This is a genomic window from Klebsiella grimontii, from assembly GCF_900200035.1.
In the GTDB taxonomy this organism is placed as follows: Bacteria; Pseudomonadota; Gammaproteobacteria; order Enterobacterales; family Enterobacteriaceae; genus Klebsiella; species Klebsiella grimontii.
Genome location: NZ_FZTC01000022.1, coordinates 401,599 through 502,743, shown reverse-complemented (window position 1 = coordinate 502,743; position 101,145 = coordinate 401,599). Strand labels below are relative to the sequence as shown.

General features: G+C 56.2%; 87 protein-coding genes (1 of these 87 only partly in view). 60 read left to right on the top strand and 27 right to left on the bottom strand.

Annotated features, from left to right (window positions below; all coding sequences use genetic code 11):
- Positions 1 to 292 precede the first annotated feature (292 nt).
- Positions 293 to 1,591 carry an MFS transporter gene (locus KOSB73_RS23080; protein WP_004132772.1) on the top strand — a complete coding sequence of 433 codons (1,299 nt, stop codon included), beginning with the start codon at positions 293 to 295 and terminating at the stop codon, positions 1,589 to 1,591.
- 2 nt (positions 1,592 to 1,593) lie between these two features.
- On the opposite strand, the gene KOSB73_RS23075 is transcribed toward KOSB73_RS23080, so the two are convergent.
- The 5 genes from KOSB73_RS23075 to trxC form a co-directional block, all read right to left on the bottom strand.
- Positions 1,594 to 1,908, bottom strand: coding sequence for a YfiM family lipoprotein (locus KOSB73_RS23075; RefSeq protein WP_409226735.1), 315 nt, complete (start codon positions 1,906 to 1,908; stop codon positions 1,594 to 1,596).
- Between the two features lie 51 nt (positions 1,909 to 1,959).
- Positions 1,960 to 3,315 carry a CDP-diacylglycerol--serine O-phosphatidyltransferase gene (gene pssA / locus KOSB73_RS23070; protein WP_024359372.1) on the bottom strand — a complete coding sequence of 452 codons (1,356 nt, stop codon included), beginning with the start codon at positions 3,313 to 3,315 and terminating at the stop codon, positions 1,960 to 1,962.
- Positions 3,316 to 3,408: 93 nt separating this feature from the next.
- The gene (locus KOSB73_RS23065) at positions 3,409 to 6,087 is read right to left on the bottom strand and encodes a bifunctional acetate--CoA ligase family protein/GNAT family N-acetyltransferase (RefSeq protein ID WP_049089627.1); all 2,679 of its coding nucleotides are present in this window, start codon (positions 6,085 to 6,087) and stop codon (positions 3,409 to 3,411) included.
- 35 nt (positions 6,088 to 6,122) lie between these two features.
- A complete protein-coding gene (locus KOSB73_RS23060) occupies positions 6,123 to 6,821 on the bottom strand; it encodes a tRNA-uridine aminocarboxypropyltransferase (RefSeq protein ID WP_004132777.1) in 699 nt (232 codons plus the stop codon).
- A gap of 69 nt (positions 6,822 to 6,890) precedes the next feature.
- Positions 6,891 to 7,316: a thioredoxin TrxC gene (trxC, locus tag KOSB73_RS23055; RefSeq protein WP_004104599.1), complete on the bottom strand. Its 426-nt coding sequence runs from the start codon at positions 7,314 to 7,316 to the stop codon at positions 6,891 to 6,893.
- A gap of 203 nt (positions 7,317 to 7,519) precedes the next feature.
- Here trxC and KOSB73_RS23050 point away from each other — a divergent pair, with 203 nt between their 5' ends.
- Positions 7,520 to 8,593 carry a tRNA/rRNA methyltransferase gene (locus tag KOSB73_RS23050; protein WP_004132781.1) on the top strand — a complete coding sequence of 358 codons (1,074 nt, stop codon included), beginning with the start codon at positions 7,520 to 7,522 and terminating at the stop codon, positions 8,591 to 8,593.
- A 55-nt stretch (positions 8,594 to 8,648) separates the two neighbouring features.
- Here KOSB73_RS23050 and ung read toward each other — a convergent pair whose 3' ends face one another.
- Positions 8,649 to 9,338 carry a uracil-DNA glycosylase gene (gene ung / locus KOSB73_RS23045; RefSeq protein ID WP_004132784.1) on the bottom strand — a complete coding sequence of 230 codons (690 nt, stop codon included), beginning with the start codon at positions 9,336 to 9,338 and terminating at the stop codon, positions 8,649 to 8,651.
- Between the two features lie 311 nt (positions 9,339 to 9,649).
- On the opposite strand from ung, the gene grcA reads away from it, so the two are divergent.
- The gene (gene grcA, locus KOSB73_RS23040; protein WP_004104596.1) at positions 9,650 to 10,033 is read left to right on the top strand and encodes an autonomous glycyl radical cofactor GrcA; all 384 of its coding nucleotides are present in this window, start codon (positions 9,650 to 9,652) and stop codon (positions 10,031 to 10,033) included.
- Positions 10,034 to 10,077: 44 nt separating this feature from the next.
- Here grcA and srmB read toward each other — a convergent pair whose 3' ends face one another.
- Positions 10,078 to 11,409 carry an ATP-dependent RNA helicase SrmB gene (gene srmB / locus KOSB73_RS23035; protein ID WP_024359371.1) on the bottom strand — a complete coding sequence of 444 codons (1,332 nt, stop codon included), beginning with the start codon at positions 11,407 to 11,409 and terminating at the stop codon, positions 10,078 to 10,080.
- A gap of 132 nt (positions 11,410 to 11,541) precedes the next feature.
- On the opposite strand from srmB, the gene trmN reads away from it, so the two are divergent.
- Positions 11,542 to 12,282, top strand: coding sequence for a tRNA(1)(Val) (adenine(37)-N(6))-methyltransferase TrmN (gene trmN / locus KOSB73_RS23030; protein ID WP_004132794.1), 741 nt, complete (start codon positions 11,542 to 11,544; stop codon positions 12,280 to 12,282).
- Here the strand turns inward: trmN and nadB are convergent.
- Positions 12,267 to 13,886 (bottom strand): L-aspartate oxidase, encoded by a 1,620-nt coding sequence (nadB, locus tag KOSB73_RS23025; protein WP_049085824.1) that lies wholly within the window; start codon positions 13,884 to 13,886, stop codon positions 12,267 to 12,269. The genes trmN and nadB overlap by 16 nt on opposite strands.
- A 285-nt stretch (positions 13,887 to 14,171) precedes the next feature.
- Between nadB and rseD the strand changes: the two genes are divergently transcribed.
- The 12 genes from rseD to acpS all read left to right on the top strand — a co-directional run bounded on the left by rseD (position 14,172) and on the right by acpS (position 23,652).
- Complete coding sequence (rseD, locus tag KOSB73_RS31525; RefSeq protein WP_155552530.1) at positions 14,172 to 14,270, top strand: rpoE leader peptide RseD; 99 nt, start codon at positions 14,172 to 14,174, stop codon at positions 14,268 to 14,270.
- A 39-nt stretch (positions 14,271 to 14,309) separates the two neighbouring features.
- Positions 14,310 to 14,885, top strand: a complete 576-nt coding sequence (rpoE, locus tag KOSB73_RS23020; RefSeq protein WP_004104583.1) for an RNA polymerase sigma factor RpoE — start codon at positions 14,310 to 14,312, stop codon at positions 14,883 to 14,885.
- A gap of 32 nt (positions 14,886 to 14,917) precedes the next feature.
- Positions 14,918 to 15,568: an anti-sigma-E factor RseA gene (gene rseA, locus KOSB73_RS23015; RefSeq protein WP_004132795.1), complete on the top strand. Its 651-nt coding sequence runs from the start codon at positions 14,918 to 14,920 to the stop codon at positions 15,566 to 15,568.
- Positions 15,568 to 16,524: a sigma-E factor regulatory protein RseB gene (rseB, locus tag KOSB73_RS23010; RefSeq protein WP_004132796.1), complete on the top strand. Its 957-nt coding sequence runs from the start codon at positions 15,568 to 15,570 to the stop codon at positions 16,522 to 16,524. Before rseA ends, rseB begins: the two co-directional genes overlap by 1 nt.
- Positions 16,521 to 17,000 carry a SoxR-reducing system protein RseC gene (gene rseC, locus KOSB73_RS23005; protein WP_049089620.1) on the top strand — a complete coding sequence of 160 codons (480 nt, stop codon included), beginning with the start codon at positions 16,521 to 16,523 and terminating at the stop codon, positions 16,998 to 17,000. The genes rseB and rseC overlap by 4 nt, the downstream gene beginning before the upstream one ends.
- 184 nt (positions 17,001 to 17,184) lie before the next feature.
- Positions 17,185 to 18,984, top strand: coding sequence for a translation elongation factor 4 (lepA, locus tag KOSB73_RS23000; protein ID WP_004123687.1), 1,800 nt, complete (start codon positions 17,185 to 17,187; stop codon positions 18,982 to 18,984).
- 14 nt (positions 18,985 to 18,998) lie between these two features.
- On the top strand, positions 18,999 to 19,973 hold the full coding sequence (gene lepB / locus KOSB73_RS22995; RefSeq protein WP_004123684.1) for a signal peptidase I: 975 nt from the start codon (positions 18,999 to 19,001) through the stop codon (positions 19,971 to 19,973).
- 224 nt (positions 19,974 to 20,197) lie between these two features.
- A complete protein-coding gene (rnc, locus tag KOSB73_RS22985; protein WP_004104573.1) occupies positions 20,198 to 20,878 on the top strand; it encodes a ribonuclease III in 681 nt (226 codons plus the stop codon).
- Positions 20,875 to 21,780 carry a GTPase Era gene (gene era, locus KOSB73_RS22980; protein WP_004134890.1) on the top strand — a complete coding sequence of 302 codons (906 nt, stop codon included), beginning with the start codon at positions 20,875 to 20,877 and terminating at the stop codon, positions 21,778 to 21,780. The genes rnc and era overlap by 4 nt, the downstream gene beginning before the upstream one ends.
- 11 nt (positions 21,781 to 21,791) lie before the next feature.
- A complete protein-coding gene (gene recO, locus KOSB73_RS22975) occupies positions 21,792 to 22,529 on the top strand; it encodes a DNA repair protein RecO (protein ID WP_004134893.1) in 738 nt (245 codons plus the stop codon).
- A gap of 11 nt (positions 22,530 to 22,540) precedes the next feature.
- Entirely contained in the window at positions 22,541 to 23,272 is a 732-nt protein-coding gene (gene pdxJ / locus KOSB73_RS22970) for a pyridoxine 5'-phosphate synthase (protein ID WP_004123677.1), read from the top strand.
- Entirely contained in the window at positions 23,272 to 23,652 is a 381-nt protein-coding gene (acpS, locus tag KOSB73_RS22965; protein WP_004123676.1) for a holo-ACP synthase, read from the top strand. The genes pdxJ and acpS overlap by 1 nt, the downstream gene beginning before the upstream one ends.
- Before the next feature lie 36 nt (positions 23,653 to 23,688).
- Here acpS and KOSB73_RS22960 read toward each other — a convergent pair whose 3' ends face one another.
- Together KOSB73_RS22960 and KOSB73_RS22955 are read right to left on the bottom strand one after the other, a co-directional pair.
- On the bottom strand, positions 23,689 to 23,949 hold the full coding sequence (locus tag KOSB73_RS22960; protein WP_004114478.1) for a YfhL family 4Fe-4S dicluster ferredoxin: 261 nt from the start codon (positions 23,947 to 23,949) through the stop codon (positions 23,689 to 23,691).
- 166 nt (positions 23,950 to 24,115) lie between these two features.
- The gene (locus KOSB73_RS22955) at positions 24,116 to 24,964 is read right to left on the bottom strand and encodes a MurR/RpiR family transcriptional regulator (protein WP_004123673.1); all 849 of its coding nucleotides are present in this window, start codon (positions 24,962 to 24,964) and stop codon (positions 24,116 to 24,118) included.
- A 209-nt stretch (positions 24,965 to 25,173) separates the two neighbouring features.
- Here KOSB73_RS22955 and yfhb point away from each other — a divergent pair, with 209 nt between their 5' ends.
- A complete protein-coding gene (gene yfhb, locus KOSB73_RS22950) occupies positions 25,174 to 25,809 on the top strand; it encodes a phosphatidylglycerophosphatase C (RefSeq protein WP_098141032.1) in 636 nt (211 codons plus the stop codon).
- Between the two features lie 58 nt (positions 25,810 to 25,867).
- Complete coding sequence (tadA, locus tag KOSB73_RS22945) at positions 25,868 to 26,374, top strand: tRNA adenosine(34) deaminase TadA (RefSeq protein ID WP_004134899.1); 507 nt, start codon at positions 25,868 to 25,870, stop codon at positions 26,372 to 26,374.
- Here tadA and mltF read toward each other — a convergent pair.
- The gene (gene mltF / locus KOSB73_RS22940; RefSeq protein WP_098141030.1) at positions 26,371 to 27,987 is read right to left on the bottom strand and encodes a membrane-bound lytic murein transglycosylase MltF; all 1,617 of its coding nucleotides are present in this window, start codon (positions 27,985 to 27,987) and stop codon (positions 26,371 to 26,373) included. The genes tadA and mltF overlap by 4 nt on opposite strands.
- Before the next feature lie 174 nt (positions 27,988 to 28,161).
- Here mltF and purL point away from each other — a divergent pair, with 174 nt between their 5' ends.
- The 5 genes from purL to glnB all read left to right on the top strand — a co-directional run bounded on the left by purL (position 28,162) and on the right by glnB (position 36,495).
- Positions 28,162 to 32,049 (top strand): phosphoribosylformylglycinamidine synthase, encoded by a 3,888-nt coding sequence (purL, locus tag KOSB73_RS22930; protein WP_049088346.1) that lies wholly within the window; start codon positions 28,162 to 28,164, stop codon positions 32,047 to 32,049.
- 563 nt (positions 32,050 to 32,612) lie between these two features.
- Positions 32,613 to 34,049, top strand: coding sequence for a sensor histidine kinase (locus KOSB73_RS22925; RefSeq protein WP_004134904.1), 1,437 nt, complete (start codon positions 32,613 to 32,615; stop codon positions 34,047 to 34,049).
- Positions 34,050 to 34,062: 13 nt separating this feature from the next.
- Positions 34,063 to 34,767: a two-component system QseEF-associated lipoprotein QseG gene (gene qseG, locus KOSB73_RS22920; protein ID WP_049085699.1), complete on the top strand. Its 705-nt coding sequence runs from the start codon at positions 34,063 to 34,065 to the stop codon at positions 34,765 to 34,767.
- The gene (glrR, locus tag KOSB73_RS22915; protein ID WP_024359365.1) at positions 34,754 to 36,091 is read left to right on the top strand and encodes a two-component system response regulator GlrR; all 1,338 of its coding nucleotides are present in this window, start codon (positions 34,754 to 34,756) and stop codon (positions 36,089 to 36,091) included. Before qseG ends, glrR begins: the two co-directional genes overlap by 14 nt.
- Before the next feature lie 65 nt (positions 36,092 to 36,156).
- Positions 36,157 to 36,495 (top strand): nitrogen regulatory protein P-II, encoded by a 339-nt coding sequence (gene glnB, locus KOSB73_RS22910; RefSeq protein ID WP_002914032.1) that lies wholly within the window; start codon positions 36,157 to 36,159, stop codon positions 36,493 to 36,495.
- A 91-nt stretch (positions 36,496 to 36,586) separates the two neighbouring features.
- On the opposite strand, the gene hmpA is transcribed toward glnB, so the two are convergent.
- Positions 36,587 to 37,777 (bottom strand): NO-inducible flavohemoprotein, encoded by a 1,191-nt coding sequence (hmpA, locus tag KOSB73_RS22905; protein ID WP_098141028.1) that lies wholly within the window; start codon positions 37,775 to 37,777, stop codon positions 36,587 to 36,589.
- A gap of 325 nt (positions 37,778 to 38,102) precedes the next feature.
- Between hmpA and glyA the strand changes: the two genes are divergently transcribed.
- A complete protein-coding gene (glyA, locus tag KOSB73_RS22890; protein ID WP_004134918.1) occupies positions 38,103 to 39,356 on the top strand; it encodes a serine hydroxymethyltransferase in 1,254 nt (417 codons plus the stop codon).
- Between the two features lie 56 nt (positions 39,357 to 39,412).
- Here glyA and KOSB73_RS22885 read toward each other — a convergent pair whose 3' ends face one another.
- Positions 39,413 to 39,835 (bottom strand): DoxX family protein, encoded by a 423-nt coding sequence (locus KOSB73_RS22885; RefSeq protein WP_098141046.1) that lies wholly within the window; start codon positions 39,833 to 39,835, stop codon positions 39,413 to 39,415.
- A gap of 74 nt (positions 39,836 to 39,909) precedes the next feature.
- Entirely contained in the window at positions 39,910 to 41,106 is a 1,197-nt protein-coding gene (locus tag KOSB73_RS22880; protein WP_004134920.1) for an ROK family transcriptional regulator, read from the bottom strand.
- A gap of 112 nt (positions 41,107 to 41,218) precedes the next feature.
- On the opposite strand from KOSB73_RS22880, the gene KOSB73_RS22875 reads away from it, so the two are divergent.
- From KOSB73_RS22875 to KOSB73_RS22855, 4 genes are all read left to right on the top strand, one after another.
- Positions 41,219 to 44,494, top strand: a complete 3,276-nt coding sequence (locus KOSB73_RS22875) for a tetratricopeptide repeat protein (protein WP_064371613.1) — start codon at positions 41,219 to 41,221, stop codon at positions 44,492 to 44,494.
- A gap of 136 nt (positions 44,495 to 44,630) precedes the next feature.
- A complete protein-coding gene (locus tag KOSB73_RS22865) occupies positions 44,631 to 46,067 on the top strand; it encodes a sugar porter family MFS transporter (protein ID WP_024359362.1) in 1,437 nt (478 codons plus the stop codon).
- The gene (locus KOSB73_RS22860) at positions 46,067 to 46,903 is read left to right on the top strand and encodes an aldose 1-epimerase (protein ID WP_024359361.1); all 837 of its coding nucleotides are present in this window, start codon (positions 46,067 to 46,069) and stop codon (positions 46,901 to 46,903) included. Before KOSB73_RS22865 ends, KOSB73_RS22860 begins: the two co-directional genes overlap by 1 nt.
- A gap of 77 nt (positions 46,904 to 46,980) precedes the next feature.
- A complete protein-coding gene (locus KOSB73_RS22855) occupies positions 46,981 to 48,114 on the top strand; it encodes a 3-phenylpropionate MFS transporter (protein WP_004134925.1) in 1,134 nt (377 codons plus the stop codon).
- Here KOSB73_RS22855 and csiE read toward each other — a convergent pair.
- Positions 48,111 to 49,388, bottom strand: a complete 1,278-nt coding sequence (gene csiE / locus KOSB73_RS22850; RefSeq protein ID WP_004134927.1) for a stationary phase inducible protein CsiE — start codon at positions 49,386 to 49,388, stop codon at positions 48,111 to 48,113. The genes KOSB73_RS22855 and csiE overlap by 4 nt on opposite strands.
- 124 nt (positions 49,389 to 49,512) lie before the next feature.
- On the opposite strand from csiE, the gene KOSB73_RS22845 reads away from it, so the two are divergent.
- Positions 49,513 to 50,151: a DUF1007 family protein gene (locus KOSB73_RS22845; protein WP_049088340.1), complete on the top strand. Its 639-nt coding sequence runs from the start codon at positions 49,513 to 49,515 to the stop codon at positions 50,149 to 50,151.
- Positions 50,142 to 51,122, top strand: a complete 981-nt coding sequence (locus KOSB73_RS22840; protein ID WP_064410815.1) for a nickel/cobalt transporter — start codon at positions 50,142 to 50,144, stop codon at positions 51,120 to 51,122. Before KOSB73_RS22845 ends, KOSB73_RS22840 begins: the two co-directional genes overlap by 10 nt.
- A 54-nt stretch (positions 51,123 to 51,176) precedes the next feature.
- Here the strand turns inward: KOSB73_RS22840 and suhB are convergent, their stop codons facing one another.
- Positions 51,177 to 51,980: an inositol-1-monophosphatase gene (gene suhB / locus KOSB73_RS22835; RefSeq protein ID WP_024359357.1), complete on the bottom strand. Its 804-nt coding sequence runs from the start codon at positions 51,978 to 51,980 to the stop codon at positions 51,177 to 51,179.
- Between the two features lie 120 nt (positions 51,981 to 52,100).
- On the opposite strand from suhB, the gene trmJ reads away from it, so the two are divergent.
- The 11 genes from trmJ to sseB all read left to right on the top strand — a co-directional run bounded on the left by trmJ (position 52,101) and on the right by sseB (position 60,966).
- Positions 52,101 to 52,832 (top strand): tRNA (cytosine(32)/uridine(32)-2'-O)-methyltransferase TrmJ, encoded by a 732-nt coding sequence (trmJ, locus tag KOSB73_RS22830; protein ID WP_004134934.1) that lies wholly within the window; start codon positions 52,101 to 52,103, stop codon positions 52,830 to 52,832.
- A 233-nt stretch (positions 52,833 to 53,065) separates the two neighbouring features.
- Positions 53,066 to 53,557 (top strand): Fe-S cluster assembly transcriptional regulator IscR, encoded by a 492-nt coding sequence (gene iscR, locus KOSB73_RS22825; protein ID WP_004104510.1) that lies wholly within the window; start codon positions 53,066 to 53,068, stop codon positions 53,555 to 53,557.
- Positions 53,558 to 53,734: 177 nt separating this feature from the next.
- A complete protein-coding gene (gene iscS, locus KOSB73_RS22820; protein ID WP_004134936.1) occupies positions 53,735 to 54,949 on the top strand; it encodes a cysteine desulfurase in 1,215 nt (404 codons plus the stop codon).
- Positions 54,950 to 54,975: 26 nt separating this feature from the next.
- Positions 54,976 to 55,362 carry a Fe-S cluster assembly scaffold IscU gene (iscU, locus tag KOSB73_RS22815; protein WP_002913991.1) on the top strand — a complete coding sequence of 129 codons (387 nt, stop codon included), beginning with the start codon at positions 54,976 to 54,978 and terminating at the stop codon, positions 55,360 to 55,362.
- A gap of 19 nt (positions 55,363 to 55,381) precedes the next feature.
- Entirely contained in the window at positions 55,382 to 55,705 is a 324-nt protein-coding gene (gene iscA / locus KOSB73_RS22810; protein WP_002913979.1) for an iron-sulfur cluster assembly protein IscA, read from the top strand.
- 73 nt (positions 55,706 to 55,778) lie between these two features.
- On the top strand, positions 55,779 to 56,294 hold the full coding sequence (hscB, locus tag KOSB73_RS22805; RefSeq protein ID WP_004104505.1) for a co-chaperone HscB: 516 nt from the start codon (positions 55,779 to 55,781) through the stop codon (positions 56,292 to 56,294).
- 15 nt (positions 56,295 to 56,309) lie between these two features.
- Positions 56,310 to 58,160, top strand: a complete 1,851-nt coding sequence (gene hscA / locus KOSB73_RS22800) for a Fe-S protein assembly chaperone HscA (RefSeq protein ID WP_049100577.1) — start codon at positions 56,310 to 56,312, stop codon at positions 58,158 to 58,160.
- A gap of 1 nt (position 58,161) precedes the next feature.
- Positions 58,162 to 58,497: an ISC system 2Fe-2S type ferredoxin gene (gene fdx, locus KOSB73_RS22795; RefSeq protein ID WP_004104503.1), complete on the top strand. Its 336-nt coding sequence runs from the start codon at positions 58,162 to 58,164 to the stop codon at positions 58,495 to 58,497.
- Between the two features lies 1 nt (position 58,498).
- On the top strand, positions 58,499 to 58,699 hold the full coding sequence (iscX, locus tag KOSB73_RS22790) for a Fe-S cluster assembly protein IscX (RefSeq protein ID WP_004104502.1): 201 nt from the start codon (positions 58,499 to 58,501) through the stop codon (positions 58,697 to 58,699).
- 107 nt (positions 58,700 to 58,806) lie between these two features.
- Positions 58,807 to 60,093, top strand: coding sequence for an aminopeptidase PepB (gene pepB, locus KOSB73_RS22785; RefSeq protein ID WP_004123606.1), 1,287 nt, complete (start codon positions 58,807 to 58,809; stop codon positions 60,091 to 60,093).
- A gap of 96 nt (positions 60,094 to 60,189) precedes the next feature.
- On the top strand, positions 60,190 to 60,966 hold the full coding sequence (gene sseB / locus KOSB73_RS22780) for an enhanced serine sensitivity protein SseB (RefSeq protein ID WP_004136447.1): 777 nt from the start codon (positions 60,190 to 60,192) through the stop codon (positions 60,964 to 60,966).
- 32 nt (positions 60,967 to 60,998) lie between these two features.
- On the opposite strand, the gene sseA is transcribed toward sseB, so the two are convergent.
- The gene (sseA, locus tag KOSB73_RS22775) at positions 60,999 to 61,844 is read right to left on the bottom strand and encodes a 3-mercaptopyruvate sulfurtransferase (protein ID WP_024359354.1); all 846 of its coding nucleotides are present in this window, start codon (positions 61,842 to 61,844) and stop codon (positions 60,999 to 61,001) included.
- A 208-nt stretch (positions 61,845 to 62,052) separates the two neighbouring features.
- On the opposite strand from sseA, the gene KOSB73_RS22770 reads away from it, so the two are divergent.
- From KOSB73_RS22770 to KOSB73_RS22710, 13 genes are all read left to right on the top strand, one after another.
- A complete protein-coding gene (locus KOSB73_RS22770) occupies positions 62,053 to 66,999 on the top strand; it encodes an alpha-2-macroglobulin family protein (protein ID WP_098141026.1) in 4,947 nt (1,648 codons plus the stop codon).
- Positions 67,000 to 69,324, top strand: coding sequence for a peptidoglycan glycosyltransferase PbpC (gene pbpC / locus KOSB73_RS22765; protein WP_064410813.1), 2,325 nt, complete (start codon positions 67,000 to 67,002; stop codon positions 69,322 to 69,324).
- A gap of 162 nt (positions 69,325 to 69,486) precedes the next feature.
- The gene (gene ndk / locus KOSB73_RS22760; RefSeq protein ID WP_004114414.1) at positions 69,487 to 69,918 is read left to right on the top strand and encodes a nucleoside-diphosphate kinase; all 432 of its coding nucleotides are present in this window, start codon (positions 69,487 to 69,489) and stop codon (positions 69,916 to 69,918) included.
- Positions 69,919 to 70,206: 288 nt separating this feature from the next.
- Positions 70,207 to 71,373 carry a dual-specificity RNA methyltransferase RlmN gene (rlmN, locus tag KOSB73_RS22755; RefSeq protein ID WP_004123586.1) on the top strand — a complete coding sequence of 389 codons (1,167 nt, stop codon included), beginning with the start codon at positions 70,207 to 70,209 and terminating at the stop codon, positions 71,371 to 71,373.
- 275 nt (positions 71,374 to 71,648) lie between these two features.
- A complete protein-coding gene (gene rodZ, locus KOSB73_RS22750; protein WP_049085717.1) occupies positions 71,649 to 72,608 on the top strand; it encodes a cytoskeleton protein RodZ in 960 nt (319 codons plus the stop codon).
- Positions 72,609 to 72,634: 26 nt separating this feature from the next.
- Complete coding sequence (gene ispG / locus KOSB73_RS22745) at positions 72,635 to 73,756, top strand: flavodoxin-dependent (E)-4-hydroxy-3-methylbut-2-enyl-diphosphate synthase (RefSeq protein ID WP_004136451.1); 1,122 nt, start codon at positions 72,635 to 72,637, stop codon at positions 73,754 to 73,756.
- 91 nt (positions 73,757 to 73,847) lie between these two features.
- A complete protein-coding gene (hisS, locus tag KOSB73_RS22740) occupies positions 73,848 to 75,122 on the top strand; it encodes a histidine--tRNA ligase (RefSeq protein WP_004136452.1) in 1,275 nt (424 codons plus the stop codon).
- A gap of 34 nt (positions 75,123 to 75,156) precedes the next feature.
- Positions 75,157 to 75,777, top strand: a complete 621-nt coding sequence (locus KOSB73_RS22735; RefSeq protein WP_098141024.1) for a YfgM family protein — start codon at positions 75,157 to 75,159, stop codon at positions 75,775 to 75,777.
- A gap of 10 nt (positions 75,778 to 75,787) precedes the next feature.
- Positions 75,788 to 76,966, top strand: coding sequence for an outer membrane protein assembly factor BamB (gene bamB / locus KOSB73_RS22730; RefSeq protein WP_004104478.1), 1,179 nt, complete (start codon positions 75,788 to 75,790; stop codon positions 76,964 to 76,966).
- Positions 76,967 to 77,080: 114 nt separating this feature from the next.
- Positions 77,081 to 78,559: a ribosome biogenesis GTPase Der gene (gene der / locus KOSB73_RS22725; RefSeq protein ID WP_004136453.1), complete on the top strand. Its 1,479-nt coding sequence runs from the start codon at positions 77,081 to 77,083 to the stop codon at positions 78,557 to 78,559.
- A 158-nt stretch (positions 78,560 to 78,717) separates the two neighbouring features.
- Positions 78,718 to 79,095 (top strand): TonB family protein, encoded by a 378-nt coding sequence (locus tag KOSB73_RS22720; protein WP_004136454.1) that lies wholly within the window; start codon positions 78,718 to 78,720, stop codon positions 79,093 to 79,095.
- Between the two features lie 58 nt (positions 79,096 to 79,153).
- Positions 79,154 to 79,546 (top strand): cell envelope integrity TolA C-terminal domain-containing protein, encoded by a 393-nt coding sequence (locus tag KOSB73_RS22715; protein ID WP_024359348.1) that lies wholly within the window; start codon positions 79,154 to 79,156, stop codon positions 79,544 to 79,546.
- A 119-nt stretch (positions 79,547 to 79,665) separates the two neighbouring features.
- Entirely contained in the window at positions 79,666 to 79,881 is a 216-nt protein-coding gene (locus KOSB73_RS22710) for a zinc ribbon domain-containing protein (RefSeq protein WP_024359347.1), read from the top strand.
- On the opposite strand, the gene KOSB73_RS22705 is transcribed toward KOSB73_RS22710, so the two are convergent.
- The 3 genes from KOSB73_RS22705 to xseA all read right to left on the bottom strand — a co-directional run bounded on the left by KOSB73_RS22705 (position 79,878) and on the right by xseA (position 82,702).
- The gene (locus tag KOSB73_RS22705) at positions 79,878 to 80,222 is read right to left on the bottom strand and encodes a protealysin inhibitor emfourin (RefSeq protein ID WP_024359346.1); all 345 of its coding nucleotides are present in this window, start codon (positions 80,220 to 80,222) and stop codon (positions 79,878 to 79,880) included. The genes KOSB73_RS22710 and KOSB73_RS22705 overlap by 4 nt on opposite strands.
- Positions 80,219 to 81,247: a M4 family metallopeptidase gene (locus KOSB73_RS22700; protein ID WP_024359345.1), complete on the bottom strand. Its 1,029-nt coding sequence runs from the start codon at positions 81,245 to 81,247 to the stop codon at positions 80,219 to 80,221. Before KOSB73_RS22700 ends, KOSB73_RS22705 begins: the two co-directional genes overlap by 4 nt.
- A gap of 81 nt (positions 81,248 to 81,328) precedes the next feature.
- Positions 81,329 to 82,702: an exodeoxyribonuclease VII large subunit gene (gene xseA / locus KOSB73_RS22695; protein WP_024359344.1), complete on the bottom strand. Its 1,374-nt coding sequence runs from the start codon at positions 82,700 to 82,702 to the stop codon at positions 81,329 to 81,331.
- Positions 82,703 to 82,860: 158 nt separating this feature from the next.
- On the opposite strand from xseA, the gene guaB reads away from it, so the two are divergent.
- Complete coding sequence (gene guaB, locus KOSB73_RS22690; RefSeq protein WP_004123540.1) at positions 82,861 to 84,327, top strand: IMP dehydrogenase; 1,467 nt, start codon at positions 82,861 to 82,863, stop codon at positions 84,325 to 84,327.
- Between the two features lie 68 nt (positions 84,328 to 84,395).
- The gene (gene guaA / locus KOSB73_RS22685; protein WP_024359343.1) at positions 84,396 to 85,973 is read left to right on the top strand and encodes a glutamine-hydrolyzing GMP synthase; all 1,578 of its coding nucleotides are present in this window, start codon (positions 84,396 to 84,398) and stop codon (positions 85,971 to 85,973) included.
- A gap of 155 nt (positions 85,974 to 86,128) precedes the next feature.
- Here the strand turns inward: guaA and KOSB73_RS22680 are convergent, their stop codons facing one another.
- Positions 86,129 to 87,325 carry an MFS transporter gene (locus tag KOSB73_RS22680; protein ID WP_049086880.1) on the bottom strand — a complete coding sequence of 399 codons (1,197 nt, stop codon included), beginning with the start codon at positions 87,323 to 87,325 and terminating at the stop codon, positions 86,129 to 86,131.
- A gap of 97 nt (positions 87,326 to 87,422) precedes the next feature.
- On the opposite strand from KOSB73_RS22680, the gene KOSB73_RS22675 reads away from it, so the two are divergent.
- Positions 87,423 to 88,310 (top strand): LysR family transcriptional regulator, encoded by an 888-nt coding sequence (locus KOSB73_RS22675; protein ID WP_024359341.1) that lies wholly within the window; start codon positions 87,423 to 87,425, stop codon positions 88,308 to 88,310.
- A gap of 16 nt (positions 88,311 to 88,326) precedes the next feature.
- On the opposite strand, the gene KOSB73_RS22670 is transcribed toward KOSB73_RS22675, so the two are convergent.
- On the bottom strand, positions 88,327 to 88,518 hold the full coding sequence (locus tag KOSB73_RS22670; protein WP_024359340.1) for a YfgG family protein: 192 nt from the start codon (positions 88,516 to 88,518) through the stop codon (positions 88,327 to 88,329).
- Between the two features lie 370 nt (positions 88,519 to 88,888).
- Here KOSB73_RS22670 and KOSB73_RS22665 point away from each other — a divergent pair, with 370 nt between their 5' ends.
- Positions 88,889 to 91,111, top strand: coding sequence for an EAL domain-containing protein (locus KOSB73_RS22665; protein WP_098141022.1), 2,223 nt, complete (start codon positions 88,889 to 88,891; stop codon positions 91,109 to 91,111).
- Between the two features lie 37 nt (positions 91,112 to 91,148).
- On the opposite strand, the gene ppx is transcribed toward KOSB73_RS22665, so the two are convergent.
- Both ppx and ppk1 read right to left on the bottom strand, forming a co-directional pair.
- Positions 91,149 to 92,690 carry an exopolyphosphatase gene (gene ppx, locus KOSB73_RS22660; protein ID WP_004136480.1) on the bottom strand — a complete coding sequence of 514 codons (1,542 nt, stop codon included), beginning with the start codon at positions 92,688 to 92,690 and terminating at the stop codon, positions 91,149 to 91,151.
- A 3-nt stretch (positions 92,691 to 92,693) separates the two neighbouring features.
- A complete protein-coding gene (gene ppk1, locus KOSB73_RS22655) occupies positions 92,694 to 94,754 on the bottom strand; it encodes a polyphosphate kinase 1 (protein ID WP_004123499.1) in 2,061 nt (686 codons plus the stop codon).
- A 177-nt stretch (positions 94,755 to 94,931) separates the two neighbouring features.
- Here ppk1 and KOSB73_RS22650 point away from each other — a divergent pair, with 177 nt between their 5' ends.
- Positions 94,932 to 96,605 carry a hypothetical protein gene (locus KOSB73_RS22650; RefSeq protein WP_024359338.1) on the top strand — a complete coding sequence of 558 codons (1,674 nt, stop codon included), beginning with the start codon at positions 94,932 to 94,934 and terminating at the stop codon, positions 96,603 to 96,605.
- 3 nt (positions 96,606 to 96,608) lie between these two features.
- Here KOSB73_RS22650 and bglB read toward each other — a convergent pair whose 3' ends face one another.
- Together bglB and KOSB73_RS22640 are read right to left on the bottom strand one after the other, a co-directional pair.
- Complete coding sequence (gene bglB, locus KOSB73_RS22645; RefSeq protein ID WP_098141020.1) at positions 96,609 to 97,706, bottom strand: beta-galactosidase BglB; 1,098 nt, start codon at positions 97,704 to 97,706, stop codon at positions 96,609 to 96,611.
- On the bottom strand, positions 97,681 to 99,195 hold the full coding sequence (locus tag KOSB73_RS22640; RefSeq protein WP_480035427.1) for an MFS transporter: 1,515 nt from the start codon (positions 99,193 to 99,195) through the stop codon (positions 97,681 to 97,683). The genes bglB and KOSB73_RS22640 overlap by 26 nt, the downstream gene beginning before the upstream one ends.
- 362 nt (positions 99,196 to 99,557) lie before the next feature.
- Between KOSB73_RS22640 and KOSB73_RS22635 the strand changes: the two genes are divergently transcribed.
- Positions 99,558 to 100,916 carry a glycoside hydrolase family 28 protein gene (locus KOSB73_RS22635; protein ID WP_049086061.1) on the top strand — a complete coding sequence of 453 codons (1,359 nt, stop codon included), beginning with the start codon at positions 99,558 to 99,560 and terminating at the stop codon, positions 100,914 to 100,916.
- A gap of 43 nt (positions 100,917 to 100,959) precedes the next feature.
- Here the strand turns inward: KOSB73_RS22635 and purN are convergent, their stop codons facing one another.
- Positions 100,960 to 101,145, bottom strand: partial view of a phosphoribosylglycinamide formyltransferase gene (gene purN / locus KOSB73_RS22630; RefSeq protein WP_004136490.1) — the end only. Its footprint extends 456 nt past the window's final position; 186 of the gene's 642 nt are visible here — the last part of the coding sequence; its start codon lies beyond the right edge, outside the window; it ends in the stop codon at positions 100,960 to 100,962.

Genomic DNA, 101,145 nt, shown 5'->3' with positions numbered 1-101,145 from the left:
ACGGATGGGCTTTTTGCGTTTCAGATAAGCAAAATCGTCCCGGCCAGCCATGCGTTCCCCTCCTTCCTTGTAATATAAAAGCCTGTCCAGAGGGACTTACCCTCATATTTCACTTCATCCCAGCCTGTCCGTTCGCGTTAATCTTGAATCGCCACAGTAAGAAATAAAATGTGATATTTATCACATATAAAATAATAACAATTATATAACATTTGGTTTACTAATTAATTTGTCTGAGTGAGTTGGGTCATCCAACACAGCAGATTGCAGTCTTTGCTGGAGCAGAATTACAATGACAGAAAGCAGTATTAGCGAACGTGAATCCCAGGATCACGGTGATACCCGGCGTCGTATATGGGCAATCGTAGGGGCATCATCAGGGAATTTGGTTGAATGGTTTGATTTCTACGTCTATTCATTTTGCTCACTCTACTTTGCGCACATCTTCTTTCCTTCTGGCAACACCACTACGCAATTGTTACAAACTGCAGGGGTCTTCGCTGCTGGTTTTCTGATGCGTCCGATCGGGGGCTGGATATTCGGGCGTATTGCCGATCGCCGTGGACGTAAAACCTCCATGCTTATCTCTGTTTGCATGATGTGTTTTGGTTCTCTGGTGATTGCCTGCTTGCCGGGTTATGCAACGATAGGGACCTGGGCTCCGGCTCTGCTATTGCTGGCTCGTTTATTCCAGGGTCTGTCCGTTGGCGGAGAATACGGTACCAGCGCTACCTATATGAGCGAAGTTGCCGTAGAAGGTAAAAAAGGCTTCTATGCCTCATTTCAGTACGTCACGCTGATTGGCGGCCAACTTCTGGCTGTACTTGTTGTTGTTGCGTTACAACAGATCCTCAGCGATGAGGCGCTGCATGCGTGGGGATGGCGGATCCCCTTCGCTCTCGGCGCAGTATTAGCCATCGTTGCCCTGTGGCTGCGCCGCCAGTTGGACGAAACCTCAAAACAGGAAACTCGCGCGTTAAAAGAAGCGGGATCGTTTAAAGGATTATGGCGTAACCGCAAGGCATTTATCATGGTGCTCGGATTCACTGCCGCAGGTTCATTAAGCTTTTATACCTTTACAACCTATATGCAGAAATATCTGGTCAACACCGCTGGCATGACGGCGGGTACCGCCAGCATGATTATGACCGCGGCTTTATTTGTTTATATGCTGGTTCAGCCGCTTTTCGGCGCGCTCTCGGATAAGATTGGCCGCCGGACCTCAATGCTCTGTTTTGGCGTACTTGTTACCGTCTTTACTGTCCCGATTCTCAATGCATTACAGAACGTGAGTTCGCCGTATGCAGCATTTGCTTTAGTAATATGTGCCCTGCTGATAGTGAGCTTTTATACCTCAATTAGCGGAATTCTGAAGGCTGAAATGTTTCCGGCACAGGTACGCGCCCTGGGGGTTGGGCTATCTTATGCGGTGGCGAATGCGCTATTTGGCGGCTCGGCCGAGTACGTCGCGCTGTCGTTAAAATCGGCAGGAATTGAGCACGCTTTTTACTGGTACGTGACCGTAATGGGAGCGATCGCATTCCTGGTGTCCCTGACGCTACATCGTAAAGGCAAAGGTCTACGTTTGTAGGCTTACTGATGTGCCAGCTGCCATACCGCATAGCCGGTAGTGGCACCTGCCACATCCCAGGCGAAATCCTTCCAGCTCCAGCCGCTCCCGGATGGGCGGCTGTCCCATAGCTCCTTCGATGTCCCTAAACTCACGGAAAACATAAAGCCAATGGCGGCACTACGGTCGCGGCTATAGCCCTGATGTTGGGCATATTCGTTGCCTGCGGCGGAAAGCATGGCTGAGGCGAGGAAGTGTTGGGCTTTATCCTGGCCACTCCATGCATCATTAGCCATATGGCTGCAGCCGGTCAGTAATAATAGTGGGACAATAAGCATGATGACGCGCATACTAATTCCAGAAAAAGCCCCGCTGGGCGGGGCGAGAATTCAGAGAATACGGCTGATAAGACGGTCGATTCGAATACGTCGCAGACGCCTGATCAGTTTGCGTACCTTTATCGGGTAATCGGCAATACTTTGCAAATCGCGATAATGCTGAACGATCGTAGTATGTTTGCGGATGAGATTGAGCTCTTTTTCACGCATTGCGCCAAGCTGATGTTTCGGGTCGTGGATAAGAATCGCGTTCTCTAAATCCAGTCGCCAGGCGCGCGGGTTCAAGTTGTTGCCGGTCAGCAGCATCCATTCGTCATCAACCCACATGCCTTTCAGGTGGTAGCTGTTATCGTCGTCCTTCCATAAACGGACAATCAGCTGATCGGTGTTGACATAATACTGTAGTCGGCTCAGAAAGCGCCGCAGATTGATTTCATAAAGGTAGGGCAGCGCGCCGATAATTTTAAACGGCTGATCTTCCGGTATATAGAAATCATTAGCGGTTTTATCACCAACAATAATTTCAACTTTCTTCCCGCTGCGTAGCAGTTGAATGATATTACGCACTAGCAGAGCGGGCAGGTTGAAATAAGGGGTACAGATAGTCAGCTTATGCTCAGCGCAGGGCATCAGATGGAAAATGGTTTTATTCAGCAGGCTGGTCTTCCCCAGACCAACTAAAGGGGTAACCGACAGCTGATCTTCATCAGCATTGCCGAGAAAATGATAGCCGCTATCGCGGAGTTCCTGGCGATACTGACGGATGTCATTTTTGATTTCCGGACTTTTTGGCCGATCGGCCCTGTCAAGGCGGTTAACTCCACGCCCTTGCACCAGGTTATTCTCAACCCAGTCGAACATCACATCGGCCATTTTACCGTTGCGAATGCACTGGTAGCGGTCATAGCGATACTTATCGTGCTGATGCAGGTAAACGTCATTCAGACTGGCGCCGCTGTAGAGCACGCTGTCATCAATGATAAAGCCTTTGAAATGGAGAACGCCGAGCGCTTCCCGGGTATTGACCGGAACGCCATAAACCGGGATGTCAACACCGGGGTTTTCCTGAGCCATGCGGCAGTACCAGTCGGCATTGGTGTTTGACGCCGCGGCGCCAATACGCCCGCGCTGGGCGCGATGCCAGTCGACCAGCACCTGCACATCTAATTCTGGACGCTGACGCTTAGCGTCGTATAGCGCCTGCAAAATTCCTTTGCCGCCATCATCCTGTTCCAGATAAAGCGCAATGATACAAATACGCTGGGTGGCTTGAGCTATCCTGGCCAGTAACGCTTGCCGAAAATCTGCCGGAGCGTAAAAGAACTCGATATCATCAACTGACTGAGAAAGCTTAGGGAGTTGGGCAAGGTGTTGTTGATGTTTATTGCGTTTAAATTTTGACAACATCACAGTGCGTTTCTTCTCTGTTTATTGAAGGGTCTTCTGTACCATGCAGACGACGTAAGCGGGCAATAATACCATTACTGCCCGTTAAAGTAGTCAACAATTGCGGCCAGCCGTTTGTAATTGCTCAGGTACAAGCTGTAGAGACAAACTGACAATCCCATCTTCAAGCTGAATATCAACCGAGAATCCTAGCTTTCTGGCAAGGCCGATCATGCCTTTATTATTCGGCATGGTAATACCATTCAGCCGCTGCAGGCCGTGGTTTTGCGTATAGGCAATCAGCTTTTCCAGGAGCTTGCGGCCTAAACCCATACCTTTCAGGTCGGAGCGCACCAGGACGGCAAACTCGGCATCGATATTATCCGGGTCGGAGATCGCCCGCGTCACGCCGAGGATCTCATCCCCCTCGGCCGTGGCGCGCACAGCAACAAAGGCCATTTCTCGATCGTAGTCGATCTGCGTCATATTGGCTAAATCATCATGGGTAAATTCGTTGATTTCGCTGAAGTAACGATAATAGAGATCTTCCTTTGTGACCTGAGCGATAAAGGCCATCAGCTGCGGCTCATCTTCCGGGAGTATGGGACGGAAAAGGCAGCGTTCGCCATTCTTCATCACCACCCACTCCTCCTGCTGCTGTGGATAAGGGCGTATGGCGAGGCGGCTTTCGCTGTCGCCGGTGAAAGGGGCGAGCGTTAACGTGACGTCAAGCGCGGTGAACTCGTGGCCGGAAGCCAGAAGAGGGTGAATATCCAGGCGCTGTATTTCCGGGCAGTCGACGATCAAATTCGATACCTGTACCAGTAGCTGGCTCAGGCCGGGTATATCGAGCGGGCGCAGCGCGCTGCGCCCGCGCACTTTTTTACTTTTGATGGCCTGGATAACGAGGTAGCGCGCAAGGTTCATATTCAGCGGCGGGAGCGCGACGGCGGCCTGATCCTCAGCCCGCCATTCGACGCCGCCTTCTCCCAGCATGATCAGCGGCCCAAAAACCGGATCGTGCTCAACCACAACCCGCAGCTCTTGCGCCCCGGCGCGATTAGCCATGCTTTGCACCAGCAGCCCGTGAATACGCGCCTGAGGCCAGGTCATTTTGACGCGATCGAAGATCGCATCCGCGGCCTGCTGTACCTCGGTTGCCGTGCGCAGATAAAGCATAACCCCCTGAACTTCCGACTTATGCGGAATATCGGGCGAGCGTAGCTTCAGAGCGACGGGGTAGCCAATCTGCTCGGCGATATGTACAGCCTCGGCGCTATCGGCGGCAATCCACGTTGGCAGAGTATGAATACCGTAAGCGCGCAGCACGGGGCTCACTTCATGGGTATCCAGCGACGTTGCGCCTTCATTCATTGCGCGTTGCAGCAGGCTGTGCGCTTCGGCAGTGTTAGTGGTTAACGAATCTGACAGGACCGGAGTTTCCCTGAGCTGTTTCTGGTTACGCCGGTACTCCACCATGTGCATAAAAGCGGTAATCGTTCCCTCAGGCGTTCGATAGGTCGGCAGCCCCGCATCGCTAAACAGACGCCGCGCTTCTTGTGAAGAGAACTCACCGCACCAGTTGGTGAGAACCGTAACGTATTTGCCGCGCGGATGACGCTTCAGAGCGTCAATCAGCGCCAGCGCGCTCTCTGTCCCCGGCGCGGCAGCGCTGGGGGAATGGATCACCAGTAGCGCATCGTAGTCATGGCTATCCAGCAATATGTTCAGCGCTTTGAGGTAATGCTCGCTGCTGGCGTCATCGCGGAGATCCAGCGGGTTGGCGATAGCGATAGTTTCCGGTAATGCCTGACGGAGAGCGCTGCTGGTCTCTTCGCTGAGAGCAGCGAGTTTGCCGTTGCGCAGCCAGAGCTCATCCAGCGCCAGCGCAGCCGGAGCGGCGCCGTTGCTGATAATCATCAGTTTCTCGCCGCGCAGCGGGCGCATGTGGCTGAGGGTTTCGACCGCAGAGAACAGCTCGTGCGTATCCTGTACCCGCAATAAGCCTGCGCGCTGAATAGCGGCGTCCCACGCCGGATCCATGCCGGAGTTGACGTGCAGGAGCTTCTGCGCAGCCGGACTGCGTCCGCTTTTAATCACCAGGATCGGCTTATTACGCGATGCGCTACGGGCCGCCGAGACAAAGCGGCGGGCATCGCTGAGGTGTTCGAGATAGAGCAAAATCGCGCTGGTTTTACTGTCGCGAGCGAGGAAATCAAGCAGGTCATCAACGTCGATGTCCAGGCTATCGCCCAGCGCAATAAAGTAAGAAAAACCCATCTCACGCTGCTGAGCCCAGTCGAGGATAGTATTGGAGACCGCCGCCGATTGCGAAATAAACGCCAGTTTACCGCGATGTATAGGCACCGGCGAAAAGCTGGCGTTAAGACCCTGCCACGGCGCAAGCAGGCCAAGACTGTTCGGGCCGAGCAGCCGCATCTGATAGCGAGCGGCACATTCCAGCAGAGCGGGATACTGTTCGGGTATGGAAGAGAGAATGATGCAGGTTTTGCACCCTTTTTGCCCCAGCGCTTCCAGCAGCTCAAGGTTTCTGCGGGCGTTGGTGCAAAGCACCGCGAGATCGGGCGTGAAGGGCAGGCTATCGACGTCAGGCCAGGCCAGTACGCCCTGAACCGCTTTCCACGCTGGCGTAACGGGGAGGACGGGGCCGTTAAACCCGCCAGCCAGCAGGTTGCGCATCATCAGATAACCGGCGCGCTGTGGTTTCATTGACGCGCCAATAACGGCGATCGACTTTGGCCGCAGCAATGCTTCCAGGCCTCGTTGGCTCATACCGGTCTCCTTTGATCCCCAGTGACCGAATGATTTTAAACGTTTTCTATCAGTTGTGCTGTGATACTGCCCTTATGCTGGGTTTTTCCTGCCAGGTAGCGCGTTCTGAATAAGCTGAAGTGATCGCCAAGAGCCGCGGCCGCGGTTTTATCCCCCGCCAGATCCAGCAGCGCAATCGCGACTTCGGCGGTACAGTATTGACCTTCTGCGTGCGCTTCCCGTAGGTGATAAGCGGAGATGCGCGACAGATCGACGGAAATCATCGGCAGCGCGTCAAGCCAGGGGCTTTTGCGGAACATTTTTCGCGCTTCGGGCCAGGTGCCATCAAGCATGATAAACAGCGGTGGTTTACCCGGGAGCGGGGAATCAAGAACCTGACGCTCTGCGTCGGCATAAGACGCAGGAAAAACCACCATCGGCTGATATTGCGGGTCGGCGACTAAATCCAGCAGCGCCTGCGGTGGTTCGGTTCGTGACCACTGAAAGGCTTCGGTATCCGGCAGGATATCGGCAATCAGGCGTCCGGTATTGCTGGGCTTCATTGGCTCGGTATCGAACATGACCAGGCAAAAACGGCTGGTAGCGGCAACCGGGTTGAGGGTGGCGCAGAGGCACTGTTTCAACGGTAGCAAGCAGCGCTGGCAGCGGTGGATGCGGTTGCCGCGAGCAAGAAAAGGCCGGGTAGCGCGCGCGAGGCGTTCGGCGCGAAGGCGGAGGACGGCGTTATCAGTCATGGGGATCGCTAAGAAAAAACGCCATTGTCGCAGAGGTGAAAACGGGGCACAAGCGGTGCCCCGTGAGGTTTACTGCTGGCCTGCTTCATTTAGCCAGCTATCGAAAGGCGCTTTGGGGACGGCGCCATTCAGCATGTCGATGACTTCGCCATTTTTAAACATCATAATGGTCGGGATGCTGCGAATGCGAAAGCGAGCGCTCAGTTCGCGTTCCATCTCGGTATTCACTTTCACGAAACGCATTTCACCGCTGCGTTCTTCAGCCACATCTTCAAAGATTGGCGCAAAGTTACGGCAGGGGCCGCACCACGGCGCCCAGAAATCAACAACAACGGGCAGATCGTCCTTCAGCAGTTTATCCAGCGTTGCCCCGGTCGCGTTGATCACATCGCCATCAAAAAGATCGTGACCGCAGCGCCCGCATTTCGCGCCATCGGCGCTACGATCGTCGGGGATGCGGTTCAGAGCCTGACAACTGGCACAAACGGTATTCATAACTAACCTCTGGTTATGGGTTGCAGCGCGGCACGTGGCCGATTTGTTTCTGTAATGTTACATATTATCGATGCACAGCTAATAAAGGACAATGAGTTTTATTCAATGAATACGATAGACTCAGGCTTTTAAATGAAATAATGGCTAAGTGATGACACATCGGGTAATCTGCGCGCTTCGCGCAGCGCAGGTGGAGAAAATGAATGAGCGACGACGAACTGAAAAATAAAAGCGGCAAGGTCAAAGTGATGTATGTCCGCAGTGATGATGATTCTGACCGACGTACCCATAACCCGCGTACCGGGAAGGGCGGGGGACGTCCAGGAAAGTCTCGTGTTGACGGTCGTAACCGCCCTGCGCGCGATGAAAAAGAGAGCCGCGGTGGCGATCGTAAACGTGACGATCGCAAGCGTGAAGGCTTTGGCGGTGAGAGTTCCTCTCCGTGGCGTACCGTATCCCGTGCGCCGGGTGATGAGGCGCCGGTAAAAGCGGATCACGGCGGGATCAGCGGAAAAAGCTTTATCGATCCTGAAGTGCTGCGTCGCCAGCGCGCGGAAGAAACCCGCGTCTATGGTGAAAACGCTTGCCAGGCGCTCTTCCAGAGCCGTCCGGACGCCATTGTACGCGCCTGGTTTATCCAGAGCGTGACCCCGCGCTTCAAAGAAGCGCTGCGCTGGATGGCGGCGAATCGTAAAGCCTATCACGTGGTTGATGAAGCCGAGCTGGCGAAAGCGTCCGGCACTGAACACCATGGCGGGGTTTGCTTCCTGATTAAAAAGCGCCATGGCACTTCCGTTGAGCAGTGGGTAGCTAAAGCCGATGCTGAAGATTGTGTTCTGGCGCTGGAAGATGTCGGTAACCCGCATAACCTCGGCGCGATTATGCGCAGCTGCGCGCACTTTGGCGTCAGGGGCGTGGTGGTGCAGGATGCTGGCGTTATGGAATCCGGCGCCGCGATTCGTACTGCGGAAGGCGGCGCGGAACACGTTGAACCGATTACGGGCGACAGCTTTATTGATACGCTTGAGCGCTTCCGTAAAGCGGGCTACGCGATTGTTTCTACTTCCAGCCATAACGGGACTCCGCTGTTTAAAGCCGAGCTGCCGAAGAAAATGGTGCTGGTGTTAGGCCAGGAGAGTGACGGTCTTTCCGACGCCGCTATTTCCAGCGCCGATCTGAACATCGCGATTGAAGGCACCGGTAACGTTGAAAGCCTGAACGTGTCCGTAGCCACCGGCGTGCTGCTGGCTGAATGGTGGCGTCAGAACAAGGCGTAACACCTTGTCTCAGCGTCAAAATGCCAGCGTAATGCTGGCATTTTCATTTTCAGAGCTATTCGCTTTCAGCCGGCAGCCGGGGTACCCAGTCAATCGGCGCTTCGCCGCGTTCGGCCAGCCACTGATTCGCCTGCACGAAATGATTACTGCCAAAGAACCCGCGGTGGGCGGAGAGCGGCGACGGGTGCGGCGCTTTGAGCACGCAGTGGCGCTGGCGATCGATTATCGCGCCTTTCTTCTGCGCATGCGAACCCCATAGCAGAAATACCACGCCTTCCCGATGCTGGTTAATCAATGAAATCACTTTATCGGTAAAGGTCTCCCATCCGAGGCTGGCGTGCGAGTGCGCCTGCCCGGCACGAACCGTTAATACGGTATTGAGCAGCAAAACACCCTGACGCGCCCAGCTTTCGAGATAACCGTGAGTCGGGCGCTGAAAGCCCGGTATCGTCCCTTCCAGCTCCTTGTACATATTCAGCAGCGACGGCGGTATCTGAATTCCTGGCAGAACCGAGAAGGCCAGGCCGTGCGCCTGCCCGGGTCCGTGATAAGGATCCTGGCCGAGGATCACCACTTTGACGTCGCTTAACTCCGTATAACGAAACGCGTTAAAGACATCTTTTTGCGGGGGATAGATGGTGATTCCCGATTGGCGTTCTTCAGCTACGGTTTTCAGGGTATTAACAAACCAGGGTTGCTGCTTCTCTTCTGCCAGCACGTCATGCCAGGTTAATGGGGTGGTCATTTTGCTCTCCTGCAAAGTGTCATCGCCATAGCTTAACTGCATCTTTCAACATCACAAAATTTGCTCCGCGCGATTGCCGTTTTTCATGCAAAAAAAATTGAAAATTTACAAATTTATTTGGTTTCCGACACGGCGTAACTTGATGTAAAACAATAATATCCAGCTATGACCACTTTTGTGATGTGGTTTTTGTTGATTTAAATCAAAGAATGCCGGGTGCCCGGCTGATATATATACACTCATAGAACAATGGTTTTACCAATTGGCCGCGAAGGCCAATAATCGAACAAACCCTGCCTGGGAGGCAAAAAATGATTACTGGTATCCAAATTACTAAAGCTGCAAACGACGACCTGCTGAACTCTTTCTGGCTGCTGGATAGCGAAAAAGGCGAAGCCCGCTGCCTGTGCGCAAAGGCCGGTTTTGCTGAAGATGACGTGGTTGCGGTGAGCAATCTGGGCGAGATCGAATACCGTGAAATTCCGGTAGACGTGAAACCTGAAGTCCGCGTTGAAGGCGGCCAGCACCTGAACGTTAACGTTCTGCGTCGCGAAACTCTGCTGGATGCGGTTGAACATCCGGAAAAATACCCGCAGCTGACCATTCGCGTGTCTGGCTATGCGGTACGTTTTAACTCACTGACTCCGGAACAGCAGCGCGACGTTATCGCCCGTACTTTTACCGAAAGCCTGTAAGTTTAAGTTTTGATATAAAAACGCCGGGATATCCCGGCGTTTTTTTACTCTTCGTTTGACTGCTGCGGTGTATCCGCTGCGCTTGGTTTACGACGCTTGCCAATATTTTTGGTATCGCGGTGGCGTTTTTTGACGCGCGGCTTCTCTTTTTCTTTCTCTTTCTTCTCTGCTCGCTTCGCTAAAACCTTCTTGGAGGGTTTACCGGTTTGCTTCTCGCTGGGCGCTCGGGTGGTCGGACGCAGTTCATCGATAACGCGAGCTTTTAACGGCTCTTCAATATAGCGGCCAATTTTACCCAGCAGCAGGTGGTCGTGGGCTTCAACCAGAGAAATGGCGGTTCCTTTTTTACCCGCGCGCCCGGTACGACCGATACGGTGCAGGTAGATATCCGCCGTGCGCGGCAAGTCGAAATTGAATACGTGACTCACGTCCGCGATATCGATACCGCGGGCGGCAATGTCGGTAGCGATTAATACATTAATACGGCCATCGGTGAGACGGCTAATCGCTTCATTACGTTTCGCCTGCACCATCTCGCCTTCCAGCCAGCAGGTATTGATACCCGCTTCACGCAGCCAGCCCGCCAGTTCATGCACGCGCTCGCGCTTGCGTACGAAGACGATAGAACGCGTCGCTTCCGGCTGCTTCAGAAGATGCACGAGGAGGGCGGTTTTATGCTTGATGTCATCCGCGCGGTAATACCACTGATGGATCTTTTTACGTTCGCGAGTGGATGGGGTCGCCGAAACTTCCGCCGGCTCTTCCAGCAGACGCTCGGCAAAATCCTTAATGGCGTCGCCTTCGAGGGTGGCGGAGAACAGCATGGTCTGCTTACGCCAGCGGGTTTCACCGGCGATATGTTCGATATCCTGCGCGAAGCCCATGTCCAGCATGCGGTCAGCTTCATCAAGGATCAGCGTTTCAACGGCGCGGCAATCAAAGTTTTCTTCTTTAATATATTGCAGCAGGCGACCGGTCGTGGCGACCACGATGTCCTGGTTCTCGCTGAACACTTCGGCATGGTTCATATAGGCGACACCGCCGGTGATCGTGGCGATATCCAGATGAGTATGTTTTGCCAGTTCACGCGCATGGTCGGCAACCTGCATCGCCAGTTCGCGAGTGGGGGTCAGGATAAGGATGCGCGGCGGACCAGACTTCTTGCGCGGAAAATCGAGCAGATGCTGCAACGCTGGCAGGAGATACGCCGCCGTTTTACCGGTGCCGGTCGGGGCTGAACCGAGAATATCACGGCCATCAAGCGCAGGCGGAATAGCGGCGGCCTGAATGGCTGTCGGGCGTGTGAAACCTTTATCCTGGAGTGCGTCCAGCAGGTTTTCGTCGAGTTCAAGTTCGGAAAAAGTCGTTACAGTCATGATCTACCTCTGAGTGGACCGCCGATTATAGACGTTACGGACGCAATGTTCATCTGTTTGTAAGGCTATCTGTTCTCCGGTATTGTGCATAGCCTTAAGCTCAGAAGTTTTTTGCCCGCAAGGTTATCGAGGATGTCCCAGTCGAAGTTTGCGCTGCCGCGCAATGGTTTTACGTTTAAGCAGTTTTTTGTCGCCCACGACCGATGCGCGATGAAAGTGGGTACCGACGGTATTTTACTTGGCGCATGGGCGCCGATCGCCCAGGTTAAACGCGTGCTGGATATCGGCGCCGGCAGCGGTCTGTTAGCGCTGATGCTCGCGCAGCGAACCGGGGAGACGGTTATCGTAGATGCTGTGGAGCTGGATGAAGAGGCGGCAGCGCAGGCGCAAGAAAACGCTGCGGATTCTCCATGGGCCGGGCGTCTGCAGATTCATCAGGCGGATATTCAGCAATGGCAGCCGCCGCAAACCCGGCGCTACGAGCTGATTGTCAGCAATCCGCCCTTTTTTGCCGACGGCGTGCCTTGCGCAACCTCGCAGCGCGAGCAGGCTCGTTATACTTCCTCACTCGATCATGCGACATTATTAACCTGCGCCGCCGAGCTGATTACGGAGGAGGGATTTTTCTGCGTCGTGCTTCCGGTCGACATTGGAAACGCCTTTGTGCAACGGGCGCAGAATATGGGCTGGCATCTGCGTCTGCGTACCGATGTTGCGGAAACGGAAATGCGTCCGCCGCATCGGGTTCTGTTGGCTTTTTCTCCAACGCCTGGAGACGAGTGCTTTAGCGACAGGTTGATTATCCGTGGGCCGGAGCAGCAGTATTCCGAAGGTTTTACCGCTTTGACCCAGGATTTTTATCTTTTTATGTGAGCCAGCGGCGAGAGCACAGATGGCCCGCTATCCGGCAGCTGTTCCGGATAGTCGAGCGTATAGTGCAGCCCTCGGCTCTCTTTACGTAGCATGGCGCAGCGCACAATCAGCTCGGCAACCTGTACCAGGTTACGCAGCTCCAGTAAATTATTGGAGACGCGAAAGCGGGCGTAGTATTCGTCCAGCTCCTGCTGCAGCATATTAATGCGGCGCAGGGCGCGCTCGAGGCGGCGGGTGGTGCGCACGATGCCGACATAGTCCCACATCAGCAAGCGCAACTCATGCCAGTTATGCTGAATCACGACCAGTTCATCCGGTATTTCGACCTGACTTTCGTCCCACGATGGCAGTTCGTTGACCGCCTGCGCGAAAGGCATGCGCTTAACAATATCCTCGGCGGCGGACCATCCGTAGACAAGGCACTCAAGCAGCGAGTTTGACGCCATGCGGTTCGCGCCGTGTAATCCGGTATAGCTCACTTCGCCGATGGCATACAGTCCGTCGACGTCTGTACGCCCGTTATCATCAACCATGACGCCACCGCAGGTGTAGTGCGCTGCGGGAACGACGGGCACCGGCTCTTTCGTCAGATCGATGCCAAGCCCCAGAAGCTTCTCGTAGATCATCGGGAAGTGGTGGCGAATAAATTCTGCGGGTTTATGGCTGATATCAAGATACATGCAGTCAGCGCCCAGGCGTTTCATCTCATGATCGATGGCTCTGGCGACGATATCGCGCGGGGCCAGCTCGCCGCGCTCGTCAAACTCCGGCATAAACCGCGTGCCGTCCGGGCGTTTCAACAGGGCGCCCTCGCCGCGCAGCGCTTCCGTTAACAGGAAGTTGCGCGCTTGCGGATGGTACAGCGCGGTTGGGTGAAACTGATTAAATTCGAGATTGGCGACCCGACAGCCGGCACGCCAGGCCATCGCGATACCATCGCCGGAAGAGACGTCAGGATTCGTCGTATACTGGTAAACTTTCGCCGCGCCGCCGGTTGCCAGCACTACGGCTTTTGCGCTACAGGTTTCAACCGCTTCTTTATTACGATTCCAGATCCACGCGCCCACCACCCGGCGCGTACCGGGCAGGCCGATTTTATCGGAGATAATCAGGTCAACGGCGTTGCTGCGCTCCAGCACGCGGATGTTGGGGTGGGCCAGCGCCTGGCTCACCAGGGTGGTTTCAACGGCTTTACCGGTCGCATCGGCGGCATGGAGGATTCTGCGGTGACTGTGCCCCCCCTCGCGGGTCAGATGGTAGCTCTCCTCACCGTTCGCCTGTACCTGGGTATCGAACAAGACGCCCTGATCGATCAGCCACTGAACGCAGGGTTTGGCGTTGCTCGCCACAAACGACACCGCATGGCGATCGCAAAGACCCGCCCCGGCAATCAACGTATCCTCGATGTGGGATTCCACGCTGTCGGTTTCATCAAACACGGCGGCAATTCCGCCCTGCGCGTAAAAAGTAGAACCTTCACTGATAGGGCCTTTGCTGAGAACCGTGACCGTGCAGCGCTCCGCCAGGCGTAAGGCAAGGGATAATCCGGCAGCGCCGCTGCCAATAATCAGCACATCACAGGAGGAATCGGAAGTTGTTTTCATAGCCTTTGTTTAATTTACTAAACACAATAAGCGAACAATAGCACCAGCCCGCGAGAAATCGTACAATTTTTTTACTCATTGTTGTGAGGGCTAAACATTACGGCTTAATGAGGCGGGCGGGGAAGCGAAAAAAGGTTTTGCGAAGCGGCTCGTTAGCTTCAGATTTTATAGTGAAATAAAAGCCGGGTTACGTTACCCTTCTGGCGGGTCTTGCGCTTTTTCTTATTATCTTACATATCGTTTAGCTACCGGGACATATAATGAGAGATAACAATCCGTCAGCCGGTGCCGGACGAAAAACAAAGGCGTAACGGAACTTTATTGTTTTCAGACACTCCAACCCTCTGCTTGCTCATTTATGCAGTAATTGGGTGGTGTTTTTGAATACGCATGGGAATTGGGTTTGGGGAGACATTACCTCGGATGAGCGAGCAGTTAACGGATCAGGTCCTCGTTGAACGGGTCCAGAAAGGAGATCAGAAAGCATTTAACCTGCTGGTGGTGCGCTATCAGCATAAGGTTGCAAGCCTGGTCTCCCGCTACGTGCCGCCGGGCGATATCGCTGACGTTGTTCAGGAATCGTTCGTCAAAGCATGGCGTGCGCTGGATTCTTTCCGGGGGGATAGCGCTTTTTACACCTGGTTATATCGCATCGCCGTCAACACGGCGAAAAATTATCTGGTTGCTCAGGGACGCCGTCCGCCGTCCAGCGATGTTGATGCGAATGATGCTGAAAACTTCGAAAGTGGCGGGGCATTGAAAGAAATTTCGAACCCTGAGAACTTAATGTTGTCAGAAGAGCTGAGACAAATAGTTTTTCGTACCATTGAATCGCTTCCGGAAGATTTACGCATGGCAATCACCTTGCGGGAGCTGGATGGCATGAGCTATGAAGAAATAGCCGCCATCATGGATTGTCCGGTGGGCACAGTGCGTTCGCGCATCTTCCGGGCGCGAGAAGCTATTGATAATAAAGTTCAACCGCTAATCAGGCGTTGACGATAGCGGAATACTGGAAAAGGGTATCAGGCATGCAGAAAGAAAAACTTTCGGCCTTAATGGATGGTGAAACGCTGGATAACGAACTGCTCAACGAGCTGGAGCGTTCATCTGAAATGCAAAAAACCTGGGAGAGCTACCATCTCATCCGCGATTCGCTGCGAGGCGATACGAGTGAGGTGCTCCATTTTGATATCTCAGCTCGCGTCATGGCCGCCATTGAAAACGAGCCCGTTCGTCAGACGGTTCCTCTTATTCCTGAATCTCAGCCCGCACCGCACCAGTGGCGTCAGATGCCTTTCTGGCAAAAAGTACGCCCATGGGCCAGTTCGCTCACCCAGATGGGCGTTGCCGCGTGCGTATCCCTCGCTGTGATTGTCGGCGTCCAGCAGTATAATGGCCAGTCTGATTCATCCCAGCAGCCGGAGGCGCCGGTGTTTAACACCATGCCGATGATGGGTAAGGCCAGCCCGGTTAGCCTGGGCGTACCGGCTGAGGCTTCAGCGGGTAGCGGTCAGCAGGCTCAGGTACAGGAACAGCGCCGCAGAATTAATGCTATGCTGCAGGACTATGAATTGCAGCGTCGCCTGCATGCGGAACAGCTCCAGTTTGGTCAGGCCCAGACTCAGCAAGCCGCCGTTCAGGTACCGGGCTATCAAACTTTAGGAACGCAATCGCAGTAATGAAGCAACTTTGGTGTGCCATGTCGCTCATGGCAGGCAGCCTGTTCTTCTCCGTCAACGCCTCGGCTGATACATCGTCCGGGGCGTTGTTGCAGCAGATGAACCTGGCCAGCCAGTCCCTCAACTACGAGCTCTCTTTCGTCAGCATCAACAAGCAGGGCGTTGAGTCGCTGCGCTATCGACACGCTAAACTGGATAATCGCACCCTGGCTCAGCTCCTGCAACTTGACGGACCTCGTCGCGAAGTCGTGCTGCGCGGAACGGAAATCAGCTACTTTGAACCTGGGCTCGATCCTTTTACCCTGAACGGCGACTATATCGTTGATTCCCTGCCTTCGTTGGTCTACTCCGACTTTAAACGTCTGGCGTCCTATTACGACTTTATTTCCGTTGGACGAACGCGTATTGCCGATCGTTTATGCGATGTGGTGCGCGTCGTGGCTCGCGATGGCACCCGCTATAGCTATATCGCATGGCTAGACGCTGAAACTAAGCTGCCTCTGCGCGTAGATCTGCTTGACCGCGATGGTGAAACGCTTGAGCAGTTCCGGGTCGTCTCGTTCAACGTCGGTGATAACGTGAGCGCCAGCATGGAAACCTTATCTAAAGCGAATCTGCCTCCGCAGCTGTCGGTGCCGGAGGGGGGCAATAAGGCCAACTTTAACTGGGCGCCAACCTGGCTGCCGCAGGGCGTTGCCGAAGTGTCCAGCAGCCAGCGTCGTCTCCCTACCTTTGATGGTCCGGTTGAGTCCCGTTTGTATTCCGATGGGCTGTTTAGTTTCTCTATCAATATTAATCGCGCCACCGCGAATAGCAGCGATCAGCTGCTGCGTACCGGGCGTCGTACCGTGGCGACTACCGTGCGTGATAACGCAGAGATAACCATTGTTGGCGAGCTGCCGCCGCAAACGGCAAAGCGTATTTCCGACAGTATTAAATTCAGGGCAGTTCAATGATTAAAGAGTGGGCGACGGTCGTCTCCTGGAATAATGGCATTGCGCTGGTTCATTGCGATGTTAAAGCATCCTGCAGCAGCTGCGCTTCCCGCGCCGGCTGCGGCAGCCGGGTACTGAATAAGCTTGGGCCGCAAACCAGCCATACCATTAGCGTTCCCTGCGAGCAGCCGCTGTCGGTCGGGCAAAAAGTGGAACTGGGCATTGCTGAGAGTAGCCTGCTCGGGTCGGCAGTACTGGTGTATATGGCGCCGTTAGTCGGATTGTTCGTGATGGCATCGATATTCCAGGTGCTGTTTACCAACGACTTCGCTTCGCTATGCGGGGCAATTTTGGGCGGCGTGGGTGGGTTTCTGGTCGCGCGCGGTCTTTCGCCGGGCTTAGCCTCCCGGCAGTCGTGGCAGCCGGTTATTATCAGCGTCGGCTTGCCGCCAGATTTAGTCCGCATCGAGACGCCTTCCTCCCAACTGGGTCAGTGATTCACTGGCCCTTATCTTTATTTACAACTCCCGCAAGAACTCGTCATTTACTCCGGTTATGCTAGCGGTAAGAGCATTTCCTGGTTTCGTGGATGTAGTGTAGAATGCGGCGTTTTCGGATTAAAAAACGTCAGGCACAGAACAGCGGCCTCATGATTCGCGTAAGGCATAATTAACTCTAAATATGAAGAATATACGTAACTTTTCAATCATCGCTCACATCGACCACGGTAAGTCGACGTTGTCTGACCGTATTATCCAGATTTGCGGTGGCCTTTCCGATCGTGAAATGGCAGCCCAGGTTCTGGACTCCATGGATCTTGAACGTGAGCGCGGTATCACTATCAAGGCGCAGAGCGTCACCCTGGATTACAAAGCGGCCGATGGCGAAACCTATCAGCTGAACTTTATCGATACTCCCGGCCACGTCGACTTCTCTTATGAAGTTTCTCGTTCGCTTGCCGCCTGTGAAGGCGCTTTGCTGGTGGTTGATGCCGGTCAGGGCGTAGAAGCCCAGACGCTGGCTAACTGCTATACGGCGATGGAAATGGACCTTGAAGTCGTACCGGTCCTGAACAAAATTGACCTGCCCGCAGCCGATCCGGAACGCGTGGCGGAAGAGATTGAAGACATTGTCGGTATTGATGCCACCGATGCGGTACGCTGTTCAGCGAAGACCGGCGTTGGCGTACCGGATGTGCTGGAGCGCCTGGTGCGCGATATTCCGCCGCCGGAAGGCGATCCGGAGGCGCCGCTGCAGGCGCTGATCATCGACTCCTGGTTTGATAACTACCTCGGCGTCGTTTCTTTGGTGCGTATTAAAAACGGCACCATGCGCAAAGGCGATAAAATTAAGGTGATGAGCACCGGTCAGGTGTATAACGCCGATCGTCTGGGGATTTTCACGCCGAAACAGGTTGACCGTACCGAGCTGAAATGCGGCGAGGTAGGCTGGCTGGTTTGCGCCATTAAAGACATTCTCGGCGCGCCGGTCGGCGATACGCTGACGCTTGCGCGCAACCCGGCGGAGAAAGCGCTGCCTGGCTTTAAAAAGGTGAAACCGCAGGTGTATGCCGGCCTGTTCCCGGTAAGCTCTGATGATTATGAGAACTTCCGTGACGCGCTGGGCAAACTGAGCCTCAACGATGCTTCACTGTTCTATGAGCCGGAAAGCTCTACCGCGCTGGGCTTCGGCTTCCGCTGCGGCTTCCTCGGTCTTCTGCATATGGAGATCATCCAGGAGCGCCTGGAGCGTGAATACGATCTGGATCTGATCACCACGGCGCCGACGGTAGTCTATGAAGTAGAAACCACCTCGAAAGAAGTTATCTACGTCGATAGCCCGTCGAAGCTGCCGCCGCTGAACAATATCCAGGAGCTGCGCGAGCCGATCGCTGAGTGTCACATGCTGCTGCCGCAGGAGTTTTTAGGCAACGTCATTACCCTGTGTATCGAAAAACGCGGCGTGCAGACTAACATGGTCTACCACGGTAATCAGGTGGCGCTGACCTATGAAATTCCGATGGCGGAAGTGGTACTCGATTTCTTCGACCGTCTGAAGTCCACCTCCCGCGGCTATGCGTCGCTGGACTACAACTTCAAGCGCTTCCAGGCTTCCAACATGGTGCGTGTGGATGTGTTGATTAACGGCGAGCGCGTGGATGCGCTGGCGCTGATCACGCATAACGACAATGCGCCGTACCGCGGCCGCGAACTGGTAGAGAAGATGAAAGAGCTGATCCCGCGTCAGCAGTTCGATATCGCTATCCAGGCTGCCATCGGTAACCACATTATTGCCCGTTCTACCGTGAAACAGCTGCGTAAAAACGTCCTCGCGAAATGCTATGGCGGCGACGTCAGCCGTAAGAAAAAGCTGCTGCAGAAGCAGAAAGACGGTAAGAAACGGATGAAGCAGGTCGGCAACGTTGAGCTCCCGCAGGAAGCGTTCCTCGCCATTCTGCACGTTGGTAAAGACGGCAAATAACCTAAGGAGTTGGCATGGCGAACATGTTTGCCCTGATCCTGGTCATCGCTACTTTGGTGACGGGTCTGTTGTGGTGCCTGGATAAGTTTATCTTTGCGCCAAAACGTCGCGAAAGTCAGGCCGCTGCCCAGGCGGCGACCGGCGACCAGTTAGATAAGAAAACGCTGAAAAAGGTTGGCCCGAAACCGGGCTGGCTGGAAACCGGCGCTTCGGTATTCCCGGTTCTGGCGATTGTGCTGGTGGTTCGCTCATTTATTTATGAGCCCTTCCAGATCCCATCCGGATCGATGATGCCGACGCTGCTGATCGGCGATTTTATTCTGGTTGAGAAGTTTGCCTACGGTATTAAAGATCCGATTTACCAGAAAACGCTGATCGAAACCGGGCATCCCAAACGCGGCGATATTGTCGTCTTTAAATATCCGCAAGATCCGCGCCTGGATTATATTAAGCGCGCGGTCGGTTTGCCGGGCGATAAAGTGACCTACGATCCCATAGCTAAACAGGTTACTATCCAGCCGGGCTGTAGTTCTGGCCAGGCCTGCGGCAACGCGCTGCCGGTTACTTACTCCAACGTTGAGCCGAGCGATTTCGTTCAGACCTTCTCCCGTAGCAACGGCGGCGAAGCGACCAGCGGTTTCTGGCAGCTGCCGAAAGGCGAGACCAAAGCCGATGGTATCCGCCTGACCGAACGTAAAGAGACGCTGGGCGAAGTGACGCACCGTATTCTGACCGTACCGATTGCTCAGGATCAGGTGGGGATGTATTACCACCAGTCCGGTCTGCCGCTGGCGACCTGGATTGTCCCGCCGGGACAGTATTTCATGATGGGTGACAACCGCGATAACAGCGCCGACAGCCGTTATTGGGGCTTTGTGCCGGAGGCGAATCTGGTGGGTAAAGCGACCGCAATCTGGATGAGTTTCGAAAAACAGGAAGGCGAATGGCCTACCGGCGTACGTTTATCGCGTATCGGCGGTATCCAGTAATTTTCCTGCCCTCTTCACGCTGCCGCCGCAGTAACGGCAGCGTGAATTATTTAAGATTTAAATCTATTCAAACTAACGACATCCCTTGTCGTTGCGTATAGAATATCCCCCCGAAGTTTTAGGTTGTCTCTCGTAAGATTGACACAGCACACGAAACCGCGTTGGTTTTTACTCAGGTCGGTTTCGTGTGCTGCATTTTTGACGCATTCATCTATTGGTAACGCATGAACCCCATCGTAATTAATCGGCTTCAACGGAAGCTGGGCTACACTTTTCATCATCAGGAGCTGTTGCAACAGGCATTAACTCATCGCAGTGCCAGCAGCAAACACAATGAGCGCCTGGAGTTTTTAGGTGACTCAATATTGAGCTTTGTGATCGCAAACGCGCTCTATCATCGTTTCCCTCGGGTAGACGAAGGCGATATGAGCCGCATGCGCGCGACGCTGGTGCGAGGTAACACGTTGGCAGAAATTGCCCGCGAGTTCGAATTAGGTGAATGTCTGCGTCTTGGGCCGGGTGAATTGAAAAGCGGAGGCTTTCGCCGTGAATCGATACTGGCGGACACCGTTGAAGCTTTAATCGGCGGGATTTTCCTCGACAGCGATATTCAGAACGTTGAGCGCCTTATTCTCTCCTGGTACCAGAGTCGTCTGGATGAAATCAGCCCTGGTGACAAGCAAAAGGATCCGAAGACCCGCTTGCAGGAATATCTGCAGGGGCGTCATCTGCCGCTGCCGTCGTACCTCGTTGTACAGGTACGCGGAGAAGCGCACGATCAGGAATTTACTATCCACTGCCAGGTTAGCGGCCTGAGTGAACCGGTGGTTGGCACGGGTTCTAGCCGTCGTAAGGCGGAGCAGGCTGCCGCCGAACAGGCGCTGAAAAAGCTGGAGCTGGAATGAGCGAAGAAAAAAACTACTGCGGATTTATTGCCATCGTTGGTCGTCCAAACGTGGGCAAATCCACATTGCTGAACAAGCTGCTCGGGCAGAAGATCTCTATTACTTCCCGAAAAGCGCAGACGACGCGTCACCGCATCGTTGGTATTCATACTGAAGGCCCGTACCAGGCGATCTACGTCGATACCCCGGGCCTGCATATGGAAGAAAAACGTGCGATAAACCGCCTGATGAACAAAGCGGCAAGCAGCTCTATTGGCGACGTTGAGCTGATTATTTTCGTCGTTGAAGGTACCCGCTGGACGCCGGACGATGAGATGGTGCTCAACAAGCTGCGCGACGGCAAAGCGCCGGTGATTCTGGCGGTCAACAAAGTCGACAACGTACAGGAAAAAGGGGATCTGCTGCCGCACCTGCAGTTCCTCGGCAGCCAGATGAACTTCCTCGATATCGTGCCGATTTCCGCGGAAACCGGGCTGAACGTTGATACTATTGCCGGTATTGTGCGTAAGCATCTGCCGGAGGCGATTCATCATTTCCCGGAAGATTACATTACCGACCGTTCTCAGCGCTTTATGGCTTCCGAGATCATTCGCGAAAAGCTGATGCGTTTCCTTGGCGCCGAACTGCCGTATTCCGTCACCGTCGAAATCGAGCGTTTTGTAACCAATGAACGCGGCGGATACGATATTAACGGTCTGATTCTGGTTGAGCGTGAAGGGCAGAAGAAGATGGTGATTGGCAACAAAGGGGCCAAAATCAAAACTATCGGTATCGAAGCGCGTAAAGACATGCAGGATATGTTTGAAGCGCCGGTTCACCTCGAACTGTGGGTGAAAGTGAAATCCGGCTGGGCTGATGACGAACGCGCGCTGCGCAGTCTCGGTTACGGCGACGATCTCTAAGAGCCATTTTGATGGAAGGCTGGCAGCGCGCTTTCGTCCTGCATAGTCGTCCCTGGAGCGAAACCAGCCTGATGCTGGACGTCTTCACGGAAGAATCCGGCCGCGTGCGCCTTGTGGCTAAAGGCGCACGTTCTAAACGCTCCAACCTCAAAGGCGCGCTTCAGCCCTTTACTCCCTTACTGCTTCGCTTTGGCGGGCGCGGCGAAGTCAAAACGCTGCGCAGCGCGGAAGCCGTCTCGCTGGCGCTCCCCCTTAGCGGTATCACGCTCTACAGCGGCCTTTACGTCAACGAACTGCTCTCTCGCGTGCTTGAGCACGAAACGCGCTTCTCCGAACTCTTCTTCGATTATTTGCACTGTATCCAGTCTCTGGCTGGCGCAAGCGGCTCGCCGGAACCGGCGCTTCGGCGTTTTGAACTGGCGCTGCTTGGGCACCTGGGGTATGGCGTGGATTTCCTGCATTGCGCCGGCAGTGGAGAAGCGGTTGACGATGCGATGACCTATCGCTACCGTGAAGAAAAAGGCTTTATCGCCAGCGTGGTTATTGATAACAGCACCTTTACCGGGCACCATCTTAAAGCGTTGGCGAGCCGTGAATTTCCCGACAGCGATGCGCTGCGCGCGGCAAAACGTTTCACACGTATCGCCCTGAAGCCCTATCTGGGCGGGAAGCCGCTAAAAAGTCGCGAGCTTTTTCGTCAGTTTTTGCCCGCGCGGGCTGCGCGAGCCGATAAAACAAATAACGATTAACGAGGATTGTCATGGCTGAATTACTGTTAGGGGTCAACATTGACCACATTGCGACATTACGCAACGCCCGCGGTACCGCTTATCCGGATCCGGTACAGGCGGCTTTTATCGCCGAGCAGGCCGGCGCTGACGGTATTACCGTCCATCTGCGCGAGGATCGTCGCCATATTACCGATCGCGATGTCCGTATTTTGCGCCAGACGCTGGATACCCGCATGAACCTTGAGATGGCGGTGACGGAAGAGATGCTGAATATCGCCTGTGAGACTCAGCCCCATTTCTGCTGCCTGGTACCGGAAAAACGCCAGGAAGTGACCACCGAAGGCGGACTGGACGTGGCGGGCCAGCTCGACAAAATGCGCGATGCCTGTAAACGTCTTGCCGACGCCGGTATCCTGGTTTCTCTGTTTATTGATGCGGACAACGCGCAAATTAAGGCCGCAGCGGACGTGGGCGCCCCCTATATCGAAATTCACACCGGCTGCTACGCCGATGCGCAAACCGACGCTGAGCAGGCAAAAGAGCTGGAGCGTATTGCCAAAGCGGCGACCTATGCCGCCAGTCTGGGGCTGAAGGTCAATGCCGGTCATGGCCTGACCTACCATAATGTAAAAGCCATAGCGGCGCTGCCGGAAATGCACGAGCTGAATATCGGCCATGCGATTATTGGCCGGGCGGTGATGAGCGGCCTGAAAGAGGCGGTTGCGGAAATGAAGCGTCTGATGCTGGAAGCCCGTGCCTGATGGCTATTCTCGGACTGGGTACTGATATAGTTGAAATCGCCCGTATTGAAGCGGTGATCGCCCGCAGCGGCGACCGTCTGGCCCGTCGCGTACTGAGCGATCACGAGTGGGCGATATGGCAACAGCATCAGCAGCCGGTCCGTTTTCTGGCTAAGCGTTTCGCCGTTAAAGAAGCGGCGGCCAAGGCGCTTGGCACCGGCATCCGCAATGGCCTGGCGTTTAACCAGTTTGAGGTTTACAACGACGAGCTGGGGAAGCCAAAGCTACGGTTGTGGGGCGAGGCGAAGAGTCTGGCCGAGCGGCTGGGCGTCAGCAGCATTCACGTGACGCTGGCCGATGAACGCCACTATGCCTGCGCCACGGTGATTATCGAAAGTTAGATTTACAGGCAGGCCGGATAAGTCCATCCGGTAATGTCATAATTTGTCCGCGTGATGCAGCAGGACAAATTTATCCCACAGCTGCTCTTCATTTTCGTTATGCGCCGGGTCTTTCAGAATGGTATTCGGGATCGGACACACCTTCTGGCAGGTCGGCGTATCATAGTGGCCAACGCATTCGGTGCAGCGGTCGCTGTTAATTTCATAAATGCTATCACCCATGGATATCGCCTCATTCGGGCACTCAGGCTCGCACATATCGCAGTTGATACATTTTTTGGTGATTAACAGCGCCATCAGGAAATTCTCAGAAACAACACAAACAGGGCGGGCATTATACGCCCATTTTCCGCCCGGGCCAGCTCTTTTCAACCGTGGGGCGACCATCCGTAGCGGAGAAATTTTGCCCGGCTTGAGCCAATAAGAGTGAGTGAGTTTCTGCCAGCTGGCGGGGTACTCGGCGTTATACCAGCTTTTTCACCAGCGCTTCGCTGTGGCGAATCCGCTCCGGAGCGTGCTCAAGATCCTGCTGCACCAGCCCCATAAACAGGAGATCGGTCAGCATCATCTGCGCGCTGGTGGAAGAGATCGCGGCGCTGCGCGTGGCCTGCTCCTCCGCAATGGTGTACAGGCATAGCGTAGCCTGCTGCTGAAGCGCGTTGGGGTTAAAACCGGTGATCGCCAGGATCTGGCTCCCTACCCGTAACGCTTCACCGGCCGCCATATTGATCTCGCGTCGTTCACCGGAGTAGGAGATGGCCAGCAGCAGATCGTCCGGCGACATCGCCTGTACCGTGGCCAGCAGCGCGTGCATATCCTGTTCAGAGACGGCGTTAATGCCGATTTTCATCAGCTTCCAGCTAAAGTTTCTCGCCACCAGGCCCGATGCGCCGATACCGGTAATGATCACCCGTCGGGCGTGGCGCAGCAGCGTGACGGCTTCCAGCAGCTTCTCTTCGGTGTTGACGTCCAGCGAGGCGTGCATAGCCGCGATGTTATCCTTAATCAGCTTTTCGCCAACCAGCCGAAGAGGATCGTCGCCGCGAATCTGATTATGCACCGGTACGGACTGCGGCGTAGGGGCGCTTGCCAGGGCTTCGCTCAGCGCCAGCTTTAACGCCGGGAAGCCTTTGAAGCCCATTTTCTGCGCAAATTTCACTACGCTTGACTGACTGACGCCGGCTTCGCCCGCCAGCTGCTGTGAGCTAAGGTGGCGGGTTTGATCCGGTTGAGCCAGAATGAAATCGGCCAGTTTTTTATCGCTTGCGGCCAACGTAGGGTAGCGCTGGCGAATACGGGTCAAACAGTTCATAGCGGCTCCGGAGGACAGCTTCACCCTCGGCTGAAAGAATTTTGTATTCGATTATAAGAGGATTATCGCGAATTAAAAATTCTATGCCTAAGATTTCTCTGCAAATGTGTTTTCTTAATCCGGATTCAACGACAGCGTATGTTTTCGCTATTGGCGACGCAAGGCTGTTAAGCTATTGGTAATCGAGCGATCGTACATGGGAGTAGGTTTTGAATAGCAGCACGCGGAGAGTGGTTTTTTTTGATCTGGATGGAACCTTGCATCAGCAGGATATGTTCGGCAGCTTTTTGCGCTATATCCTGCGCCATCAGCCGCTGAATGCGCTGCTGGTGCTTCCTTTATTGCCTGTTATTGCCGCCGGACTGATGTTGTACGGTCGCGCCGCGCGCTGGCCGATGAGCCTGCTGCTGTGGGCTTCAACCTTCGGACGCAGCGAGCATCACCTTAAACGCCTGGAGGCCGATTTTGTTCGCTGGTTTCGCCAGCACGTTACGGCCTTCCCGGTGGTTCAGTCGCGGCTTAACCATTATTTGTCCAGCACGGACGCCGATGTCTGGCTGATTACCGGTTCGCCGCAGTCGCTGGTTGAGCAGGTTTATTTTGATACTCCCTGGCTGCCGCGAGTGAACCTGATCGCCAGCCGGATGGAGCGTCGTTGCGGCGGCTGGGGATTAACCCTGCGCTGCCTCGGCAATGAAAAAGTGGCGCAGCTGGAACAAAAAATCGGCGCTCCGCTGCGATTGTACAGCGGCTACAGCGACAGCGAGCAGGATAACCCGCTGCTCTATTTTTGCCAGCACCGCTGGCGGGTGACGCCGCAGGGCGATCTTCAGCAGTTAGAATAGTGTGTAATACATAGCGCCCATGTATAATGCGCCCCGCTTTTCTGCAGGAGTGCCCGCTTTGTCTGACCATGAATTAAATGATGAATACTGGATGCGTCACGCCCTGACGCTGGCCAAACGCGCCTGGGAAGAGGGCGAAGTGCCGGTCGGCGCCGTGCTGGTGCATAATCATCAGGTCATCGGCGAGGGCTGGAACCGGCCAATCGGCCGCCACGATCCGACCGCGCACGCCGAGATTATGGCCCTGCGTCAGGGCGGACTGGTGCTGCAAAACTATCGCCTGATTGACGCAACGCTGTACGTTACCCTTGAGCCTTGCGTGATGTGCGCCGGAGCGATGGTGCACAGCCGTATTTCCCGGCTGGTATTTGGCGCCAGGGATGCGAAAACCGGCGCCGCCGGGTCGCTGATGGATGTGTTGCATCATCCAGGCATGAATCATCGGGTAGAAATAACGGAAGGGATTATGGCGGAGGCCTGTTCCGGCATGCTGAGCGATTTCTTTCGCTGGCGGCGCGAAGAGAAAAAAGCGCTGAAGCGAGCTGGCCAGCAAGTGCAGGACTAATGCCCGGCGCCGGGGATTTTCAGCTTCGCGTTGTCCACCAGCGTTTCTGCGCGGAAGCTGAAAAAGGACATGGCGTACTGCTCTTCCTTACCCAGCTCCTCCGGCATGACCGCCGGATAGTGTTCGCCCAGGGCCGCCATCTGCGCCTCTTTTCTCTCTTTTTCAGAGAGATAGCCCACAAGGCTAATATGATATTTGCGAATGTTTTCGACGTAGGCGTAGGCCTCGTGTCCGCGTGCAAAGCCGTACTTCAGGCGGCTATAGTAGTTTTTCTGGCTTAACAGCGGCAGACGCTGTTTGACATCGGCCCAGCTATTCGGGTCGCCTTTCTGCTTTTTCGTCAGCGCCATCGCGTCAAGCATGTGCGCGTAGCCCATATTGTAAGCCGCCAGCGCAAACCAAATGCGCTCGTCCTGCGGCACCGACTCCGGCACTTTATTCATCATATCCTGCAAATAACGCATACCGCCGTCGATGCTTTGTTCGGCGTCGGTGCGATCGGTCAACCCCAGGCTTTGGGCCGTATTGCGGGTAAGCATCATTATCCCGCGCACGCCGGTAGGAGAGGTGGCCTGCGGATCCCAGTGCGATTCCTGCCACGAAATAGCCGCCAGCAGACGCCAGTCTATCTGTCGGGCATATTTTTCAAACATCGGCTGCAGGTCCGGGAGAACGCTTTCTACGGCGCGCAGGAAGGTGCGGGTGTCGACATAATCAAAATCGTTGCCGTGGCCGAGGTATTTCTCCTCCAGCCTCGCCAGGGTGCCGTCTTCATTAATATTATTGAAGAAATCGAGCATTGCCGCCGACAGGGAATTGTCTTCGCCTTTTTCGCTAAACCAGGTGACCGGCTGCTCGTCGCTGATATCGAGGGCGACGGCCAGCTCCGGGTGAACGCGCTGGAACAGGCTGACGGCGACCGAATCCGCCACGGTATAGTCGAGCTTACCATCGATGACCGCCTGCATTAGCGCCGTCGTCCCGCGCTTATCGTCCACGCGCCAGTCGAGGTCGGGATATTTTTGCTCTTTCAATGCCTGGAGATCGTTAATCGCCACGTGCCCGGGAGCGATCGCCAGCTGCGCGGCGGTAAGATTTGCCAGGGTGCGCGGGCGCAGGTTGCCTTTGCGATACACCAGCTGTTGCGAAACGGAATAGTAGGTCGGTCCGACCTGATAGTTTTTCACCCGCTCGGAGTTGTAGACCAGACCGGCAGCCAGCATGTCGGCTTTGCCTTCATCGAGATCGTCGAAGAGCTGGCTGATATTCTGCCTGACGGTGACTTTGAGCTCGACGCCAAGGTAGTCGGCAAACTGCTGCGCCAGCTCATAATCAAAACCGTAGGTTTTATCATTGAGGGTCGCAAAGGTCATCGGCGAATTAATGGTGCTGATGCGCAGTTCTCCGCGCGCCATGATCCCCGCCACGCGGTTTTCTGGTTTACCCATCCACGGGAGAGACGGCCACAGGGCGGCCGCCAGCAGGAGGGTCACAATGCCGATGAGCAGATAATTAATCTTTAGTTTTTTCAGATAGTTAATCTTCTGCAGCTTCGGGTTCCTCAGCAGATTATGACCAGAAAAAGTAAAAGGTTGTCTTGGATTGAGCGGCATTTTGCTTAAGAATGCGTCAGTTGGCAACTTATTCGCGAGATGAGTCACATTAATTGATAAACCCCGGCAATCATTTTATTTCTACGCAAACGGTTTCGTCGGGGCGCAGGATTCACTATAATGGCGCCCGTTTCCCCCCTGGCTCACCATGAAAGCTTCGAAGACGAGAGACTTATGATGGAAATTTTGCGTGGTTCACCTGCACTGTCGGCATTCCGTATCAATAAACTGCTGGCACGTTTCCAGGCGGCCAACCTTCCGGTCAGCACGATATATGCCGAGTACGTTCATTTTGCCGACCTTAGCGCCCCGCTCAGCGGCGACGATCGCGAGAGTCTGGCAAGGTTGCTCAAATATGGCCCGAACCTAAGCAGCCATACTCCAACCGGCAAGCTACTGCTCGTTACCCCCCGTCCCGGCACCATCTCTCCCTGGTCTTCTAAAGCTACCGACATCGCCCATAACTGCGGCCTGTCTCAGGTGGTGCGTCTGGAACGCGGCGTGGCGTATTACGTCGAAGCGGGCAGCCTGAATGACGAACAGTGGTCGCTGGTGGCGGCCGAACTGCATGACCGCATGATGGAAAGCGTCTTCACGGCGCTGGAAGAGGGTGAAAAACTCTTCGCCCACCATCAGCCCACTCCGGTCACCAGCGTTGACCTGCTGGGCCTCGGCCGTCAGGCGCTGATTGACGCCAACCTCCGTCTGGGGCTGGCGCTGGCCGAGGATGAAATCGACTATTTGCAGGATGCTTTCCAGAAGCTGGGCCGCAACCCGAACGATATCGAACTTTATATGTTCGCGCAGGCGAACTCTGAGCACTGCCGACACAAGATTTTTAACGCCGACTGGGTCATTGATGGCGAAAAGCAGCCGAAGTCGCTGTTCAAAATGATCAAAAACACCTTTGAGAAAACCCCGGACTACGTGCTGTCTGCTTATAAAGACAACGCCGCGGTAATGGAAGGTTCAGCCGTGGGTCGCTACTTCGCCGACCACGAAACCGGCCGCTACGACTTCCACCAGGAAGACGCGCATATTCTGATGAAGGTCGAAACCCATAACCACCCGACGGCGATCTCTCCGTGGCCGGGCGCGGCGACCGGTTCCGGCGGCGAAATTCGCGATGAAGGCGCGACCGGGCGCGGCGCGAAACCGAAGGCGGGCCTGGTGGGCTTCTCTGTTTCGAACCTGCGTATTCCCGGTTTTGAACAGCCGTGGGAAGAGGATTTCGGCAAGCCGGATCGCATCGTCACCGCGCTGGATATCATGACCGAAGGCCCGCTGGGCGGCGCGGCGTTTAACAACGAATTCGGTCGTCCGGCGCTTAACGGCTACTTCCGTACCTATGAAGAGAAGGTCGCCAGCCACAACGGCGAAGAGCTGCGCGGCTATCACAAGCCCATTATGCTGGCGGGCGGTATCGGCAACATTCGCGGCGAACACGTGCAGAAGGGCGAGGTTGTCGTCGGCGCGAAGCTGATTGTTCTCGGCGGCCCGGCGATGAACATCGGCCTCGGCGGCGGTGCGGCCTCTTCAATGGCCTCCGGCCAGTCTGATGCCGATCTGGATTTTGCCTCCGTACAGCGCGATAACCCGGAGATGGAACGTCGCTGCCAGGAAGTTATCGACCGCTGTTGGCAGCTGGGCGACGCCAACCCGATTCTGTTTATCCACGACGTCGGCGCCGGCGGTCTGTCGAACGCGATGCCGGAACTGGTCAGCGACGGCGGACGCGGCGGTAAATTCCAACTGCGCGATATCCTCAGCGATGAGCCGGGCATGAGCCCGCTGGAGATCTGGTGTAACGAATCGCAGGAACGTTATGTGCTGGCGGTCGCGCCGGAGCAGCTGCCGCTGTTTGATGAGCTGTGCCGCCGCGAACGCGCGCCGTACGCGGTGATTGGCGAAGCCACCGAAGCGCTGCATTTGAGCCTCGACGATAGCCATTTTGACGATCGCCCGATCGACCTGCCGCTTGACGTGCTGCTGGGCAAAACGCCGAAAATGACCCGCGACGTGCAGACGCTGAAAGCCCAGGGCCAGAGTCTGGTACGTCAGGAAATCACTATTGCCGACGCGGTGAATCGCGTGCTGCACCTGCCGACCGTGGCGGAGAAAACCTTCCTCGTCACCATCGGCGACCGCACCGTCACCGGTATGGTGGCGCGCGATCAGATGGTGGGGCCGTGGCAGATCCCGGTGGCTAACTGCGCGGTGACTACCGCCAGCCTTGACAGCTATTACGGCGAAGCCATGTCTATTGGCGAACGCGCGCCGGTGGCGCTGCTGGACTTTGCCGCTTCCGCCCGTCTGGCGGTCGGCGAGGCGCTGACCAACATCGCGGCGACGCAGATTGGCGCGCTCAATCGCGTGAAGTTGTCGGCAAACTGGATGGCCGCAGCCGGTCACCCGGGCGAAGACGCCGGGTTATATGAAGCGGTAAAAGCGATTGGCGAAGAGCTTTGCCCGGCCCTGGGACTGACCATTCCGGTGGGTAAAGACTCCATGTCGATGAAAACCCGCTGGCAGGAAGGTACCGAACAGCGCGAGATGACCTCTCCGCTGTCGCTGGTGATTTCCGCCTTTGCCCGCGTGGAAGACGTACGCCGTACCGTCACCCCGCAGCTCGCAACCGTTGATAACGCCCTGCTGCTGATTGATTTAGGCAAGGGGAACAATGCCCTGGGCGCGACCGCGCTGGCGCAGGTTTACCGTCAGCTTGGCGATGTGACTGCCGACGTTCGCGATGTCGCGCAGCTGAAAGGCTTCTGGGATGCGATGCAGGCGCTGGTGGCTGAAGGTAAGCTGCTGGCGTGGCACGACCGGTCTGACGGCGGCCTGCTGGTCACGCTGGCCGAGATGGCCTTTACCGGCCACTGCGGCGTCAAGGTTGATATCGCCGCGCTCGGCGAGGATCGTCTGGCCGCGCTGTTTAACGAAGAGCTTGGCGGCGTGATTCAGGTGCGTGCCGCCGACCGCCAGGCGGTGGAAGCGCTGCTGGCCGCTCATGGTCTGGCGGATTGCGTTCACTATCTTGGCCAGGCTACGGCGGGCGATCGCTTTGTCATCGAGGCCGACGGTCATCCGCTATTCAGCGAAAGCCGCACAACGCTGCGCATGTGGTGGGCGGAAACCACCTGGCAAATGCAGCGTCTGCGCGATAACCCGGAGTGCGCCGACCAGGAGCACGAGGCGAAAGCCAACGATGCCGATCCGGGCCTCAACGTGAAGCTCTCCTTCGATATCAATGAGGATATCGCGGCGCCTTATATTGCCACCGGCGCGCGTCCGAAGGTCGCGGTGCTGCGCGAGCAGGGCGTAAACTCTCACGTTGAAATGGCGGCAGCGTTCCATCGTGCCGGCTTTGATGCCATCGACGTGCATATGAGCGACCTGCTGGCGGGCCGTACCGGTCTTGCTGACTTCCAGGCGCTGGTGGCCTGCGGCGGATTCTCCTACGGTGACGTTTTAGGCGCCGGTGAGGGCTGGGCGAAATCAATCCTGTTCAATGAACGCGTTCGCGACGAATTTGCCACTTTCTTCCATCGTCCGCAAACCCTGGCGTTGGGCGTGTGCAACGGCTGCCAGATGATGTCTAACCTGCGCGAGCTGATCCCGGGCAGCGACCTGTGGCCGCGCTTTGTGCGTAACCAGTCAGACCGCTTTGAAGCGCGCTTCAGCCTGGTTGAGGTGACCCAGAGCCCGTCGCTGCTGCTGCAGGGAATGGTGGGATCGATGATGCCGATTGCCGTATCCCACGGTGAAGGGCAGGTCGAAGTCCGCGATGGCGCGCATCTGGCGCAGCTGGAAAGCAAAGGCCTGGTGGCGCTGCGCTTCGTCGATAACTTCGGTAAAGTGACGGAAAACTATCCGGCTAACCCGAACGGGTCGCCGAACGGCATCACCGCGGTGACCAGCGAAAGCGGGCGCGCGACCATTATGATGCCGCACCCGGAGCGCGTGTTCCGTACCGTGTCGAACTCCTGGCACCCGGAAAACTGGGGCGAAGACAGCCCGTGGATGCGTATTTTCCGCAACGCGCGTAAACAGCTGGGCTAAAAACCGTTCGCGAATCGCATTAAGCCTCCTGCCCGCGCAGGAGGCTTTTTTATTTGTGAAGCTCATCGGCAAAAGGTGTCGGGGATCGCCGACAAACGCGCTATAGCGATGTCGTCAAAAGGAGACATTTAACCTGTTGATTTATAATAGCATTGCTAAACCATTCATCCGGTGTTGCTAATCAGCGACACTTTGCGCAAAAAACGATCATCATTATTTATACGCTTGAATAGTAAAAAGGTATTATATTTCATTGTGTTAATAAAATGTTTTGAGATGTGGCATAGTTCGTGCATAATTATAACCAGTGGCTCATTCACCTTCTTATGTCAGCCCCTTCGGGACGCGCTACATAAACTTCGAATGACGCACAAACAGGTGCCTGCCGTCCAACTCCTGATAACAGCTCTGCTTTATCAGTCATCGGGCGAAACGTCGAGTAAGGCACCGCCTCATTGCTTAATAAAGCCAGGCTCCCGTAGCCTGGCTTTATTATTTCTGGCGTAGATGTTTCTTGCGTCCTCAGTTAGCATCGTCATGAGCTAATGATTGAGACACTATCCTTGAAGCGACTCTCCCTTTTTCCCCGTTCGCTGCGCCAGCTGGTCACGCTATCCTTCGTGCTGATCTTGCTTCCGCTGCTGGTGCTGGCATGGCAGGCGTGGCAAAGCCTCAACGCGCTGAGCGCGCAGGCGGCGCATATCAACCGTACCACGCTTATCGATGCCCGCCGCAGCGAAGCGATGATTAACGCATCGCTGGAGATGGAACGTAGCTACCGTCAGTACTGCGTGCTGGACGATCCGACGCTGGCGCGGGTCTACCAGAATCAGCGCCAACGCTACAGTGAAATGCTCGATGCTCACGCGGGCGTCCTGCCTGATGAGAAAATCTGGCGGGCGTTGCGTCAGGATCTCGACGATCTGGCGGAGCTGCAGTGTAAAAATAGCGGTCCGGCGGCGAAGTCAGCCGCCAGCCTGGAAGCGTTTGCCTCCGCCAATAGCGACATGGTTCAGGCGACCCGAACGGTGGTCTATTCGCGCGGGCAGCAGTTGCAGCAGGAAATCGCCGAGCGCGGTCAGTTCTTCGGCTGGCAGGCGCTGGTGCTGTTTCTGCTCAGCCTGGCGCTGGTGCTGCTTTTTACCCGCATGATTATCGGCCCGGTGAAGGGCATTGAGAGAATGATTAACCGGCTGGGGGAGGGAAAATCCCTGGATGACGCCGCGCTGTTTACCGGTCCGCGCGAGTTGCGCTCCGTCGGCAAACGCATTATCTGGCTGAGCGAACGCCTTGCCTGGCTGGAATCCCAGCGGCATCAGTTCCTGCGCCATCTTTCCCATGAGCTGAAAACGCCGCTGGCCAGCATGCGCGAAGGGACAGAGCTGCTTGCCGACCGGGTGGCCGGGCCGCTGACGCCCGAGCAGCAGGAGATCGTGGAGATTCTGGATAACAGCAGCCGCAACCTGCAAAAGCTGATTGAGCAGCTGCTGGACTACAACCGCAAACAGGCCGATGGCCCGATTGCGCGCGAGACGGTCAACCTGGCCGAACTGGTGGAAAACGTGGTTTCCGCCCACAGCCTGCCGGCAAGAGCTAAAATGATGCATACCGAACTGGCGCTCAGCGAGCGTTTTTGCGAAGCGGAGCCTGCTCTGCTGGTGAGCGTACTGGATAATCTCTACTCCAATGCGGTGCACTATGGTGCTGAATCCGGTAACATTCGAATCCATAGCTATCGGCACGGCGAGCAGGTGCGCATTGACGTCATTAACAACGGCGAGCCGATCCCGCCCGCAGAGAGAAACATGATTTTTGAGCCTTTTTATCAGGGAAGCCACCAGCGTAAAGGGGCGGTAAAAGGCAGCGGTCTGGGGCTGAGCATTGCCCGCGACTGTGTACGGCAAATGCAGGGCGAGCTGAGCCTGGTTGATGATAAATCCGGGCTAATCTGTTTTCGTATCACGCTCCCCGTCGCCGAGTCTGGAAAAAATAACGTATAACTATCGGGTGATTATGTCCCACTTCTTCGCACTTGTCCGTCCCCTCAGGGGATGGCTGCTGTCAGGCATTTCGTGCCTGGCGCTGGCGGGATGTTCCGCCTCTACATCACCACACGCTGCGGATGGCAAAACGCTCTCCGCGCTGCCGCAGCACCAGGTCGCCGATTTTCTTTCGGTCGAGTGCGCCGACATCTGGACCCTGCAGAGCGAGGCCAGCGATAAAAACCCGCTGTACTGGCTGCGGGGAATTGACTGCGCGGATCGCCTTGCTCCGGTACAGGCGCGGGCTGAAGCCCGGCAGCACGATGCCAACAGCTGGCAGGATGCCTTTAAGCGCGGCATTTTGCTGGCCGATGCCAAAATCACGCCCAATGAGCGTCGCGATCTGGTGGCCAGCCTGGATACCTTTAGCCCGCAAATTGCCGCCCAGGTTCGCCCGCTCTATCAGCTCTGGCGCGATGCCCAGGGCCGGCAGCTTCAGCTGATTGACGAGCGCTCCCGCTACGCCAAACTGCAGCAGTCAAGCGATGCGGAGCTTGAGACGCTGCGTCAGCAGGAAATTGAATTACGCAATCAGCTCGAGCTGACGACCCGCAAGCTGGAGAATCTCACCGATATCGAGCGTCAGCTCTCCAGCCGTAAACCCGGCGGGAACTTTAGCTCAGACGCCGGGCACGGCAGCGATAAAGTCCCGGAGGTGATTCATGACGATCCGTAAACCCGCCCGCCTGCTGTTAGTGGACGACGATCCGGGCCTGCTGAAGCTGCTGGGCATGCGTCTTGTCAGCGAAGGATACAGCGTGCTGACCGCCGAGAGCGGGCCGGAGGCGCTGCGCATGCTGGGCCGTGACAAAGTGGATCTGGTGGTCAGCGATCTGCGGATGGACGAGATGGACGGCCTTCAGCTGTTCAGCGAAATCCAGAAGGTGCAGCCGGGAATGCCGGTGATTATTCTCACCGCGCACGGTTCCATTCCGGACGCCGTCGCCGCGACCCAGCAGGGTGTGTTTAGCTTTCTCACCAAGCCGGTGGATAAAGACGCCCTGTATAAAGCCATTGATGACGCGCTGGAGCAGAGCGCGCCGACGACCGATGAGCGCTGGCGCCAGGCGATTGTGACCCGTAGCCCGCTGATGGAGCGCCTGCTGGAGCAGGCCGGGATGGTGGCGCAGTCGGACGTGAGCGTGCTGATTAACGGCCAGAGCGGTACCGGCAAGGAGATTATCGCCCAGGCCATCCATAACGCCAGCCCGCGCCGGGACAAACCCTTTGTCGCTATTAACTGCGGCGCGCTCCCCGAACAGCTGCTGGAGTCGGAGCTATTCGGCCATGCGCGCGGCGCCTTTACCGGCGCGGTCAGCAACCGGGAGGGGCTATTTCAGGCCGCGGAAGGCGGCACGCTGTTTCTGGATGAGATCGGCGATATGCCGGTGGCGTTACAGGTAAAACTGCTGCGCGTTTTACAAGAGCGTAAAGTCCGCCCGCTGGGCAGCAATCGCGATATCGACATTGATGTGCGGATTATTTCTGCGACCCATCGCGACCTGCCAAAAGCGATGGCGCGCGGCGAGTTTCGCGAAGATCTGTTTTACCGCCTGAACGTGGTGAATCTGAAAATCCCGCCGCTGGCCGAGCGTACGGAAGATATTCCGCTGCTGGCGAACCATCTGCTGCGCCAGTCTGCCGATCGCCATAAACCCTTTGTACGCGCATTCTCCACGGATGCGATGAAGCGGCTGATGGCCGCCAAATGGCCGGGCAACGTGCGCCAGCTGGTGAACGTGATTGAGCAGTGCGTGGCGCTGACCTCTTCGCCGGTCATTAGCGACGCGCTGGTGGAACAGGCGCTGGAAGGGGAAAACACCGCGCTGCCGACGTTTGTCGAGGCGCGGAACCAGTTTGAGCTCAATTACCTGCGCAAGCTGCTGCAAATTACCAAAGGCAACGTCACGCATGCGGCGCGGATGGCGGGGCGCAACCGCACCGAATTTTATAAGCTGCTGTCGCGCCACGAGCTCGACGCTAACGACTTTAAAGAGTAGCTCCGTAGGATGACGCAAGTTATGATACGGTTAGCAACCGGTTACGCGACTAAGACAGGAACACCATGAAAAAGATTGATGCGATTATTAAACCTTTCAAACTGGATGACGTGCGCGAAGCGCTGGCCGAAGTCGGCATCACCGGGATGACGGTAACGGAAGTGAAAGGCTTTGGCCGCCAGAAGGGGCATACCGAGCTGTATCGCGGCGCGGAGTATATGGTGGATTTTCTGCCGAAAGTGAAAATCGAAATCGTTGTCACCGATGATATCGTCGACACCTGCGTGGATACCATCATCCGTACGGCGCAGACCGGCAAAATCGGCGACGGTAAAATCTTTGTCTTCGATGTCGCGCGCGTGATTCGTATCCGCACCGGCGAAGAAGACGACGCGGCGATTTAAGCTTAAAAAACGGATGATGGCTTAAGAACTTCAATTCCGTCCAGATTTGTAGCCCCGGTAAGCGCACCGCCACCGGGGTTATTATACCGGGTTACAGTACCTTATGCGGCCCGAAACATTCGTAATGGATGTTGTCCTTATTGACTCCCAATTCAACCAGCTGCTGCGCGGCAAATTGCATAAACGCCACCGGGCCGCAGAGATAGAACTGCATCTGCGGGGCGCCGATCTTGTCGGCCAGGGCCGATAAATCCATCAAACCTTCGCTATCAAACGCGTCCGCCTGACGGTCCGCTTCGCTTGGACTGCGGTACCAGACGTGAGAAGTAAACTTCGGCAGCGTTTCACCCAGCGCTTTCACTTCGTCCGCGAAGGCGTGCACGTCGCCGTTCTCTGCCGCATGGAACCAGTTCACCTGCGCCGGATGCTGCGCTTTCGCCAGTACGTCAAGCATCGCCAGCATCGGCGTCTGCCCCACGCCGCCGGAGAGCAGCGTGACCGGCGTTTCTGGCGCCACGTTGAGGAAGAAATCCCCCGCTGGTGCCGCCAAATAAATCACATCGCCTTCTTTGGCGGAATCATGCAGCCAGTTTGAAACCTGCCCGCCGTTTTCGCGCTTAACCGCAATGCGATAGCCTTTGCCGTCGGGTTTGCGGGTCAGGGAATACTGACGAATTTCCTGATGCGGGAAACCTTCCGGCTTCAGCCAGACCGCCAGATACTGGCCTGGATGGTATTCAGCCACGGCGCCGCCGTCGACCGGCTCAAACTCAAAGCTGGTAATCAGCGCGCTGCGCGGCGTTTTTTTAGCGATGCGGAACGCGCGGGTGCCTTCCCAGCCGCCGGTTTTGCTGGCGCTTTCGTTATAGATTTGCGCTTCACGATTAATAAAGACGTTGGCCAGTACGCCGTAGGCCTTGCCCCAGGCATCCAGTACTTCCTGGCCCGGGCTGAACATTTCGTCAAGAGTGGCCAGCAGGTGGGTACCGACAATGTTGTACTGCTCGGGCTGGATCTGGAAGCTGGTGTGCTTCTGGGCGATTTTCTCCACCGCCGGCAGCAGGGCAGGCAGGTTCTCAAGATTGCTGGCATAGGCGGCAATAGCGTTGAACAGCGCCTCGCGCTGGTCGCCGTTGCGCTGATTGCTCATATTGAAGATTTCTTTGAGTTCAGGATTATGAGCAAACATCCGGTCGTAAAAATGGGCGGTCAGTTTCGGACCGGTTTCAACCAGCAGGGGGATGGTGGCTTTCACCGTAGCGATGGTTTGCGCGTCGAGCATAGCAGCTTCCTTTGTAGGTTATCTTAATGATGCATTTTGAATGCATCTTATAAAAATACCCCTGCTTTGTAAATGGTTCTTTAACGCTTTGCCCTACGGCAGTGACAACATGAAATATTCGCATCACAAACCTGAAAACAAATCCGTTGATAATTGCAGGAGCTTTATTGCTCAAAGCCTTGTGTTACGCGGAGCCAATCGTTTGCGTAAAATCCTTTGTCAAGACCTGTTATCACAGAATGATTCAGTTATACTGTGGGCCGTTGTCCAATCGGACCGCCTTTTAAGGCCGAAATTCTATTGTTAGCTGAGTCAGGAGATGCGGATGTTAAAGCGTGAAATGAACATTGCCGATTATGATGCCGAACTGTGGCAGGCTATGGAGCAAGAAAAAGTACGTCAGGAAGAGCACATCGAACTGATCGCCTCCGAAAACTACACCAGCCCACGCGTTATGCAGGCGCAGGGCTCTCAGCTGACTAACAAATACGCTGAAGGCTATCCGGGTAAGCGCTACTACGGCGGCTGTGAATACGTCGATATCGTTGAGCAACTGGCTATCGACCGCGCGAAAGAGCTGTTTGGCGCTGACTACGCTAACGTGCAGCCGCACTCCGGTTCCCAGGCCAACTTCGCGGTCTATACCGCTCTGCTGCAGCCGGGCGACACCGTTCTGGGTATGAACCTGGCGCAAGGCGGTCACCTGACTCACGGTTCTCCGGTTAACTTCTCAGGCAAACTGTATAACATCATTCCTTACGGCATTGATGAGTCCGGCAAAATTGACTACGAAGATATGGCGAAGCAGGCTCAGGAACACAAACCGAAGATGATTATCGGCGGTTTCTCTGCCTACTCCGGTATCGTTGACTGGGCAAAAATGCGCGAAATCGCTGACAGCATTGGCGCATACCTGTTCGTTGACATGGCCCACGTTGCCGGTCTGATTGCCGCAGGCGTGTACCCGAACCCGGTTCCGCATGCTCACGTGGTGACCACCACTACCCATAAAACCCTGGCGGGTCCGCGCGGCGGCCTGATCCTGGCGAAAGGCGGTAGCGAAGAACTGTACAAAAAACTGAACTCTGCCGTATTCCCGAGCGCCCAGGGTGGCCCGCTGATGCACGTTATCGCGGCCAAAGCGGTTGCGCTGAAAGAAGCGATGGAGCCAGAGTTCAAAGTCTATCAGCAGCAGGTAGCGAAAAACGCCAAAGCGATGGTCGAAGTGTTCCTGAACCGCGGCTACAAAGTGGTTTCCGGCGGCACTGAAAACCATCTGTTCCTGCTGGATCTGGTGGATAAAAACCTGACCGGTAAAGAAGCTGACGCTGCGCTGGGTCGCGCCAACATCACGGTCAACAAAAACAGCGTACCGAACGATCCGAAGAGCCCGTTTGTGACCTCCGGTATCCGTATCGGTTCTCCGGCGGTCACCCGTCGCGGCTTTAAAGAAGCGGAAGTGAAAGAGCTGGCCGGCTGGATGTGCGACGTGCTGGACAACATCAATGATGAAGCGGTCATTGAGCGCGTGAAGGGCAAAGTGCTGGACATCTGCTCCCGCTTCCCGGTTTATGCGTAATCGTTAGCCGTTAAAATTAAAAAGGCCGCAATCGCGGCCTTTTTTACGTCTGAAGATTAGCGTCGATCGAGGGAAATAGCGCCGGGCCCGGTTATTGTCAGCAGCAGGAAGGCGCCGGCAATGCTGACGTTTTTCCAGAAGTTAATCATGTTCGGCAGCACCGCATCGCCAGACATATCCCAGTAGTGATGGCCTATTACCGCGGTGCCAAGAGTATAAAAAATAAAGATCACTGCCAGAGGGCGGGTGAAAAAGCCCAGCACAATTAAAATGGCCGCCGGCACCTCCATAATAATGGCAATGATGGCCGCAAGCGTTGGCATCGGCGCGCCGGAGGAGGCCATATACTGCACCGTGCCGCTAAAGCCGAGCAGCTTGGGATAACCGAAAAGAATAAACAGCACCACTACCGCGATACGCGCAATCAGCAGCAGCAGAGAGCGGGAGGAACCAAAATCAAAGTAGCGTAGAGTGTTCATAATCAGCTCGTTATAAGAGACGTGTGATTTAAACGTAATACACAAATTTGCGCTCCGCCACGTCCCCCTGATGATTAACGCAGCGTCTGCAATTGCTCCTCAACATACAGATAACCGATCCCCATCAGCTGCTGGGCGCGGGTCAGTGTGCCAAAGCCGATTTGAGTGGCGTGCGCTCGCGGCGTATCGCCGTGGTCAAAGGGATTAAAGCCGGTTTGTTTAACGATACTTTCCAGCCACTGTTCGCCAAAGGCACAGCTGCGACCGTATAGCCAGATCTGATTAATATTCAAAATATTCAAGAAATTATAAAGGCTTAAGCCAATGGCGTTGGCCGCGCTGTCAACCCATGCGCGAATATGCACGTCCCCCTTTTCCCAGGCCTCAATGAGCGATGCCGTGGTTAACTGCTCCGGGGAGCGCTGCGCCTCAGGCTGGGTTTTGAGCCACATTCGCGCCTGTTTTTTCAACGCGCTGAGGGAGGCTACGGTTTCAAGACAGCCGTATCTGCCGCAGTCGCAGGCCTTGCCGTCAGGATTCACAATCGTGTGTCCAATCTGCCCGCTGCCGTAGAGGCTTCCTCGATAAATCTGATCGTTAATCACAAACGATGAGCCAATACCGTAATCGACGTTGATCACGCAAAAATCCGGTTGTGGGCCCTGATGCTGCCATTTCTCGGCCAGCGCCAGCATCACGCAGTCATTATCTACCCGCACCTGCACGCCGAGCTGTTCTTCCAGCAGATACTTTATTTCAATCGGCGTTTTCCAGCGCGCCTGGGGCATGGTTTGTGAAACGCCGGTTATCGGATCTACCTGACCATGGACGCCAAGCGCGAGATGAATACTGTGCTGCGGGTAGAGACGGTGGATACGCCGCCAGCATGCAATAATGCTCTCCAGCAGGGCCTGCGGCGTAGGCGCGTCGATGGGCACATGCTGGCAGCCGTCAACTGCCAGTAGACGGGCGTCGGCAAGCTGATACTCAATACTGGTTGGCGTGATATTCATGCATAGCGTCCAGGCTCCGCGCGCGGGGATCTGGTAGCTTCCGCTGTTCATTCCGCGTTTGCTCATTTTTTCCGTGGAATGGTCGATCAGTCCCTCGCTGAGCAGCTCTTCAAGAATATTGCTCACCGCCGGAATAGAGAGTCCGGTGAGCTGAGAAAGCTGGGATTTACTCAGCTGCTTCTCCCGCCAGAGATGAGCCAGAAAAATGGATTTATTGGTCTGTCTGACCCGGGCGTTATTTAAACCGGTACGCTGCATACACTTAACTCCCTTAACTATATTGCGTGAGCATTGCGCATTTTAGCAGCTAAGTGACGATATAAACTCCTCCCATAGCGAATTTTACCTTACTTTGTTTAGTGGAGGCGTCATGTACGGTTCGGTTAAGGTCTGGCAGGAAATAATTACATTACCTACGTGGACAACGGGGGCGGAGGATCCGAATCCCATGTTTCTGGAAAAACGCGTTTATCAAGGTTCTTCCGGTAACGTCTATCCCTACGGCGTGATTGACACCCTGACCGGCGAACGTGAGATGCGCGATTATCAGGCAGTATGGATGGAGAATGATTTCATTCGAATTATGCTGTTACCGGAACTCGGCGGCCGTATACATCGGGCGTATGACAAGGTTAAACAGCGCGATTTCGTGTATTACAATGAAGTGGTGAAGCCCGCCCTGGTGGGGCTGCTGGGGCCCTGGATCTCCGGCGGTATCGAGTTCAACTGGCCGCAGCATCATCGCCCGACGACCTTTATGCCGGTCGACTTTTCGATCCAGTGCGGGGAAAACGGCGTGCAGACCGTATGGATGGGGGAAGCGGAGCCCATGCGCGGTTTGCAGGTCATGACCGGGTTTACACTTTATCCTGACCGCGCGCTGATTGAAATTACCGGCAAGGTCTTTAACGGTAACGCCACGCCGCGTCATTTCCTGTGGTGGGCCAACCCGGCGGTAAAAGGCGGCGATGCTCATCAGAGCGTTTTTCCGCCCGACGTCACCGCCGTGTTCGATCACGGCAAGCGTGATGTTTCCGCTTTCCCTATTGCCACCGGCACCTACTACAAAGTCGACTATTCTGCGGGCGTCGATATCTCCCGTTATAAAAACGTTCCTGTACCCACCTCGTATATGGCGGAGAAATCGGACTACGATTTTGTCGGCGCTTATCACCACGACGAGCGCGGTGGGCTACTGCATGTCGCCGACCACCACGTTTCGCCGGGCAAAAAACAGTGGAGCTGGGGCTATGGCGACTTTGGCCAGGCGTGGGACCGCAATCTGACGGATGAAAACGGCCCCTATATTGAGCTAATGACCGGCGTCTACACCGATAACCAGCCTGACTTTACCTGGCTTGCGCCTTATGAAGAGAAGGTGTTTGTGCAAAATTTCCTTCCCTATAGCGAGCTGGGGATGGTGCAAAATGCCAATACGCAGCTGGCGCTGAAGCTGGTTCGCGATTCTGAGCAGCTGCAGCTCGGCGTTTACGCCATTGCGCCGCTGGAAAATATTGTTGTTGAACTCAGCGCGGAAAAGCAGCCGCTGTATGAGACTCAGCTTACGCTGAAGCCGGGAGAGAGCTGGCGGCATACGCTGCCGCAAAATGACGCCGGTCGTTTGACCATTAAGGTGAAAAGTGCAGACAAGCAAGTGCTACTGGATTATCACGAACATATTACTCAGCAGACGCCGCTGCCCGAACCGGCCTCTGCGCCGGCGATGCCTGAAGAGATTCACAACGGTGATGAGCTCTATTTTATCGGCCAGCATCTTGAACAATACAATCACGCCAGCCGCTATGCCGCAGATTACTATCGCCGGGCGATAGCCCTCGATCCGCAGGATTATCGTAATAATGTTGCTCTCGGGACGCTGGCGTTTAACCAGGCCGACTGGGTTTTAGCGGAGCAATGTGCCCGCGCCGCGCTACTTCGCGCTCATCGTCTGAATAAAAATCCGCGCGATGGCGAAGCCAGTATGCTGCTTGCCAGCGCGCTGGAAAGGCAGGGAGATGAACAAGGCGCCTGGGATCACTATTATAAAGCATCCTGGAGCGGTAACTGCCGCGATGCTGCATGGTGGGCGCTGGCGCGGCTGGCGATGAAGCGCGGTGATACGGTCGACGCGCTGGAAAAGGTCAACACCAGCCTGCAGTTCAACGCCAGCAACCATCTGGCTATGGGGCTGAAAGCGCTGGCGTTAGCGAAGAGCGGGCGGACGAAAGCGGCGCAGGAGTATATTTTCGCCTGCCTTAAACCATACCCGTTGAGCTATCCGCTGCACTGCGTGCGCTGGATGATTGAGCCCGGCGACGAAGCGCGAGAGAACCTGCTGCGGGTAACGGGGCGCAGAGGGATCAACGGCAGCCTGCTGGCGGGCTGGCTGCTCTCCATCGGTCAGAAGCAGGCGGCGAAGGAGGTGCTTGAGGTTCTGGATTGCCAGGAAGCGCTGCCGATGCTGTGGCGCGCCTCGTTAAGTGATGACGCGAATAAACGGCAACAGTTAATTGCCGAAGCCGAGCGCTGCCATCCGCAAAAAGTGCGTTTCCCCAATACGCTCGATGAAGTCCGGATGCTGCAAACTCTGAGCGATAGCGCTTTTGCCCGCTATCTGCTCGGTTGTTTCTGGTACAGCAAACGTCGCTATGAAGAGGCGGTCAGCTGCTGGCGCGAGACGCTGGAAAAATCTCCCGACTACGCGCCCGCTCATCGCCTGCTCGGGGTCTACGCCTGGAACAAACAACAGGATGCCGCGCAGGCGCTGGCTTATCTGCAGCGGGCCGTAGAGCTTGAGCCCGAAAATGCGCGCTTCCTCTTTGAGCTTGATTTCCTGAAAAAATCGCTGGGTACGCCGGTAAACGAACGACTGGAAACGCTGGCGGCGCGCAAAGCGGTGGTGCTGAAGCGGGACGATCTGACCGCTGAGCTGCTAAGCCTGTGGAACGCGGCCGGCCATTATGCCAATGCCGCCGCTATTCTCGGTACGCGCGTGTTTCATCCCTGGGAAGGCGGGGAAGGGAGAATCACCGGTCAGTATTTGCTCAATCAGCTGCATCGGGCTTTGCAGTTTATCGAACGCGAGGCGTTTACGCAGGCCGCGCACTGTCTGAAAGACGCATTACGCTATCCCGATAATCTGGGGGAGGGGCGACTGCCCGGGCAGACGGACAACGATATCTGGTATTTGCTGGGCTACTGCGCGGAACAGGCTGGGGATGCACAGCAGGCAGCAGAATATTACCAGCTTGCCCTACAAGGAGGCTCAACGCTGGACGCCGGGCGTTACTACAACGATCAGCCCGCTGATTACCTTTTCTGGCAGGGCATCGCGCTGCGTAAGGGCGGTAACCCGGCGCAGGCCGAGCAGCACTTCCAGAATTTTATCGCCTGGGCCGGGCAGCATCGGGATGACGTTCCGCAAGCCGACTTTTTTGCCGTCTCTCTCCCGGATTTGGTGGTGCTTGATGTCTCAGCGCAGCAGCAGCACCAGCAGCACTGTTTGTTTATTGAAGCGTTGGGCCATCTGGGGCTGGGCAACTTATCCGCCAGCCAGCAGGCGATGCAGCAACTGCTGCAGCTGAACCCGGCTCATGATAAGGCGCATTTGATTCGTCACGCCCTGCAAAGCGGCATGTTTTCCTGAACCTGAACCTGAACCTGAACCTGAACCTGAACCTGAACCTGAACCTGAACCTGAACCTGAACCTGAACCTGAAACGGGCGGGCCTGGCCCGCCTGAACCCTACTGTTCCCTGCGTTTCCCTTATAGAGGAATCATTATGAATAACGCGCAGACACATCTGAAAATGGGCTACGTCTGGACTATCTGTCTGGTCGCCGCCTGCGGTGGTTTACTGTTTGGCTATGACTGGGTAGTCATTGGCGGCGCAAAGCCGTTTTATGAAGCCTGGTTTTCCATTACCGACCCGGCGCAGTCCGGTTGGGCAATGAGCTCGGCGCTGGTGGGCTGCGTTTTCGGCGCATTAATCTCGGGATGGTGCGCCGATAAACTCGGGCGTAAGCTGCCATTAATACTTTCCGCCGTGCTGTTCAGCGCTTCCGCGTGGGGGACGGCGGTCGCCAGTAGTTTCGACATGTTTGTGGTTTATCGCATTGTGGGCGGCGTGGGGATTGGTCTGGCATCCGCTCTCAGCCCGCTTTACATCGCCGAAGTCAGCCCGGCAGAAAAAAGAGGGCGCTTTGTTGCGGTCAACCAGCTCACTATCGTGATTGGCGTGCTGGCCGCTCAGCTTATTAACCTGATGATTGCGGAGCCGGTGGCGACGGGGGCAACGCAGCAGATGATTGTGGAAACCTGGAACGGACAGATGGGCTGGCGCTGGATGTTCGGTGCGGAACTGGTTCCGGCGCTGGCGTTTCTGGTCCTGATGTTTTTTGTTCCCGAATCGCCGCGCTGGCTCATGAAGGCCGGTAAGCCGGAGCGTGCCCGAGCCGCGCTGGAACGCATTGGTTCCGCCGACTATGCCGACAGAATATTACGCGACATCGCGCACACGCTGGAAAAAGATAACCATAAAGTATCCTATGGCGCACTGCTGGCTCCGCAGGTTAAACCGATCGTTATCATTGGCATGGTTCTCGCCGTCTTCCAGCAGTGGTGCGGAATTAACGTCATCTTTAACTACGCACAGGAGATTTTTGCCTCAGCGGGCTTCGATATTAACAGCACGCTTAAATCGATCGTCGCGACGGGGGTTGTAAACCTGGTATTTACCCTCGCCGCGCTGCCGCTGGTGGATAAAATCGGCCGCCGTAAACTGATGCTGCTTGGCGCTTCAGGCTTAACGCTGATCTATGTGCTGATTGCCGGCGCTTACGCCATGGGAATTATGGGCTGGCCGGTACTGTTGCTGGTGCTGGCGGCTATTGCTATTTACGCCTTGACCCTGGCGCCGGTCACCTGGGTGCTACTGGCGGAAATCTTCCCCAACCGCGTTCGCGGACTCGCGATGTCTTTAGGCACCCTGGCGCTGTGGATTGCCTGTTTCTTGTTAACCTACACTTTCCCGCTGCTTAATGCCGGGCTGGGCGCGGCGGGCAGCTTCCTGCTGTATGGCGTCATTTGCGCTGCCGGCTATCTCTATATTCTGCGCAACGTGCCGGAAACGAAAGGGGTAACTCTCGAAGCCCTGGAAGAACAGCTGGCGCAACGCCATACGGGCGTTAATGCGGCGAAGCAGGAGCAGACGCGCTAATGGCGGAAGAGTGGATTCTGGAGAACGCGCATCTGCGGATGTGCGTCTCTTCTCTGGGCGGCAAAGTGCAAAGTTTATTCTCGCGGCAATACCAGGCGCCGGTGCTATATGAAAATCCCGCCGGCGGTATGTTTCCGATGCTGCCGATGGCCAATCGCGTCGCCGGAAACCGCTTTATTTTTCAGGGACGCGAGATAGTCCTGCCTCGTCACCACGCCGACGCGCATTTTTTTCTCCACGGCGACGGGTGGCTACAGCGCTGGGATATCATTGCGCGCGACGGCGACTTTTGCGTGTTACAGCTGCGTCGGCAACATGCCTGCGGTTTCGATTACCTGGCGCAGATCCGCTACCAGCTGCTGCGTAACCAACTGATAGCATCGCTGACGCTTACCCACTGCGGTAGCACGCCTATCCCCTACGGCTGCGGTTTTCATCCCTTTTTCTCCTTTGATAAGCGCAGCACGGTGCAGTTTACTGCCGGTGGCTACTGGCCGGAAGGGGAACAACACCTTCCGCTGGACTGGCAAAGCCATCTTCCCGGCCATGCCGATTTCAGCCACCCGCAGTACGGTGAGGATCGCTGGCTGAACGTCGGCTATTCCGGCTGGAGTGGACGAGCGAGGATAGTAAGTGATGTGATGACTATCACAATTCTTTCGCAAACTTCGTGGTTGATGCTCTTCAGAATGCAGGGTGAACCGTTCCTTTGCCTCGAGCCGCAAACTCACCCGGTAAACGCCCATAACATGGACGGCCAGCCGGGGCTGCGGGTTTTGGGCGCCGGAGATACGCTGAATTTTTCGCTAAAAATAGACGTTCAGGGGCGCGAGTAGCGCCATTTATGGGGCGAGGGCATCTTGCACCCGCCCCGCTTTATCGCCAGACTGTCGCCTCCATTCGGGAGGGAATTATGGTCTTGCACTCCACGCGCTGGCTGGCGCTAAGTTATTTCACCTACTTCTTTAGCTACGGCATCTTCCTGCCTTTCTGGAGCGTCTGGCTTTCCGGACTTGGCCTGACGCCGGAAACGATCGGCATGCTGCTCGGCGCCGGGCTGGTGTCGCGATTTCTTGGCAGCCTGCTGATTGCCCCGCGGGTCAGCGACCCGTCCCGTCTTATCTCTTCTCTGCGCATTCTGGCGCTGCTGACGCTGCTCTTCGCGCTCGCATTTTGGATCGGCCACCAGGTCGCCTGGCTAATGGTGATTATCGTCGGCTTTAACCTCTTTTTCTCGCCGCTGGTGCCGCTGACCGACGCGCTGGCGAATACCTGGCAAAAGCAGATCACCATGGACTACGGGCGCGTGCGCCTGTGGGGATCGATCGCTTTCGTGATTGGCTCGGCACTGACCGGGAAGCTGGTCAGCCTGTATGACTACCGGATGATTCTGGTGATGCTCAGCATCGGTATCGCGTCAATGCTGATCGGCATGCTGCTGAAACCGTCGGTGCAGCCGCAGGGGGAATCCCGCCACCAGGAAGCGGCCGGGCTGTCGGCCTGGCTTACGCTGGTGCGGCAAAGCTGGCGCTTCCTCGCCTGCGTCTGTTTGCTGCAGGGGGCGCACGCCGCCTACTATGGGTTCAGCGCAATCTACTGGCAGGAGGCGGGGTATTCCGCCTCCGCCGTGGGCTATTTGTGGTCGCTGGGCGTGGTGGCGGAGGTGGTGATTTTCGCGCTGAGCAAAAAAGTCTTCCGCCGTTTTAGTGCCCGCGATCTGCTGCTGCTGTCCGCGGCGTGCGGAGTGATTCGCTGGACGCTAATGGGCTGGACGACGGCGCTACCCTGGCTTATCGTCGCGCAGATCCTCCACTGCGGCACCTTTACGGTGTGCCATCTGGCGGCGATGCGCTATATCGCGGCTCGCCAGGGAAGCGAAGTGATCCGCCTGCAGGCTGTCTACTCCGCAGTAGCGATGGGCGGCAGCATTGCGGTAATGACGGTATTTGCCGGCTTTCTCTACCAGCATCTGCACCAGGGCGTTTTCTGGGTGATGGCGCTGGTGGCCTTACCGGCGCTGGTGGTGCGGCCAAAAGCGGTGGCTTAGGCCTCGAGCATCTTGCAAATCTGCTGCTGCTGATGAGCGCTGAACGTCTCGTCGGCATGAAACAGCGGCGGTGAAAACAGCGGTAGCGCCGTGGTATAGGGAGTGACGATCAGCGTCACTTCCTTCGGCGCGCCCTCTTTCTGAAAGGTGCTTACGCTCAAATACTTAATATTGAGCGGCAGCAGGGTTAACTCGCGCAGCTGCTGCTCCAGCGACTGCTCAAGGTCAGGATTATCATCGGTAAGCAGAACCACCTGCTTCTCCTGCAGATCGTTTTTTTGCATCAACCACGCGCCGAAAATCACCGCGATTAAACTAACTTCCTCCTGGCTAAAGCGGACCTGCCAGCTGGCTTCGAACTCCTCCAGCGCCGCCTGAGTGGTGCGCATCAAACGGGGATACAGACGGCCAATCTCCTCCGGCAACGCGTTATCGATACCGATAGCGAAAACGCTGCGGTGTAGCGCCTGCGAGAGGTGTATATAGAGCTGATCGCTTAGACCCTGCTCATCGCTGAACGGACGCCCCGCCAGGTTCTGAAAGCGGTGAATCAGCCCGGAGATGGCCAGATGCAGACGCCGGTCCTGCTGGTGCCCGTCGCGGATGGGATCGGGGGTTTTCAGCAGCATAAACAGCAGGGTCAGAAACAGCTGTTCTCCGGCATGGGGCGTCGTCGCCACCCGACGCTGCCAGTGGCGAACAATCTCCTCCGCGAGGGTAAACTCGGCGGCGGCCTGCGCCCAGCGCTGCTGCTCGTGGGTGAAAGAGGGGCTCTGCCCAAGGTGGTGCTGCAGTAAACAATACTGTAAATAAAGACGCAGAAAATGCACGTCGCGGCAGTCAAACTGCCGGTTCAGGGTCCGGGCGCAGCGGTTCACCAGGGCCTGGAGATTGGTGTCGTCATACAGCGTGCGCGCGATACCTTGCTGTTTAAGCTGCGTTTTTAATGCCGGGGTAAAATGGTGGCTGACAAAATGCGGGCACAGACGCAGCCCGCGGCGCAGAGCGTGCAGCAGGCACAAGCGTTGATCGAGCGCGGCGCCTTCCATCCGATAGCTGCCGTCCGCTTGTGAAGTCAGGGTCAAGCGGTGATAACGCTGAATTTCGCGTCCCGTCTCCGCGATGTCCTGCCTGGCGGTATCCTCATCAACCTGAGTGAGGCTACCCAGCCATTCGGGCGTCACGGATTGCCCGGGCAGATAAAACATCAGGAGCACCTGGCTACGGCGCTGTGGACTGGAAAGCACAGATGGTGGTTCAATCACTGTCATCATCCGGTTAGTTCCAGTTAGGGTTTTCGTTAAGCGTAGTTAATGTATTCAGGGTGAGCAGGGCACGCCCGCGTCTTTACATCAGGATTGCTGGCGCGGTTCACAGAATTTTTCACGTGAGGAACAGATGAAGAGAGTGAAACAATGCGTCAGCGCAGCGTTTTTCATGTTTTTATCGCTATCCGCGGCGGCGCATCCGCACAGTTTCATCAGTTTGCAAACGGAGGTCGTGGCGGAAAATGGCCTGCTCACCGGCTTTAAAATGCGCTGGACGATGGATGAAATCACCTCCGCCGATCTGCTCTATGATGCGGGCAACGCTAAACCCGGTAGCGAAATCTGGAAAAAGCTGGCGGCGGAAGTGATGGCGAACGTGCTGGGCCAGCACTATTTCAGCGAGCTATGGCATAACGGCCAGCGGGTAAAGTTTGATAATCGACCCGACGGCTATGGCCTGGAGCGCAGCGGCCATCAGGCGGTGCTCACCTTTACCCTACCGCTGGCGAAGCCGCAGCCTCTGGCCGGGCAAACCTTTACCTTTTCAACCTACGACCCGACCTATTACGTTGATATGTATTATGACAAAGACGCTGATTTCGCTCTGCCGGCGGCGATGAAAACGATCTGCGCGGCAAACATGATGACGCCGAAACCGAATGAAAAAATGTTGTCCTATGCGCAGTCGCTGGATAAAGCGGATGCGCCGCCGGAGGATATGGAACTGGGGAATTACTTCGCGCAAAAGGTGACGCTGCAATGTCGCTGATTTTTACTCAAAACAGCCGTTCTCCGCGCTGGCGTCAGCTTTGGCCGCTGGCGCTCTTTTTGCTGCTGGCGGCAGGGGCTGGCTTCTGGCTATGGCAGGCCTGGCCGCAGGTGCTGCTGCAAAGCGCGGTCTGGCAGCGCGCGCTGAATCTTGAACTAAGCCGGCTTCTGCAGGCGGTAGCGGAAAATCCCTCCGCCGCCGGGCTGTCGCTGCTGGGGTTTAGCTTCGTCTACGGCGTCCTGCACGCGCTGGGGCCGGGGCACGGTAAAGTGGTGATTACCACCTGGCTGGCGACCCATCCTTCGAAGCTGAAATCCAGCATTGGCCTGACCCTGGCCGCCTCGCTGCTGCAGGGGCTGGTGGCCATCGCTTTAGTGGTGGTCGTGCTTACCCTGCTACGTCTTCCGGCAAGAGCGCTGCACCTGAGCAGCTTCTGGCTGGAAAAGGGAAGCTATCTGCTGGTCGGCGCGCTGGGCCTGTTGCTGTGCTGGCGGGCGCTGAAAAAGCTGCGGATGCTGCTGCGGCGACCGAAATTTACCGCTTTTACCCCGCATCATGTTCATCACGCCAACTGCGGCTGCGGGCATCAGCATCTACCGGCGCCGGAACAGCTGCAAAGCGGCGATGACTGGCGGGCGCGGCTGGCGATTGTGCTGTCGATGGGGATGCGGCCCTGCTCCGGAGCCATTATGGTGCTGCTGTTCAGTAAGGTTATCGGCGTATTTGGCTGGGGGATGGCGGCCGCGATGGCGATGGCGGCGGGAACCTCGCTCACCATTAGCGCGCTGGCGCTGCTGGTTCACGGATTCCGTCAACTGGCGGTCAGGCTGAGCGCGAACCGGGCGCCGGCGCCATGGAAGCAGGTAGGCTGGGCGACGCTGGCGCTGGCCGGCGGCGTGATTTTGCTGGCGGCGGCTATCGTGATGTGGAGTAGTGCGATACCTCCGGGCGGCGGCCTGCGTCCGTTTTAACGGGATAAAAAAAGGAAGCCGCGGCTTCCTTTTTGCTTTTCATTCAGTGAGAGATTAACGCTTCAGCGCTTCGCTCAGATGCTCGCGCATATTGGCCAGCATGGCTTTTACAACGCGCGGGTTGCCTGCAACGATGTTGCCGGTCAGCAGGTAGTTATGGCCGCCGGTAAAGTCGCAGACGATAGCGCCTGCTTCACGGGCGATCAGCTCGCCTGCCGCGAAATCCCACGGTTTCAGCGCGATTTCAAAGTAGCCGTCAACGCGGCCAGCGGCAACGTAGGCCAGATCCAGGGCCGCGGAACCGGTGCGGCGGAAATCCGCGCATTCGGTATACATGTTGCCGAGGATATTCATGTAAGAGGTCGCGTGCTGTTTTGCTTTGAACGGGAAGCCGGTGGCGATAATCGTGCCATCCAGATCGCGAGCGCTGCTGCCGCGCAGACGGTAGCCGTTCAGCTGCGCGCCCTGGCCGCGGGTCGCGGTGAACAGTTCGTTACGCATCGGATCGTAAACCACGGCGACTTCAGTACGGCCTTTAATGCGTACGGCGATGGACACGGAGAAGTGCGGCAGACGTTTTACGAAGTTGGTGGTGCCATCCAGTGGATCGATAACCCATTGAACATCCTGATCTTCACCTGCGTGTTCACCGCTTTCTTCGGTGATGATGGTGTGCTGCGGGTAAGATTTGCGAATGGTTTCGATAATCATCGCCTCGGCGGCTTTATCGACGTTAGTCACAAAATCATTGCTGCCTTTCTGGCTGGTTTCTACGGAGTCAGGGGTTTCGTAGTGCTTGGCAATTAAATTACCCGCCTTGCGCGCTGCGCGCACGGCGATGTTCAGCATCGGATGCATCGGTCTCTCTCACTGGATGTTAAAGAACGGGAAAAAACGGCGCATATAGTAACAGTGAAATCTGCCTATGTCTCCGTTTTATGATAGCATGCACGAATAATCTTTAGCCGAAGAACCATAATGCTGCAAAATATTCGAATCGTACTGGTAGAAACCTCACACACCGGCAATATGGGCTCTGTCGCCCGCGCAATGAAAACCATGGGGTTAACCAACCTCTGGCTGGTCAATCCGCTGGTTAAACCCGATTCTCAGGCCATCGCTCTGGCGGCCGGCGCCAGCGACGTGATTGGCAATGCCAACATCGTCGACACCCTCGATGAAGCGCTGGCGGGCTGTAGCCTGGTTGTCGGAACCAGCGCCCGCTCCCGCACGCTGCCGTGGCCGATGCTCGATCCGCGCGAATGCGGCCTGAAAAGCGTCGCCGAAGCGCAGCATGCGCCGGTTGCGCTGGTATTTGGCCGCGAACGCGTTGGCCTGACTAACGACGAGCTACAGAAGTGTCACTATCACGTGGCGATTGCCGCTAACCCGGAATACAGCTCGCTGAACCTGGCGATGGCGGTGCAGGTCATCGCCTATGAAGTGCGTATGGCATGGCTGGCGGCGCAGGAGCAAAATGAGCCCGTCGTCGAGCATGAAGAAACGCCTTATCCACTGGTGGATGATTTAGAGCGTTTCTACGGCCATCTGGAGCAGACGCTGCTGGCAACCGGGTTTATCCGCGCCAGTCATCCGGGCCAGGTGATGAACAAGCTGCGCCGTTTGTTTACCCGCGCCCGCCCGGAAAGCCAGGAGCTGAACATCCTGCGCGGTATGCTGGCGTCAATTGAGCAGAAGAATAAAGAATAGCGCTGTCTGTTTGCCGGGGGGCGCTGCGCTTACCCGGCCTACCGATCGCCTCCCCCGATGGGGGCGGGCATCAGATCGCGCTTAAGTAAAACGGCACGGAAAGCCAAATACCTGACTAAAACAGTCAAGTAAATAGTTGACCAATTTACTCGGGAATGTCAGACTTGCCTTGCTATGCAATACCCATATTAATAAAAAGCCCGGGCAGGGGCGAGTTTGAGGTTAAGTAAGACATGAGACTGACATCTAAAGGGCGTTATGCCGTGACCGCGATGCTTGACGTTGCGCTCAACTCTGAATCGGGTCCGGTTCCGTTGGCTGATATTTCAGAGCGTCAGGGAATTTCGCTTTCCTATCTGGAACAGCTGTTCTCTCGCCTGCGCAAAAATGGTCTGGTTTCCAGCGTACGTGGTCCAGGCGGCGGTTATCTGTTAGGTAAAGAAGCGGGTAGCATCGCGGTTGGCGAAGTTATCAGCGCAGTAGACGAATCCGTTGACGCCACCCGTTGTCAGGGCAAAGGCGGCTGCCAGGGCGGCGATAAGTGTCTTACTCACGCGCTGTGGCGCGATCTGAGCGAGCGACTGACCGGTTTTCTGAATAACATCACGCTGGGCGAACTGGTGAATAACCAGGAAATCCTTGATGTCTCCGGTCGTCAGCACAACCATGAATCCCAGCGTAATACCCGTGCTCAGGACGCTATTGACGTCAAACTGCGCGCGTAGTTCTCGTTCAGTTTCATCTTGCAGCTATTCGGCTGCAAGCTGAAACGAGCTGAGCCAAAAAGATAAAAAAGATTTTCGAATCAGGCCGGGATGCTCCGCCATCCTGTGTACTCGGTCGTACATCCAGCCGGTTGCCTGATTCCTTGCATTGAAGCGATGTACGGAGTTTATAGAGCAATGAAATTACCGATCTATCTCGATTACTCCGCAACCACGCCGGTGGACCCGCGTGTTGCCGAGAAAATGATGCAGTTCCTGACTCTGGACGGGACCTTTGGTAACCCGGCCTCCCGTTCCCACCGTTTTGGCTGGCAGGCTGAAGAGGCGGTAGATATCGCCCGTAATCAGATTGCCGAGCTGGTCGGTGCCGACCCGCGCGAAATTGTCTTTACCTCCGGCGCGACGGAATCCGATAACCTGGCGATTAAAGGTGCAGCCAACTTTTATCAGAAAAAAGGCAAGCACATCATCACCAGCAAAACCGAACACAAAGCCGTGCTGGACACCTGCCGTCAGCTGGAGCGCGAAGGGTTTGAAGTCACCTACCTCGCCCCGCAGCGTAACGGCATTATCGATTTAAAAGAACTGGAAGCCGCGATGCGTGATGACACCATCCTTGTTTCCATTATGCACGTGAATAACGAAATCGGCGTGGTGCAGGATATCGCTACCATCGGCGAGATGTGCCGCGCCCGCGGTATCATTTACCACGTTGACGCGACCCAGAGCGTGGGCAAACTGCCTATCGACCTGAGCCAGCTGAAAGTTGACCTGATGTCCTTCTCCGGCCACAAAATCTATGGCCCGAAAGGTATCGGCGCGCTGTACGTGCGTCGTAAACCGCGTATTCGTATCGAAGCGCAGATGCACGGCGGCGGTCACGAGCGCGGCATGCGTTCCGGTACGCTGCCTGTCCACCAGATCGTCGGTATGGGTGAAGCTTACCGTATCGCGAAAGAAGAGATGGAAAGCGAAATGGCCCGCCTGCGCGGCCTGCGTAACCGTCTGTGGGACGGCGTGAAAGATATGGAAGAGGTTTATCTCAACGGTGACCTTGAGCAGGGCGCGCCGAATATCCTCAACGTCAGCTTTAACTACGTTGAAGGCGAGTCGCTGATTATGGCGCTGAAAGACCTGGCGGTTTCCTCCGGTTCAGCCTGTACTTCCGCAAGCCTCGAGCCGTCCTACGTGCTGCGCGCGCTGGGGATGACCGACGAGCTGGCGCATAGCTCTATTCGTTTCTCTTTAGGTCGTTTTACTACCGAAGAAGAGATTGACTACACCATCAATCTGGTCCGCAACTCCATCGGCCGTCTGCGCGAACTCTCACCGCTGTGGGAAATGTTCAAGCAGGGCGTGGATCTGAACAGCATTGAATGGTCACATCACTAATTCGGCACCAATAAGGAGAATTCATCATGGCTTACAGCGAAAAAGTTATCGATCATTACGAGAATCCGCGCAACGTCGGTTCTTTCGACAATAGCGACGAAAACGTCGGCAGCGGTATGGTTGGCGCGCCGGCGTGCGGCGACGTGATGAAGTTGCAGATTAAAGTCAACAATGAAGGTATCATTGAAGACGCGCGTTTCAAGACCTACGGCTGCGGTTCCGCTATTGCTTCCAGCTCCCTGGTGACCGAATGGGTAAAAGGGAAATCGCTGGACGAAGCTCAGGCGATTAAAAACACCGATATCGCTGACGAGCTCGAGCTGCCGCCGGTCAAAATTCACTGCTCTATTCTGGCGGAAGACGCGATTAAAGCCGCGATTGCGGATTACAAAAGCAAACGTGAAGCAAAATAATTAAGAGTTGAGGTTTGTTATGTCGATTACTTTAAGCGACAGTGCAGCAGCGCGAGTCAACGCCTTTCTGGCTAACCGCGGTAAGGGGTTTGGCCTGCGCCTGGGAGTCAGAACTTCCGGCTGTTCAGGTATGGCTTATGTACTGGAGTTTGTTGACGAACCAGCGGCAGAAGACACCGTGTTTGAAGACAAAGGCGTGAAGGTCGTGATCGACGGCAAAAGTTTGCAGTTCCTCGACGGTACGCAGCTGGACTTCGTCAAAGAAGGCCTTAACGAAGGGTTTAAGTTCACCAACCCGAACGTGAAGGACGAGTGCGGCTGCGGCGAAAGCTTTAACGTGTAATCGGTTATCCCTGACCCCACCGTAGTCTCGCTGCGCGTGGGGTTTGCTTTATCTCGTTAACCCTGAGGTTGCTATGGACTATTTTACCCTCTTCGGGTTACCGGCCAGCTATACCCTTTCGTTAGAACCCCTGGCTGCCCGGTACCAGGAACTACAGCGCCAGTATCACCCCGATAAGTTCGCCAGCGGCAGCGCGGCCGAACAGCTCGCCGCGGTGCAGCAGTCCGCCACCATTAATCAGGCGTGGCAAACCCTTCGCCACCCGCTGACCCGCGCCGAATATCTCCTTTCGCTTCATGGTTTCGATCTCGCCAGCGAGCAGCACACCGTGCGCGATACCGCGTTCCTGATGGAACAGCTGGAGCTGCGCGAAGAGCTGGATGAAATAGGCAAAGCGAAGGATGAAGCGCGGCTGGAAAGCTTTATCAAGCGGGTCAAAGCGCAATTTGATACCCGGCATCAGCTGATGGTTGAACAACTGAATAACGAGACGTGGGAGGCGGCGGCGGATACCGTGCGCAAGCTGCGTTTTCTCGATAAACTGCGAAGCAGTGCGGAACAACTCGAAGAAAAACTGCTCGATTTTTAATTTTCGGAAGCAATTATGGCCTTATTACAAATTAGTGAGCCCGGACTGAGCGCCGCGCCGCACCAGCGACGTCTGGCGGCGGGTATCGACCTGGGCACCACCAATTCACTGGTGGCTACCGTGCGTAGCGGCCAGGCCGAAACTCTGCCCGACCGTCAAGGGCGCTATTTGCTGCCGTCGGTGGTGAACTATCAGGCTTCGGGTTTGACGGTGGGCTATGACGCGCGGCAAAACGCCGCTCAGGATCCGGTCAATACCATCAGCTCGGTCAAGCGCATGATGGGGCGTTCTCTGGCCGATATCGAGGCCCGCTACCCGCATCTGCCTTATCAACTGCAGGCAAGCGAAAACGGCCTGCCGATGATTCAGACGCCAGGCGGTCTGCTCAACCCGATTCGCGTTTCTGCCGATATCCTCAAGGCGCTGGCCGAGCGCGCTACCGAAGCGCTGGCGGGCGAGCTCGACGGGGTGGTGATTACCGTGCCGGCCTACTTCGATGATGCTCAGCGTCAGGGAACCAAAGACGCGGCGCGTCTGGCGGGCCTGCACGTGCTGCGTCTGCTGAACGAACCCACCGCGGCGGCGATTGCTTACGGCCTGGACTCCGGTCAGGAAGGGGTCATCGCGGTTTACGATCTCGGCGGCGGCACCTTTGATATCTCCGTGCTGCGCTTAAGCCGCGGCGTGTTTGAAGTCCTGGCTACCGGCGGCGATTCCGCGCTCGGCGGCGACGATTTCGACCACCTGCTGGCCGATTATCTGCGCGAGCAGGCTGGCCTGAGCGATCGCAGCGACAACCGCCTGCAGCGCGAGCTGCTCGATGCGGCGATCGCGGCGAAAATCGCCCTCAGCGATGCCGAGACGGCGCGGGTGAATGTCGGCGGCTGGCAGGGGGAAATCACCCGCAGCCAGTTTAACGATCTGATCGCGCCGCTGGTCAAACGCACTCTGCTGGCCTGCCGTCGCGCGCTGAAAGACGCCGGCGTTGAGGCGCAAGAGGTGCTGGAAGTGGTGATGGTGGGCGGCTCGACCCGCGTGCCGCTGGTGCGCGAGCGCGTCGGCGAATTCTTTGGCCGTACGCCGCTGACCTCTATCGACCCGGATAAAGTCGTCGCCATCGGCGCGGCGATTCAGGCGGATATTCTGGTGGGCAACAAGCCGGACAGCGAACTGCTGCTGCTCGATGTGATCCCGCTCTCCCTGGGGCTGGAAACCATGGGCGGTCTGGTGGAGAAGGTTATCCCGCGCAACACCACCATTCCGGTGGCGCGCGCGCAGGAGTTCACCACTTTCAAAGATGGTCAGACGGCGATGTCTATCCACGTCATGCAGGGCGAGCGCGAGCTGGTGCAGGACTGTCGCTCCCTGGCGCGTTTTGCGCTGCGCGGCATTCCGGCATTGCCGGCGGGCGGGGCGCATATTCGCGTCACCTTCCAGGTGGATGCCGACGGCCTGCTGAGCGTGACGGCGATGGAGAAATCGACCGGCGTCGAGGCCTCTATCCAGGTGAAACCGTCCTACGGTCTGACCGATGGCGAGATCGCCAGCATGATTAAAGATTCGATGAGCTACGCCGAACAGGACGTCCAGGCGCGCATGCTGGCCGAGCAAAAAGTTGAAGCCGCGCGCGTACTGGAAAGTCTGGTCAGCGCGCTGGCCGCCGACGCCGCGCTGTTAAGCGCCGCAGAGCGTCAGGCTATCGATGACGCCGCGGAGCAAGTGCGCGCCGCTGCGGCAGGCGATGATGCCGATGCAATCAAAGAAGCGATTAAAAATATCGACACACAAACCCAGGAATTCGCCGCACGTCGTATGGATCAATCGGTCCGTATCGCGCTGAAAGGCCAATCCGTGGACGAGGTTTAAAATGCCAAAAATTGTTTTTCTGCCCCACCAGGACCTGTGTCCGGATGGCGTAGTTGTGGAAGCTGAGACCGGTGAGACCATTCTTGATGCTGCGCTGCGTAGCGGTATTGAGATTGAACACGCCTGCGAAAAATCCTGTGCCTGCACCACTTGCCACTGCATCGTGCGTGAAGGCTTTGACTCGCTGGCGGAAAGTACCGAAGATGAAGACGACATGCTGGATAAGGCCTGGGGGCTTGAGCCCGACAGCCGTTTGAGCTGCCAGGCGCGGGTGACTGACGAAGATTTGGTCATCGAAATTCCGCGTTACACCATCAACCACGCACGCGAGCATTAATATGGGACTGAAATGGACCGATAGTCGCGAAATCGGCGAAGCGCTGTACGACGCCTTCCCGGATCTCGACCCGAAAACCGTTCGCTTCACCGATCTGCATCAGTGGATATGCGACCTGGAAGAGTTTGATGACGATCCAAACGCATCCAATGAAAAAATTCTTGAGGCGATTCTGCTAGTCTGGTTAGACGAAGCCGAATAATTTTCGCGTTATGATTTACCCGGTGGTTATAAGCCGGATAAATCAACGGGCGAAAGAACTTTACGGGCTGCCATACGGCGGCCCGTTTGCTAAGAAGGATAATGATAATGACCGAAGCTATGAAAATTACGCTTACCGCTCAGCCAGCCGATGCGCGCTGGGGAGAAAAAGCGTCTTACAGCATTAATAACGACGGCATCGCCCTGCACCTGAACGGCAAAGACGACCTGGGCTTGATTCAGCGCGCGGCGCGGAAAATTGACGGCATGGGCATCAAACACGTTGCGCTTGATGGCGAAGGCTGGGACACCGACCGCGCATGGGCGTTCTGGGCGGGTTATAAGGGGCCGAAAGGCAGCCGCAAAGTGGAGTGGCCGGCCCTCGACGATGCGCAGAAAAGCGAACTGGATAACCGCTTGACCATTATTGACTGGGTCCGTGACACCATTAACGCCCCGGCGGAAGAGCTGGGGCCGGAACAGCTGGCGCAGCGTGCGGTAGACCTGCTGTGCAGCGTGGCCTGCGATAACGTCTCTTATCGTATCACCAAGGGTGAAGACCTGCGCGAGCAGAACTACCTGGGCCTGCACACGGTCGGTCGCGGCTCCGAGCGCCCGCCGGTCCTGCTGGCGCTGGACTATAACCCAACCGGCGATAAAGAAGCCCCGGTGTACGCCTGCCTGGTCGGTAAAGGCATCACCTTTGACTCCGGCGGATACAGCATCAAGCAGAGCGCCTTTATGGACTCGATGAAGTCCGACATGGGCGGCGCGGCAACGGTGACCGGCGCGCTGGCGTTTGCCATCACTCGCGGCCTCAATAAGCGCGTGAAGCTGTATCTGTGCTGCGCCGATAACCTGATTAGCGGCAACGCCTTTAAACTTGGCGATATTATTCACTATCGCAACGGTAAAACCGTGGAAATCATGAATACCGATGCGGAAGGTCGCCTGGTGCTGGCTGACGGCCTGATCGATGCTTCTGCGCAAAAGCCTGAGCTGATTATCGATGCCGCCACGCTGACCGGCGCCGCGAAAACCGCGCTGGGTAATGATTATCACGCGCTGTTCAGCTTTGACGATGGTCTGGCGAATCGCCTGCTGGCGAGCGCGCAGGCTGAAAACGAGGCCTTCTGGCGTCTGCCGCTGGCTGAGTTCCACCGCGGCCAGCTGCCGTCGAACTTCGCCGAGCTGAACAATACCGGCAGCGCGGCCTATCCGGCGGGCGCCAGCACCGCAGCGGGCTTCCTGTCCCACTTCGTGGAGAACTATCACCAGGGCTGGCTGCATATCGACTGTTCGGCGACCTACCGTAAATCTGCCGTTGAGCAGTGGTCGGCGGGCGCGACCGGCCTCGGTGTGCGCACCATTGCCAACCTGCTGACGGCAGAGTAATGGATTTTGCCGGGTGGCGCTGCGCTTACCCGACCGACAAAACTCGTGGGCCCGTGCGAGCGCAGCGCCGCCGGGCGATTTTGAAGTAGCGAAACTATGTCCGAAACTAAAAATGAGCTAGAAACCCTGCTGGAGAAGGCGGCGACCGAGCCAGGCCACCGTCCGGCGTTTTTCCGTACTTTGCTCGAAGCCACCGTTTGGGTGCCGGGAGCCGCCGCTCAGGGCGAGCAGGTTGTGGAAGATAGCGTACTGGACCTGCTGCACTGGGAAAAAGATGATGGCACATCGGTTATTCCTTTTTTCACCTCGCTGGAAGCGCTGCAGCAGGCCGTTGAGGACGAACAGTCTTTCGTGGTGATGCCGGTGCGCACGCTGTTCGCGATGACCCTGGGCGAAACGCTCTATCTCAATGCCAAACTCCCTACTGGCAAAGAGTTTGCGCCGCGAGAAATTAGCCATCTGCTGGGGGAAGAGGGCAGCCCGCTCAGTACCCAGACCGTGCTTGAGGGCGGCGAGTCGCTGCTGCTGTCTGAGGTTGCCGAACCGCCCGCGCAGATGGTGGACTCGCTGACCACGCTGTTCAAGACGCTGAAAACGGTGAAGCGCGCGTTTTTATGCTCTATTAAAGACAGCGCCGATGCCCCGGCCAACCTGCTGATTGGTATTGAAGCGGAAGGCGATATTGAGGCGGTGATTCAGGCCACCGGCAGCGTTGCGACCGATACGCTTCCCGGCGACGAGCCGATTGATATCTGCCAGGTGGTGGAGGGTGAAAAGGGGATTAGCCACTTTATGATTGCCCACATTACGCCGTTCTATGAAAAACGCTGGGGCAGCTTCCTGCGTGACTTTAAGCACAATCGCATTATCTAACCGAACGGGGGCTTACGCCCCCGTTGCTTTGTCTACTGCGCCGGTTCAATCGGCAAATCCGTCCGCGCGCCCCATTCGCTCCATGAGCCGTCATACAGGCTGACGCCGTTAACGCCCAGCGTGGTTAGCGCCAGCACCACGACCGCCGCCGTCACGCCGGATCCGCAGCTGGCAATAATCGGCTGCTCAAAGTCGACGCCCTGGCGAGCGAAAATCTCGTTCAGTTCATCGGTGGTTTTGAGTTCGCCGTTAATCACCAGTTCGCTCCAGGGGACGTTTAGCGCGCCGGGAATATGCCCGCTGCGCAAACCCGGGCGCGGCTCGGCCACCTGACCATTAAAACGCCCGGCCGGGCGAGCATCGACGATCTGCGCCGATCCTTCATGGCTGACCAGCAGCACATCGGTCAGACGCTTGATCGCCTGCGGATCGAGACGAGCGTCAAAATCACCTTCCGGCAGTTCAGGGAGGCCCTGCTCCAGCGGCAGCTCATCGCGACGCCAGCCTTCGAGGCCGCCGGCAACAATAGACACTTTTTCAACGCCGAAGGTGCGCAGCATCCACCAGGCGCGCGGCGCGGAGAAGAGATTGCCTTCATCGTATACCACCAGATGCTTATCGCTGCTGACGCCCAGTTCGCGCATGGCGACGGCAAACGCCTCCGCGCGCGGCATCATGTGCGGCAGCGGGCTGGTATGGTCGGAGAGGGCTTCGATATCGAAAAAAACGGCGCCGGGAATATGGCCCGCCTGATACTCAGCGTTAAGATCGCGCTGTTCCTGTCCCGGCGGAGCCATACGGGCGTCAATAATCTGGATTTCCGGGTCATCAATATGTTCCGCCAGCCAGTCGGCAGCGACAAAAAACGAGGTAGACATCGGCGTCTCCTTTTTTATTGTTCAAGAGTGAATTGTCGACGTTTTCCGGGAGAGTGACAAGTTATGGATCCCAGAGTGGCGACCGTATCACGGATGATTCACTCTCGGGAGTTTGATTCTATTCTCGTCGCTGTTGGTAATGATATTGTTAACGCATAATAATGTGTTCACTTAATGTATCCGGCCTGCGGGCCGAGGGGTTAGAAGGATGAAACCATTTCGTTTGGCGGCACTATCTCTGGCGCTGCTCACCGCGCTATCGTTGACCGGCTGCGACGACAGCGGCAAACCGCAGGCAGCTGCGCCCGCGGCGTCTGCGGCGACGGATAAAGCTAGCGCGAAGCCGGATGCCAGCCAGCTGGCGGCGCTGGCGGAAAAAAGCAAAGGCAAAGCGCTAACGCTGCTGGATGCCTCGGAAGTACAGCTCGACGGCGCGTCGACGATGGTGCTGACCTTCTCAATCCCTCTGCAGCCGGACCAGGATTTCTCCCGTAGCGTACATCTGGTCGATAAAAAAAGCGGCAAAGTTGATGGGGCCTGGGAGCTGGCGCCTAACCTGAAAGAGCTGCGGCTTCGCCATCTTGAGCCAAAACGCGAGCTGATTGTATCGGTAGATCCAACCCTGGCGGCGCTGAATAAAGCGACCTTTGACAGCAGCTTTGAAAAAACCATTACCACCCGCGATATTGCCCCGAGCATCGGCTTTGCCAGCCGCGGCTCGCTGCTGCCGGGGAAAGTAGTGGCCGGATTGCCGGTGATGGCGCTGAATGTCGATAACGTCGACGTCAATTTTTTCCGTATTAAACCGGAATCACTTTCGGCCTTCGTCAGCCAATGGGAATACCGTAATTCATTGAGCAATTGGGAGTCGGACGAGCTGCTGAAGATGGCCGATCTGGTCTATACCGGCCGTTTTGACCTCAACCCCGCGCGTAATACGCGTGAAAAACTGCTGCTGCCGCTGGCGGATATCAAACCGCTGCAGGAGCCGGGCGTGTATATCGCGGTGATGAACCAGGCGGGCCGCTACAGCTACAGCAACGCCGCGACGCTGTTCACCCTCAGCGATATCGGCGTATCCGCGCACCGTTACCACAACCGGCTGGATGTCTTTACCCAAAGTCTGGAAAACGGCGCGGCGCAGTCCGATATCGATGTTCAGCTCTTGAACGCCAAAGGGCAGACGCTGGCGCAGGCGAAGAGCGACGGCCAGGGCCATGTGACGCTGCAAACGGACAAAGAAGCGGCGCTGCTGCTGGCGCGTAAGGACGGGCAAACCACCCTGCTGGATCTCAAACTCCCGGCGCTGGACCTGGCTGAATTTTCCATTGCCGGCGCGCCGGGGTTCAGCAAGCAGCTATTTATGTTTGGTCCGCGGGATCTCTATCGTCCGGGCGAAACGGTGATCCTCAACGCTTTACTGCGCGATAGCGACGGTAAACCGCTCCCCGAGCAGCCGGTGAAGCTGGAAGTGGTGCAGCCGGACGGCCAGGTCATTCGTTCGACGGTCAGCAAACCGGTTAACGGCCTGTACCAGTTTACTTATCCCCTAGATAGCGGCGCGGCGACCGGGATGTGGCACATTCGCGCCAGCACCGGCGACAACCAGCCGCGCGAGTGGGATTTTCACGTCGAAGATTTTATGCCTGAGCGTATGGCGCTAAATCTCACGCCGCAAAATGCGCCCGTCTCTCCGGCTGCGGATGTTAGCTTTGCGGTGACCGGTGCTTATCTGTACGGCGCGCCGGCCAGCGGCAACTCGCTGCAGGGCAAACTGTTCCTGCGTCCGCTGCGCGACGCCGTGCCCGCGCTGCCGGGCTTCCAGTTTGGCGACATTGCCGAAGAGAACCTTTCCCGCAGCCTGGATGAAGTACAGACCACGCTGGACGTTCGGGGCCATGCAGAAGTCACCGCCGCCAGCCAGTGGCAGGAGAGCCGCTCTCCGCTGCAGGTGATCCTGCAGGCCAGCCTGCTGGAGTCCGGCGGACGTCCGGTCACGCGCACCGTCAGACAGCCAATCTGGCCTGCCGATACGCTACCGGGTATCCGGCCAGAATTTGCCCTGAAAGAGGTTTATGACTATCGCACCGACAGCACCGTCAAGCAGCCGGTGGTGGATGAAAACGGCGCCGCCGCGTTTGAGATTGTGTATGCCGATGCGAAAGGTGAGAAGAAGGCGGTCTCCGGGCTACAGGTGCGGTTAATTCGCGAACGCCGCGACTACTACTGGAACTGGTCCGATAGCGAAGGCTGGCAGTCGCAGTTCGATCAAAAAGATCTTCAGGAAGGCGAGGAGTCGCTGGATATTTCAGCCGGACAAACGGCGAAAGTGAGCTTCCCGGTCGAGTGGGGTTCTTATCGCCTGGAAGTCAAAGGGCCAGATGATGTGGTCAGCAGCGTGCGCTTCTGGGCCGGATACAGCTGGCAGGATAACAGCGACGGCCAGGGGGCGGCGCGTCCGGACCGCGTCACCATGAAGCTGGATAAACCGGCCTATAAACCGGGCGATACCATCAAGCTTCATATCGCCGCGCCGGCAGCCGGTAAAGGCTATGCGCTGGTGGAATCAAGCGAAGGGCCGCTATGGTGGCAGGAGATTGACGTCCCGGCGGAAGGGATGGACTTATCGATCCCGGTGGATAAAGCGTGGAATCGTCACGACCTGTACCTCAGCGCGCTGGTTATTCGTCAGGGGGATAAATCCCGCTCCGCGACGCCAAAACGGGCGGTGGGCCTGCTGCACCTGCCGCTCGGCGACGAAAACCGTCGTCTGAATCTGGCGCTGGAGGCGCCGGCTAAAATGCGCCCGAACCAGCCGCTGACGGTGAAGGTTAAGGCCAGCGTCAAAGAAGGCGAGATGCCGAAACAGGTTAACGTTCTGCTCTCCGCCGTGGATAGCGGGGTACTGAATATTACCGACTACGCGACGCCGGACCCGTGGAACGCTTTCTTCGGCCAGAAACGCTACGGGGCCGATATTTACGATATCTATGGTCAGGTGATTGAGGGGCAGGGGAGACTCGCCAGCCTGCGCTTCGGCGGCGACGGTGATGAACTTAAGCGCGGCGGCAAACCGCCGGTTAACCACGTGACGATTATCGCCCAGCAGGCGCAGCCGGTGGTGCTGGATGAGAAAGGCGAAGGGACGGTGACTCTGCCGATTGGCGACTTTAACGGCGAACTGCGGGTGATGGCCCAGGCGTGGACCGCTGACGATTTTGGCAGCAGCGAAGGGAAAACGATCGTGGCTGCGCCGGTCATTGCCGAGCTGAACATGCCGCGCTTCCTCGCCAGCGGGGATACCACGCGGCTGGCGCTGGATCTCAGTAACCTGACCGATAAGCCGCAAACCCTCAACGTTGCGCTGGCCGCCAGCGGTCTGCTGCAGCTTGAAGGGGGAGAAATACCGCCGGTGCAGCTGGCGCCCGGCGCGCGCAGCACCCTGTTTGTACCCGTCCGCGCGCATGAAGGTTTCGGCGATGGTCAGGTGAATGCCATCATCAGCGGCGTGAACCTGCCGGGTGAAACGTTCACGCCAATGCAAAAACAGTGGAAGCTCGGCGTGCGTCCGGCTTTCCCGGCGCAAACTGTCAATTCGGGCGCCGTCCTGCAACCAGGCGAAAGCTGGCAGGCTCCGGCGGCGCAAAGTGAGGGCTTCTCGCCGGCGACGCTGCAGGGACAGCTGGTGTTCAGCGGCAAGCCGCCGCTGAACCTGGCGCGCTATATTCGCGACCTGAAAGCCTATCCCTATGGTTGCCTGGAGCAGACCACCAGCGGGCTGTTCCCGTCGCTCTATACCAACGCCGTCCAGCTTAAAGCGTTGGGCATCAGCGGCGATAGCGATGAAAAACGACGCGCGGCGGTGGATATCGGCATTTCTCGCCTGCTGCAGATGCAGCGCGATGATGGCGGTTTCGCCCTGTGGGATAAAGAGGGTCCGGAGGAGTACTGGCTAACGGCCTACGCGATGGACTTCCTCGTCCGGGCGGGCGAGCAGGGCTACAGTGTCCCGACTAACGCCGTCAACAGCGGTAACCAGCGTCTGCTGCGTTATTTACAGGAGCCGGGGCTGATGACCGTCCGCTATAGCGATGATGCCCAGGCCAGCCGCTTTGCCGCTCAGGCCTATGCCGCGCTGGTGCTGGCCCGGCAGCAGAAAGCGCCGCTCGGCGCGCTGCGCGAGATCTGGAGTCGTCACGACCAGGCGCGTTCCGGTCTGCCGCTGCTGCAGTTGGGCGTCGCCTTGAAATTGATGGGCGATGCGCCGCGCGGCGACGAGGCCCTGAAGCTGGCGATGGCCACGCCGCGCCAGGATGCGAACCGCTGGCTCGGCGATTACGGCAGCGAGCTGCGCGACGATGCGCTGAAGCTGGCGCTGCTGGAGGAGAATAAACTGCTGCCGGAAGCGCAAAATACGCTGCTCAGCAATCTGGCGGAAGAGGCATACGGCCAGCGCTGGCTTTCGACGCAGGAGAGTAATGCTCTGTTCCTGGCCGGGCGTACGTTGCAGGACCGTCCCGGCAGCTGGCAGGCGCAAACCTCCGTGCAGGCCGAACCGCTCTCCGGCGATAAAGCGCAAATCCGCAACCTGACCGGCGACCAGCTGGCGGCGCTGCAGGTCACCAACACCGGCCAGCAGGCGCTGTGGCTTCGCCTCGACAGCAGCGGATATCCGCAGAGCGCTCCGCAGCCGGGAGGCAACGTGCTGGGAATCGAACGGCAAATTTTCGATACCCAGGGCCAGCAGAAATCGCTCGCTTCGCTGCGCAGCGGCGAACTGGTGCTGGTGAAGCTGGAAGTCACGGCCAAACGCAACGTGCCGGACGCGCTGGTAGTGGATTTACTCCCGGCGGGGCTGGAGCTGGAAAACCAGAATCTGGCTAACAGCAGCGCCAGCCTGCAGGAAAATGGCGAAGCGGTGCAGAATCTGCTTAACCAGATGCAGCAGGCGGATATCCAGCACATTGAGTTTCGCGACGATCGCTTCGTCGCCGCGGTGGCTATCAATGATGGCCAGCCGGTGACGCTGGTTTATCTGGCGCGCGCGGTGACGCCGGGCACTTATCAGGTACCGCAGCCGCAGGTCGAGTCAATGTACGTGCCGCAGTGGCGGGCAACCGGCGCGGCCAGCGGACCGCTAACCGTTGCGCCCTAAATGCGGGTATTGAAGCGTATAAAACGCCGCTGGCGCTGGCTGGCGGCGTTTATTTTTTTGCTGTGGCTATTGCTGCTGGCGGCCGATCGGCTATGGCCGCTGCCGCTGCATGAGGTTACGCCTGCCAGAGTGGTGGTGGCGGAAGACGGCACGCCGCTGTGGCGCTTTGCCGATGCGCAGGGCGTCTGGCGCTATCCGGTGACGCTGGCCGACGTTTCGCCACGCTATTTACAGGCGCTGATCCACTATGAAGATCGCTGGTTCTGGGATCATCCCGGCGTCAATCCGCTCTCGATCGCTCGCGCCGCCTGGCAGGATCTCACTTCCGGCAGAGTGATCTCCGGGGGCAGCACCCTCACTATGCAGGTGGCGCGCCTGCTCGATCCTCATCCCCGCACCTTTGGCGGCAAGCTGCGGCAGCTATGGCGAGCGCTGCAGCTGGAGTGGCATCTGTCAAAAAGCGAGATCCTCACGCTCTACCTCAACCGGGCGCCGTTCGGCGGTACGCTGCAGGGGATCGGCGCGGCCAGCTGGGCCTATCTGGGTAAACCCCCCGCGCAGCTAAGCTACGGCGAAGCGGCGCTGCTGGCGGTATTGCCGCAGGCGCCGAGCCGCTTACGTCCGGACCGCTGGCCCGAGCGGGCGCAGGCGGCGCGCGATAAAGTCCTGCTGCGAATGGAAAGCCAGGGCGTGTGGCCGTCGCAGCCGGTGCGAGAAGCTCTCGAAGAGCCCGTCTGGCTGTTTCCGCGGCAGATGCCGCAGCTGGCGCCGCTTTTTGCCCGCCGCGCGCTGGCGAGCAGCCGCGCAGAGAAGGTGGTCACGACGCTGGATGCCGGGCTACAGCGGCAGCTGGAAGATCTGGCGCTGAACTGGAAATCGCGCCTGCCGCCGCGCAGTTCTTTAGCGATGATCGTGGTCGACCATACCAATATGAAGGTGCGCGGCTGGGTAGGATCGGTGGATATTGGCGATGATAGCCGCTTTGGTCATATTGATATGGTCTCGGCGATCCGCTCCCCCGGCTCGGTACTGAAGCCGTTTGTCTATGGTATGGCACTGGATGAGGGGCTGATCCATCCGGCCTCATTACTGCAGGACGTGCCGCGACGCTTTAGCGACTACCGACCGGGCAACTTTGACAGCGGGTTTCACGGGCCGGTGAGCGCCAGCGACGCGCTGGTTCGCTCGCTGAACCTTCCGGCAGTGCAGGTGCTGGAGGCCTACGGACCGAAGCGTTTTGCCGCCAGGCTACGCAATGCCGGATTGCCGCTGATGCTACCCGCCGGCGCGGAGCCGAATTTATCGCTGATCCTCGGCGGCGCCGGCGCGCGTCTGGCGGATATCGTGGCGGCGTACAGCGCGTTCGCCCGCCACGGCAAGGCGGGACAATTGCGCATCACGCCGGACTCGCCGCTGGTTGAGAGGCCGCTGCTGTCGCCGGGGGCCGCGTGGATCGTGCGGCGCATACTGGCCGGCGAAGCGCAGCCGGTGCCCGATGCGTCGCTGGTGAAGGTGGTGCCGCTGGCGTGGAAAACCGGCACCAGCTACGGCTATCGCGACGCCTGGGCGATCGGCGTGAATGCCCGCTATCTGATTGGTATCTGGACCGGACGGCCCGACGGCACGCCGGTCGTCGGACAGTTTGGCTTCGTCAGCGCGGTGCCGCTGCTGAATCAGGTCAATAATCTGCTGCTGGCGCGACCGGCTATGAGCCGCGGCGGATTACCGGCCGATCCTCGCCCGTCGTCGGTCAGCGCCGGGACCGTGTGCTGGCCCGGCGGGCAGAATTTAGCGGCGGGCGACGCGAACTGCCGCCGACGGCTGGCAACCTGGCTGCTCGACGAGAGCCAGCCGCCGACCCTGCTGCTGCCTGGTCAGGAGGGGATTCGCGGGATTCGTTTTCCGGTATGGCTGAATGAGAAAGGGGAGCGGGTGGCGGCAGATTGCCCAGGCGCGGTGGCGAAAAGCCTCGACGTCTGGCCGCTGCCGCTTGAACCCTGGCTGCCCGCGGGCGAACGGCGTCGCGCCAGGTTGCCGGCGGTTTCGGCGGACTGCCCGCCGGTGCAAACCGTCGATGCCGCCCCGCTGGTGCTATCCGGCATCCGTGAAGGCGCGGTGGTTAAACGTCTGCCCGGCGAGCTGAAGGTGATGCTGCCGCTGCAAACGACCGGCGGGGAAGGGCGGCGCTGGTGGTTTCTGAACGGCGAACCGCTGACCGCGGAAGGCGCCAGCGCCATCCTTAACCTTGAGCGCCCCGATAGTTATCAGCTAGTGGTGATGGATGAGGCGGGGCAGATTGTTGCCGCTAACTTCACCGTGCAATAAACAGAACTTGCCTGAATTAGCCGGATTTGTTGTTTAAGGTCGCTTTTTTTTAAAAAAATGTTACCTAAACACATAGGCAACCGCCTTAGATGATGATTATAATTCGCGCCGTATTTATCGGTCTCATCTGCGAAACAGAACAACATATATAAAGAGGTTATCATGGCTATTGAACGTACTTTTTCCATCATCAAACCAAACGCGGTGGCAAAAAACGTTATTGGCGGCATCTTTTCTCGCTTTGAAGCTGCAGGGTTCAAAATTGTTGGCACCAAAATGCTGCATCTGACCGTTGAGCAGGCTCGCGGCTTCTATGCTGAGCACGAAGGTCGCCCGTTCTTTGACGGTCTGGTTGAATTTATGACTTCCGGTCCGATCGTGGTTTCCGTGCTGGAAGGCGAAAATGCGGTTCAGCGTCATCGTGACCTGCTGGGCGCAACCAACCCGGCGAACGCGCTGGCGGGTACCCTGCGCGCAGACTACGCTGACAGCTTCACCGAGAACGGCACCCACGGTTCCGATTCTGTTGAATCCGCCGCGCGCGAAATCGCGTTTTTCTTTGCTGAAGGCGAGGTTTGTCCGCGCACCCGCTAATCCTCGTCGGCTTTTCGACCGTCGCGGTATTGGCTGCGCGCGTTCACCCGGTCACATAGTTATCTATGCTCCCGGGGCTTCACTTGCTTGCCGCCTTGCGACAATCGAAAATCCTTATAGGATCTGCCAGGCAGTTACAGATTTTTTCATCATTGCAGCGTGCAAACGTGGTATTGATGGGCCAGAATTTGTAGAATACAGCGCCCCGGATGAGCAGTCGCTCCCGGGGCGTTTCTTTTTTCAACCCTCCAGGGGCCATAACGTGTAATAACGAGGCCGGAATCAATTATGTCTGAACAAATAGTCACGCCTGATAGCGCCGCTCTGACGGTGCCGAACAAAGATGCCAAAATCAACCTGCTGGATTTGAACCGTCAGCAGCTGCGCGAGTTTTTCAAAAACATGGGCGAAAAGCCTTTTCGCGCCGATCAGGTGATGAAATGGATGTATCACTACTGCTGCGATAACTTTGATGAGATGACCGACATCAACAAGGTTCTGCGCGGAAAATTAAAGGAAGTCGCGGAGATCCGCGCGCCGGAAGTCGTGGAAGAGCAGCGCTCGAGCGACGGCACCATCAAGTGGGCGATTGCCGTTGGCGATCAGCGCGTCGAAACCGTGTACATCCCGGAAGACGATCGCGCCACCCTGTGCGTTTCTTCCCAGGTGGGCTGCGCGCTGGAGTGTAAATTCTGTTCTACGGCCCAGCAGGGTTTTAACCGCAACCTGCGGGTTTCGGAAATTATCGGCCAGGTCTGGCGCGCGGCGAAAATCGTCGGCGCGGTGAAGACCACCGGCGTACGTCCGATTACCAACGTGGTGATGATGGGGATGGGCGAGCCGCTGCTGAACCTGACTAACGTGGTTCCGGCCATGGAAATCATGCTTGACGACTTCGGCTTTGGTCTTTCTAAGCGTCGCGTCACGCTCTCCACCTCCGGCGTGGTGCCAGCGCTTGATAAGCTTGGCGATATGATTGACGTCGCGCTGGCCATCTCTCTGCACGCGCCGAACGATACCATTCGCGACGAAATCGTGCCGATCAACAAGAAATACAACATCGAGACCTTCCTGAACTCGGTGCGCGGCTATATTTCGAAGTCCAACGCCAACCAGGGCCGCGTCACTATCGAATACGTCATGCTGGATCACGTCAACGACGGCACCGAGCATGCGCATGAGCTGGCCGCGCTGCTGAAAGATACGCCGTGCAAGATCAACCTGATCCCATGGAACCCCTTCCCTGGCGCGCCGTATGGCCGTAGCTCCAACAGCCGTATCGACCGTTTCTCCAAGGTGTTAATGGAGTATGGTTTCACCACGATCGTGCGTAAAACCCGCGGCGACGATATCGACGCCGCCTGCGGTCAGCTGGCCGGCGACGTTATCGACCGTACCAAGCGTACGCTGCGTAAACGTATGCAGGGCGAAGCGATCGACGTGAAGGCGGTCTGATCATAAATGATGCAGCGCACAGCCTGGGCGGTGCGTTGCATATTTGTGGAATAGCCGGGCGAAATACGCTGTTGTGGTTAATAATTACGGTGCGTTTTTGTCGACTTTGAGGCAGTATGTAGCGGTACAACAACCGCTTAGCATTCAATTTTGATAAGTCTCTGTGATACCAGGTCATACGGACTTATACTGTTTGTCTGACGTTGAGCAGATGTCTCGCGGCGCGGGGTAACCGGCGCTGAATTTTAAATTTCACGTACCAGTAGTTGTAGCGAATGAATACTGAAGCCACTCAAGACCATCAAGAAGCAAACACTACGGGCGCGCGTCTGCGTAATGCCCGCGAACAACTCGGGCTCAGCCAGCAGGCGGTGGCTGAACGCTTATGCCTGAAGGTTTCCACGGTTCGTGATATTGAAGACGATAAGGCACCCGCCGATCTTGCTTCAACCTTCCTGCGCGGCTATATCCGCTCTTATGCTCGCCTTGTGCACATTCCAGAAGAAGAGCTGCTGCCGATGATGGCCAAGCAGGCTCCGATTCGGGCGGCGAAAGTTGCCCCCATGCAGACCTTCTCGCTGGGTAAACGTCGCAAAAAGCGCGACGGTTGGCTGATGAGCTTTACCTGGCTGGTGCTGTTCGTGGTGATCGGCCTCAGCGGCGCCTGGTGGTGGCAGGACCACAAAGCGCAGCAGGATGAGATCTCCACGATGGCCGATCAATCCTCCGCCGAACTGAATTCTGGCGATAACAACAGCCAAAGCATCCCGCTGGATAATCAATCGGCGAATTCCGCACCGGACACCGCTGCCAACAGCGCGCCTGTCGAGACCTCTCCGGCGCCGGCTCCAGCACCTGCCCCGGCTCCGGTCGAGAATAACGCCGTGGTCGCGCCTTCGCAGGCAAACGTTGATACGGCGGCAACTACGCCGTTACCGACCGATCAGGCAAACGTGACCGCTGCGGCGGCCTCCGCGCAGGATCTGGTGCTGAACTTCACCGCCGACTGCTGGCTGGAAGTGAGCGATGCGACCGGTAAAAAGCTGTTCAGCGGTTTGCAGCGTAAAGGCGGTAACCTCAACCTGAGCGGCCAGGCACCTTATAAACTGAAAATCGGCGCCCCGGCAGCGGTACAGATTCAGTATTTGGGTAAACCTGTCGATTTAAGTCGTTTTATCAGAACTAACCAGGTTGCACGTCTGACCCTTAATGCCGAACAATCACCGGCGCAGTAACAGACGGGTAACGCGGGAGATTTTTCATGCATAACCAGGCTCCGATTCAACGTAGAAAATCAAAACGAATTTACGTTGGGAATGTGCCGATTGGCGATGGCGCCCCTATCGCCGTACAGTCGATGACAAACACGCGTACCACCGATGTGGCGGCGACGGTAAATCAAATTAAAGCCCTCGAGCGCGTTGGCGCGGATATCGTGCGCGTTTCGGTGCCGACGATGGATGCGGCGGAAGCGTTCAAACTTATCAAACAGCAGGTTAACGTCCCGCTGGTTGCCGATATCCACTTCGATTACCGCATTGCGCTGAAGGTAGCGGAATACGGCGTTGATTGCCTGCGTATTAACCCGGGCAATATCGGCAACGAAGAGCGTATCCGCATGGTGGTGGACTGTGCTCGCGATAAAAATATTCCTATCCGTATCGGGGTAAACGCCGGTTCTCTGGAAAAAGATCTCCAGGAAAAATACGGCGAACCGACCCCGCAGGCGCTGCTGGAATCGGCAATGCGCCATGTCGATCATCTCGATCGTCTCAACTTCGATCAGTTTAAAGTCAGCGTAAAAGCCTCCGATGTGTTCCTCGCGGTTGAATCCTATCGCCTGTTGGCGAAACAGATCGATCAGCCTCTGCACCTCGGGATCACCGAAGCGGGCGGCGCGCGCAGCGGCGCGGTGAAGTCCGCGATCGGCCTCGGCCTGCTGCTGTCTGAAGGGATCGGCGATACGCTGCGCGTCTCTCTGGCGGCGGATCCCGTTGAAGAGATCAAAGTGGGCTTCGATATTCTCAAGTCGCTGCGTATTCGCTCTCGCGGGATCAACTTTATTGCCTGCCCGACCTGTTCACGTCAGGAGTTTGACGTTATCGGTACCGTTAACGCGCTGGAGCAGCGCCTGGAAGATATCATTACGCCGATGGATATTTCGATCATTGGCTGCGTGGTAAACGGTCCCGGCGAGGCGCTGGTTTCCACCCTCGGCGTAACCGGCGGCAATAAGAAAAGCGGCCTGTACGAAGACGGCGTACGTAAAGACAGGCTGGATAACGACGATATGATCGATCAGCTGGAAGCGCGTATTCGCGCTAAAGCATCGATGCTGGATGAGGCGCGTCGTATCGATATCCAGCAGGTTGAAGCGAAATAACGTGTTGGGAAGCGATACGCTTCCCGTGTATGATTGAACCTGCGGGCGCGAGGCGCCGGGGTTCATTTTTGTATATATAAAGAGAATAAACGTGGCAAAGAACATTCAAGCCATCCGTGGCATGAACGATTATCTGCCGGGCGAAACCGCTCTCTGGCAGCGCATTGAAGGCTCACTGAAGCAGGTGCTTGGTAGCTACGGTTACAGCGAAATCCGTTTGCCGATTGTAGAGCAGACCCCGTTATTCAAACGCGCTATCGGCGAAGTGACCGACGTGGTTGAAAAAGAGATGTACACCTTTGAGGACCGTAACGGCGATAGCCTGACTCTGCGTCCGGAAGGCACGGCTGGCTGCGTACGCGCCGGTATCGAACATGGTCTCCTGTACAATCAAGAACAGCGCCTGTGGTACATTGGGCCGATGTTCCGCCACGAACGTCCGCAAAAAGGCCGCTACCGTCAGTTCCACCAGATTGGCGCCGAAGCGTTTGGCCTGCAGGGGCCGGATATCGATGCCGAGCTGATTATGCTGACCGCCCGCTGGTGGCGCGAGCTGGGTATCTCCGGCCACGTTGCGCTGGAGCTGAACTCTATCGGTTCGCTGGAGGCTCGCGCTAACTATCGCGACGCGCTGGTGGCCTATCTTGAGCAGTTTAAAGATAAGCTGGACGAAGACTGCAAACGCCGCATGTACACCAACCCGCTGCGCGTGCTGGATTCTAAAAACCCGGACGTCCAGGCGCTGCTGAACGACGCCCCGACGCTGGGCGACTATCTTGATGAAGAGTCCAAAACGCATTTTGCCGGGCTGTGCGCGCTGCTGGATGATGCCGGTATTCGCTATACCGTGAATCAGCGTCTGGTACGCGGTCTCGACTACTACAACCGCACCGTGTTTGAGTGGGTCACCACCAGCCTCGGTTCCCAGGGCACCGTCTGCGCCGGAGGCCGTTACGATGGTCTGGTTGAGCAGCTTGGCGGTCGCGCTACCCCTGGCGTCGGCTTTGCGATGGGGCTGGAACGTCTTGTTTTACTGGTTCAGGCAGTGAATCCGGAATTTAAAGCCGATCCTGTTGTCGATATATACCTGGTAGCCTCCGGAACTGACACCCAGTCCGCAGCAATGCGTCTGGCTGAACAGGTACGCGATGCGTTACCCGGCGTTAAGCTGATGACCAACCACGGCGGCGGCAACTTTAAGAAGCAGTTTGCGCGCGCTGATAAATGGGGCGCTCGCGTTGCGCTGGTGCTGGGCGAATCAGAAATCGCCGACGGAAACGTGGTAGTGAAAGATTTACGCTCAGGTGAGCAAACTACCGTAACGCAGGATAGCGTTGCCGCGCATTTGCGCACACTTCTGGGTTAATCTCCCGGGAATCATTAGTCAGGAGAAGGACTGCGTGGAACTTTACAATAACGAAAACGATCAGGTCGATGCGTTAAAGCGTTTCTTTGCTGAAAATGGCAAGGCGCTGGCCGTCGGGGTGATTTTGGGCGTTGGCGCGCTGGTTGGCTGGCGCTACTGGACCTCCCATCAGCTGGACACCGCCAGGGGCTCGTCTCTGGCATATGAAAATGCGATTTCCGCGCTCAAATCGGATAAACCAGAAGCGCTGAACGCGGCGCAGAAATTTGCCGCCGACAGCAAAAACACCTATGGTGCGTTTGCGTCTCTTGAGCTGGCGCAGCAGTTTGTCGATAAAAACGACCTGCAGAACGCTGAAAAGCAGCTTCAGCAGGGGCTGTCAGCCGCTTCTGATGATAACCTGAAATCGGTTATCAATATGCGTCTTGCTCGCGTACAGCTGCAGCTTAAGCAGCCTGATGCCGCGCTGAAAACCCTGGATGCCGTGAAAGGCGAAGGCTGGACCGCGATTGTCGCCGACCTGCGCGGCGAGATCCTGCTGAGCAAAGGCGATAAGCAAGGGGCGAAAGCGGCATGGGAAGCGGGCGCGAAAAGCGATGCTTCACCGGCGCTCAGCGAAATGATGCGTATGAAAATAAATAATTTGTCCATCTGAGAGGGACTCGATGCAATTGCGTAAATTACTTTTGCCAGGGCTGCTTTCCGTTACCTTATTGAGCGGTTGTTCGCTGTTTAACAGCGAAGAAGATGTGGTGAAAATGTCGCCACTGCCGACGGTGGAAAACCAGTTTACGCCGTCCACGTCCTGGAGCACCTCCGTTGGCGGCGGTATTGGCGAATTCTACTCTAACCTGCACCCGGCGTTTGCTGATGGCGTTGTGTATGCCGCCGATCGTAAAGGCACCGTTAAAGCCCTGAATTCAGGCGACGGCAAAGAGGTGTGGTCGGTTAACCTGGCCGAGAAAGACGGCTGGTTCTCCCGCGCGCCTGCGCTGCTCTCCGGCGGCGTGACCGTCTCCGGCGGCCATGTTTATATCGGTAGCGAAAAAGCGAAAGTTTACGCGCTGAACACCAGCGACGGTACCGTTGCATGGGAAGCGAGCGTGGCGGGTGAAGCGATTTCCCGTCCGGTCGTCAGCGACGGTATGGTGCTGATTCATACTACTAACGGTCAGCTGCAGGCGCTGAACGAAGCTGACGGCGCGGTGAAATGGACCGTTAACCTGGATATGCCAGCGCTCTCTCTGCGCGGCGAATCCGCTCCGGCTACCGCGTACGGCGCAGCGATTGTGGGCGGCGATAACGGTCGCGTCAGCGCGGTGCTGATGCAGCAGGGCCAGATGATTTGGCAACAGCGTATCTCTACCGCCACCGGTCCGACTGAAATCGACCGTCTTAACGACGTCGACACGACGCCGGTTATAGTGAACGGCGTGATTTATGCGCTGGCCTATAACGGCAACCTGACGGCGCTGGATCTGCGCAGCGGCCAGATTATGTGGAAACGCGAGCTGGGTTCAGTGAACGATTTCATCGTCGACGGCAACCGTATATACCTGGTTGATCAAAACGACCGTCTGCTGGCGCTTACCACCGACGGCGGCGTGACGCTGTGGACGCAAAGCGATCTGCTGCACCGTCTGCTGACGGCGCCTGTGCTGTATAATGGCAACCTGGTGGTTGGCGATAGCGAAGGCTATATGCACTGGGTCAACCCGGAAGATGGTCACTTTGTGGCTCAGCAAAAGGTAGACAGCTCAGGCTTCCTGACCGATCCGGTTGTGGCTGACGGCAAGCTGCTGATTCAGGCGAAAGACGGCACGCTGTACGCGATTACGCGTTAACAACAGCGGTAGTCTATTTTTGAGAAACGGCCCCTGGCAGACAGGGGCCGTTTTGGCTTTTTTAAAAACGCCGTGAAAATGGCGTTGTATCGATTTTAGTATGAGGCATTTAACATGATACCTGTGGTCGCGCTTGTCGGGCGCCCTAACGTTGGAAAATCCACGCTTTTTAACCGCTTAACGCGCACTCGCGATGCGTTGGTCGCGGATTTTCCGGGGCTGACTCGTGACCGTAAGTACGGTCGTGCTGAAGTGGAAGGCCGCGAATTTATCTGTATCGATACCGGCGGGATCGACGGTACCGAAGATGGCGTAGAAACGCGGATGGCGGAACAGTCGCTGCTGGCAATCGAAGAAGCGGACGTCGTGCTGTTTATGGTCGATGCGCGTGCGGGCCTGATGCCGGCGGATTCGGCAATTGCGAAACATCTGCGCTCTCGTGAAAAACCGACCTTCCTGGTGGCAAACAAAACTGACGGCATCGATGCCGATCAGGCGATTGCCGATTTTTGGTCGCTGGGTTTAGGCGAGATTTATCCCATCGCCGCTTCACACGGTCGCGGCGTCACCAGCCTGCTGGAGCATGTGCTGCTACCGTGGGTTGACGAGGTGAACCCGCCGGAAGAAGTGGACGAGGACGCGGCATACTGGGCGCAGTTTGAAGCGGAGCAGAACGGCGCAGAAGTTGAAGAGCCGGAAGATGATTTTAACCCGCAGGATCTGCCGATTAAGCTGGCGATTGTGGGCCGCCCGAACGTGGGTAAGTCAACGCTCACCAACCGTATTCTGGGCGAAGATCGTGTGGTGGTTTACGATATGCCGGGAACCACTCGCGACAGCATCTACATCCCGATGCAGCGCGATGAGCGGGAATACGTTCTTATTGATACCGCAGGCGTGCGTAAGCGCGGGAAAATTACCGATGTCGTCGAAAAATTCTCGGTGATCAAAACGCTGCAGGCGATTGAAGATGCCAACGTGGTGCTGTTGGTCATTGATGCGCGCGAAGGGATTTCCGATCAGGATCTCTCCCTGCTGGGCTTTATTCTCAACAGCGGCCGCTCGCTGGTGATTGTCGTCAATAAATGGGACGGCCTGAGCCAGGAAGTGAAAGAGCAGGTGAAAGAGACCCTCGACTTCCGTCTGGGCTTTATCGACTTTGCCCGCGTGCACTTTATCTCCGCGCTGCACGGCAGCGGCGTTGGCAACCTGTTCGAATCCGTACGCGAGGCGTACGACAGCGCCACCCGTCGCGTGGGCACCGCTATGCTGACCCGCATTATGACTATGGCTGCCGAAGACCATCAGCCGCCGCTGGTGCGCGGCCGTCGCGTGAAGCTGAAATATGCCCACGCCGGTGGTTATAACCCACCGATCGTGGTGATTCACGGTAACCAGGTTAAAGACCTGCCGGATTCGTACAAACGCTATCTGATGAACTACTTCCGTAAATCGCTGGAAGTGATGGGTACGCCGATTCGTATTCAGTTCAAGGAAGGGGAAAACCCGTTTGCCAACAAACGTAATACCCTGACGCCGAACCAGATGCGTAAGCGTAAGCGCTTGATCAAGCATATTAAGAAAAGCAAGTAAGTTAGCCGCCAGCCTCAAAAATCTAAAGCCCGCACCCGTCGGGCTTTTTTATTATCGCTATTGTTCATGCGCAGAATAATAATAAACTCGCTTGAGGCCGCGTTATAAATGTGAGAAAAACCAAGGAGGATAGATATTTTTGTGACAATGAGGTCAGAATGAAAAGCCTTTTAACTCTCCTGATGCTGTGTCTTATTCCCATAGCCTGTGCTGCTGAATCACAAGCGATTGAACCGCGCGTTAAGCCTGCTTATCCCGCGAAAGCTGAAAAAAAAGGAATACCAGGTCAGGTTAAAGCGCAATTTGACGTTGATGAGAACGGGCGGGTGATTAACGTTCAGTTATTAAGCTCCGATCCTTCAGGAATGTTTGATAATGAAGTCAGGGCCGCAATGGAAAAATGGCGATACGTCAAAGGGAAGCCTTCCAGCAATAACATCATTACCATTCATTTCACGCCCGGGCCGTCTTGCGTAGAGGTGCCAGCGCCAAACCAGCCCGGCAGTATTCAAAGCAGGGGCGTCCCTTTTCGCTAAAGTTGAACGCACGTGAAATAACGTAGGGACAATCGTAATAAACGCCGGGAACAGGGATATGAAAAAAACAATAGTGATGGTCGGTTTGGTTATTTTAGCCAGCAGCTGTGCGCCGTTTCATCCTTCTGACTGCCATAAAACATCAGCGCTTGGGAGCTGTAGCTCCGGACGATTCAGCGATGACGATGAATATGGCAGGCAGGCGAGAGCGATAAAAGAGTCTATTGATTCCCGGTTATCCAATCGCTACGGCTGGACGGGTAAAAAATGCACGATACATCTGAGTTTTAGCGATGAGGGTAAACTGAATAGCGTGACAACGAGCGAAGGTAATAAAGCATATTGTGCCGCGCTGGTTGATGCCGCTAAACGGGCCACTTTTCCGCCGTTCACCGATAAGCAGGTCTATGACGCTTTTGCTCAGTCCCGATTCAGTATGCAGGGTGAATAAAATTAAACGCGGCGGCCAGGCAGGGGGCGAATAGCCTGCGGAGGGTTAATGACCGGCAGCAGCCACAGATTATGCAACCGTGATAAAATAAAGCTATATACCCATTGTCAGGAGTCACCATGGAATTTGATTGCCCCGTGTGCCATGCGCAGCTTGCTGTGCAGGGCAATAGCGCCCATTGCGAGCGTTGTGCGAAAGATTATGTTGTTGAAGCCCGCTGCCCGGATTGCCACCAGCCGCTGGAGGTATTAAAGGCCTGCGGCGCGGTGGATTACTTCTGCCAGCACGGTCACGGGCTGATTTCAAAAAAACGCGTCGAGTTTGTGCCGATTTAACCTTTATCGCTGACGCAGCCTTCGCCGTCGCGCCAGAGTTCAATCAGTGAATTTGGCGCACGCTCCTCGGGAATGAGGATAATCAGGCTGTGATAATGCTGTTCGCTAATTATCTGAATGCGGAAGAAACGCTGGTCGCCGCTCCCCGGCGAGTCGGGCTGACCTGGCGGTTTGCCCAGCGGTAGCGACTGTTGGAGAATCGTCGCGATCCGCTGCCTTTGTTGCTCGTTAAGCCGGGCAACGACAATCTTCCGCATCCCGCTGAGCGCCGGGATCCAGGCGACGCCACCCTCGCGCGCCAGCTCAATGACCGCGTCATCGCTGAGATCGGGGAGATTCATAGCGCGACTCCGACCCGCTCCCAGGCCTGAGTAATCGCATCAGCGGCCTCTTTGCCAGAGCGTTTCTCGCCATGGTGAATCGTCAGTCTGGCAAAGGCGGAGAAGTCGGCGTCTTTTGCCAGAGAGTGATCGCACACCGCGTCGTACCAGGCATATCCCGCTTTTTCCCATGCAAAACCGCCGATTGCGCTGGCGGCGAGATAAAAGGCGTGATTAGGAATACCGGAGTTAATATGAACGCCGCCGTTATCCTGCTGGGTATGAACAAAATCTTTCATATGCGCGGGTTGCGGGTCTTTGCCAAGGATAGGGTCATCATAAGCGGTACCCGGCTGCGACATAGAGCGCAGACCTTTGCCGTGGATGCCTTTCGCGAGTAGCCCCTCGCCAATAATCCAGTCCGCTTTGTCAGCCGTCTGCTGGCGCTGATATTGTTTGACCAGCGATCCAAAGACATCCGATAGTGATTCGTTGAGCGCGCCGGATTGTTCGAAATAGATGAGACCGGCTTCGCTCTCCGTCACGCCATGGCTTAGCTCATGCGCCACTACGTCAATAGCGATAGTAAAACGATTAAAAATCTCGCCATCGCCGTCGCCGAATACCATTTGTTGGCCGTTCCAGAACGCGTTTTGATATTCGTGACCATAGTGGACGCTGCCGGTGAGCTTCAACCCGCGGTTATCCAGCGAATCTCGCTGGTAGCTCTTCCAGAAAAAATCATGGGTGATGCCGAGATAGTCATAGGCTTCATCAACGGCTACGTCGCCGTTAGAGGGCTGTCCCTCAAAACGGACCTGGGTACCCGGCAGATCCTGGGTCTGCCCGGCATCATAAATGTCACGCTCAAGCAGGCCCGGCGTGGTGACGTGGGCGGCGGCGGGGCGGCCCGGAACGTGCGCCATCAGAGTCTGAACATGGCTGAGGGTATTCTGCGCGCAGCGCTGCTGCTGAAGAGAACCACGATCGACAATACGACGTAAGATGTAGGGCGGGATCACATAACGGGGATAAGCTTCTGGCATGTCACGCTCCTTAGCCGGGTAAAACCGTTTTAAAAGGGCATGACTGCAGTATAGTTATCACCGGTCGAAATGGCAGGATAATCAGGCTTTTTTGCGGGTACGGGTTTTCTTCACCGGCGTGATGTTCTTCACTTCGCTCTCTACCCAACCATCGTTCAGGCGGGTCGTGAGAAGGTCACCCTCGCGCACCTGCGTCGTTTGTTTCAGCACTTTGCCGTCGCTGACGGAAGTGACGCTATAGCCGCGGGCGAGCGTCGCCAGCGGGCTGACGGCTTCCAGATGCGTGACCATATTACCGAAGCGTTCACGTTGATCGCCAAGACGCGCGCGGATGTTTTCCGCCAGCCGGTATTCCAGCTGTTGAATACGGCTCTGGGCGCGGTGAATGCGCGGCTGCGGATTTTGTTGATTCAGGCGCTGCGCGGCGCGCTGTTGGCGCTGGTCGGCGCGCTTCATCTGCGTCTCAAGAGCGAAACGCATGCGTTGGCGCAATCTTTCGAGTTCCGTTTGCTGACGGGCCAGCCGCAGCTGGGGATGCTGCTGCTGCAGGCGGTGAAAAATTTGGGTAAATCGGCGATGGCGGTTGGCAAGGAAGTAGTCCATTGCCATTTCGAGACGCTGCTGCCCGGACTGGAGCTGGCGCAGCAGCTCCTGCTGGTTGCGGCTGACAATTTCTGCCGCGGCGGAAGGCGTTGGCGCGCGCAGGTCGGCAACAAAGTCGGCGATAGTGACGTCGGTCTCATGGCCTACGGCGCTGACGATGGGAATAGGGCTGGCGAAAATCGCCCGCGCCACCCGCTCGTCGTTAAAGCTCCATAGATCTTCCAGCGAACCGCCGCCGCGTCCGACAATCAGCACATCGCACTCATGGCGCGCGTTGGCCAGTTCAATGGCGCGAACGATCTGCCCCGGCGCATCTTCACCCTGTACGGCGGTCGGGTAGATAACGACCGGCAGGGAAGGATCGCGGCGCTTGAGCACGTGCAAAATATCGTGCAGCGCAGCGCCGGTTTTAGAGGTAATAACGCCAATGCAGTGCGCGGGGGAGGGGAGCGCTTTTTTATGCTGCTGATCGAACAAGCCTTCCGCGGCCAGCGCTGCCTTGAGCTGTTCATACTTCTGCTGCAGCAGACCTTCGCCCGCCGGCTGCATGCTTTCGACGATAATTTGATAATCGCCGCGCGGCTCGTAAAGCGTGATATTAGCGCGTACCAGCACCTGCTGCCCGTGCTGCGGGCGGAAGGTCACGCGGCGGTTGCTGTTGCGGAACATCGCGCAGCGCACCTGGGCGTTATCGTCCTTTAAGGTGAAGTACCAGTGACCAGAAGAGGGTTGGCTGAAGTTTGAAATTTCGCCGCTAATCCACACCTGGCCCATTTCACGTTCCAGCAGCAGTCGAACCGACTGATTGAGGCGGCTAACCGTGTAAATTGAGGGGGATTGAGATGGCAACATGTGAGCAAGATCAAATTTTAAATCAGCAGGTTATTCAATCGATAGTAACCTGCTGGGAGGGGATCGCAAGTATTATTTGCAAAAAAGGGTAGATGCAATCGGTTACGCTCTGTATAATGCCACGGCAATATTTATCCACCCTGGTCGAGATATTGCCCATGCTACGTATCGCTAAAGAAGCCCTGACGTTTGACGACGTCCTCCTCGTTCCCGCTCACTCAACCGTTCTGCCAAATACCGCCGATCTCAGCACTCAGCTGACGAAAACCATTCGTCTGAATATTCCTATGCTTTCCGCTGCAATGGATACCGTGACTGAAGCGCGTCTGGCAATTGCCCTGGCACAGGAAGGCGGCATCGGCTTTATTCATAAAAACATGTCTATTGAACGCCAGGCTGAAGAAGTAAGGCGCGTGAAAAAGCATGAATCCGGCGTGGTGACCGACCCGCAGACCGTCCTGCCAACCACCACCCTGCGCGAAGTCAAAGTACTGACCGAACGCAACGGTTTTGCTGGCTATCCGGTGGTGACCGAAGACAACGAGCTGGTCGGCATTATCACCGGTCGCGATGTGCGTTTCGTCACCGACCTGAATCAGCCGGTGAGCGTTTATATGACGCCTAAAGAGCGTCTGGTGACCGTTCGCGAAGGCGAAAGCCGCGAAGTGGTCTTTGCCAAAATGCATGAGAAACGCGTTGAGAAAGCGCTGGTTGTGGATGACAGCTTCCATCTTCTCGGCATGATCACCGTTAAAGATTTCCAGAAAGCAGAACGTAAACCGAACGCCTGTAAAGATGAGCAGGGTCGCCTGCGCGTTGGCGCGGCGGTTGGCGCGGGCGCGGGCAACGAAGAGCGCGTTGATGCGCTGGTTGCCGCGGGCGTAGATATTCTGCTGATCGACTCCTCTCACGGCCACTCTGAAGGCGTATTGCAGCGTATTCGCGATACTCGCGCTAAATACCCTGACCTGCAAATCATCGGCGGCAACGTGGCGACCGGTGCGGGCGCTCGCGCGCTGGCGGAAGCCGGCTGCAGCGCGGTGAAAGTGGGTATCGGCCCTGGCTCCATCTGTACGACCCGTATCGTGACCGGCGTGGGCGTTCCGCAGATCACCGCCGTTTCCGACGCGGTTGAAGCGCTGGAAGGCACGGGTATCCCGGTTATCGCCGACGGCGGTATCCGTTTCTCCGGCGATATCGCGAAAGCGATTGCCGCGGGCGCGGCCGCCGTCATGGTCGGTTCGATGCTGGCGGGTACCGAAGAGTCTCCGGGCGAAATCGAACTCTATCAGGGCCGTTCTTACAAGTCTTACCGCGGTATGGGTTCCCTGGGCGCGATGTCTAAAGGTTCCTCCGATCGCTACTTCCAGACCGATAACGCCGCCGACAAACTGGTGCCGGAAGGTATCGAAGGTCGCGTCGCCTATAAAGGGCGTCTGAAAGAGATTATTCACCAGCAGATGGGCGGCCTGCGCTCCTGTATGGGTCTGACCGGTTGTGGTACCATCGACACCCTGCGGACCAAAGCGGAATTCGTGCGCATCAGCGGCGCGGGTATCCAGGAGAGCCACGTTCACGACGTGACCATCACTAAGGAATCCCCGAACTACCGCATGGGCTCCTGATTTTCATCGCCCGGCCACGCGCCGGGCGATTTATTTAACCTGTATCACTTGCCTCGGAATTATCGTCAATGACGGATAACATTCATAAACATCGTATTCTTATCCTGGACTTCGGTTCTCAGTACACCCAGCTGGTTGCGCGTCGCGTTCGTGAATTAGGTGTCTATTGCGAACTGTGGGCATGGGACGTGACTGAAGCTCAAATTCGTGAGTTTAATCCTAACGGCATTATTCTTTCCGGCGGCCCGGAAAGCACCACCGAGGATAACAGCCCGCGCGCGCCGCAGTATGTCTTCGAAGCCGGCGTGCCGGTTTTCGGCGTATGCTACGGCATGCAGACCATGGCGATGCAGCTGGGCGGACACGTTGAAGCGTCTAATGAGCGTGAGTTTGGCTATGCCCAGGTTGAGGTTCAAACCGATAGCGCCCTGATCCACGGTATTGAAGATGCGCTGAGCGCGGATGGTAAGCCGATGCTGGACGTCTGGATGAGCCACGGCGACAAAGTCACCGCCATCCCGTCTGACTTCGTCACCGTTGCCAGCACCGAAACCTGCCCGTTCGCCATTATGGCTAACGAAGAGAAGCGCTTCTACGGCGTGCAGTTCCACCCGGAAGTGACCCACACCCGTCAGGGGCTGCGCATGCTGGAGCGTTTCGTACGCGATATCTGCCAGTGTGAGGCGCTATGGACGCCAGCCAAAATTATCGACGATGCTATTGAGCGCATTCGTCAGCAGGTTGGCGACGATAAAGTGATCCTCGGCCTCTCCGGCGGCGTGGATTCTTCCGTGACCGCCATGCTGCTGCACCGCGCCATCGGCAAAAATCTGACCTGCGTCTTCGTGGATAACGGTCTGCTGCGTCTGAACGAAGCCCAGCAGGTTATGGACATGTTCGGCGACCGTTTCGGCCTGAATATCGTTCACGTTGAAGGCGAGGCGCGTTTCCTGTCTGCGCTGGCGGGGGAAAACGATCCGGAAGCGAAGCGTAAAATCATCGGTCGCGTGTTCGTGGAAGTGTTTGACGAAGAAGCGCTGAAGCTGGAAGACGTTAAATGGCTGGCGCAGGGCACGATCTACCCTGACGTCATCGAATCCGCCGCTTCCGCAACCGGTAAGGCGCACGTCATCAAATCTCACCACAACGTGGGCGGCCTGCCGAAAGAGATGAAGATGGGCCTCGTTGAGCCGCTGCGCGAGCTGTTCAAAGATGAAGTGCGTAAGATTGGCCTCGAGCTGGGTCTGCCGTACGACATGCTGTACCGTCACCCGTTCCCGGGCCCGGGTCTGGGCGTGCGCGTGCTGGGCGAAGTGAAGAAAGAGTACTGCGACCTGCTGCGTCGCGCGGACGCAATTTTCATCGAAGAGCTGCACAAAGCTGACCTGTACAACAAAGTGAGCCAGGCGTTCACCGTGTTCCTGCCGGTTCGCTCCGTCGGCGTCATGGGCGATGGCCGTAAGTACGACTGGGTGGTCTCCCTGCGTGCCGTCGAAACCATCGACTTTATGACCGCGCACTGGGCGCACCTGCCGTATGATTTCTTAGGCCGCGTGTCCAACCGCATCATCAATGAAGTCAACGGTATTTCCCGCGTGGTGTATGACATCAGCGGTAAGCCGCCGGCGACCATTGAGTGGGAATAAAATTTATTCTTTGTGTTAATTGAATAAAATAATGCCATTAGTGATTGACGTCATTAATGGCATTTTTTATAAGAATTACCGTAACTTACGGCATCCTCTAAAACGATGAATACGGTTTGTCTTACCGATAAATCAAAGTCACCGGATTCATACTGTTAGCCCCGTTCTTCAATCTCCGCGGGCGTCTTCTCACGGTGATCCCATGCAATTGACATCGCCAGGCCGAAAACCACCAGCGCCAGCGCGGCAGAAACCGCTAAACTGCCCCTCATCCCAAGATGATGATTCAGCCACGCGTAGACAAACGGCGAGGCGGCGGCCAGCAGCTGCGCGGGAATCAACAGAATGCCGGTTCGCCGGGCATAATCCTCCGCGGCGAAAAGCTGCAGCGGCAGGGTGGCTTTAAATACGGTCGTCAGGCCGTTGATCGCGCCGTAACCCAGTACAAATCCGCCGGCCGCCCAGGAGAGATAAGACCCGCTCAGACCGAGCGCAAAGCAGAGCGGCATCACCAGGGTGGTCAATAGCGTTAACCTTAACGGCGTAAGGGCGGAACCGGACGCTACTTCGAGAAAGCGCGCGCCGGTTTGCCCAATCCCCCACAGCATTCCCACTGCGACAGGCAGCCCGACGCTGGCGATAAACTCCGGGAGATGCGTCGAGGTACCGTTGGAAACGAAGGTCACCAGCGCAATCAGCGACGCGTAGAGCAGGGCGGAGCGCTTATCGCGGCCGGAGAGCCGCTGGCGTTTAATTGTCCGCCGGGGGGAGGGCAATTTATGATTTGGCATTTTCCACAGCAGCATAGCGCTAAGCAGGCCGAACAGGGCATAGATCAGCAGCGCATGCCGCCAGTTCATCTGCGTCAGCAACCCTGCCCCGAGCGGCCAGAACAGAGCCGAAGCCAGCCCTCCGGCCAGCGTCACGCGCGAGATGGTGAGTCTGGCGCTTTGCCCATAACTATTCACCAGCGCGGCGAACAGCGCGTCATAGAGCGCCAGGCGCATGCCGACTCCGGTCAGGGCCCAGGCGGCAAACCAGGCCGACAGGCTATGAACGTAAGCCATGATCAGGCAGCCTGCTGAAATCATCAGCGTACCTGTGACCACTATCCGTTGGCCGCCAAAGTGGGCCAGTAGCCGGGCGACAAACGGGGAGAGCATCGCCATCATCAGCATGGCGATAGTCAGGCCAAAGTAGATTTCCGTTGCGGCCCAGCCGGTTTCATGGGCGATAGCCCTGGCGAAAGTGCCGGGCATATAAAACGATATGCCCCAATTAATCAGTTGGTTGCACCCGGCGGCAAGCGTGACAAAGCCCGGCGCGGAGAGTGATTTTGTAGGTGTATCCATGATCGTCCATTTTGTTACGCTGTTGTCGCAGCATACCCTGCACGCTATTGTGGAGGCAGGCCGGTCCATTTATGACCCTTATAAGAGAAACTTTGTGATGACGACGCTCAATCTGGGAAATCTGGCGACGTTCCGCCTGGTGGTACAGCGCGGAAGCTTCTCAGCCGCAGCTGACCTGCTAGGGCTGTCGCAGCCAGCGGTAAGCCTACAGGTACGTCAGCTGGAACAATTTCTGCAGACCAGACTGCTGGAGCGCACCGGGCGGGGCATTAAGGCGACGGCGGCCGGAATCGCCTTGCTGGCGCATAGCGATCGAATTGAGCAGGCGGTGAGCGCAGCGGTGCAATCGGTTAGCGAATTCAACCGGGAAATTAGCGGTTCGGTGACGCTGGGGAGCGGGGCAACCGCCTGTATCCATCTGTTACCTTCGCTGTTGCAGAAGCTGCATCAGGATCATCCTCTGCTGACGGTGAAGGTCACGGTCGGCAATACGCTGGAAGTGGTTCGGGCTATCGAAGAGAATCGGCTCGATCTCGGGCTTTGTACGCTGCCGGCGAACGGACGCAGCCTGGCGGTAACGCCGGTATTAGATGAAGAGTTTGTCTGTATTTTTAGCGATGGACAGGACGAGCCGCCCTTGCCGCTGACGCCAGAAATACTCCAATCCTTGCCGTTAATTGCCTTTGAAGCGGGAAGTGGAACCCGGGATCTGATTGATGGCTGGTTTCGTCATGATGGACTGATGGTTGTGCCCGTCATGCAGTTAGGCAGCATTGAGGCAATTAAGCGTATGGTGCGCGCGGGACTGGGGTACAGCATTGTGCCGCGTATGGCGGTAGAGCATCCGCAGGATCGCATCGGCCTGAATGTGCAATCGTTGACTCCGCTGCTGTATCGCCAGCTCGGTGTCGTCATGCGCCAGGATAAAATCATCAGCAAAGGCATTGCTGAAGTGCTGCGTTTGCTACCTCAAATCGGTTGCTGAACGCGGTACGCAGCGCTTACTTTTGCACAGGCGTTTTCAGCGAGTCGGAAGGATCAACGGTGATGGTGGATTGTTGCGACTGCTTTTTATCCTGATGATGATACCAGGCACCGATGGAGGAGTAGACAAAGCGTCCAAAGAAGAAGATAAAGCTGATAAGCAGTACGATACGGGTCATGCGACGGTTAAATCGATGTCGTTTACGCATACTGGGTGCCTGACTCACAAAAGGTTCCTTAAAGTATACCCAAAAGATGGGCGATGTGCGTATTAAGGCACAGTAAAGCGGAAGGGTCAATTGATGAGGATGTAAAAATCCCAGGGATAAAACATTAATTAATGTTATATAAGATAATCCTCGTATTTACATGCTTTCTGCTTATCGCAGATTGATGTTAAAAAAAAGGCATTATTAATATTAGCCTCGAGATTTCTTGATTTATATCAATCGTCTATTTTTTCCGACAACTAAAATCACCAGCCAGTTCCGCGTTGTTATTCCTTGCGCGATAATGAAGGTTGGTTGGATGCCCGCCTGAATATACCCTGCAGGATTTAGGGTTATCCGTAGAGCATCTATGAAAATAATTAAACTGTACAGGCAATATCGGGATAAATGGTGGGCGTTGCCGCTGATCTTGTCTGTTCTTTTACTCCCTCTGGCAAGATGGGCTAACACCGATGCATTACTCGATGGTAATGAAGTTTATCTTTACTATTTACCCCTGGCGTTAGTACTGAGCCTGATGCTGTTTTTCGGCTGGGCCGCTTTGCCGGGAATCGTTCTCGGTTTGTTGCTTACCATTACGCGCGGCATGACGCTGGAAGATTCCATCGGCGTGATTTTTCATTTTCTTATTCCGACGGTTCTTTCCTGGGGCGGGTATCGCGTTTTTGTCCCGCGCAGGCAGCAAATCTCGCATGGCAATGTGAGACTGATGCCTCAGAGATTGGTCTGGCAGATGCTGCTGCCATCGCTGATCTTTCTTGTTCTTTCCCAACTCGCTGAGTACCTTGGAATTCATCCCCGCGCTACTGGGTTGATTGGTGTTAATCCCTTAAGCTTGCGTTCGCTTATCACCTTTCAGGCCCTTATGGCTGGGTGCTTGACCGGCGTGCCGTTATGCTATTTTCTTATTCGAATTATCCGCAACCCTCTCTATATTCGAGGGTTTGTTTCTCAGATTCGCCTGCAGATCGATCCAAAAATAAAACGCTTAGAATTTATTTTATGGGCGGCAGTGCTGATCATTTTATTGGTGCTGCTATTAATGCCGTTGAATAGTACGAGCACTATTTTTAGCACAAATTATACCTTGTCTTTACTTATGCCAGTGATGCTTTGGGGCGCTATGCGCTTTGGTTATCGCTTCATTTCATTGGTCTGGTCTCCTGTTTTAATTGTTATAATTCACTTTCATAATCAATATCTCCCACATTCACCGATTTACAACAATCAGCTGGCTATTACCTCCTCCAGCTATCTGGTGTTTTCATTTATTATCGCCTATATGGCGATGCTGGCGACGCAGCAGAGAATTTTTTATGCGCGCATGCGCAGGATGGCCTTCATGGATCCGGTTGTACGCTTGCCCAATATTCGGGCGCTGAGCCGGGCGTTAAATAAATCCTCCTGGTCAGTGTTGTGCTTCTTACGCATTCCTGAGCTGGAAATATTAGGCCGCCATTACGGCGTTCTGTTGCGTATCCAGTACAAGCAGCTGCTGGCCGAGTCACTCAGCGAGCTATTGCAGAGTGGGGAGGATATCTATCAGATGGCCGGGCATGAGCTGGTAGTCCATCTGAACAGCGAAGAGCATCAGCAGCGAATCCCCCTGCTTTATGAGCATCTCAAAAAGTTTCGTTTTGTCTGGAATGGCATGCCTTTGCAGCCACCCGTGGGGTTCAGCTATTGCAACGTTCGCTCTCCGGTGATTCATCTGCATTTACTGCTGGGTGAACTCAGCAGCGCGGCCGACCTTTCCCTCGCCACCGGCAGTCCTGAAAATTTACAGCGTCGCGGAGCCATCAATACGCAACAGGAGCTGAAAGACAAAGTCACTATAATGAATCAGCTGGTGAAGGCGCTGGAGCAGGATCGCTTCATGCTGATGGCGCAACCCATTGTCGGCATCCGGGGGGATAGCTACCACGAAGTTCTGCTCAGGATGCTGAACGACGATGATGAAGTCATCATGCCGGATACCTTTTTACCGGTGGCGCACGAGTTTGGACTGTCGGCGCGTATTGATAGCTGGGTCCTTGAACATACGCTCATCTTTATGGACAAGCGGCGCAAAAAGCTTCCGGGAATGCGTCTGGCGATAAATATCTCACCTTTTTCTGTGAGTAACAGCCATTTCCATCAGCAGGTAAAAACGCTGCTGGAGCATTATGACATCGAACCCTGGCAGATTATTTTTGAGCTGACGGAGAACCATTCGCTGACCAATCCCGAACAAGCGCGGAAAACCCTCGCGCAGCTTCAGGACCTGGGCTGTCGGGTCGCGATTGATGATTTTGGCACCGGCTATGCCAGCTACGCGCGGCTGAAAACGATGAATGCGGATCTGCTGAAAATTGACGGCAGTTTTATTCGTAACCTGGTGACCAGTAGTCTGGACTATCAGGCCGTTGCCTCTATTTGCCTTCTTGCGAGGATGAAAAATATGCAGGTGGTGGCTGAATATGTCGAAACGCCAGAGATTCGTCAGGCCGTGGTTTCACTGGGGATTGATTACATGCAGGGCTATGATATCGGCAAACCGGCCCCGCTTGAGGCGTTGGTTGAGGATGAATAAACGAATGGGCCGGAAAGTCCGGCCCATATGAGTGAAGCTAGCTTGTCGCGTCAGGCTTCTCTTCTTCGCTGATTTTCAGCCACCAGTCAGGCACGCCTTCCCAGTACTCCTGCTCTTTTTCCAGATCGAGTAATACCAGCGCATTCTGGCTAAACCAGTCATGCGGGAAGGTCAGCGTCCAGTGGTTCGCCTCGGTTTTCAGCGTAAGGGTTGGCGGCGTGGTCGTCGCCTGTCGCTGGTTATTCAGCAGCACCCCAAGGCGCAGCAGCTGTATTAACGGCAGAAACTGCTTTTTCTTAAACAGCGTGAAACGCGGTAAATCATCCAGCTTAATCGCTTTACGGTGATAGCGCACTAAGGTGGCCATCAGCATCTGCTGTTCCTGATTAAAGCCCGGCAGATCGCTGTTTTGCAGGATATAAGCCGAATGACGGTGCATGCCGCTGTGGTTAATATTTAAGCCGACTTCATGCAGCATCGTCGCCCATTTCAGCAGCGCCGCCAGATGAGGGTTCGCAAGCTTAGGGTTCTGCTCCTGCCATTGCTCAAAAATATGCGTGGTGGTCTCCAGTACCCGACGCGCCTGCTCGCGGTCGATATTGTACTGGTTCGCCAGGCTTTGCGCGGTGCGGCTACGGATATCCTGGTGACGGAAACGTCCTTCCATCTCGTACAGTACGCCTTCGCGCAGCGCGCCGTCGGATAAGCGCAGCTCTTTAATCGCCAGCGCGTCAAACACCCCGCAGAGAATCGCCAGGCCGGGCGCAAAAACGGCTTTACGATCTTCCGAGAGCCCGGGCAGGCTCAGCGAGTCGAAGTTTTTATACTTCAGCAGCTCTTCGACCAGCATCTCGAGGCGCTCGGGAGTGATGAACCCGTCTTTCTCGCCCATGGCCACCAGCACTTCGTGGGCGGCTTTAATGGTGCCCGACGCGCCGAGGGCGACGTTCCACCCCTGGATGCGGAACTGCCACGCCAGGGTTTCCAGCTTTTGCACGGCCGACAGACGCGCGCGCTGGAAATTCTCTTTGTTGATGACGCCGCCAGCAAAGTAGGCCTGAGAGAAGCTCACGCAGCCCATACGGCGGCTTTCCACCAGGCGAGGCTCGAAATCCTCGCCGATCACCAGCTCGGTAGAGCCGCCGCCGATATCGATGACCAGCTTACGGCCTCGCTCCGGCTGCGTATGCTCCACGCCCATGAAAATCAGACGCGCTTCCTCGTTGCCGGGGATGATTTCAATGGGGTAGGGGATGACCTGCTCCGCGCGCTTGAGGAACTCTGCGGCGTTTGTCGCCTGGCGCAGCGTGTGCGTGCCGACGATGCACACGCTTGACGGGTCAAAACCCTGCAGGCGCTCGGCGAACAGCGACAGGCAGTTCAGCCCGCGCGTCATAGCCTCTTCGCTCAGTACAGAGTTTTCATCCAGACCGTCGGCCAGATGTACGCGCTGTTTCAGACGACCGATGATCTGCATTGCCCCGTCAACGACGCGGGCGATCACCATATGAAAACTGTTCGAACCGAGGTCGACCGCAGCGAACTCCTGCGGCCGAGGGGCATTATCGTTTATTGGCATAGGTTAGTCGGGCTGTTCAAGTGATTTGAGGTAGTCGTATATCGCCATCTGTGCACGGACTTTACGGCGATTGCCGCGCGGCACGTAGCGATTGCTCAGTTCTTTATCAAGATAGCGCGCTTTCACCGTATCGTTGAAGAGGAGATCGAAAATATCCAGCACCCGCTGTTTCAGCCGCGGATCCAGCAGCGGCGCGGCAACTTCGATACGATAGTCAATATTGCGCGTCATCCAGTCCGCCGACGATAGCCAAACCTGCTTATCGCCGCCGTTTTCAAAGCAATAAACCCGGTCATGCTCAAGGAAACGGTCAACAATGCTGGTCACGCGAATGTTTTCGCTGATGCCTTCGAGGCCGGGGATCAGCGAGCACATGCCGCGAATAAGTAAATTAACCGGCACGCCGGAGCTAGACGCGGCATAGAGACGGTCTACCAGGCCTTTATCGACGAGGTTGTTCAGCTTCAGCATGATCCCCGACGGCTGGCCATTCTGCGCGTTGGCTATTTCGCGATCGATCATCTCATAAAGCAGGCGACGCGAGTTTTGTGGCGACACCAGCAGATAATCGAAGCTGACCGGGCGGTAGGGGTTTTCAATAAAGTTAAATACCCGGCGGACTTCATTGGTGATGCGCGCATCGGCGGTCAGCAGCGAGTAGTCGGTGTAAAGCCGCGCGGTTTTTTCGTTGAAGTTTCCGGTACCGATATGCGCATAGCGAACGACTTCATCGCCCTCTTTTCGCGAAACCAGGAACAGCTTGGCGTGGATCTTGAGGCCCGGCGCGGAGAAGATAACGTGCACGCCGGCTTCGGTCAGGCGCTTAGCCCAATGAATATTGGCTTCTTCATCGAAACGCGCCTGCAGCTCCACGACCACCGTCACTTTCTTACCGTTGTGGGCGGCATGAATCATCGAATCGATAATCCGTGAATCTTTCGCGACGCGGTAGATGTTGATTTTGATAGCCAGCACGCTTGGGTCGAAAGAGGCCTGGCGCAGCAGCTCAAGGACGTGTTCAAACGTATGGTACGGGTAGTACAGCAGCACGTCACGTTCGCGAATCGCGTCAAAGCCGTTACGGAATTTATCGAACCACAGATGGCGCAGACGCGGCATCGGTTTATTGACCAGATTAGCTTTGCCGACGTTCGGGAAGCCGATAAAGTCTTTAAAGTTGTGGTAACGACCGCCCGGCAGCATCGAATCGTAGTTGGAGATGGAGAGCTTATCGCGCAGCATTTCGACCATTGCGTCCGGCATGTCGCGCTGATAAACGAAGCGCACCGGCTCGGCGGTCAGACGCTGTTTCAGGCTGGAGGACATCAGCTCCATCAGGCTCGATTCCATCTCGTGCACCAGATCGTATTCGGCGTCACGGGTCATTTTCATCGAGTAGGCGTTCAGCGCGTCGTAATCGAAAAAGCCCTTGAAGATATCATCCAGGCAGTATCGCAGGATATTATCTAGCAAAATCATTGGCTTGCGTCGGCGAGGCGCTTCCGGCGGCAGGTTCACAAAACGCGGCACCTTGTCAGACGGAATCTCCAGCAGCGCGTAATTGATGGTATCCCCGCGAATAATTTCGACGGCCAGGTAGGTGTAATCATCCTTCAGAAACTGCACCAGATCCGTTTCGCGATTAATCAGAATTGGCGTGATGTGCTGACGAAGATACAGCTTGAAGTAGTTACGCAGCCAGGACTGCTGGTTGACGGAGAGCTGGCGTTCGTTGATCAGGAAAATCTGGTTACGCGCCATTTCCAGCAGCAGCTCGTTGTATAAGCCGTCAAATTCCTGATCGGCCTTAAGCACGCGAGCCTGGATTTTGCCTAGCAGGTGACGAGAGTGGGCGGTACTGCCTTGTTCTTCGCTAATGATGATGCGGCGCTTAAGTTCGGCGAACCGCACTTTATAGAATTCATCGAGGTTGTTGGAGTAAATTCCCAAAAAGCGCATGCGCTCAATCAGCGGGTTGCTTTTGTCCGCCGCTTCCTGAAGTACGCGTTCGTTAAAGGACAACCAGCTGAGTTCTTTTTCGATGTATAGCTTTTCCTGGCCCATTACAGCTCACACTCCGGTTGATGTATGTTGCTTTTTCATTATGGCGAGCTTTGCCACTGAATGTCCAATTATGTCAAAGAAGTATGACTGTTTTCTTGCAGTATATAGCGAAGAAAAACAGACGATTTTCACGACATACGTTATGGTCAAGGCAAGGTGAGATTCAGGAGCAAAACCATGTGGGAGACGCGGGCGTTAGAACTGAATAATCAGGATATATGGAACTGGTCATCGGTATGCAATCTGGTCAGGTATGCCTCTCAGCACGGCTTTAATACTATCGTGGTGGGGCAGGCAGATCTCTTCGGTAAGCTGGTGTCCCCGAAGGGATATACGCCTTTTCACTATAACGATAGCGTTTCCAGTCAGCAGCGAGCGCGCTGTGTCTACCTTAATCGTCTCGCCATGTATTGCCGCGAGCAGGGGCTGCGATTTTATTTACAGGCGAAAGAGCTGGGGTTCCCAACGGAATTGCTGTTGTCGCATAAGTATCTGCTGGATAACCAGCAAGGGATCCTTTTTGATGTCGATTTCTGGAGCCGCTGGCTGACAGACAAAATTCGCGGCGTTTGTCAGGGAATTCCAGCGTTAACGGGGTTAATTATTGCGCTTTCCAGCACCGATGGTTTATTGCCGATTACGCGTCCTAAATGGGATATAAACGCCAGGGATGAGCCTGAAAATGCCCGGCAACCGTCGCAAAGCTTTGTGCTCTATCGCCGTTGTTTTCAGGCGCTGAGCCAGGTGGTTAGCGCGCAAAATAAACATCTGGTTTTACGGGTTTTCCCTGCAAGTAATGATGATCTTGGCACCGTTCTCGATGCTATCGAGCCGCTTCCGCCAACCGTTTCGGTATCGATCAAGTTAACGCCAGAACGTTTCTGGCCAGCATTTCCAAATAATCCCGCGCTGCTTCAGGTCACTCTGCGCGACGTCTGGGTTGATATTGATTTAGCCGGCGAAGAGGTGGGTTGGGGCGTTATGCCTTTCTTGCGCATCGATGAGTTAAAAGGCCGACTGCTGTGGTGCCAAAGCGCGAATCCCAGAATCACCGGTGCGATATGCAAAACCAGTTGGGAGAGCGTTGATAACCACTGGATACCGGAAACGTTAAGCGAATGCAATTTGTTTGCCTGTAGCCAGCTGTTAGGTCATGGCGCGGGAAAGACCCAGGAGCAGCTGTTGGATCTCTGGCTGGCTGAGCGTTACGGCTGGTGCCCCGATGTTTCAGTCGCCCGCCGTTTTCAGCAGCTACTGGAGCAGGCAACGGAGCTGCTTTACCAGGCGATTTACGTCCGCGATCACGTTTTTCACCGCCATAGTCAGCTACCGGAAAGCTATGGTCAGGCCGTATGGAGTTTGTACAGCCAGCTGGCGCGCGATCACTGGCTGCCGGGGTCGGCCCAGGACATCCACTTCACGCGTGACGATCCGCAAAAATCGATGGAAAACCTCACGCGAATTGCGCAAGAGAAGGATGAGGTCGCGGCAGAGGCCCTGAAACTATGCGCGCAGGCGCTGGAGTTTGCCGAGAATGCCGCGTTTCCCGCGGCGCTCTATCGGCTCTGGCAGAATGAATGGCGAGGGCTGGCGCTCTACTGTCAGCTGTTCACGCATGCGCAGAAGGCTTTTTTTACGCTGCATTTTGCTCGTGAGGTGGAGAATAGCTGGAGTATGAGAGAAATCTGCCATATCAACGTGCAGGCGTTGTATCAGGGGGCATCCGAAATGGAGATGCTTTGCCAGCAGATGCGCGAAGCATCGCCTGGGTTTCATATTATGTTCGATGCGGGTCGGGTTCGTAGCCTGGCTGATAGCCTGAGCAGCGAACTGTCGGCGCTCAGGCATTAGGTATTACCGCGTGCGGTATAAAGCCTCGACCAGGCTGAGTATCGCCAGCGCCTGGCCATATGGCATCGCGGTCAGGGGGATCCGCCGGTAATGGTCAAGATCGTGTCCCATTGCCGTGCCAAATGAGACCTGGGTTAATTCCCCCTCCGGCGAGATATGCTCAATAATGCCTGCAATTGCTCGTTCGGCAACGGGCAGATAGCGGTCGTCGAGGTAGCCGAGACGTATCGCTTTCAGGATACCGGCTGCGAATCCCCCCGTTGCTGAGGCTTCAGCGTAGCTTGTGGCATCATCTAATAGCGTCGGCCATAGCCCGTTTTCACATTGACAGCGGGCGAGGGCGGATACCTGGCCCTGCAGGATGTTACAGAGCTGGCGATAGAAGGCGTCATGCTCATCAAGATTGAGCATTTCCAGCAGTTCAGGAATCGCCAATGTTATCCAGCTATTACCGCGAGCCCATAGCGCCCCGGCAAAATGGTGCCTGCCGTTGAAGTTCCAGCCGTGAAACCATAAACCGCTTTTTCTGTCCGTAAGGTAGTGAAGGTGCTGTAGAAATTGAAATTTTGCTTCTTCTACCCAGTAAGGTTTTTGTAATAAAAGCCCAAGCCTGGCCAGAGGCAGAACCGCCATCATCAAGGTGTCATCCCAGATTTGCTGATAATGCGCGTTTTCGTAGGTGACATGCTGCATGCAGCCTTCATCAGTACGTGGAATCTGACGATAAAGTGCATCTCCCCAGACTTCCAGATACGCGCGCCATTCGTGACGAGCGTCCTGCTGGTAGCGACCGGCAAGCGTCAAAAAAGGGATCGCGGTGTTAATATTTTTCTCCGGCGTTCCTTCGGCGAAGCGGGCGCTGAACCAGTCGTCAATAATCTGCCTGGCGCGAGACGATCCGGTAAGTTCATGGTAGCGGTAGAGACCAAACAAGCCGATGCCATGTGTCCATTCCCATCCCGCCCAGCCTTTTGTGTCAATCACGCGCCCGTCAGGCAGGCGCTGCAGGAATTGACCGCTGTCATCCTGAATAGCGGTGAAGCTATCGATCAGTTTTTCGATAAGAAGGATGAGTTCAGGATGGCTTATTTTCTGCGACATAGTGATTCCCTTGTGTTGTCGTTTCAGCAATGTGCTGCCAGTGGGTATTCATATGCGGATGTCCGGTAAGCAGCTCTACGGTTTGTCGTACCTGCGTTGATGCATCTTCTGGTTTACCGCCAGACCGCAGACGCTCTAGCTCGCAGGTCAGCGTCTGATGACACTCCTGGCTTAGACGAAAGCGAAACGCGCCGTACATCGCCAGCAGAGTGAGTAAACCCGGTCCGATAAGGAATACCCACCAGATGCCGTTTAGCGCGGCGGCATCTTGCGATTCAGCGCCTTTGGTAAAGCCAAACGCCTCCAGCGCCAGTCCGACAATAAACAGGGCTAGCGCCTGGGAAAATTTGCGCGTTAGCATCATGACGCCCGCGTAAATGCCTTCACGTCTGACGCCGGTATAAGCTTCATCCACATCAGGTAAAAAGTTGTAGACGTTCCATGGGATAAGATAGGTTCCGCCGCGTGCGATACCCATCACGATGGCTCCACCCAATAAGAGCCATGACAAATGACTTATGGAGGCGGAAAGCTGGCTGAACCACAATAAGGCGCACATAATCAATCCAATCGCCAATTTGTAGGCGTTGCCGTTGCCGATGCGAATACAAAGCCAGGTAAAGAAAGGGATGGCAAAAAATTGAAATAGCGTCATCAGGCTCATTGCCTGGGAAGCTAAGGATGCGCCGACCTGAAGTACGTAGGTGAGATAGTGCATAAACAGCGAGCCGAAAATATCCAGGGCGACGGCTCCGCCCACGTACATCATGATGTGAATGCGAAAAGTACGTAAACGGAAAGTTGAAGCCATCTCTCGATACAGCGAGATAAGTGTTTTTCCCATCCCGCGCTGAGCCGAAGGCGGCGGCAGATTCTCCCGCTCCCAGGTTCCCCGCCAAACGAAGATCCACGGTAGGGCGAAGAGTACGGAAAAGACCAGGCCGATATATAAAAATGCCTGCGATTTATCGGCGACGTGCGCCAAAATTTGTCCTGGGATAAGTGCAGATAAAAACGCTGTCGCCTGGGCAAATAGCATCCGCGCGCCAGACATTTTTGAACGCAGATCGTAACGCGATGTCATCTCCGCGGGCAGCGTATCGTAGGGCACCATCAAGAGAGTAAAAACGGTGCTGAATAACAAATAAGTGCCAAGATACCAGGCATAGCCAAAACCGCTTACCCACATCAGGGCAAAGCAAAAAGAGAGCGGCGCGCCGATAATAAAGAATAGTCGGCGTCGCCCCCAGCGCGTGCGAATATTGTCGGTGATATAACCCATGATCGGGTCGGTGATGCCATCCCAAATTTTTGCGATCGCAAAGATGGATGCGGCGGCGGCGGGAGAAAGACCCGCCACTTCAATATAAAAATAAAGCAGCCAAAGCCCGGTGATCGTCATTGCGCCGCTGCCGAAGATATCGCCCATCCCCCAGCAGAGAATATTGCGTGTTTTTACTTCCCGTGGTGCCGTTACTGTCCTCGTCATTTTTCCTGTCTCTTCTGTCAGTAAAGAGGAAGTAGCACAGTAAAAGAGGTGAAAATTTTGCGGAATCGTCATCAAGTCGCTTTTGTTAAGAACTGAGAGCGAGGCGTTGAAAGCGGATTAAATGAAATAAATAGCGTGATATGGCCAGCAGTATTCGCACGGGCGAAAAAATGAAATGTGATGTCTATCGCTATTTCTGCGGAAGATGGGAGAAGAAATGTGTGCTTAATCACAGATGAACGGCGGGAAAAAAGGGAGTTGTGAGAATGCCGACAGATTACCTATGTCAGGGCTGTTTTGCCCTACGGCGATCGATAATGACTGTGTTCAGATAGCTTTCCCGTTTCATCTCAGGAAAACTTATGAACATTTTTCTTTCAAACTGGCACCCGCACGCAGATGGTATGACTCGCGACACTGAGATTTTTCAAAAAGCGCTGGATACCTTATCGCAAGCGGGCGGCGGTACGCTGGTGGTGGAAAGTGGAAAATATTACCTTGGCGGGTTACGCATGGGGTCAAATACCTGTCTGTGGTTGTCACCCGGTGCGGAACTCATCGTCAGCGATAATTATGCTGACTTCACCCAGGCGGTGGCCTTAAGCCGCGCAGAGTGCTCCGACCGGGCTTTTCTCTATGCCCGGGATGCCGAAAATATCTCGATTTGTGGGGGCGGTACTATTTACGGTAATGCCGATGGTTGGTTCTCCTCATCGGTTGACGATATGGGCTATCGCACGCCCGCCGAACAGCGACCGCGCATCATTCTTCTGGAAAATTGCCAGCGGGTCAGGCTGGAAAATATCCGTGTACACCATGCGCCGATGTGGACCATTCATCTTGTTTCGTGTTCACAGGTGGTGATTGATGGCATTAGCGTTGATAACGATCTGACCATGGCGAATACTGATGCGCTGGATATCGATAGCTGTCAGCAGGTACATATTGCTAATAGTTTTTTTAGTGCGGCGGACGATGCAATTTGTCTGAAAACCACCGATAAACCGGCGGCTATCCAACGACCTTTACGTCAAGTGACAATCGTCAATTGTACCCTGCACTCAAAAAGCTGCGCTTTTAAAATCGGCACGGAAACCTGGCAAGATATTGAAGATATTGTGGTCAGCAATTGCACTATCTTTGATTCGAATCGCGGTATTGGCCTGATTTCACGCGATGGTGGCCGGCTACGAAGAATGCTCTTTACCAGCATGACTTTTGCGTGTGTGGCGGCGCCAGCCTGTCACTGGGGGGAGGCGGACCCGATTTTCCTCTCCGCGCGTCGCAGGCATCCGCAGATCGAGCCCGGTGAGATTACGCAAATCCAGTTTCGCGGGCTTAGCGGAGAATGTGAAGGCGCCATCAATATGCACAGTGAAACCCCAGCCACGATCAATCGAATACGACTTGAGAATATTCAGCTTACCCAGCGGCTGCATCGCCACGGCGGGCAGGGGAATTATGATATTCGTCCGCCTTGTAATCCTCTTTCGCCAACAGGAATGGGTATCGATAACGCCTGGTGCCTCAATCCAGAGACGGGAAAGGCCTGGGGAGTCGAACCCTATCCTGGAGGGCTACCCGTCCTGTTTGCGCAAGGGGTTTCCGATTTGGTCGTCAGAGGACTTGATTGGCAGCGTCCAGTCCCCCTACCGGCAGGCTGGAACACGCAAGCGCTGTGTCTGGAAAAGTGCGAGCGGTCATCGGTGCGGGAAGCCTGAGCCAATGAAAAACGCCTCCAGCGGACGCCAGAGGCGGGAAAGTTTACTCTTCTGCCGCGTATCCCTGCGGCGGAAGAGGAACATTGTCAAGCCAGGCTTCGTTGCCCTCCGCGCGCAGGCGGCCGTCGACAAACCAGCTGATAGCCAGGGGGTAGATATCGTGTTCCTGAGCTTGTACGCGGGCGGTGATGTCGTCTTCGGTATCTTCAGCGAACACCGGTACCTTAGC

What these genes read in the sequence shown, in the direction of transcription:
- KOSB73_RS23080 (WP_004132772.1), top strand. Translation starts at nt 293, where the DNA reads ATGACAGAAAGCAGTATTAGCGAACGTGAATCCCAGGATCACGGTGAT.
- KOSB73_RS23075 (WP_409226735.1), bottom strand. Translation starts at nt 1,908, where the DNA reads ATGCTTATTGTCCCACTATTATTACTGACCGGCTGCAGCCATATGGCT.
- pssA (WP_024359372.1), bottom strand. Translation starts at nt 3,315, where the DNA reads ATGTTGTCAAAATTTAAACGCAATAAACATCAACAACACCTTGCCCAA.
- KOSB73_RS23065 (WP_049089627.1), bottom strand. Translation starts at nt 6,087, where the DNA reads ATGAGCCAACGAGGCCTGGAAGCATTGCTGCGGCCAAAGTCGATCGCC.
- KOSB73_RS23060 (WP_004132777.1), bottom strand. Translation starts at nt 6,821, where the DNA reads ATGACTGATAACGCCGTCCTCCGCCTTCGCGCCGAACGCCTCGCGCGC.
- trxC (WP_004104599.1), bottom strand. Translation starts at nt 7,316, where the DNA reads ATGAATACCGTTTGTGCCAGTTGTCAGGCTCTGAACCGCATCCCCGAC.
- KOSB73_RS23050 (WP_004132781.1), top strand. Translation starts at nt 7,520, where the DNA reads ATGAGCGACGACGAACTGAAAAATAAAAGCGGCAAGGTCAAAGTGATG.
- ung (WP_004132784.1), bottom strand. Translation starts at nt 9,338, where the DNA reads ATGACCACCCCATTAACCTGGCATGACGTGCTGGCAGAAGAGAAGCAG.
- grcA (WP_004104596.1), top strand. Translation starts at nt 9,650, where the DNA reads ATGATTACTGGTATCCAAATTACTAAAGCTGCAAACGACGACCTGCTG.
- srmB (WP_024359371.1), bottom strand. Translation starts at nt 11,409, where the DNA reads ATGACTGTAACGACTTTTTCCGAACTTGAACTCGACGAAAACCTGCTG.
- trmN (WP_004132794.1), top strand. Translation starts at nt 11,542, where the DNA reads ATGTCCCAGTCGAAGTTTGCGCTGCCGCGCAATGGTTTTACGTTTAAG.
- nadB (WP_049085824.1), bottom strand. Translation starts at nt 13,886, where the DNA reads ATGAAAACAACTTCCGATTCCTCCTGTGATGTGCTGATTATTGGCAGC.
- rpoE (WP_004104583.1), top strand. Translation starts at nt 14,310, where the DNA reads ATGAGCGAGCAGTTAACGGATCAGGTCCTCGTTGAACGGGTCCAGAAA.
- rseA (WP_004132795.1), top strand. Translation starts at nt 14,918, where the DNA reads ATGCAGAAAGAAAAACTTTCGGCCTTAATGGATGGTGAAACGCTGGAT.
- rseB (WP_004132796.1), top strand. Translation starts at nt 15,568, where the DNA reads ATGAAGCAACTTTGGTGTGCCATGTCGCTCATGGCAGGCAGCCTGTTC.
- rseC (WP_049089620.1), top strand. Translation starts at nt 16,521, where the DNA reads ATGATTAAAGAGTGGGCGACGGTCGTCTCCTGGAATAATGGCATTGCG.
- lepA (WP_004123687.1), top strand. Translation starts at nt 17,185, where the DNA reads ATGAAGAATATACGTAACTTTTCAATCATCGCTCACATCGACCACGGT.
- lepB (WP_004123684.1), top strand. Translation starts at nt 18,999, where the DNA reads ATGGCGAACATGTTTGCCCTGATCCTGGTCATCGCTACTTTGGTGACG.
- rnc (WP_004104573.1), top strand. Translation starts at nt 20,198, where the DNA reads ATGAACCCCATCGTAATTAATCGGCTTCAACGGAAGCTGGGCTACACT.
- era (WP_004134890.1), top strand. Translation starts at nt 20,875, where the DNA reads ATGAGCGAAGAAAAAAACTACTGCGGATTTATTGCCATCGTTGGTCGT.
- recO (WP_004134893.1), top strand. Translation starts at nt 21,792, where the DNA reads ATGGAAGGCTGGCAGCGCGCTTTCGTCCTGCATAGTCGTCCCTGGAGC.
- pdxJ (WP_004123677.1), top strand. Translation starts at nt 22,541, where the DNA reads ATGGCTGAATTACTGTTAGGGGTCAACATTGACCACATTGCGACATTA.
- acpS (WP_004123676.1), top strand. Translation starts at nt 23,272, where the DNA reads ATGGCTATTCTCGGACTGGGTACTGATATAGTTGAAATCGCCCGTATT.
- KOSB73_RS22960 (WP_004114478.1), bottom strand. Translation starts at nt 23,949, where the DNA reads ATGGCGCTGTTAATCACCAAAAAATGTATCAACTGCGATATGTGCGAG.
- KOSB73_RS22955 (WP_004123673.1), bottom strand. Translation starts at nt 24,964, where the DNA reads ATGAACTGTTTGACCCGTATTCGCCAGCGCTACCCTACGTTGGCCGCA.
- mltF (WP_098141030.1), bottom strand. Translation starts at nt 27,987, where the DNA reads ATGCCGCTCAATCCAAGACAACCTTTTACTTTTTCTGGTCATAATCTG.
- purL (WP_049088346.1), top strand. Translation starts at nt 28,162, where the DNA reads ATGATGGAAATTTTGCGTGGTTCACCTGCACTGTCGGCATTCCGTATC.
- qseG (WP_049085699.1), top strand. Translation starts at nt 34,063, where the DNA reads ATGTCCCACTTCTTCGCACTTGTCCGTCCCCTCAGGGGATGGCTGCTG.
- glrR (WP_024359365.1), top strand. Translation starts at nt 34,754, where the DNA reads ATGACGATCCGTAAACCCGCCCGCCTGCTGTTAGTGGACGACGATCCG.
- glnB (WP_002914032.1), top strand. Translation starts at nt 36,157, where the DNA reads ATGAAAAAGATTGATGCGATTATTAAACCTTTCAAACTGGATGACGTG.
- hmpA (WP_098141028.1), bottom strand. Translation starts at nt 37,777, where the DNA reads ATGCTCGACGCGCAAACCATCGCTACGGTGAAAGCCACCATCCCCCTG.
- glyA (WP_004134918.1), top strand. Translation starts at nt 38,103, where the DNA reads ATGTTAAAGCGTGAAATGAACATTGCCGATTATGATGCCGAACTGTGG.
- KOSB73_RS22885 (WP_098141046.1), bottom strand. Translation starts at nt 39,835, where the DNA reads ATGAACACTCTACGCTACTTTGATTTTGGTTCCTCCCGCTCTCTGCTG.
- KOSB73_RS22880 (WP_004134920.1), bottom strand. Translation starts at nt 41,106, where the DNA reads ATGCAGCGTACCGGTTTAAATAACGCCCGGGTCAGACAGACCAATAAA.
- KOSB73_RS22875 (WP_064371613.1), top strand. Translation starts at nt 41,219, where the DNA reads ATGTACGGTTCGGTTAAGGTCTGGCAGGAAATAATTACATTACCTACG.
- KOSB73_RS22865 (WP_024359362.1), top strand. Translation starts at nt 44,631, where the DNA reads ATGAATAACGCGCAGACACATCTGAAAATGGGCTACGTCTGGACTATC.
- KOSB73_RS22860 (WP_024359361.1), top strand. Translation starts at nt 46,067, where the DNA reads ATGGCGGAAGAGTGGATTCTGGAGAACGCGCATCTGCGGATGTGCGTC.
- KOSB73_RS22855 (WP_004134925.1), top strand. Translation starts at nt 46,981, where the DNA reads ATGGTCTTGCACTCCACGCGCTGGCTGGCGCTAAGTTATTTCACCTAC.
- csiE (WP_004134927.1), bottom strand. Translation starts at nt 49,388, where the DNA reads ATGATGACAGTGATTGAACCACCATCTGTGCTTTCCAGTCCACAGCGC.
- KOSB73_RS22845 (WP_049088340.1), top strand. Translation starts at nt 49,513, where the DNA reads ATGAAGAGAGTGAAACAATGCGTCAGCGCAGCGTTTTTCATGTTTTTA.
- KOSB73_RS22840 (WP_064410815.1), top strand. Translation starts at nt 50,142, where the DNA reads ATGTCGCTGATTTTTACTCAAAACAGCCGTTCTCCGCGCTGGCGTCAG.
- suhB (WP_024359357.1), bottom strand. Translation starts at nt 51,980, where the DNA reads ATGCATCCGATGCTGAACATCGCCGTGCGCGCAGCGCGCAAGGCGGGT.
- trmJ (WP_004134934.1), top strand. Translation starts at nt 52,101, where the DNA reads ATGCTGCAAAATATTCGAATCGTACTGGTAGAAACCTCACACACCGGC.
- iscR (WP_004104510.1), top strand. Translation starts at nt 53,066, where the DNA reads ATGAGACTGACATCTAAAGGGCGTTATGCCGTGACCGCGATGCTTGAC.
- iscS (WP_004134936.1), top strand. Translation starts at nt 53,735, where the DNA reads ATGAAATTACCGATCTATCTCGATTACTCCGCAACCACGCCGGTGGAC.
- iscU (WP_002913991.1), top strand. Translation starts at nt 54,976, where the DNA reads ATGGCTTACAGCGAAAAAGTTATCGATCATTACGAGAATCCGCGCAAC.
- iscA (WP_002913979.1), top strand. Translation starts at nt 55,382, where the DNA reads ATGTCGATTACTTTAAGCGACAGTGCAGCAGCGCGAGTCAACGCCTTT.
- hscB (WP_004104505.1), top strand. Translation starts at nt 55,779, where the DNA reads ATGGACTATTTTACCCTCTTCGGGTTACCGGCCAGCTATACCCTTTCG.
- hscA (WP_049100577.1), top strand. Translation starts at nt 56,310, where the DNA reads ATGGCCTTATTACAAATTAGTGAGCCCGGACTGAGCGCCGCGCCGCAC.
- fdx (WP_004104503.1), top strand. Translation starts at nt 58,162, where the DNA reads ATGCCAAAAATTGTTTTTCTGCCCCACCAGGACCTGTGTCCGGATGGC.
- iscX (WP_004104502.1), top strand. Translation starts at nt 58,499, where the DNA reads ATGGGACTGAAATGGACCGATAGTCGCGAAATCGGCGAAGCGCTGTAC.
- pepB (WP_004123606.1), top strand. Translation starts at nt 58,807, where the DNA reads ATGACCGAAGCTATGAAAATTACGCTTACCGCTCAGCCAGCCGATGCG.
- sseB (WP_004136447.1), top strand. Translation starts at nt 60,190, where the DNA reads ATGTCCGAAACTAAAAATGAGCTAGAAACCCTGCTGGAGAAGGCGGCG.
- sseA (WP_024359354.1), bottom strand. Translation starts at nt 61,844, where the DNA reads ATGTCTACCTCGTTTTTTGTCGCTGCCGACTGGCTGGCGGAACATATT.
- KOSB73_RS22770 (WP_098141026.1), top strand. Translation starts at nt 62,053, where the DNA reads ATGAAACCATTTCGTTTGGCGGCACTATCTCTGGCGCTGCTCACCGCG.
- pbpC (WP_064410813.1), top strand. Translation starts at nt 67,000, where the DNA reads ATGCGGGTATTGAAGCGTATAAAACGCCGCTGGCGCTGGCTGGCGGCG.
- ndk (WP_004114414.1), top strand. Translation starts at nt 69,487, where the DNA reads ATGGCTATTGAACGTACTTTTTCCATCATCAAACCAAACGCGGTGGCA.
- rlmN (WP_004123586.1), top strand. Translation starts at nt 70,207, where the DNA reads ATGTCTGAACAAATAGTCACGCCTGATAGCGCCGCTCTGACGGTGCCG.
- rodZ (WP_049085717.1), top strand. Translation starts at nt 71,649, where the DNA reads ATGAATACTGAAGCCACTCAAGACCATCAAGAAGCAAACACTACGGGC.
- ispG (WP_004136451.1), top strand. Translation starts at nt 72,635, where the DNA reads ATGCATAACCAGGCTCCGATTCAACGTAGAAAATCAAAACGAATTTAC.
- bamB (WP_004104478.1), top strand. Translation starts at nt 75,788, where the DNA reads ATGCAATTGCGTAAATTACTTTTGCCAGGGCTGCTTTCCGTTACCTTA.
- der (WP_004136453.1), top strand. Translation starts at nt 77,081, where the DNA reads ATGATACCTGTGGTCGCGCTTGTCGGGCGCCCTAACGTTGGAAAATCC.
- KOSB73_RS22720 (WP_004136454.1), top strand. Translation starts at nt 78,718, where the DNA reads ATGAAAAGCCTTTTAACTCTCCTGATGCTGTGTCTTATTCCCATAGCC.
- KOSB73_RS22715 (WP_024359348.1), top strand. Translation starts at nt 79,154, where the DNA reads ATGAAAAAAACAATAGTGATGGTCGGTTTGGTTATTTTAGCCAGCAGC.
- KOSB73_RS22710 (WP_024359347.1), top strand. Translation starts at nt 79,666, where the DNA reads ATGGAATTTGATTGCCCCGTGTGCCATGCGCAGCTTGCTGTGCAGGGC.
- KOSB73_RS22705 (WP_024359346.1), bottom strand. Translation starts at nt 80,222, where the DNA reads ATGAATCTCCCCGATCTCAGCGATGACGCGGTCATTGAGCTGGCGCGC.
- KOSB73_RS22700 (WP_024359345.1), bottom strand. Translation starts at nt 81,247, where the DNA reads ATGCCAGAAGCTTATCCCCGTTATGTGATCCCGCCCTACATCTTACGT.
- xseA (WP_024359344.1), bottom strand. Translation starts at nt 82,702, where the DNA reads ATGTTGCCATCTCAATCCCCCTCAATTTACACGGTTAGCCGCCTCAAT.
- guaB (WP_004123540.1), top strand. Translation starts at nt 82,861, where the DNA reads ATGCTACGTATCGCTAAAGAAGCCCTGACGTTTGACGACGTCCTCCTC.
- guaA (WP_024359343.1), top strand. Translation starts at nt 84,396, where the DNA reads ATGACGGATAACATTCATAAACATCGTATTCTTATCCTGGACTTCGGT.
- KOSB73_RS22680 (WP_049086880.1), bottom strand. Translation starts at nt 87,325, where the DNA reads ATGGATACACCTACAAAATCACTCTCCGCGCCGGGCTTTGTCACGCTT.
- KOSB73_RS22675 (WP_024359341.1), top strand. Translation starts at nt 87,423, where the DNA reads ATGACGACGCTCAATCTGGGAAATCTGGCGACGTTCCGCCTGGTGGTA.
- KOSB73_RS22670 (WP_024359340.1), bottom strand. Translation starts at nt 88,518, where the DNA reads ATGCGTAAACGACATCGATTTAACCGTCGCATGACCCGTATCGTACTG.
- KOSB73_RS22665 (WP_098141022.1), top strand. Translation starts at nt 88,889, where the DNA reads ATGAAAATAATTAAACTGTACAGGCAATATCGGGATAAATGGTGGGCG.
- ppx (WP_004136480.1), bottom strand. Translation starts at nt 92,690, where the DNA reads ATGCCAATAAACGATAATGCCCCTCGGCCGCAGGAGTTCGCTGCGGTC.
- ppk1 (WP_004123499.1), bottom strand. Translation starts at nt 94,754, where the DNA reads ATGGGCCAGGAAAAGCTATACATCGAAAAAGAACTCAGCTGGTTGTCC.
- KOSB73_RS22650 (WP_024359338.1), top strand. Translation starts at nt 94,932, where the DNA reads ATGTGGGAGACGCGGGCGTTAGAACTGAATAATCAGGATATATGGAAC.
- bglB (WP_098141020.1), bottom strand. Translation starts at nt 97,706, where the DNA reads ATGTCGCAGAAAATAAGCCATCCTGAACTCATCCTTCTTATCGAAAAA.
- KOSB73_RS22640 (WP_480035427.1), bottom strand. Translation starts at nt 99,195, where the DNA reads ATGACGAGGACAGTAACGGCACCACGGGAAGTAAAAACACGCAATATT.
- KOSB73_RS22635 (WP_049086061.1), top strand. Translation starts at nt 99,558, where the DNA reads ATGAACATTTTTCTTTCAAACTGGCACCCGCACGCAGATGGTATGACT.